Source organism: Streptococcus mitis, from assembly GCF_002860865.1.
Taxonomy (GTDB): Bacteria; Bacillota; Bacilli; order Lactobacillales; family Streptococcaceae; genus Streptococcus; species Streptococcus mitis_AT.
On the sequence record NZ_PKIE01000007.1, the window covers coordinates 1 to 88,297 of the forward strand.

Genomic DNA, 88,297 nt, shown 5'->3' on the forward strand with positions numbered 1-88,297 from the left:
CTCTGAATACTATTATTCAAGTGGGCTTTTATTTGTTTTATCATGGGAAATCCCTCCTTAACTATAAGTTTATCACATAAAAAAGAAACCCAAATACAGAATTGTATTTGAATTTCTTAACTTAATGACATTGACCCGTCAAACTCCTTTTTTCTTTTTCTCATATCATGATTTATCTTTTTAGGATTAGTTCCTATCATATTACCAAGAATAGTTAACTTTATTCATTATATCATAATTTAAAAACTATAAATACTTCTATTATCTAATTTCTTAAAATAAAAAATTCAAATAACTCTTAAAACTGAATTCCAATAATGAGACAAAATTATTCACACAATAAATAAAATTCAAGAACAAAAAATTGATGAAGGAAACGGTAAAGGATTCTGACTTTCTAGCTGTAAAGCTTCGACTCTTTCCTCTAACTCTTTTAGGTAAGCTACCTCAGTACGTAAGCGTTCATTCTCCTCCTTAAATCGTTCTAATTCTGTCATTTCTTCACAAGTTTTCTTCTGTTTACGTCCCATTTTAGCTAACCTTCCTCTTGTTTTCTCAGCAATAGTATACCTGTTTTTCCTGTATTGTGCCAGCCAATTTGGAAGCATTCCTTGGTTTGGGAGGGCATAATCAAGACTAACACTTCCTTGCGAACGACCTTCAAGAAGAACTTTATCAATCATTTTTTGTTTTAATTCTGGAGAATAATCGCGATTCTGCCCTTTCTTGACAATTTCAATCCCATAACGATCAAAACAAACTAAACATGTATGTTAGTTTAGAAATACCTACTCCAAATATAGTTGAAAGTTGCTTTAAGCTGATTCCTTGTTTTTTAGTTCATGGATTTGAACTTTCTCTTCATAATTCAATTTCATAATAAAACGCACAATATCAAGTTTTTTTGTACTGACCCCAAAAAGTTAGACAGAAAAAATCTAACTTTTGGGGTGCAGTTCATTTCAACACCTGATACTATGCGCTTTTCTGACTTTAAATACTTTTTAACCAGTCTCTCATTTAAAATAATCTCGTCTGATATAAATTAAAATAGCTTCTATCATCAGACAAATTGCTGATAGCCAAAAACTGATGCTAATACCAAAATTTTCAGTAATATAGCTCATTAGCAAAACAAATACTGAAAATGCTAGTGTCGAAATCACTTCAAGAACGGAATAGACATTAACCAAGTTATTTTCCTCTACTGTTTCCTGAAGAAATACACTTTCAGGAACTTCTTTTAGTTGCGATAACATACCGACTAAAGCTGAAAATACTAAAAACATCTGTGCATTTGGAAAATATAGAATAGTCAGTGTCACTATTGCCATGGCTACAAGAGAAAAAAGAATACTTTCCCATTTAGCAGCGAGGAACTTTTCAGATAGCCTAAAAGCAATTAAGCCACTAATTATAATACCAATAGAGTATGCTGTATTAGAATATCCCCAGTAACTTTCCGTTTCATTTAATAACTCAGTTACAAAGACAAGTATGATAGACGAAACCCAAATCGTATTTGAAAAAATTTCCAATAAATTTGCTGATACAAAAAGTCTTAATCTAGGATCTCTAGCAACTAACTTCCAACCTTTGAGCAAAATTTCAAGATTAGTTTCTGACTCTAACACCTCCACTTCAGCCTTAGGAAGAAATAACATCAGAAAGCTAGAAATTATATACAAGATTAAAATAATAAACGTGGTAGGCAACAGCCCAATTGTTGCAAATAAGAGTCCACCTAACCCCCACCCTACCAATTGAACAGCTTCACCACTCATTGATAAGGCTGAATTAGCCTTACCCAAATCGGTCGCATAGCGTGGCACAATAGCATAGGAAACAGGTGCTGCAAAACCATCTAATATTGAAATTGCAACAACAAATAGATAGGTTACCAAAGGCGCTACTGATTGCATTACGGTAAACATTCCTACCAGTATCGTTAATAATATAGTCTTTCCAAATTGGGATAAAGATAAAACCCTATTTAGTGCTAACCTTTTAGTAACTAAAGGAACTAAGAGACTCGCAACAAAAGAGGATATCCCTATTAAAATGGGAACTAGTGATGTGGCAATTACTGATTTTGAAATAATGTATATGTTAGCAATGATGGTTACTCTAAAGAAAATATCTGCTAAATTTGCAAACAATTGAGATACTAACAATTTGATAAATGAATTAGACATATAGCGCTCCTATAACATAAAAATATTTAACTGATAAATGGTATAGTAGACTTTGTTTGATAACTATTTGACACAAGATTAGGTGGTCAGAAATTGAATTTTTAACATTCCAACTTAGCCATAGTTTTTAGGTTTCACATCTTTAAATCAGCTAAAACAATCCATACTATAGCATATATATTATAGCCGACAAGATGCCGAACAAGTCTATTTATTTTATTCTATATTTTCCCAAATCAATTACTTGATTATAAACCGTTTCTGAATCAATATGATGAGCAACTTCAATCAAAATGATAGGCAACTGCAAAAGTAACTGGCGCACTTGATATGCATTGTCCTTGTCTAAGGATGATGTAACCTCATCCGCCAACACAATGTCTTTTTGTCGAAGCAGACAGCGAACTAATTCAAGTCGTAAACGTTGTCCACCTGAAATGTTTTCTCCATTATTTATCAGTTGATAATCCAAGATATTGGTGATTTCATTCGTTAAGCCAACTTGTTCTAGGCAACAGAGTAATTCTTTATCTGAAATCTCCTGTCCTAATGTTAAATTTTCTCGGATTGTCCCATGTATGAAAAATGGATTCTGAGAGATATAAGCGACATTCCCTTGATAATGAGTAAATTCTCGACCTGATTTATCACGTACGATAATTCTACCACTATTCGGACTTATCTTTCCTGCTACCAACTGTAGGAGAGTTGACTTTCCGGTACCACTAGCTCCCTTTATTAAAACTTTACTTGGCTTAGTTAATCTAAGTGACAAATCATAAAAGAGCACTTGCTCTCCAACCTGTTTTGAAACGCCCTCCAAAACTAGCTCAGCTAAAGATTCGACTGTCGGATATGATGTTTCTAAACAAGATTCTTCCAATAATGAAAATATTTTTTCTTTCACTGTTTGCGATCGCTGTATATCAGATATGCTATACATAATTCTTTGAATAGGTCCGCTAAGATTCATTGTAGCTATATACATAGAGACCAAACTAGCTGTTGTTAACTCTATACCGCTCTTTTGTAATAAAAGACCAAGTGCAAGAGGTAGTACCTGACTAAGGAATTCTAAAGGACCATTGAAAAAATAAACGACATTGCTAGTCCATTCATTTTTCCAACGAGCATTCTCGTAACACTCGTTGTTTTTTCTCATCTTAGCAAAGTTTTCTTTACTAGCGCCATAAAAATATATCGTATCTGCTCCCTTAAAAAAATCTCCTACAGATAGATGAAAAGCTTTTTGCATTTCCGAAAAATTTGCACCACTTTTCATTAAACGATTATTCATTACCCATTGAGGTAATGGTCGAAGAAAAGAGAACACAATAAAAACAATACCAAGCCAAAAATTTTGCACCAAAATAAAAACAATCGTTGTACAAAGTATAAAAACTCTTCCAACTATCATATCCAGGGGTAAAAAGAAGCGATTATAGAGCAGTTCCATATCTTGTGTAACAATTGAAACTTTTTCATCATATACAACATTTTCTTTCAAAAATAGTTTCTTAATAAGCTGATCTTTTAACCGAATTTGCATATGACGCTGCAGATTATTACTGACAAAATTTGCTAGCAACATCGTGCTATAAAAAAACAGGTGTAAACACAGGCCATATAAAACAAAGTATGAAATTGTACCAATTGTAAGTTGCTCTTCGCGAATATTCAATAGCTTATCCAATAACAATGGCTTTATTAGAGCCATCCCACTATTCAAAAGCACTCCTATTAAAAAATAGATAAAAATATTAGTTTTAATGTATTTTAGAAATTTCATAAATAAGCCTATCTAAAAGAAAGCGAATAGATATAAAAGCCTCAGTCTAAAAGTTATAAACAAATTAACTCCAACTGAGACTATACAATAATTTAATTAACCTATATATGATGCTGTTTATTAAGAGTGATTATTTTTACTATTGAAAAATAATTCTCCTGTTTCACTTTTCTTTCTTAAAATATATGGAGATAGAACTTGCATATTAAATACCTCAAAATTCATAATTATGGTGACAACTTCGAAAAATCCTATCGCTCAAATACAATGAACTGATAAAACAACCGTAATTGAAATTTCTAAAGACAATTCTACCAAAATATTATTTCGAGATACTTCCTTTCCCATATCTGCGTATTACTTTTTACTTGCTAAAATTTTTTCTAAGTGCCTTTCATAATTCTTTGCCAAATGGTTACTTCCCGCTAATTTCATTGCTCCAATACACTTCCTCATTTCAATAATTGCTTTACAATCCATCTCTTTTTTATAGCGATATAGATATTGGGCATACTGAAATACCAATCGCTCATAAATTTCAGTTTCAGTGAAAAAGCATTGGTTTAGTCGTTTTTCAAAATACAAAGCATCAAGAAATTTTCCTCTTTCAATACATGTGATATACCCGTTCAATAGCATAGATGAAATCAGTCGTCTATTATTAGGAATTTCTTTATAAAAATCAGAACGTCTAGACATCTCTCTAGCCAAAAGCATGAAGACATCGTGTTTTAGGACATCTAAAGTATTTGAAAAAATCAATAATTCATAGTATCCCCAATATTCAACACTAAAGAGATAGTCAGTTAAATAAGATAAATCATCACCAGAATAATAAGCTTCTCCAGATAAATCTTGTAAACGAATTTTTAATAAAATAATGTTAAGCTTATGAAATTTCTCTTGTTTAGAATCTGACTCCATCTGAGAATAAAGTAGTTTTTTCAACCCATCAACATCATGATTTGATACAAAATGCCTAACCTTTGATAAGAGTTCGTTCAGTTCATCACGATGAAAATCATGAACAGCATACATAAATTCATCAATAGGCATGTTAATTTCATCCAAAATAGCCATAAATTTTGAAATGGTTAAATCAGTCTCTCCCTTTTCAAAACGTGAGAGCTGTGATGTTGATATACCAGCTTTTTCGACATCTTTTAAGCGAAACCCTCTCGATTCTCGAAACTTTTTAAAAATTTCTCCAAATTTTTTCATAGCATCTCTCCAATAAGCATATATGGGAATAGTTTTTAATTTTTAATATTTTAGCATAAAATAGAAGAAAATAAAAGTGAGGTATTTCACATGAAAAAACAAAAACTATTGCCTTTATTATTCCTAATTTTAGGAGGAATTATGATTATCGTTGTTGGCTAGTACTAAGAAGTTAGTTAGTAGAATACTTACATCTTCAATCGAAAAAGAGACTGGAGAAAAAAACTTAACGATAAGAAAAGCGCATAATATCAGGTATTGAAAAACTTGATACTATGCGTTTTATTGTGAGAAGATTTACTTTATTTTTTGCTGAAATTGGGTTTTTGCCTAAGCTCTATCAACATAATTGTTTTCTAATACTCTTCGAAAATCAAATTCAAACCGCGTCAACGTCGCCTTGCCGTATATATGTGACTGACTTCGTCAGTCTTATCTGCAACCTCAAAACATTGTTTTGAGCAACCTGCGGCTAATTTCCTAGTTTGCTCTTTGATTTTCATTGAGTATAAACTAGAAAAGCGAGAATACAAGCACGGCCAAGGCTGCACCGATAACAGGTCCCACAACAGGAATCCAGGCATAAGACCAGTCTCCGTCTCCCTTGTTTGAAATTGGAAGAAGGCTGTGTATGATACGAGGTCCAAGGTCACGGGCTGGGTTCAAGGCATAGCCTGTTGTTCCACCTAGTGATAGACCGATACCGACAATCAAGGTACCCACTGCAAAGGTTCCAATACCTGCCTGAAAATCGTAAAGACCCAAAGCAAAGATTGTTAATACCAATACAAAAGTTCCTAGGATTTCACTAATCAAGTTTGATACAGTATCTTTGATAGCTGGTCCTGTGCTGAAAGTAGCCAAAATATTTCCTGCATTTTCTTCTGCCTCATAATGCGGCTTGAATTGCAACCAAACCAAAATCTGACCGAGCATAGCCCCTGCGAACTGGGCTAAGATATAAGGCAAAACGGAAGCCCAAGGTAAGTCACCTTTTAAAGCCACACCAATTGTCACAGCTGGATTTAAATGAGCTGGACTGAGCTTGCCAGATACAAAGACTGCAACCGCAACTGCAATCCCCCAACCCATGGTAATCACAATCCAACCTGCATTGTTGCTCTTGGTTTTTGGAAGAACTACACCTGCTACAACACCATTTCCTAGAAGAATCAGGATTAAAGTCCCTAGAAATTCTCCAAATAATTCATTCATCATCTTTCTGTCTCCATTAAAAAGAAGGGGCGGGCGGCAAGGAGTCCTGCCCGCCACCTCTTTTATTTTTTCTTAATTTTTTAATTCTGCTAAATCGTTGTTAGCAAGAGCTAATTCGACATCAGCACGGTAAGCTGCTTTTTCATCTTCTGTCCATTCATAGAATCGTCCCATTTCATCCAAAACTGGCTCTACGATGCTATCCAAACTATCACGCATAAAGAGCATATGATTGGTACGACGAAGAAGGAAGTCAACTGGGCTCAGAGCCAACTCATTGCGCATTGCATAGTGAAGTGACAATGTATCTGCCAAGCTGAGTCCTGGTGCTTGTTCCAAACTATGAGCAAGGGCAAAGACTTTCGGTGCATTTGAACCGTAAAGATTTGCTAGGTAATGAGCTTCCTTGCTATCCAAACCACGTGACACTCCAAGTTGCGCAAAGGCTTCGATTTCTGAGTCTACATTTGCTGGGTTCAATTCCCCACCTGAAACAGGGTATGTCTTAGAGTTGATGAGTTTAAAGCTGCGGTCAAATTCTGCTTTGAGGATGTCAACCACGCGCTCCATAGCTCCTTCAGCCATCTTACGGTAGTCTGTGATTTTACCACCAGCAAGGGTCAAGAGACCATTATCATCTCGGTCCAAGCTCGAACCACGAGAAACTGCAGATGGGTCCAAATGTTTCTCAGAGGTACTGCTTTCAAGCTTGCTGACAGCAGACTCAACATCTTCACGCGTTTTTTCCTTAGAGAGATAAGATTCAACAGTTGCAATCAAGTTGTTAAAGCTTTCATCACTGATGGTTCCGTTATTTCCTCCATTGTAGTCAGAAGCGCTATTGCCTGCGATCAATGGACGAAGACCTGCCCAGCTGCTTTCAATATCATCAATGGTGATGTTGGCTTCTGGGAAGCGGTTGTTGACAATACCAAGTAGATAATCTACATCTTCCTGAGTCACTTTTGGATGTTCCAAATCACCTGTGTAGTCTGTATCAGTTGTACCGAAGTAAGTCTTGTTTTCACGTGGGAGAACAAAGACCATACGGCCATCACCCAAACCTGTGTCAAAGTAAACTGGCTGTGACACCTTGATCTTGCTTGAATCCACTACCAAGTGAACTCCCTTAGTTGGACGCATTTGTGAGAATTGTGTTCCCTTATTAGACAAATTGCGCACCTTGTCACTCCAAGGACCTGTCGTATTGATAACCAGACGAGCCTTGATTTCAAAGACTTGGTCTGTCAAGAGATCACGAGCTACCACACCTGTAATCTTGCCACTTTCATCAAATAGGAAACCTTCTGCCTTCACGTGGTTGGCAATGAGGGCACCGTCTTGGTTAGCACGTTTGATATTTTCAATCACGAGACGCGCATCGTTGTTACGGAAATCAAGGTAAACCCCGCCTCCTACCAAGCCTTCTTTCTTCAAGTTTGGCTGGCGTTCCAAGACTTCTTCCTTGCTCAAGACCTTATTAGCAGCTGGCGTATTATTAACTCCTGCCAAAAGATCGTACAAGTCCATAGCTACTTTAAGACGGAAAAGGCTAAAAGTGGCTCCATCTTCGTCGTAAACTGGCAAGAGCATTGGGTCTGGTTTTGGAATATGTGGAGCAATTTGTTGAACTACTGCACGTTCTGAAACCGTATCTGACACCACTTCTACGTCGAATTGTTTGAGGTAACGAAGACCTCCGTGAACCAATTTTGTTGAACGGCTAGATGTTCCTTCTGCGAAGTCCTGCATTTCAATCAAACCAGTATCTAGACCACTAGCTGCCGCCTGCAAGGCTACACCAGCACCTGTGATTCCTCCACCGATAATCAAGAGGTCCAAGGTACGTTCTTGCATTTTTTTAATTGATAATTCACGTGTTTTCTTTGAAAATTCCATATTTACACACTTTCTAACTAAGTCGCTCTATTCTTCCAATATTAGTCGTCGATTTCCGCAAAAACTTGGGTTGCTTTTACAGCTTTCTTCCAGCCCTTGTAGAGTTGTTCCTTGCGAGATTCGTTCATAGATGGTTCAAAGAGCTCTCCTGTCTCGTTCAAGAGTTTCAACTCATCCAAGTCTTTCCAATAGCCCACTGACAAACCTGCTAGGAAGGCTGCACCTAGAGCTGTTGTTTCCAAGTTTTTGGCGCGTGCGATGTCAATTCCCAAAATATCAGCTTGGAACTGCATGAGGAAATTGTTCATGGCTGCACCACCATCTACTTTCAAGACTTGGATAGCTGTCTGCGCATCCACTTGCATGGTGTCGATGATGTCACGCACTTGATAAGCGATAGATTGCAAAGTCGCCTTGATAAAGTCTTCTTTACTTGTTCCACGAGTTAAGCCAAAGACAGAACCACGAGCGTTTTGATTCCAGTATGGAGCTCCTAGACCTGTAAAGGCTGGAACGACATAAACTTCATCGTTGTTGTGAGAATCACGGGCATATTTTTCAGATTCTGGTGAATTTTCAACCATGCGAAGACCGTCACGAAGCCACTGAATGGCACTTCCTGCGATGAAGATTGAACCTTCCAAGGCATAGTAAACCTTGCCATTGATTCCGTAACCGATCGTTGTCAAGAGGTTATTTTCAGACAACTGCATTTCTTCACCAGTATTCATGATGATGAAAGAACCTGTTCCATAAGTATTCTTGACCATACCTGGTTCAAAGGCCAACTGTCCAAAGAGGGCTGCCTGTTGGTCCCCAGCCATACCTGAGATTGGCACTTCTCCACCGTAGAAATGGAATGGCGCTGTCTTACCGTAGATTTCAGAGTTAGAACGAACTTCTGGCAACATAGCCTTAGGAATGTTGAGAATTTCCAAAATTTCATCATCCCATTTAAGTTCTTTAATATTGTAGAGCATAGTTCGGGCTGCATTTGAATAATCCGTTACATGAGATGCACCGTCTGTCAATTTCCAAACCAACCAAGTATCAATGGTACCAAAGAGCAATTCTCCTTTTTCTGCTCGCTCTTGAGCGCCTTCTACATGGTCCAAAATCCAACGAACCTTGGTAGCAGAGAAGTAAGCATCGATGATCAAACCAGTTTTTTCATGGAATTTTTCCACATAACCTTGGCTTTTTAGTTGTTCAGCCAAAGGTGCTGTCTGGCGTGACTGCCAAACAATTGCGTTGTAGATAGGAAGGCCTGTTTTCTTATCCCAGACGACAGTTGTTTCACGCTGGTTGGTAATCCCTATTGCTTCGATTTGATTTGGCTTGACACCACTTTCGATGAAAGCACCCGCAATAACTGACTGAACAGAGTTCCAAATTTCATTGGCATTGTGCTCTACCCAACCAGCTTGAGGGAAAATCTGAGTAAACTCTTTTTGACTCGAGCTAACTTTTTCTCCTTTTTTGTTGAAAATAATGGCACGAGAACTTGTAGTTCCCTGGTCAATGGCCATGATGTATTTTTCTTGTGACATGTGCTGTCCTCCTGATAATGTTCTTGAGGATGTCTCCTCTTTACACTAACTAGTATACAAAATAAAGCGCTTTCTCGTTCATCAACTTTTTTTAATTTTTTAAAAAATGTGAGGAGATTGTGTGAATTTCACAAAAAGGCCTGGGTTAACCAAGCCTTTTAGGTAAATAATAACTGACGAATCCCTGCCAAATCTTCCATATCCAAGTCGTTTTTTAAATAATAGACTGGGGTCTGTTCCTTCTTATGAATCGGGTTATTGGTAACCAGCAAATCATAATGCCGAGTTCGGTCATAGGCTTCAATGGTGATAAAACGATTGTATTCCAAATACCGTTTTAAAATAGCTGCCATCCTTGAAAAGACAAGAAAACCAGATGTCAAATCCAGACCAATCCGCATATGTTGGCCACCGTTTTCAGCCATATATTCGATTAACTGGAGCCATTCCCAGAGAATTTTCTTATCCAAATCCGTTCCTTGCTGAAAGGCAGGCAAGGCATGAAAAATCTCCTCTGCCGTTCCCTTAAAATCATGTTCCATGAGTAAATATGGATGACGATTCTCTAACTGGTACTTGTAGCGATCCTGTAAGATATAGCCCTTGTATAGATAGACTTGAGCACAAAGCTGACTGAGTTCGTAGGTAACGTGATCCTCTGTATAATCCCCCAGCAACTCCTCCTTCTTCATTTCTTGAATCAATTGCGTCAGCAAATCTGCCAACTGCCCTCCAAAACCAAGAATATACTCCATAGTATGAAGAGGAAGAATACGATGAGATAGAAGGAAAGAGAAGAATATAATCATCTCCCCATCCTCAGTCCCTAGAGGAAGGTGTTGACCAGCAAAAAAGGACGGAGCCTTTCTCAACAAACGAAGGTAGAAAATATTGTCAAAATACCCTCGCATTTTCTCTTCTATCACTTGAAACTGACAGGCATTGACACGGAGACGTTGTTGACTGATATGAGCCCAGAGAACCAAGTCCAATTTCTGCCCCGAAGACAAACTCGCACCGCAGATTTCTTCTAGTGTAGCAATCTCCTGTTTTCTCTCTGGTTTCTGCATGTGACCTTCCCACTCCTGACTGGACCAGACCTTACGGAAAAGACAGAAATAGAAATAGCGAATCTGATGTTCTGGGCCTCGCCAACGGCCATTTTGGATGGATAAGTCAAATTCTGACAAAATCTGATTTAAACCAGCCAAGTGGCGGCCAAGCGTCGCCTCACTAATCATCAATTCTTGAGCCAGCTGATGGGCTAAAAACTGTTGGTGGTAGAGAAGATAAACAAGAATCTGGTATTTAACAGCATTCTCCAAAAACAAGCTCCGAATATCTCTCCCCTTGGTAGCTGGACCGATAGACAGACGCAGATTTTCATCTTCTAAGTGAATAGTCAGCTCTAAGCCACTATCCAAAGCCTTGTCATTGAGCAGGGTGACATATTTGGTTAGAGTTGCTTTTGAAAATCCTGTTTCCTCCATTACAGCCTTGACAATCGTCTGAGACTCTTGTAATAGAAAGGAAAGGATTGAAAATTGGCCAGATTCGGCCTTTTCCATCAAATCTCCTAAATACATTTGTTACCCCTTTCATTTTCTACCTTAAGCATAGCATAAATCTTACAAATGCTGAAATAATCTGTTTCTCTTTTTATTTTCATGCTGATTTCCTAGTCCATTATCCTGAAAATCAACAAACACACGGCTCCACCTTTGGGCATTTTTATGCTAAAATAGTAGCTATGGATAAAATTATTAAAACTATATCAGAAAGCGGAGCCTTTCGTGCTTTTGTCCTTGATAGCACAGAAACCGTCCGTACTGCTCAAGAAAAACACCAAACCCAAGCTAGCTCAACTGTAGCGCTTGGTCGAACTCTTATCGCCAGCCAGATTCTCGCAGCCAATGAAAAAGGGAATACCAAACTAACAGTTAAGGTACTGGGCTCTAGCTCTCTAGGTGCTATCATCACCGTTGCTGATACCAAAGGGAACGTCAAAGGCTACGTTCAAAATCCTGGTGTTGACATCAAAAAGACTGCAACTGGTGAAGTTCTAGTTGGACCTTTTGTTGGAAATGGTCAATTCCTCGTTATCACAGACTACGGTACTGGAAATCCTTACAACTCTATGACTCCCCTTATCTCTGGGGAAATTGGTGAAGACCTTGCCTTTTACCTGACTGAAAGCCAACAAACGCCTTCAGCAGTCGGTCTCAATGTCCTTTTAGACGAGGAAGACAAGGTCAAGGTTGCAGGTGGTTTCCTAGTCCAAGTCTTACCAGGAGCCAAGGAAGAAGAGATTGCCCGTTTTGAGAAACGCATCCAAGAAATGCCAGCTATCTCAACTCTTCTCGAAAGTGAAGACCATATCGAAGCCCTTCTCAAGGCTATCTACGGGGACGAGGCCTACAAGCGTCTTTCTGAAGAAGAAATTCGTTTCCAATGTGACTGTAGTCATGAACGCTTTATGAACGCTCTTGCCAGCCTTCCAAGCTCAGACTTACAGGAAATGAAAGAGGAAGACCACGGGGCAGAAATCACTTGTCAATTCTGCCAAACTACTTACAACTTTGATGAAAACGACCTGGAGGAACTCATTCGTGACAAATCTTAATACACCCTTTATGATTGGCAATGTTGAGATTCCCAATCGTACCGTTTTAGCGCCTATGGCTGGCGTGACAAACTCAGCCTTTCGTACTATTGCAAAAGAGCTCGGAGCTGGACTCGTTGTCATGGAAATGGTCTCTGACAAGGGAATCCAATACAACAACGAAAAAACCCTGCACATGCTTCATATCGACGAAGGCGAAAACCCTGTCTCTATCCAACTATTTGGTAGTGACGAAGACAGCCTAGCACGCGCAGCAGAATTCATCCAAGAAAACACCAAAACCGATATCGTGGATATCAACATGGGCTGCCCAGTTAACAAAATCGTGAAGAACGAAGCTGGCGCTATGTGGCTCAAGGATCCAGATAAGATTTACTCTATCATCAACAAGGTCCAGTCTGTCCTTGATATTCCACTTACTGTCAAGATGCGTACCGGCTGGGCCGACCCATCTCTGGCAGTTGAAAATGCCCTCGCTGCTGAAGCTGCAGGCGTTTCTGCCCTCGCCATGCATGGCCGTACCCGCGAACAAATGTATACAGGTCATGCAGACCTTGAGACCTTACACGACGTAGCTCAAGCTTTGACCAAGATTCCATTTATCGCCAACGGTGATATCCGTACTGTCCAAGAAGCCAAACAACGCATCGAAGAAGTCGGTGCTGATGCAGTCATGATCGGCCGCGCTGCCATGGGAAATCCTTACCTCTTCAACCAAATCAACCATTACTTTGAAACAGGAGAAATCCTACCTGATTTGACCTTTGAGGACAAGATGAAAATCGCCTACGAACATTTGAAACGCTTGATTAACCTCAAAGGAGAAAACGTAGCAGTTCGTGAGTTCCGTGGCCTCGCTCCTCACTACCTCCGTGGAACATCTGGCGCTGCCAAACTCCGTGGAGCCATTTCACAAGCTAGCACTCTGGCAGAGATTGAGGCTCTCTTGCAGTTGGATAAGGCTTAAAATGGTTCATACTGCTCTACTGATTATCGATATGCAAAAAGCATTTGATAACCCTATCTGGGGAGAACGGAACAACTCTCAAGCTGAACAACAAGCATTGAGGGTACTGGCATACTTTCGTAAACACGCTCTTCCAGTCTTACATGTTCAACACATATCTGACAATCCCCAGTCGCAATTTCATAACAAACAAAATCAGGAGTTTAAAAGTGGATTTGAACCAGTTGCTTCAGAACCTGTCTTTCAAAAAACGGTTAATAGTGCCTTTATTGGAACAAATCTTGAAACATATTTACGAAAAAATCAGATTTGTCATTTAGTCGTTGTTGGTTTGACGTTGCCTCATTGTGTGTCTACTACGACACGAATGGCAGCAAATCTTGGTTTTGAAGTCACTTTACTAGCAGATGCTACTGCCAGTTTTACCCTATCTAACAAAAACGGTCAGGCCATCTCTCCTGAGACTATCCATGAGATTAATCTCCTTTCTCTACAAGATGAATTTGCTCAAATTCTTACTACAGAAGAATTTTTAACCCAAGTACAAGTATAAAAGAATCCGTCGACTCTTATTTGAGCTGACGGATTTTCTTTGATTGTAAAAATTCAAATACTGAGAGCTATTATTGACTCAAAGCAACACTGGAAACCTTACCATCCGCTCCTGTTGTAATTTGGATGATTTTTCCTCCACCAATTTTGGCATTATACTTACCACCATCAAGAGTATAAGAGTAGCCTCTGATAGAGTAATTTTCTTTCTTTCCATCAGCAGATTCTACTGTAAATTGACCACCTGATGAAACTGTGATGGTTTCGCTATTTTCTCCCTTCCAGTTGCCAGCTGCTGCTGAGAAATCACCGTCTACCATGGTTAAAACACCCTTGTAGCGTTTATTTTGCTCTGCTTGTTTGTCTTGAAGTTTGCGGTCAGTTGTAGGATCATAGCTTGATTGGTTAGACTGGGTTTGAGGAGCCTGTTGATTAGACACCTCTTGACCTTGTCTTTGCTCTGGTGCAGGTGTTGCTGGTGATGATGTTGTAGTTGCTGCAGACTGGTCAGTAGACGCCTTGGCCTTTTCAGATGAAACTGAACTTGAGGACTTCTGAGTCTTGCTTTCTTTGCTAGCAGAAGCTGCTTTAGAACTTGATGATTGGCTTGTCTTAGCAGAACTGCTTGCTTGAGTTGTTTCCTTTTTATTTCCACAAGCTCCCAATAGCAAGGTAGAAGCCAATACAGTTGCTGCCATCAATTTGATATAGGTTTTCTTTTTCATTTTTCTACTCCTTTGTAATGTTTTAGAAATATAAAGAAATCTTTTTGTAATATAATTGTAACACTGCATTTTAAACATGTCAACAATTTATCTAAACTATTTTAAAAATCTTAAATACTTTAGATACATTTACTCCTCCTACTCTTCTATTCGTAATAAAATAGAAAAACAGGAGATTTTTCTATTAAAAATTTGAATTTGTTTTGTGTAATCGCTTAAAACTTTAAGTACAAAGGAATATAATAACATTGAAATAGAATATAGGAGGTGCATTCTTATGCTAAATAAGTATTATAAGTATCTTCCTTGAGTGATTTTGGGAGCTTTCTGTTCTTATCAGTCTGCAGTTCGCTACGCTCAGACTACATTTGATTTATTTTACCTAATAACCATTTTTATGATTGTAGATATAGCTTTATTGTACTTACATGAAACCTATTTAAAATATAAATACAAAGATTTATTCATTCGCATCATGAGCAATTCTAAGAAAAATAGCCATCCCTAAAACAGTCGCAACAGCAAAGCAAACTAATAAAGGCAAACAAAGAGGTCGGGAACTTTGTCCCGACCTCGTTTTTATGCAATATCAAATTTTAACTGGCCTGCTTTAACACCAATCTTAAGTGTGCTGCCTGCCTCTAATTCTCCCTTGAGAAGAAGCTCTGCCAACTTGTCTTCCACTTCTGTTTGCAATGTTCTGCGAAGTGGACGGGCTCCCATCTCTGGGTCATATCCTTGATTTGCCAACAATTTCAGTGCTGAAGCTTGTAATTTCAAGTCAATGCCTTTTTCAGCCAAACTTGCCACTAAAGGTTTGACCATAATCTTCACTACTTCCTGCATATGATCGCTAGACAGGCTATGGAAGACCACCTTTTCATCAATACGGTTAATAAATTCAGGTCTATAAGCCTTTTTCAACTCTTCAAACATGCGTTTTTCCATATTTTCCTGGTCAAAACGAATATCCTTAGCCCCAAAACCAACAGTCTTATCATCACGAAGGGCAGTCGCACCTAGGTTTGATGTCATGATGATAATGGTATTTGAAAAATCGACCTTGCGTCCCTTGCTATCTGTCAAGACACCGTCATCCAGAACCTGCAAGAGAACATTAAAGATATCTGGATGGGCCTTCTCTACCTCGTCAAAGAGGAGAACAGAGTATGGTTTGTTGCGAACCTTCTCGGTCAACTCCCCACCTTCTTCATAACCCACATAGCCCGGAGGAGCTCCGTTGAGACGACTGGCTGCAAATTTCTCCATATACTCACTCATATCAAAGCGGATAAGGGCTGATTCGTCATCAAAAAGAACTTCTGCTAGAGCCTTGGCTAATTCAGTTTTTCCGACACCTGTGGGTCCTAGGAACATAAAGGAACCAATCGGACGCTTGTGACTGCGAATCCCTGACTGATTGCGGCGAATGGCACGGCTAATGCTTGAAACTGCTTGATCTTGACCGATGACACGTTTGTGCAATTCAGCTTCCAGATTCAGGTATTTCTTAGCGTCAGTCTGAGTCAGTTTTTGGACTGGAATACCTGACAAGCGACTCAAGGTGGTCAAAATATCAGACTCTGTCACCAAGTCTTTATAGACAGGCACTTTCTCTTCTTTTGCGATTAGCTGGGCTGCCTGTTTCCACTTGCCATCCATCAAGGCCTTGTCAGCTGGACTCAAACCTGAATCGTCTGCTTTTACATGCTTTGCCTTATTTTGCACTGTTGCCGCTGCTTCATCCAAGAGGTCGATAGCAGAGTCTGGCAAGTGACGGCTAGTCAAGTAACGATGCGCCATCTTGACAGCTGTTTCGACCGCTTCATCTGTGATTTGCACACGGTGATGTTTCTCATAAGTCGCCTTCAAGCCTTGCAAAATGGCCATACTGTCGGCCACACTTGGCTCTTCAATCGTCACTTTGGCGAAACGACGAGAAAGGGCCGCATCTTTTTCGATGTGTTTTTGATATTCTTCCTGAGTGGTCGCACCAACCGTTCTCAAGGTTCCACGCGCCAAGGCTGGCTTCAAGATATTGGCCGCATCCAGAGTCGAATCAATCCCGCTCCCAGAACCCATGATAGTGTGAAGTTCATCGATAAAGAGGATGACTTGGCCATCTTCTTCAATATCCTTGATGATATTGTTCATGCGTTCTTCAAAGTCACCACGGAAGCGTGTCCCTGCAACGACATTCATCAAATCAAGCTCTAACACGCGCATCTTAGCCATTTCCACAGGCACATCACCACTAGCAATACGCTGGGCAAGACCAAGCGCCAGAGCTGTTTTCCCGACACCAGCATCCCCAACCAAGACAGGATTATTCTTTGTCTTCCTACTCAAGATTTGAATCATACGCGAGATTTCCTTGTCCCGACCGATGACTGGTTCTAACTTGCCAGAACGCGCTTGCTCTGTCAAATCATGCGTATAGTCCTCGAGACCACCACTCGGAGTCTGGGGCATGCCCATCATATTAGCCATAGAATTTTGCTTGTCAGCTACTGTACGATGACGTTGGCGTAAAGCCTTGAGGTCTTCACGAGTCCAACCTGCACGTTCTTCTAGATTTCGACGTAGGGCAGCAATCTTGACCTGATCTTTCTTGTCTTCATAAGAAAAACCAGCCCTCTCCAAGATACGAGTCGCCAAGGCATTTCCATCATGCAAAATCGCATAAAGGACGTGCTCTGTCCCTAGCACCTTAGCATGGACCACTGACGCCACATACTCTGCTTCATCAAAAAGGACCCGCAAACGATGGGAGAACGGCAATTCCGTATAGGTTTCATCCTTGCTATAGTCCGTTTCAGTCAGTTCCAAAGCGACTTCTTCTAAACGATCCATCTCATATGGATAATCATTTAAAGTCGCCCCTGCCACACTATAACTGTGATTGGACATGGCAATCAACAAGTGCCAAGACTCTAGGTAACGAGCTCCAAAATGGCCAGCCACCATGTAGGCACTTTCGATACATTCATTCAATGCTTTTGAATAGTTCATCTTACTTCCCTTTTCTATCTACCTCTTGTATGACCTGTCGTAGCATGTTTGCACGAAGAACTGGAGCTTCTTCTCCTAGAACGCGATCCAAAGCTACTGATACTAGCAAATTCATCTCCTGCTTGGTCATCAATTCCTGCTCAACCAAAAGCTGTAGAATATCCTCATAAATTTCTTGACTGACCCGCTCACCAATTGAGTAAAGTAGCTCCCTGAGCATTTCATGATGACTAGAAAACTCAATCCGTCCTATACGAATGTAGCCTCCGCCACCACGCTTACTTTCAACCAAGTAGCCTCTACTTTCCGTAAAGCGTGTCTTGATCACATAGTTAATTTGACTAGGAACAACCTGAAAGGTATCCGCCAACTGACTCCGTTGCAACTCCACAATTCCAGATTGATCTAAAATCGCCTTGATGTAGGCCTCAATATGATCCGATGTATTTTTAAATCTCATTACAAACCCACCTCTCTCTTTAAACCTTGACTATCTTTGACTATACTATCATTTAACACTCTATAAGTCAAATTTTTAGGGCTCAGCCCTTGAAAATACTGACTTTCTTTAAAAACATTTAGTCATTAAATCGCTTTAGTTTTTCTTGAAAGTTCCTAAAAAAGTCCACAAAAAAGAGCCCTGAAAAGGGCGCAATATTGACGAGTTCAGCAGGCAAGAAACTAGCACGGTAAAACGTGCTTTTTTTATTACCTGGTAATATTATAGCATATTCTCACCAAATTTATATACTCTCAAAAATTTTAAAAAAAAACGTAAACCTGACTCTCGCAAAAGAGAGATAAACACTAAGATGGAGAACGAAATCCCCCTCACACCTCTATTTTATCAAACCCAATCAGAAAAACACTACTTCATAAAATCCAATAAATTCGATTATAATAGCTTTCGGTCTGCTAATTATTTCACTAGCGCTCATATATCCCCAGCGCTACATTCCAGGTATCCAATCTTTTATTTCTTTCAAAATTTTATAAGCCTGTTTCATTTTAGAGTTGTCCTCCAAATATTCAATACCTTTAGTTGTAATTCTAACAAGAGACAAATTCTCAATATAAACATCTCCAGACATGTCCCCAGTTACACAAGCGCCTGTCAAAAATCCGTCATCAAACAGATTACGATAGACATCCATTAAGTATAGGTGGGGAATTTCCAGGACGGAAGAGTTTATTTCATTTTCATCGGCTGGCTCTCCATGCTTCATTTTCTGAAAATAATAATTAAGGATTTTATACACAACTACCCAATAATCATTTTTTGCCATTACTACAATCTCCTTTTTTAAAAATATAATCCTTTGCGCTCCACTTTATTATAGCTCTTTTGCTATCTTCCTACAATAAATCAAGTTTTATCTATTTCTCCTCTACAGTATATATACTGCCATTCAAAACTAATCATTTTTCTGATGAATCGACCAGTTTTTACCCCCTTTTTGTCTGAAGTGCTCCGACTTGGAAAAAGTTCCCTTCACCGGTACCCTACTGGGCAGAAAGATTTTTTAAAAGGTGGGGGAGTCAATATCCTTTCAATTCCACAAATCTTTTAGCGATTACCTTCCTACGGCTATTTATATAACGAGTAGTTTTATTTAGTTTCTCTGCCACGTCTTCCCAAGTCGCACCAGCTTCTAAATATCTCATTTTAAAAATTACTAGATCACTTTCAATTAAGTTTTCCATCAAGGTATCTACAACTAGTTTGAAACCTTCTAAATATCTTAGCGTTTGGTCTTCTTCAATTCTAATGATTGTCGCTTCAGTAGGACTAGATACTGTCTTGCCTTTCCCACCAGTATAATCTTCAGTGCTATGTTTCTTATTATGTATCAGTTCCTGTCTTCTCAAATAAATTCTATTAGCAAGCGTTCTATATCGTCCTAACTCAATATCTATCCCGTCCAGGTCTCTGTTACTCAACTCGTACATAGGCAAGTACCTCCACTTAAATTTAAAAATTTTTTTATCTTTCAATTTGTCAAATTGTAAATTCTGTCAAACTGACAAAAAGCGCTAAAAGCCTTCCAACACTCCACTTACCAGGTATCATTGTTTTAAGTTTGACAACTCTTCAGTATGACAAGTTCAAGGGAAATTTCTTCAATTTATCCCCTCAGTTTCTCATATCTTACATTCTGTGAAACTCACTCCATTCTGTAAACCCCTGATATACCTTGCTTTCAAGCTATTACTTCTTTTCAGTTTATGCTTACTTTGTTATGTGAAACTTAGTAAAGCATAAAAGTAGGACTAGCGATATTTCTTTTGTTTGAGCCATATATCACTAGCCTTACTTAATTTGTTCCCTATTTTTCTAAATACACTTTGATGTCCCGATATTCCTTAGAAAAATTCATCCATCCGCTAGAATCAGGGGTTAAGAATGGTAGGACAGTAAGTGGACTTACTTCTGTTCGATACGGCGATAGAGAATGTCTCTGACTTATTTCTCTGACTACACCTGTATGGATTTCTTCTACATCCTTCTTCAGTTCTTGAATTTCATCATATGCGTCCAGAATTCGTCTAAGTTTCTTTCGGTATTGTTTATAGATCTTCTTAGTTTCCATCCGTTGCTTAGTCTCTTTAAAAATGTATTCAAAGATGACTGCATTAGCTTCTGAAAAATCACTATCAAATTTTTCCTGAAGGCCATTAATAGCTTTTTCCATATTTTCCAGCTGCTCTAAAGATTCTAAGTTATTTGACAAAAAAGAATCTATGTTCTCAAATGAAACTGCTTGATTGCCTAACAGGCTTTTCCTTTTTTTGCTTAACTGTTCTCGTGCTGAATTAATCTTACTTTTTTTATTATCTAAATCATCCAGTGTATCAAATACTTGATTAATATCCATTTCTTCCTCCTAGTTCCATTGAATAGAGTAACCACAATCTTCTTCAACTTTTTTTACATCAAATCGGGTATGTAAAATCAACCGTTTCCCAAAATAGTCATTCGCATTCACCCAACTAAGTGTATCTTTCTTTCGATCAAACAAAGTAACAAAGTTTTCTAGATCTCCGATAAAGCCTTTTTTGTCACCTTTATTCCCTAATGTTGTATCATCTACAATTAAAAAGTTATCTACAAAGAATGTTTCACTTGTCCCTGTCTCTTTATCAACTTTAAGAAGATAATTTCCTGAAGTGTCTTTCATTTTTTCTAAGACACTAAATAGTGATTGACTAACAACCATAGATACATTGCGCTCTGGATTGATTAAAGAAACAATAGATTTCAAGTCGTCCATACTTGTAGCAGTCTGCACTTTCGCAGTTTGGAGAATTTTCCCAATCTCTCTATTTCGTGTTCTACGTTTTAATTTAATAATCTTCTTACCAAGAAAATCCGTTAAATTATATTGACCATCGTCTAATTGTTCCTGTGAAAAATCAAGTTTTCCACTGAATAATTTAACTAAGTAATCAACGCTGATAGTTTTCTTTTTATCTGCTTCTGTTCTCTCAACCGAATTTTCGCTAACTTCTTGTAATGAATCAGATTCAAAGTCAGTTACTTCATACTTCCCACCACGGGTACGAGTCTCAATAACATTTACCAGATCAACCAGTTCTTTACGTTGATGTTCATTTTCGTAACTATCAAGGATTGGTTTTTCAATGAGTACATGATTATTTTCTACGTTCATCCCTCTAGTGTTATAACCTGTACTTCGGATATAAGCTTCTAGATTTTCTTTTTGTTTAACTAAGTTAGTTGTCATTTTTTTGCTCCTTTATCTTACAAGATTATTTACCTAGATTTTTTATTCTTTGTTCAAATTTTTCTTTTACTTTTTCCTCGACTGGTTTTATATGAGGAATTGCCTTGCTACGTCCCCCATTTCTTAATACATGTCCATGTTCTAATAAATGAGTTAATCTATATGTTGGATCTGCATTATAGATTACAAAAGAACCTTTAGAATTTTTCTTAAAGCGCCAATTTTTCGCATATTTCCCATATCTTTTAGGACTTGTTTGTTTCAATTCATTCACTGCTTCATTTGTAACCTCTTCAGCAATTAAATCTATCTGTTCTTCAACTTCTTCAGAATAAGCTTCCAAAGTTTTAGCAATTTCATTTGCTAGATCACTCGTTAGACTCATTTTACCCTCCTTTATCTTTTTATTGCTCCTCGTTGTTTATAATTTTTTCTAAAATTCTTTGCTCTTAGTTTTTCTTTTATGACTCTCCGAGCCTTTAGAATCATTTTTTCTAGATTTTGGTTTGTCTTGTTTGTTAGCATATTTCTCTAGTATTTCTTGTTTCCGTTGTTCTAAGCTATCACCTTCTTTTTTACACTGAGAAAAGATTTTCTGTCTTTTATCTGGATCCATAGAAAACTTATTGGCTACCACATACCCTAAAGAAGTATCTCCTGCCATAATACTCACCCCCTTTCTATGCAAACAAAAAGGGACATACCACTAGCATTATATGCTTACGGTATGTCCCTGAGTTGTTCTCAATAGACTTATTTTTTAGTTTCTTTTTTGACTAGATGAGTAAATTTCCCATCTGAATAGAATAAAGTAATTTCTCCAAAACTTGGAACTTTTTCTATCTCTATTATACCACATTTTTCGTAGACAACAAAGCCTTTTTCTGTTGCAAATCGCATTTTATCATCATTCATTGATATTCTCCCCTCACTGTGTTTATAGTATATCTCTTATCTTTGATCGTGAAAGCCTTGAAAGTGTTCCCTTCTAAACCTTTCAAAATTCTACTTGAATTTCTAGCATTGTATACCGTCCGCAGTTCACTACTATCTAGGTTCGTGTTGAAAATCGTAGTTTCTCGATTATTGATAATATCAAACAAGAAATCCTGTTCCCAATCGCTCTTAGGGGTTACCGTCCCATTTTTTGCCCCCAGGTCATCAATGATTAGAAAATCAACATCAACAAGCTTTTTAACCGCCTCATACTCTGTTAGGTTTGCATTTCTGCCATAAGCCCAGCCTTCTTTTATCTGCTTGATAATCTCGGTTAGGCTGACAAACAAGACACTCTTAGGCTCGTTCTTCTCTCTGAAGCTCTCATTGATTTCTTTGGCCAGGGCAAGAGATAAATGACTTTTTCCTATTCCTGTGCTACCGCTGATTAAAGTATTTCCTGTCATACCTGCAAGGTACTTCTGGGCTTGCCCCTTTACAAACTCTAACATCTGACGCTCCTCTGTCGTCTTAACAAAGAAATTATCAAATGTCGCTCCTTTCAACTCGTTAGGAATCGTACTATCACGCATTAAGACATCATAAGTTTTAAAGTAAGCTTGCCTGTCCTCGAACTGCTGCAATAGGTCTTTCTCTTTCTGTTTAATCTCTCCCTTCACGCACTCCGGACAAAATGCTTGTACTTTTCTTTCTGAACCCCCTAACACTGGTACAGAAATTTCCCAATAATTTACCTGGTGAATATCGCAAACTTTATCCGATATTTTTCTATTATTAAATTCTTTAAATTGTTCCTTCATCTGTGCAACTCCTAAAATGGTAGATCTGGGAAGTTATCTTCGGACTTCCCTTTTATAGTTTTAGGCTTTTGATTCAAATAACCATCAAACTTAGAACCGAAAAGTGTTTCTGGTCTTAGATATTTAGAAAATTCAGGACTGTCCTTCCATTCTGCCGTTTTAATATCTATCACCTGTTTAAAATCTTCAAGTGTATAGCCTTCTTTGAATCGTGCTATTATCGGCTTCAAGTTTTTGTCCAAATATTTATAATTTTTCCCAACTGTATGATTCAGATAAGCTAAAGGTATTCTGATTAAATATTTTTCAGGACGTCCTTTAGTTACCTCATCAATCATACTCGGAGTTAACCAATTTGGGAAAGTAAAGTCAGGTTTACCTGACAATATATATTCTTTATATAACTCTTTATCTGACTCTTTCTCTATCTCTATCTCTGTTGGACATGAGTTGGAAACAGTCCTTCTATTTTGGACATTCTCCAATTTTGGTAAATCTTGACTATTTTTTCTTTGGTCTCGCTTGTATTTTGCCCAGTTTGTTTCACTCTCAACCATAGCTTTTGCTTGCGATAATGTAGCGTGTCCATCATCGTCTATCTGAATCAGTCCGCATTTTGTAAAATATGCAACCGTCATATTGATATCATCTTCAGAAACATCTAGTTTTAAAGCTAATTCCTGTACCAAACTATCAAAATAGCCTTCATAGTACAAAATACAATCATCTTCTAAACTTTCCAACATAAGACGGATATAAATCACTGTCATAGTGTAGCCACCAGGCATATTTTTCAGTCGTTTAATAAAAAGATTATCAAAAAACTTCTTATCAACTTTTAACCAAAAATATATTTTAGTCTTTGCCATCATCTACCCCCAAAAACTTTAAAACGTCTGAGACTTTATAATACGCTTTTCTAGTATCTTCAATAGGCGGTATATACTGTGGCAGTCCCGCACCTTCCCATTTTGTTAAGGTTTTATCTCCTATGCCCAGTTCTTCCTTTAGTTCCACCTTGCTAATCAAATCTAATCTTTTTTGAGGTGCTTTCTCATGGCTTTTTAAATATCGTTCCACTGCTTCCAAAATCTTAGACTTTAAATCTTCAATCATTTTTTCAAACATCTTAGTACCCCCATGGCTTAACCGCTGCAAGCTGAATATATCGCCCATAATCAGGGCTTAAATCCTCGCTAGTCGTTTCAATCGTCTGTGTACTTTCTCGCTCGATTTGAGCGCTTTTTTTTGCGGTCTCGGTGGTTTAGATAGATTAGTAAACCAATAGCTACCACAATAAAGATAAGCGCCTGTATGTTGGTTAAATCTAACTCATTCATGTTTTATCCCCTTTCTATAGTCATTAGCCTGTTGAGTATGTTCTGAAATGAGTTGGTTCATAGCTTGGATTACTGTATTTAGTAAAGCTGATGATTGTTTACTGTCTTCCATACTAGCCATTTCTAAGACTAGTAGAGTATCAGTTAACTGACAACAAAGCCCCTCATAATCTACTAGAACATCATTTGTATTTACTGTCATATTGTTTTCCTGTGCCTTTTTTTGCCTGTTTCCTATACACGATTAGTACCACTCCAAACGCTGGGCAGTTGCCCCAAGTTGGCGAACGCTTGTAGCGGTGTTTCGTGAGTAATTACCCATCTTTCAGCTAAACAAGGCCTTAGAATCACCCTGTCAGCGCTTGATTTCAAAACCTTTTCTAATTGCTTGCCTGCTCTTCGGTTTTTCTTTAGGTATTTGATAGAATAGATATTTTTTGCTATAATCAAAGCATAGAAAAAATTTCTATATCCTTAATCTTGTCGCTTGCTCGCCTCGTCTAAAATTTGAGCAAGTGATTTTTTTATTTTCTTTTTGCATGATTACTACCTGACTTTGGTTTATAAAGCAAGTCTTTACTTTCGATAAGATCTAGAATCCAACTGATTCCCTGTTCTACTGTTTCAAGAAATGCGCCCAGGTCTTCACTGTCCAAGTTCTCGTAGTTCATACAAAGATATTCGGCTAGTTGTCTGTCTTTCTCAACTAGCTTTTTAAAATCCTTGGGATACTTAGGAATTTCTAACCCCTTGGCATTTGTAACTGTCTTAAAATCATTTTCCATTTTCTATACTCCTATACTTTAAAAATTAGTTCTTTAATTTCTGAATACCCCCTATTCAAGCTAATCATAGCTATTGCCATATCTTCCAAACGTTGGTAGTTTGTCAATTCTACACTTGTCAAGCCATCAATACCGTTCTTACTTTCTCGCTCATTCATGAGTTGCGCTTTATTCTTCCCTGTCGCTCCCTTTAGTAGTAAGTTTGTAAGTGTACTATAGGCATGCTTAGGTGCTTTCTCCCATGTTTGAATAGCTTCAGTTAAGCTTTTACGCTTTGGTTTTTCTAGTTCCCGTTGAAGATAGCGTTTAGAAAGTTCATCACGCATTTCAAAGAAGGCTTTAACTAGGTTAGTTTTGAAGTTGGCCACTTGCTCAGTATTTTTTAAGAATGTAACTAACAAGGTCGCTTGTTGCTCATTCAAAATATAATCCTTAGTATTCTGGCCGCTTTCCATAGCTTGGATTTTAAATCCAACCTTTCCGAACCGTTCAAACCTTACTTGATGTTTGCGGATTGTCTTGGTTATTGTATGATGTTGCAATCCAGTGCATTCTGCTACGATACTGCTCAGTGTATACGGCTCTTTTCTGCCGTCCATGTAAACCAGTTCCATTGGTTCGCTCCTTTCTTCTTGTTGCTCGTGCTTGCCACCTAAAACAGTACCAAGGTAAATCATTGAGGTAGGGAAAAATTAGGAGAGAATGAACCCCTACAAACCCTTGATACTGCCATAGGTAGCAAGCAAAATAATCTAGTAAATAATTAACTAATTCCGTTTATCAATCTCCAGTGGTAAAGCACCACATGAGAAATCTGTAAATGTAGAGTAGTATTGCGATTGGTTCGCTCCTTTCTAATAATCTTCTAAAAGCCACTCTATCACACTTTCGTAAATGCGCTTAGGTGCATCGTAGTTGCCAGCTTCAATTTTTGCTAGAGTAGGAGGTGTAATTTTTAGTTTCTTGGCTAACTGAACTTTTCCAAGCTGAAGCTCCCCTCGTTTTCGACGAACTTTTTTTGCATGTTCTATTGTTAATAACATTATCAACTCACTCCTTTCTAAAAAATCTTGATTTGGACGAAAGTTTTTTCATCACACTTTGAATTATAAACGAATTTATTTTCGTTGTCAAGCGATAAATGAAATTTTTTTCGTCTATGATTTTATTTTTTCTCTCTACTATGTTATACTTTAGATAAACGTATAAGAGGATAACTAATGGAAAAACAAACACCTAAAAATAATCTAAAAAAACTTAGAATAGAAAAAGGATTCTCCCAAAAAGAATTTTACGAAGATATTATAAAAAAAGAACTAGGTTTGAATATTACTTTACGAACTTATCAAAATTGGGAAAATCCAAATAATGAAATCAAATCAAAACCTGCTCTACTACTTGCAGAATATTTCGGGGTAAATGTTGGATATCTTTTAGGGGAAGACGAAAGAAGAACAACCTACCTAACCTCTACTCTAGAGAAATATAGTGATAACATGGAATCCCCAGTAGATTTCGCAGGATATGGTTTGTTGGCGCTAACTCGTGGTGAAAAAGTAAGGGATACCGTAATAGAAAACCTTAGAGAAATCACAGACTATTATGGACATAGAAGATTTGCTAAAGAAGAATTTAAAAATTGGAGTCAAGAAAAAAAAGATCTTATGTTAAAAGGAATGCAAGACTATGCTGATTCAAATATCGGAAGATTTCTTGCAGGTCTAATGACCTTTCCTGATAAGACTAAAATTACTATTATTGATTTTTTAACACTAGACAATAAAGAAAGGGAAGCTGTTAGTACAATAATTTCCTCGTTAGCTGATAATCCTGTTCTTCATAAAGATTATGACGACTAATATAAAATCACTAATCACTATATAAGCTCCATATCCGCCAATAGCTACTTTATCTCATAGGCCTATTGTTAAAAATATGGGATATCGCACTAAATCTTTTATCAGAAAAACATCAGCATATAGGAGGCTACTTATGAAAAAATTACTAAGCACGTCAGCTATTTTACTTTCTGCTACCCTTCTAGTAGCTTGCTCTAACAATCAATCAACTACCAAAGATAGCTCGGAGCAACCAAAAACGGAGCAAAAAAATACTACTTCAACAAACACAAAAGCCAAAGTAGATAACAGTAAATACGATGATCTAATTTCTGAAATCAAATCAAAATTAGATCCTGAATCAACTGGCGCAATAAGCGTTAAAATTCAAAATAACGTAATCGATTCAGATTCATCCGAACCGCATGATACAATCATGATTTTGCTAACTGGAACGGCTAAAGATAGCGCAAAAGAGACTATGGACGCAATCAATTCAAATTCTGCTACAACTAATCAGCAAAATGCAATTACCGTATTTCGGATGTCTATATCTGAGTTTGCTAAAAAATTACCAGACGACAATACTACTCTTTCCCTTGGGTATGAAAAATCTGCTGATCAATACGACTTAATCGCAAAATCTGCAAAACAAAAAGATTTTATCCCTATTGGAGAACTCATCGTAAATTAAAAAACTCCCCCATATTCGCCAATAGCGCCCCTATTTCTAAGGTCTATTGTGCAAAAACAGAGGAAATTGAAGAATAGAAAGCCATTTTTACAGACTAAAGCGCAAAAAAACGGCAAAATTGACAAATAGAGATGACTAATATCTTCTAAACCATCGGCGAAATCGTGGGCATATATAGAGAGAATTAAAATGAACAAAGAAAATCCATATTTTGAACAAACCAAACAAAACTACATAGAAGTTGAAAAACTCTATAAACTTGGTAAAGCAAAGCATACATCTTCTAAATACAGATTTCTTGCACCAGCAGTTAAAAGACAATCTGAACAATTCTTATTTGAAGCCAAGACTCAAAAAAGAAAATATTGGAAATTCAGTCGTGGTTCTCTGGTATTCGTAGAGTTCGGTGTAAATATAGGTGGAGAATTATCAAATAATCATTGGGCTATTGTCTTAGACAAAGTAGATAGTCCCTATAAAAAAACACTTACAGTAATTCCTCTAACATCTAAAAATCAAATAGATACTGTACTCATAGACGAAGTCATTGCAGAATATCCTTCTATTTTGCTTGATGAATATATTGAAAAATTACACAAAGAATTATTTGCCTACCTAAAATATTTAGATTCCAATAATGCAGTTACTGAAGCTGCCTTATCGGATGTCTACCAAGCTTATACAGAACAATTTTCAAACGAAATAATTCAACCTAAGATAATAGACGATGATAACCTTAAACGGACACAATCAGAAATAAATGACGTTATTGAATTAACTCAATACTACAAAAAATACATTAAGCGTTCTTATGCCAAGTGTAATAACCTTCAAACAATCAGCAAAGATAGAATTTTAAAGAAAAATAGATTAGATCCAATCGGAAAAATGAAAGTATCTGATAACACATTGGACAAAATTAACGAAAAGTTAAAAGAATTATACCTTTTCTAATCTCTTGACATTTTTTAATAATTATATTACAATACAGCTATTAGGAGTTTAGCTCCATAAAGTTTACATTTGGATTTTAGATCCATAACGTGATAGTAGCCGTATTTGATACGGCTACTTTTCTTTTTATATTCTAGTAAACATAACTTAAAATAAAAAACTCCCCCATATTCGCCTTGTTTTCTATTCTGGTACAATTTACCGTCCGACTGCTTAAAATCGAAAATAGAGGGGTTCTCGTAACTCCTCGCATGGTACAAACTCAAAACCTTTTCTAATTGCTTGCCTGCTGATGGAAAAAGGAGTAAAACCATGAAGATTACACAACACACGAAAAAAGACGGATCAGCAGTCTACCGCTCCAGTATCTATCTTGGTATCGATTCTGTAACTGGTAAGAAGGTCAAGACTACTATATCAGCACGAACAAAGAAAGAACTCAAAAACAAGGCCACCCAGGCTAAGGTAGAATTTGAGAAAAACGGCTCTACACGGAAACAACGCTCACATATAACAAGCTATAGGGAACTTGTGGACTTATTCTGGCAAACCTACCAGCATACCATAAAGACTAATACGCAGATAAAGATAAAAGGTTGCTTAAATAATTACCTCTTGCCCTCATTTGGTACTTACAAACTAGATAAACTTACACCTGTCATTATCCAAACTCAGGTAAATAAGTGGGCGGATGAGTACAATCAGGACGGAACGGGATATAAAGAATACAATCACCTTCATGCCTTAAATAAACGTATTCTACAGTATGGGGTTTCCATCCAAGCATTAGACAATAACCCTGCTCGTGATGTTGTCATTCCTAGAAAGATAACCAGAGATAAACAAGAAATTAAATACTTTCAAGATCAGGAACTTAAAAACTTCCTCTCCTATCTCGATAACCTGGAGAATACCTTTGTCAATTTCTATGATACTGTGCTTTATAAAACGCTCCTAGCTACTGGACTGCGCATCCGTGAATGTCTGGCTCTGGAATGGTCTGATATTGACCTGCAGAACGGAACAATCGATATTAACAAAACACTCAACATTTTAAACCAGGTAAACAGTCCTAAGACAAAATCAAGCTATAGAGTTCTAGATATCGATCATAAAACAGTGCTCATGCTTCGCCTCTACCGAGCAAGACAAGCAGAAAATGGTAGAAACATTGGCTTAACCTATGAGAAAGTATTCTCTGATAGCTTTGACAACTATGTCAATACTCGAAAGGTTGATTATCGCCTACATAAGCACTTAAAAAACGCTAACTGTACTGACTTAGGCTTTCATGCTTTCCGACACACTCACGCTAGTATCTTGCTTAATGCTGGCCTGCCATACAAGGAAATACAGACACGGCTTGGCCATGCAAAAATATCTGTAACTATGGACACTTACAGCCATTTATCAAAAGAGAACCAAAAAAGAGCAATCTCATTCTTTGAAACTGCCCTCGAAAAAATAAAAAGTTCTTAAAAAAGTCCACAAAATAAAAAAAGCGACACATAAAACCCTTATGTATCAACGATTATAGAATGATTTCGGTATAATTGACTATTATACCGAAATTTTCTTATTTTTAAAAGAAAAAGGGCGCTGGTAAAGGATAATCTTCACCAACTCCCTATTTTTCTACTTATCTAAGCCTAATTCTGCCAAGATTTGACGTTTGTAGGCAATCTTTTGGACTTCCTTATCCTCATCTTCAGACCAATCTAGTTTAATTTCTGAAACAATCTGCCCAGGGCGATTTTTCAAGATATAGATGCGGTCGCTGAGATTGAGTGCCTCCTCGATACTGTGAGTAATAATCAAGGTTGTTAGCTGCAACTGCTTGTGAATTTCAAGGTACCAAGCGTGGAGTTCCATCTTGGTCATCTCATCCAAGGCACTAAAGGCCTCATCCAAGAGAAAGAGCTTGTGCCCGAAAAGGTAAGTTCGAAGCAAGGCTACACGCTGACGCATCCCACCACTGAGTTCATGAGGATACTTATCCCGTACAGCTGTCAACTGGAAGGTCGCAAGAATTTCATCCGCGCGGGCAATGGCTTCCGCCTTATCCACTTTTTGAATCAAGAGTGGCAGAATGATATTACCAAGCACCGTCTTGTGCTCCAAGAGGAGATCCTTTTGCAACATATAACTCACGCGCCCCTTGGGATTCTCCTCCCCATCAAGGACAATTCTCCCTGACTGAACTTCTAAAATCCCAGCGATTAGATTAAAGAGGGTGGTCTTTCCAACACCACTTGGGCCTAGGATGGAAACCACTTCTCCTGAAGTCACCTGTAGGTTGATATCCTCTAAAATCCTCTCCTGACCATAGGCATAACTGACGTGTTCTAGTCTAATTTCTGTCATTATTTCACAAATTCATTGGTGAAGCCTTTGTCTGTCAAGTCTTCTTTAAGGATACCATTTTCTTTATCCCATTTATAGAAGGCATTCCAGCGAGCTGCATCAAATTGACCCCATTTTTCCTTGTCACTTGCGTATTCTTTTGACAAGTATTTTTGAGATTCGATGACAAAGTCACGTTTTTCCTGAAGTTCAGGTGCATTCTTGATAAGGATATCTGCCGCTTCCTCTGGATGCTCCATAGCATATTGGTAACCTTTTTTGATAGCTTGGATAACTTTGCGAGCTTCTTCTTTGTTGTCTTTCAGATAGTCATTGTTTGCGATGATAACTGGTGAATAGTAGTCAAACTCCTTGACATAGTCTTTCAAGTACATGAAGTTAGCATCTACACCTTGTGATTTAGCAAGAATTCCATCCCATCCATAGTAGATCCATGCAGTATCAAATACTCCATTAGCAATCGGTGTGATAGAGTTTGAGTCGTTGTTTGGTACTTTTTCAACTTTTTCAAAATCTCCGCCTTGTGATTCTACCAAGGTTTTCAACATAGCAAGTTCAGTTGGGTCATTCCAAGTTCCGTATTTCTTACCAACCAAGTCCTTTGGACTAGCTACATTGTCAGATTTACGAGAGATAATTCCTGATGTATTGTGTTCAACAATAGCTGCAACGGCAGTAATACCTGCCCCTTTTTCCAATTTTTTAGCCATGTAGTCTTGGAAATACACTGCAAATGGTGCCTTACCATTGATAACCAAATCAGAAGAACTTTCTTCTGGTGGTAATTTCAAATCAACATCCACTCCAGCTTCTTTGAAATAACCTTTTTCCTTGGCAACATAAAGCCCTGTGTGATTGGTATTTGGTGTCCAGTCTAGGATAAAGTCGATTTTCTTAAGTTCTGCTTCCTTATTATCCTTAGAAGCAGTTCCTTGACCACAGGCCACAAGCACAACAGCTACAAGAGCTGTTAAAACAGTTAAAAACACTTTCCATGTTTTCTTCATTTCAATTTCCTCTTTTCTTTTTCAGAAACATTCTAATTCTACGAACGTTTCCATTTAATAACATATTTTTCACTAATATCGACCAACTTCATACCCAGAAGGCTGATAATCGATACCAGAATAATAATAGCAAACATGGTATCATACTGAAACAGTTTCTTGGACTGAATCATGTAGACACCTAGTCCTTCAAAGCCTCCCAACCACTCAGATACCACTGTTGTGATAAAGGCGTAGGAGACACTGACCCTCAGACCTGCATAAAAGTAAGGCAGGCTGACTGGAATTTTAAAATGCCACAGAATCTGCCAAGGCTTGGCCCGCATAAGACTAAACAAGGTCAGCATATCCTTGTCACAATGCCTAAAACCGTCCAAAATGCTGACGATGATAGGAAAGGTTGTCGTTAAGATAATCAAGACAATCTTGGGCAAAATCCCATAACCTAGCCACAAGACCAGAATAGGGGCTATGGCAATGGTCGGAATAGTCTGAACAACCACCATCATAGGGTAAATCAGGTCATTGAGCCAAGTCAAACTATCCATAAGTACAGCCATGAGACAGGCAATCAAGACTCCCAAAATCAGTCCCAATAAAGCCACTCTCAAGGTCGCCCAGCTATGGTGCCAGAGAAATTCTCTATCACGAACAAAGGCCTGGAGAATTTCAAGAGGTGTCGGCAGGATAAACTTGGGGAGAAGTTTAAGAAAACCTGCTAACTGCCAGATTGACAAGACTCCTAGAAAGCCCAATAGACTAATGTGTCGTCTCAGTATACTTTTCAAGTTTCTCATCAATACTTAAAATCTCTCCTACATTTATTTTGACATTGGCAAAGACATTATCTGCCTCCTGCCCTGCCACCTCTAGCGCTTCTTTGAGAATGCGCATAAGCTCATCAAACTCCCCTTCCAAGACCGTTTCAAATGGTGTCACCACCATAGTTACCTCTTGAGCTTGCAGATAAGCAATGACTTGATCGATAACAGCAATCCGATCAATCCCCTGTGATAGGGGTAAAATTTGCAAGGCGATGCTTGCTTTCATAAGAACCTCCTCTTCTCGTTTTCCTTTGACAAAAAGAAAAACCTTTACCATATATGGAAAAGGTGCAGAATAGACTAAGTATCGTTCCCTACGCTGGCATTACCCAGATCAGGTGCGGTCGAAGCTTAACGCTTCCTCTCAGACTGTACACAGACTCCCATATATTATATGGACATATGATAGCGCAAAATAAAAAAAATGTCAAGGAAACTGCTTACAGAAAAGAGCAGGAAAATTTCCTACTCCCATTTTCTATACTCGTTCTCCATCACTGTTTACTCTGTAGCCATCCACCGTCGTATTAACAGCTAAGGCACCTGAAGAGTAAGAATAATACCACTTACCAGAAACTTGATACCATCCTGTTTTCATTGCCCCTGAACTATCTAGATAATACCACGAGCCATTCTCCTTTAACCATCCTGTCTGCATTTCACCAGATGATTTCAAATAATACCAGCTAGAACCGTCTTTCAACCAGCCCGTTGATTTAGAACCATTTGATTTGAAATGATACCAACTACCATTTATTTTTTTCCAACCAACAGTCAGAACATCATTGGAACTACCTTCTGTTTGATTCTGCGATGACACAACCTCCTCTAACTGAATATAGCGACGACTTCCACTATAAGATATATAACTCAACCACTTATACCCATCTTTTTCAAGTACCTGATCATAATGAACACTCTCACCTGGAGAATAATATGCAATTGAAGTTGCACTAACTAAAGGTTGATTTTTTATAGCTGCCTTATTCTTAAAATAATGAGTTCCTCCTGTCGAAGAAGGTTGACTATTGAATACTTTGCCACTACTTACTACATTACCCCTATCCAAATCTTTAAAATGAATAAATCCTGTCATCGTATTTGCTTTTATAATTCGTTTATTATAGGATCCTGTATAACCATAGTTGTATTCCTCAATTTCTATATTATCCCCCATTACATTTGAAACCCAGGCAACATGACCATATCCTCCTGCAGTAGACCAAGCAATAGATCCAATCGTTGGTACACTATCTACACGATATCCTTCACGACGAGCACGATAGCCCCATTCATTCGCATTTCCATAAGCTGCCGGAATCTCAAAACCATTGATATTACTCAAACGAAAGGCTGCAAAAGAAGTACACTGACGAGAATACATGCGCCACTTATCAATTTCCTGACTCCCATTTTTATAATAGGCAGGATAATCATCTCCACGCGCAATCGATCCATTTCCTCCAGAATAGGCATATACACTATCACTCGCTACTAGCATCAATCCTACTGCTAAAAAAGGAACAACCTTTTTAACTGATTTTCTCAAAGAAAATCCTGTCTCTGTTACTTTGAATGGTAAAACTTTCATTCTTCCTCCTTGAAAAATAATATAAATCGAAGATTACCTTCACTTAAACTATTCGGAGAAAAAAGAAAAAGTGAGAAAATTTCTCACTTTAGTCCAGATAATGAATCAAATTCTTTTCTGTAAGGATATCTGAGTAAGTAAAGGATTCAACGTAAACATTAGCTTGTTTATCTCCTTCAACATTTCCAAATTCAACGATAAATAGGGATGGATAAACCTCAATTAGCTTACCCAATCTATTTTTTTGGCGCTTACGTCCATTTTCCAAAGTCATTTCAATTACATGACCCTCATGTGCCTTGATTTCTTCTTTGATTTTTTTCATCTTAGCTACATCTGTAAATGCATCTGTCATCTTATTTCCTCCCTTTTTGAAATACTTGAAAATTTATTGTATTCTTTTTGGAAAATTAATTCCACCGTTCCACGAGCTCCACTACGGTTTTTCTCGATAATAACTTCTACCTTATTATTTGGTATGCCTTCCTCTTCTTCACCGCCACGCTCATAGTAATCGTCGCGATAAAGAAAGGCTACGATATCAGCGTCCTGCTCAATAGACCCAGATTCACGAATATCAGACAAGACCGGTCTCTTATCCTGACGTTGTTCTACACCACGAGAAAGCTGACTTAGAGCAATTACTGGAACTTTCAGTTCCTTGGCTAGGATTTTCAACTGACGTGAAATTTCTGAAACTTCTTGTTGACGATTTTCTCGGCCTGTACCTGTAATCAATTGCAAGTAGTCTATCAAAATCAAACCAAGATTGCCCGTTTCTTGAGCCAATTTACGAGAACGAGATCGAATCTCTGTAATTCGAATCCCTGGTGTATCATCGATATAGATACTCGCGTTGGCTAGATTCCCTTGAGCAATGGTATACTTTTGCCATTCCTCATCGGTCAATTGCCCCGTACGGATAGAATGGGATTCTACCAAACCTTCTGCCGCCAACATACGATCCACTAGACTTTCCGCACCCATTTCCAGTGAAAAAATAGCAACCGTTTTGTCCAACTTAGTCCCAATGTTCTGAGCGATATTCAAGGCAAAGGCTGTCTTACCAACCGCCGGACGAGCTGCTAGGATAATCAACTCCTCCTCATGCAAACCAGTCGTCATATGATCCAAATCACGGTAGCCCGTCGCAATACCTGTAATATCGGTCGTTTGTTGCGAGCGAGCTTCCAGATTTCCAAAGTTGACATTCAACACATCTCGAATGTTCTTAAATCCACTTCGATTAGCATTTTCGCTGACATCAATCAGGCCTTTTTCTGCCTGAGCAATGATTTCATCAGCTGGTTGCGAAGCCTCGTAAGCTTGATTGACAGACTCTGTCAACTTGGAGATTAATCGCCGTAACATAGCCTTTTCTGCGACAATCTTAGCATAATACTCCGCATTAGCAGAAGTTGGCACAGAATTGACAATCTCAACCAAGTAAGACAGGCCACCAATATTCTGTAAATCACCTTGATTATCAAGAATGGTACGAACCGTTGTTGCATCTATAGCATCGCCACGATCGGATAAATCGACCATAGCTTGGAAAATCAAACGATGGGCATACTTAAAAAAGTCCCGAGACTCAATATATTCTCGCACAAAAACAAGCTTACTCTCGTCAATAAAGATAGCCCCTAAAACGGATTGCTCAGCTAAGATATCTTGAGGTTGTACTCGTAACTCTTCTACTTCTGCCATCAGACTTCCCTTCCTTTTACAATCTTGTCAAGAAGGTGTAAATTTATCCTTCTTTCACACGAAGATTGATTACACTTGTGATATCTTGATAGATTTTCACTGGCACATCGATCAAACCAACTGCTCGAATCGGAGCTTGTACTTGGATATGACGTTTATCAATCTTAATTCCAAATTGCTTTTGCAATTCTTCTGCAATCTTCTTATTGGTAATTGAACCAAAAGTACGGCCATCTGGACCAACTTTTTCAACAAATTCTACAATAGTTTCTTCTGCTTCAAGTTGGGCTTTAATTGCTTTTGCTTCTGCAATCATCTCAGCGTGAGCTTTTTCTTCAGATTTTTGTTTACCACGAAGCTCACCTACCGCTTGAGCAGTCGCTTCTTTGGCTAGGTTCTTTTTGATAAGAAAGTTTTGTGCATACCCTGTTGGTACTTCCTTAATTTCGCCTTTTTTACCTTTTCCTTTGACATCTGCTAAAAAGATTACTTTCATTCTTCTTTCTCCTTTTCCTTTATTTCATTTAATACAATTTCTGTCAGTTTTTCACCTGCTTCTGACAAGGTTGAATCCTTAATTTGAGCTGCTGCCAAATTAAAGTGGCCTCCACCTCCCAGCTCTTCCATAATCCGTTGTACATTCAGCTTACTACGACTGCGAGCTGAGATAGAGATAAATCCTTGTGTATTCTTCGCAAGAACAAAACTCGCTTCAATACCTGACATAGCCAACATGGCATCTGCTGCCTTACTAATAACAACCGTATCATAGCATTTCGAGTCCTTAGCCTCTGCTATCAATACATCTGAACCTAATTTACGCCCCTGTAAAATCAGTTCATTGACCTCACGATATTCTTCAAAATCTGTCGCAGCGATTTCTTGGATAGCAATACTATCACTTCCTCTCGTTCTGAGATAGCTAGCAACATCAAATGTCCGACTAGTCACTCGTGAGGTGAAATTTTTAGTATCCAACATCATACCAGCCATTAAAACACTTGCTTGCATACGACTCAAACGATTTTTCTTAGAATTCTGGAACTGAATCAATTCCGTTACCAACTCACTGGCACTACTTGCACCACTTTCGATATAAGTAATAACCGCATTATCTGGAAAATCCTGATCCCGTCTGTGGTGGTCGATAACGATGGTTTGGGTAAATAAATCATAAAAATCTTTTGATAAAGTTAAAGCTGTCTTTGAATGGTCTACAAGAATCAACAAAGAACGATTGGTTACCATCCCCATTGCATCCTTAACAGACAACAACTTCGTAACTCCTTCTTGTTCTAAGAATGAAATAGCACGTTCAATATCCGGAGACATTTGATTTTCATCATAAAGAGCATAACTATTTTCTGTTACATTACTAGCAAATAACTGCATACCTACAGCAGAACCCAAAGCATCCATATCAAGGTTTTTGTGACCAACTACAAAAACCTGATCTACACTTCTAATTTTATCTGAAATAGCTGTCATCATAGCGCGCGTACGTGTCCTTGTACGCTTGATTGACGCCGCAGATCCACCACCAAAATAAACGGGATTTTTCGTTTCGTCATTCTCCTTGACAACCACCTGGTCGCCACCACGCACTTCAGCCAAGTTCAAGTTGAGCAATGCAACTTTCCCTATCTCATCATGATTTCCATCACCATAAGAAAATCCCATACTTAAGGTCAAGGGCAACTGTCTCTGTTTAGACTCTTCTCTGAAAGAATCAATAACAGAAAATTTATCGTTCATCAATCCCTCAAGCACCGTGTAGTCCGTAAATAGATAAAAGCGGTCCATACTCACTCGACGGGAGAACATGGCATGTTTACCAGCAAATTCTGAAACAAAATTGGCTACAAAACTGTTAATATGACTGATATCAGACTCTGATGTTTCATCTTCTAAGTCATCGTAGTTGTCAACAGAAACAACCCCAATCACGGGTCGACTTGTCACTAACTCAACAGTCGCTTCGTATTCTCCAGACACATCAAAGAAATAAAGAACTCCAGACATCTTGTCCATATGAACCGAATAGCGGGTCTCACCCAAGGTAGCATAAGAACCTGGATTTCCTACCGATGCCTTGATAATTGTTTGAATTAATGCCACATCAATCTCGCCCACTTCATTAGTCAAAATCAATTCAGCGTAAGGATTGAACCATTCAACTTCACCTGACGATAAGTCTAGTTTAATAACTCCGACAGGCATCTGTTCTAACAAGGTTGTCAAACTTTCTTCAGCTTGGTGGTTTACATACTGGATTTGTTCTACTTCACTCCTTGAGTAGTAGTCTCTCTGATGGATGAATAGTAAAATATATGAACCCAAAATAAGTAGCAAAAGAAATAACGTTACCAGTGTATTCGTTACAAAAACAAGTTGCACAGATAGCACTCCGAACGCCACTATTCCTAATATTAAGGGGAAAATAGGACTTACATAAAATTTTTTCATTCCAAACCTCTTGGCACCCATTATACCATAATAACCACCAAAAAGCGACTTTTTAAAAGTGTAATCAGTAATTCTATCAATTATAAGAAAAAGGAGGTTTACAATTCAGTAAACCTTCCTTTACACATATTGAAATTAAGATTCTTTAACTTCTAACAGTCCAATCTCGCCATCTTCACGACGATAAATCACATTAGTTGTTTGATCTTCAACATCCACATAGATAAAGAAATCATGTCCCAACAAATCCATCTGTAGAATAGCTTCTTCCAAATCCATTGGTTTTAAATCAATTTGTTTTGAACGAACAACTCTAGACTGGACAACATTTGGATCTTCCACCAAAGCATCTGTAAATAATTGACTAGTTGCTACCTTATTTTTATTTTTACGCTCGATTTTTGTTTTATTTTTACGAATCTGACGTTCAATTTTATCGGTTACAAGGTCAATTGAACCATACATATCTTGAGACACATCTTCTGCACGAAGAGTAATTGATCCAAGTGGAATCGTTACCTCCACTTTAGCAGTTTTTTCACGATACACCTTCAAGTTAACTCGAGCATCCAACTCTTGTTCAGCTTGAAAATACTTTTCGATCTTTTCGAGTTTAGAAACTACATAATCACGAATTGCTTCTGTTACTTCTAGGTTTTCACCACGGATACTATATTTAATCATATGAGTACCTTCTTTCTAAACATTTTTGTTTTTCTGATTTCATTATAACGCTTTCATTTTATTTTTGCAAATTTTTTCCTCATCTTACAAGGGAAAATGTTTTCACATCCTCAGCACCCGCTTCTTCCAGCAGTCTCTTCACACGATTTATAGTTGTTCCAGTAGTATAAATATCATCTATAAGTAGGATTTTTTTAGGAATAGTGACTCCACTTTTAATAAAGAAAGGAAATTCTGTCTCCAAACGCTCTGAACGACTTTTAGAAGAACTAGCTCGCTCTTCTATCTTTTCTAATAAATCCAGATACGCAAAGCCTGCTGCATCAACTAAACCTTCAACCTGGTTAAATCCCCTCTCGAGCAATCTTTCAGGACTTAGGGGAATTACAACAAATTGATACTCTTTGTACTTTTTTAACTCCTCACTTAAAACTGAAGCAAAAACTTTTCTTAAAAGGAAGTCTCCATCAAACTTATACCGACTGAAAAAATCCTTCATAGCTTGATTGTAAGTAAAAATCGCTCTATGACTGACTTCAACTCCTTCTTTACACCAAAATTGACAATCTTGACACTTTGTTGACAATCCTGTTTTCATACAGTTTGGACAGTACTCTTCTCCATTTCTCTCAAAAGTAGAATCACAATCTAAACAAAGACAAGAGGCATCATTCGTCAGAAGTAAGAGACTACTAAAAGTTAAAACAGACTTCATAGTCTGCCCACACAATAAGCACTTCATAGCCCCGTCTCCTTATTCATCTGCTGAATTTCCATAATTGCCTTCTTGATTGAAGCATTTAACCCATCATGGAAAAAAAGCAAATCTCCTGTTGGTCTATCCATGCTTCGTCCAACTCGTCCACCAATCTGAATCAAACTAGACTTGGTAAACATACGATGATTGGCCTCTACTACGAAAACATCCACACAAGGGAAGGTAACTCCACGCTCCAAGATTGTCGTACTGATAAGTATTGTCAGTTCTCTATCTCGAAAAGCTTGTACTTGCTCTAATCGATTTTCTGTGATAGAAGATACAAAGCCAATTTTCTCATTTGGAAATTGCTCCTGTAAGATTTCTTTTAACTGTCCCCCTTTCTTAATTTCTGAAGCAAAAATGAGTAACGGATAACCTGTCTTTCTCTGCTTCTCAATATAAGACTTTAACTTTGGTGACAAACGATTCTTATCTAAGTAGCGATTAAAATCAGATAACCAAACTGGTTTAGGGATAATCAACGGATTCCCGTGAAATCGTCTTGGCAAACTCAATCGTTTTAATTCTCCTATACGAACCTTCCTATCTAACTCCTCGGTCGAAGTCGCTGTTAAAAAGATTCTCAGCCCATTCTCCTTTACACTATTCTTGACAGCATGGTAAAGCGTGGGATTATCAACATAAGGAAAAGCATCTACTTCATCCACTATCAGCAAATCAAAAGCTTGATAAAACTTCAATAACTGATGGGTCGTCGCAACAACTAGTGGTGTTCGAAAATAAGGTTCCGATTCTCCATGTAGGAGGGCTATCTCGCAAGCAAAATCATCTTGCAGGCGCTTATACAGCTCCAAACAAACATCTATGCGAGGACTGGCCAAACACACTGCACCTCCCGCATTAATCACTTTAGCCACTACTTGATAAATCATTTCTGTCTTTCCAGCTCCTGTCACCGCATGTACCAAGGTTGGCTCTTGCTTGTCGACAGCTCGAATTAGTCCCTCTGACACCTTCTCTTGAAAAGGAGTTAATTGACCACGCCATTTAAGAATTTCTTGCTTCGGAAAATTCTCCTGCGGAAAATAGTATAAAGCTTGATCACTCCGAACTCGCTTCATCAGCAAGCATTCCCGACAATAGTAGGCACCAATAGGTAGATACCATTCCTCCAGAATAACACTATCACAACGTTGACAGAAAAGTTTCCCCTTCTCCTTTCTCATTGCTGGAAGTTTCTCCGCCAACTGACGCTCCTCTTCTGTTAATTCATTCTCAGTAAACAAACGACCGAGATAGTTTGGATTTACTTTCATACTTCTTTATTCGTAAAAACCTAGCACTTTAGATGATTTTTTAGTACAATTAAATCATGGAATTTAAAACAATTAAAGAGGACGGACAAGTCCAAGAAGAAATCAAAAAATCCCGCTTTATCTGCCATGCCAAGCGTGTTTATAGCGAAGAAGAGGCTCGTGACTTCATTACCACCATCAAAAAAGAACACTACAAAGCGACGCATAACTGCTCTGCTTTTATTATTGGAGAACGTAGTGAAATCAAACGTACAAGTGATGATGGTGAGCCCAGTGGGACTGCTGGCGTTCCCATGCTTGGGGTACTAGAAAATCACAATCTTACTAACGTCTGTGTGGTCGTAACACGCTACTTTGGTGGCATTAAACTAGGCGCTGGAGGATTGATTCGTGCTTACGCTGGCAGTGTTGCCTTAGCTGTCAAAGAAATTGGCATCATTGAAATAAAGGAACAGGCTGGCATTGATATTCAAATGTCTTACGCTCAGTATCAAGAGTACAGTAACTTCCTTAAGGAATATAATCTCATGGAACTGGATACAAACTTTACAGATCAAGTCGATACGATGATTTATGTTAATAAAGAAGAAAAAGAAACTATTAAAGCTGCACTTGTAGAGTTTTTTAATGGAAAAGTCACTTTAACTGACCAAGGTTTACGAGAAGTTGAAGTCCCTGTAAACCTAGTGTAAACAAAGGATAGAAATATGCCATTTGGAAAGTTCATTCAAGGACTCGCTGGTAACTTTAGCGAGCAAAACAAAGAAACTCTTATCAAAGAATATGGACAATATTTACTAGAAAACGAAGAAATTCAAAGTGGATATAAACTGATTCGCGACTCAATTATATTTACAAATATCCGTATTATCTTTACAGATAAACAAGGTGCTACTGGTCGTAAGATGTCTATTAAATCAATCTTTTTGATGAACATTGTTAACGTTGAAATGGAAACTGCGGGAGCAGGTATAGATGATAGTGAAATTACTATTACTTATTTAGAAAATATCTTTCTAAAAGCACATAATGAACATTTTAGTGTTCACAAATTTGAATTCCCTAAGAAAACAGATATCGTTCCACTTTATACATATTTACTAGAATTAGCCTATCACAATCGCTTAAAAATTAATGGCTTAGACCTATGATATAAAAAAATCCTATCGCTTCGATAGGATTTCTATATTTTACAAATGGTATAGATAGCGTTATACTAGAGATATCTTATACAAAGAGGTATTCATATGTCTATTTATAACAACATTACTGAACTAATCGGTCAAACTCCGATTGTTAAACTCAACAATATTGTGCCAGAAGGGGCTGCAGATGTCTATGTAAAACTTGAAGCATTTAACCCTGGTTCTTCTGTAAAAGACCGTATTGCTCTTAGCATGATTGAAAAAGCTGAACAAGACGGTATTCTGAAACCTGGTTCTACTATTGTTGAAGCAACAAGTGGAAACACTGGTATTGGACTTTCATGGGTAGGGGCTGCTAAAGGGTATAAAGTTGTTATCGTTATGCCTGAAACTATGAGTGTGGAACGACGTAAGATTATCCAAGCTTATGGTGCTGAACTCGTCCTAACTCCTGGTAGCGAGGGAATGAAAGGTGCTATTGCTAAGGCTCAAGAAATCGCTGCTGAACGTGATGGTTTCCTTCCTCTTCAATTTGACAATCCAGCTAATCCAGAAGTACACGAAAGAACAACAGGAGCTGAGATACTAGTTGCTTTCGGTAAAGATGGATTAGATGCCTTTGTTGCTGGAGTTGGTACCGGTGGAACAATTTCTGGTGTTTCTCATGCACTCAAATCAGCAAATTCAAACATTCAAGTTTATGCAGTGGAAGCTGATGAATCCGCCATTCTATCTGGTGAAAAACCTGGTCCTCACAAAATTCAAGGTATCTCAGCTGGATTTATTCCTGATACACTTGATACTAAAGCCTATGATGGTATCGTTCGTGTAACATCAGATGATGCTCTTGCACTCGGACGTGAAATTGGTGGAAAAGAAGGCTTCCTTGTAGGGATTTCCTCAGCTGCAGCTATCTACGGAGCCATCGAGGTTGCCAAAAAATTAGGTACAGGTAAAAAAGTCCTTGCTCTAGCACCAGATAACGGTGAACGTTATCTCTCTACAGCACTCTATGAATTTGAAGTTTAGTCTCCTAAATACAATTGGCCCTTATTATAGGGCTTTTTGTTTTTACCTTGAAAATAGGAAGCTCTCCCTATAGGGATCGACTGCATAGAAAAAAGGAAGCAAATTTACTTCCTTTCTATAATTAGTTATTCAAGGCTGCTGCCATTGTAGCTGCAACTTCAGCTTCAAAGTCGTTTGCAGCTTTCTCGATACCTTCACCAACTTCAAAGCGAGCGAACTCAACTACTGAAGCGTTAACTGATTCAAGGTATGCTTCAACTGTCTTGCTATCATCCATGATGTAAACTTGTGCAAGAAGTGTGTAAGCTTGGTCAACTTTAGTATTGTCAAGCATGAAGCGATCCATTTTACCTGGGATAATTTTGTCCCAGATTTTTTCTGGTTTGCCTTCTGCAGCCAACTCAGCTTTGATGTCAGCTTCAGCTTGGGCGATCACTTCATCAGTCAATTGAGATTTTGAACCATACTTCAAGTGTGGAAGAGCTGGTTTATTAACCATTGCACGGCTTTCGTTGTCTTGGTCGATAACGTGGTTCAATTGTGCCAACTCATCTTTAACGAATTGCTCATCCAATTCTTTGTAAGAAAGAACTGTTGGTTTCATCGCTGCGATGTGCATTGACAATTGTTTAGCAAGTGCTTCGTCTCCACCTTCAACAACTGAAATAACACCGATACGTCCACCGTTATGTTGGTAAGCTCCAAAGTGTTGTGCATCTGTTTTTTCAATCAATGCAAAGCGACGGAATGAGATTTTTTCTCCGATAGTTGCTGTTGCAGATACGTATGCAGCTTCAAGAGTTTCACCTGAAGGCATTGTCAAAGCAAGAGCTTCCTCATTGTTAGCAGGTTTTCCTTCAGCAATAACTTTAGCTGTAGTATTTACCAATTCAACGAATTGAGCGTTTTTCGCAACGAAGTCAGTTTCAGCGTTTACTTCAATAACTGCTGCAACATTACCGTTAACATAAACACCAGTCAAACCTTCTGCAGCAACACGGTCAGCTTTCTTAGCTGCCTTAGCCATACCTTTTTCACGAAGCAATTCAATCGCTTTTTCGATGTCACCGTCTGTTTCTACAAGCGCTTTTTTAGCGTCCATAACACCAGCACCAGATTTTTCACGCAACTCTTTTACAAGTTTAGCTGTAATTTCTGCCATTTTGATTCTCCTATATTTTTTAAAAATAGGAGAGCCGGGCTAAGCCCCGCCCTCCTAGGTAATTACTATTTATATGAATTAAGCGTTGTCGCCTTCTACAACTTCAACGATTTCTTCGATTGAATCTGCTTGAGCTTCTGAAGCTGCAAATTCTGCTTCAACTGCTGCTGCATCTTCACCTTGACGTCCTTCGATGATAGCGTCAGCCAATTTAGCTGTGATCAATTTAACAGCGCGGATAGCGTCATCGTTAGCTGGGATGATTACATCGATATCATCTGGATCAGTGTTTGTGTCAACCATCGCTACAACTGGGATTCCCAATTTCTTAGCTTCTTTAACAGCGATTTGCTCTTTATGTGGGTCAACTACGTACATAACATCTGGGATACGAGGCATATCTTCGATACCACCCAAGAATTTTTCAAGACGTGCACGTTGTTTATTAAGAAGTGCAACTTCTTTCTTAGGAAGAACTTCGAAAGTTCCATCTTCTTCCATACGTTTGATTTCTTTCAAACGAGCGATACGTTTTTGGATTGTTCCCCAGTTTGTAAGAGTTCCACCTAACCAACGGTGGTTGATGAAGTATTGACCTGAACGTACTGCTTCTTCAGCAACTGCATCAGCTGCTTGTTTCTTAGTACCAACGAACAATACAACTGCATCGTTAGCTGCTGCATCACGCATGAAATCGTAAGCTTGGTCAGCGTATTTTACAGTTTGTTGCAAATCGATAACGTGGATTCCGTTACGCTCAGTGAAGATGTACTTAGCCATCTTAGGGTTCCAGCGACGAGTTTGGTGACCAAAGTGTACACCAGCCTCAAGAAGTTGTTTCATTGAAATTACTGCCATGAGTATTTCTCCTTTTTGTTTTTTTCCTCTTCTTGACTTCAACTCGCAAAACGACCCAAAGGCAACTGTTTCACAATTCATCAAGAATGAGTATTATCGTTCACACGACAAGTTTCATTTTACCATACTTTTTCAATATTTTCAAGCTATTTTGATATAATTTTTAATAGGGATTGTCACGGTAAAACATGAAAAAGAGGGCTCTATTCGAGTCCCTCTGTAAATTAATCTGCATAAATATATGTTACAAAACCTGACGATGTAGTTGTCGGATTGAACCACCCACGATGATTTCCAAGCGTGCGATTACCAGCATAATTTGATTCTGACACTTGGATACGTGTTGTTGATTCTACAGCAGTGACTACCGCTACGTGTCCATAGCCACCATCATTCCAACATGCAATCGCACCAACTTGAGGTGTTGAACCTGTACGGAATCCTGCAGCAGCTGCACTTGTAGCCCACTGCGCTCCATTACCCCAATAGTCTCCAGCCCAAGGTGCTAATGTTTTAACTCCCCATGTACATTCTCCAATTGGATAGCTTGAAGCATTTGTACTGTATGTTGGGCGTTGTTTGACTGCCACAGGAGTATATGTTGCTGATTCCGAAGAAGCTACAGCTTGAACCTGTGCTGCAAAAGTCGTATTTCCAGAAGCAACAACTGTTTGTTGTTGACTTACTTGTTTTGCCTTGTAAGCTGCTTCTGCCTCTGCTGCTGCTTTTGCTGCTACTTCTGCTTCTGCTTTTTTCTCTAGCAAACTTGCTTTTTCATCTTCTGCTGTAGCTTTTTCAGCAGCAAGATTTAATTCTGCAGCCTTCAACTCAGCTTGTTTCGTTGTTAAAGCTTGCGCATCATCAGACAATTTCTGTTGATTTGCAATTACTGTATTAATTGCGTCATTGTTTGCCACTTGCTTCTCAGAAATTGCTTTTTTATCTGCTTTTTGTTGTTCCAACATTTTGTTGTTAGCAGATACGATTTCATTCATTGCTGCTACACGTGAAATAGCTTCTGTAATTGATTTTGAGTTTACAATCGTATTGATGTAGCTAGTTGCAGCTCCATTTGTTTGAGCACTACGAGCTTGTTTTTCCAAAGAATCATTGCGAGATACAATGTTTTTAGAAAGTTCTGTAATCTCACTCTCAAGTTTTTTGGATTCTGCTTGTAATCTATCATTTTCAGCTTGCAAGTTAGATTGCTCAGCTTGAATAGCTGATACTTGCTCCTGAATTTGGTCAACTTGTTTTTGAGCTTCTTGTTGTTGCGCTGTTAAGTTACTAATTTTATTATCTTGAGCAGCAATTTTGTCATCAGTCGTTTCTGCATGCGCAGTTGTTAAAACAGCTACTTGAGAAACCATTACTGTACTTAATAAAAGTGACGCTAAGATTTTTTTCTTCATAATTACGTAGATACTCCTTCTTTTAAAGACAATACTAGTATACCAAAAAAAGGCCTAATGAATATTACGCCTTTGTTACATTTTTGTTTCTTTCTCATAGATAATATTTTTCAAAAATAAACTGAAAAATAAGCATCCACACAAGATTTAAAATCATGGATGGTACTAGGCTATAAACGATAAAAATCGGCAGACTATCTACAGTTAAACCTACCACTAATGCAAAGAGATAAGCTCCCATATCAAATAGAAAACTCATAACAATCATAGCCAAGATTCTTGTCCAACGATTCAACAAAATAACACTATTCAATTTATGAAGAAACGCTCCCAATAAGATAAATAAGAGAGTTGCAATCCCTATTAGATGGAAAAAGTAAACATCGTAAACCAAGCCTATCACAAAACAATAGACTAGGTAGAGATACTCTGATACTTCTATCGTCTCAAATAAGAGAAATAGAAAAAGAAAATGACTAGCCAAATGTACATGGGGGAAAAATGAGCCCAGAAACTGGCTAATATGGGCGTCAATTAGAACAAAGAAAGGAAGCAATAAAAACACTCCAACCCGCTTCAACTGTCTCATTATGAATTCCCCACTAATTCTATCACATCCACATTATGAGTATCTGCACTCAACTTAACAGTTACTTCTCGTGTCAAATAATCCGTACTATGCGTTGTGGCAACCACTTCACCAACAGGAATATCCGCAACATTAAAGTTTCCTAATCCACCCGTTGTCACCTTATCGCCTGTACTAATATCGCTATTACTATTTAATTGACTGATTTTAAGAACTTCATTTTCCTTGTCGTAGCCAACAATAATTCCATAAATTGTAGTAGTGCCGTGTTGAATTTTAACAGAAATCTTATCAGCATTTTCCGTATTTGTCAGAAGGTTAACCATAGTAGAGTTCTCCTCTACTTTTGAAACACTCCCAATCAAGCCACCATTTGCAATGGCTAACATGTTCTCAGAAGCCCCTTTTGATTTGCCTGCATCCAGGGTCAACTCCTGTTTCCAAGATACCGGAGAACGCATAATAACATCTGCTGCTAAAGTCTTTGTGGCTTGCAATTTAGACTTCATATCAAGCAATTGGCGCAGTTGTTCATTTTCTGTCTTTAAACTTTCTGCCTCATTTGATTTAACTTCTAACTGGTAAATCTGTTTCTTCAAACTTTCATTTTCATTATATGTTCGTGTCAAATGAGCCAAATCTGATTTGACAGAATCAAACCACCGAAAAGGTTTTTGCACAACCCTATCAACCAATGAGATTCCATCTCCTAATTTCGTCACAATTGCGCTTGAATAAGTCGTCGCTAAGAGAGCTGACACAAGCAGAACAGTAACAAAAACAATAATGACATATTTTGATTTTTTAAAACGGTTCATATCCCTACCTTTATATCAAAAACTGTTACAGTAACTTTTTCATTAATTCCTGAAAGCTACTAAGATTTTAAGAAAAATAAGCAACAACCAAGTACGAGAATAACAAGGATTGCTAGCGTATCTTTTCGAGTCCATTTCAATTGTCGGTATTGACTTCTGCCTTTCCCACCCTGATAACCACGCGCTTCCATAGCGATAGCCAAGGAATCGGCACGTTTTAAACTTGTCGCAAAAAGAGGAATCAAAATAGGAATCATAGCCTTTACTTTTTGAACAATACTTCCTTCTCCAAAATCCACTCCACGCGCTTTCTGCGCATTCATAATCCGCGTCGTATCATCCATCAATGTTGGGACAAAACGTAGACTCATGGACAGCATTAATCCAATTTCATGAACTGGAACTTTCACACGTTTTAAAGGTGCTAACAAAGCTTCGACAGCAGATGCCAAACTTAAGGGCATGGTCGTTAAGGTTAACAAAGTTGAAAAGAAAATAATCAATACAAAGCGACAAAAAATAATTCCAGCTTGTTGCAAAGCATAATCTGTGATTCTCACAAACGAAAACTCAAATAAAACATTCCCATTAGAAATGAAAAACAGTTGAAAAATAGTTGTGAAAGCAATCAAGAAAAACATAGACTTCAAACCCTGAATAAAAAATGAAAGAGATACTCCTGACAAGGCAATAAATATCCCTGTCGCTATAAAAAGAATCAGATTCGTCAAAGGATTATTAGCCCAAAACACAATCAAAATCAGTAGCATCATAGCCAGTAATTTACTACGTGGATCCAATCGGTGAACAATCGAATTCCCTGGGATATAACGCCCCAAAATCATACTATCCATTTAGCGACTCCTTGAACTCATCTATCTTAATCGGTAATCGTTTAAATGACACGCCTCTATCAGCCAATCGTTTACAAAAAGCTGTAATCTTAGGTACTCCCAACTGCACTTCTTCCATAAAAACAACATCTTGAAAGACATCACTCGGTTTGCCACCCTTCACTAAGCGTCCCTTTTCCATTACATAGACTTGATTCGCATATTCAGCAACATCATCCATCAAATGCGTGACTAAGACAATGGTCATCCCTGACTGGTGGAGTTTTTTGAACAAATTCATCAACTCTTTTCTACCTAGAGGATCTAGGCCAGCTGTTGGCTCATCTAAGACCAATATAGCTGGTTCCATGGCAAGTATGCCTGCAATGGCGACACGTCTCATTTGTCCACCTGACAGCTCAAACGGACTGCGATCAAAAAGTGATTCAGCAATTCCAACCAGAGCCAGTTTCTCACGAGCAATCTGCTCCGCATCTTCTTCAGAAACTCCAAAATTTTGCGGTCCAAAAGCAACGTCTTTCAAAACCGTTTCTTCAAAGATCTGATTTTCAGCAAACTGAAATACCAAGCCAACCTGTTTTCTAATTTGACGAATATCTTTATTTTTAGAAGTCGAGGTGATTAAGGTATCAAAAACTCGTACACTCCCTTGACTTGGCACCAATAAACCATTTAAGAGTTGTAAAATAGTTGATTTACCACTACCTGTGTGTCCAACTAAAGCCGTATAAGAACCATCTTCAATCGTTAAAGAAACATCTGACAAAGCTGTTGAAGCTAAGGGAGTCCCCTCTTGATACGTAAAACTCACATTTTCTAGAGCAATTCCCATAGCTTATCCTCTAGCTCACTTTCTGTCAAATAATTTTCAGGCAAATCATAGCCATGCTGGTTCAAAGAATGTTTTAATTGATTGGCAAAAGGATCGTCTAATCCAATTTGATCTAAATCATTTCGTGAGAAAAGCTCCCTTGGACTACTAGTTGATTCAATTGATCCTTTTTTCATGACCAACACACGATCACTCATGGCAACTTCTTCCAAATCATGTGTAATGGAAATGACCGTCATATCATAGTCTTTCCGAATTCCTTTTACTGTCTCAATAAGTTCTCTACGACCTTCAGGATCCAACATACTTGTCGCTTCATCTAGGATTAAAATAGCTGGTCTTAGAGCTACAACACCTGCAATGGCCACACGTTGTTTTTGGCCACCCGATAAACGCGCTGGCTCTCGCTTTTTAAAGTCCAACATGCCAACCAAATCCAGAGCTTCTTCCACTCTCTTTTTCATTTCTTGACGAGAAAGGCCCTGATTTTCCAAACCAAAGGCAACATCATCTTCAACAGTCGCTCCAACAAATTGATTATCTGGATTTTGAAAAACCATACCGATTTGACGACGTATGTTCCAAACATTTTCCTCAGTCAGCCGTTGGCCATCAATTACAATCTCTCCAGATTCTGCTTCCAGTAATCCATCAATTAATCGTACAGTCGTTGATTTACCACTACCATTGTGTCCTACAATCGAAAGCCATTCTCCACGTTTCACGTGAAACGTAATATCCTTCACATCGTAGTATTTCTGATTTTCTTTATAGCGAAAAGAAAGATTTTTTACATCAATTATTGATTTCATTTCGAACCAAATGTCCCTTTAAATACATAGGCACTACCCTTGAAATAGTCATAGCCAGAGTAGATAGTGAAAAATAAGGCTACATAAAGTAGAACTTGACCAATCAAAGTCCAATGTAATAGCAAGAAAATAATGGCAAACATCTGACTGAAAGTTTTAATTTTTCCAGGCATTGCTGCTGCTAAAACTGTTCCACCAGTTTCAACCAATAAAAGCCTTAAACCTGTCACAGCCAACTCTCGACAGATAATCACTGCAACAATCCAAGCCGGAGCCATCCCTAACTCAATCAGCATAATAAAAGCCGACATAACTAGTAGCTTATCCGCCATAGGATCTGCAAATTTACCAAAATTACTGACCACATTCCATTTACGAGCTAAATATCCATCTAAATAATCTGTAATACTGGCAATCGCAAAGATAATAGCTGCTACTATATGACTCTCTATCGAATTTCCTACTGTTAAAATAAAGATAAAAATAGGTATAAAAAGAATTCGACCTATTGTTAAGAGATTTGGAATTTGTTCTTTTTTCATTCGTTTTTCCTTAATTTTTAGTAAAGGTTACAGTGATTTGTCCAGTCTGCGCTGTTAACTTCGATAAATCAACAGTCTGATTATCTACTGTCAAAGTAACACCTTTTACAACACCTAACGTAATGGTTACAGGACTTTTAGTTGCAACTGTTGTTTCCGCACTTTTCTTCTCTGGCGATAAGGTTACACCGCCATCAAGTTCGCTTTCTGAAACGCTGACCCAACTTGTAACATCTGAAACTGCCAATTGCAATTTAACTGTTTCCTTACTTGTCTTATAAGCGATTTCTACATGATTTCCTTCACCCGATACCGTTATAGATGGTTCTGCACTAGAAGAACTGCTAGATGAACTACTACTTGAAGAGTGGGGAACAGAGCTAGTTGAACTTATTGAACTTGTTGATTGAACCACACTGTAGTTAGAAACAGAAGGCCCCTCTGGTTGAGTTTGAATATAGTTCCAAACATAATAGGTCACAAAAATTAAAATCGATAAAGCAAAAAGGATAAAATAAAATAAAGGTAAAAAGGATGTTTTTTTCTTCTTTTTCTTACTTGAACGTCTACGACCTGTCAACTCATCTTCATCAACATCTACTTCCTCATAAGTAATCATACTCCCAGAATCATAAGCATCCAAAACAATTTGATCATCTAACTCAACAGCCCATGCATATTTTTTCAAGAAAGAACGCGTGTAAAAAGGACTTGGAAGTTGATCGAAATCGTCTGCTTCCATTGCTTCCAACATATCTAACTGGATGTCTGTCTTTTTCTGCAATTCATCTAAACTCAATCCCTGATTGATTCTAGCTAATCGTAAAACCTCACCAATTGTTTTTTTCCTCATACTTTTCATCCCTTCTTTCTAGTGTCTATTATGATAGGTTACTACGATGGGAATATTGTAAAATCAACTATATCCCCTTCGTCTATTAAGTGATGCCCTGCTTCAAGGACATCCTCTAAAGTAATTTCCTGTAAAATCTTTGGCAAATCAAAAATTGTCTCACCATGTTCAGAAGCATCATATTGCGTTGCAATAAATTCAAGAGAGTTCATGCTACTAAAAAATTCTCCAAACATCTCTCTTTTGATAATATCTAAATGATCCTCTGTAATATCCAAATCCTTTGTAAAATTACGAATGGCCTTCCTAAACTGATGAGATAAAGCAACTGGCTCTTTCGTATCCATTGTCAACATAACAAAATGAAAACGACTTGTTACTTCAATTTCAAGAGATAAGGAAGCATCTATTTTACCTGATTCATATAACTTTTGAAAACGATCCGAAGTCCAACCAAACATCATTGCAAACAATAATTTTAATAAAATATGATGTCGATAGCAATCCGCTTCAGCAACTTCTCGATTACCTCTAACTCCAATCGCTAGTTTGGGAGAAGATACTTCCATTCTCATACTATCTGTTGGCTTTACATCTTGTAAAAGCAATTTTTCTCTTGCTACTTCCTGAAGATCTGAATCTTTCAGTTCTTTGCTTTCAAAATAGTCCTGTACTTGCTCCACATCAAAATTACCAACTAAAAACAGAGACATATTTACAGGTTTGTAAAATTTTGTAAAATTTTCTTGCAAATTAGTTAGATTGATTTGGGAAATGGACTCCTCAGTTCCAACTATATCAGTTGCTAAAGGTGTACCCGGATACAAATTCGCTAAAGTTGAAAAGAATAAACACGAATCTGGGTCATCTTGATACATTTCTCGTTCTTGCTGAATAATATCCTGCTCTCTTAAAATGGAATCTTCAGTAAAGTGTGCTGATGTTACCAATTCATCAAGTAAGTCTAAATTTTCTAAAAAATGATCCGTTGTTGAAAAAAGATAGCTTGTTTTTGTAAAGCTTGTAAAGGCATTGCTATCTGCACCTAGACTCGTAAAAGCTGACATCAAATCGCTAGCATCTTCTCTCTCAAATAATTTATGTTCAAGAAAATGAGCAATTCCTGCAGGATATTCTTTTACATCTCTGTCAACTTCCGTAACAAGCGTATCTACCGAACCAAACTGGACAGTTACACTCCCGTAAACCTCTTTAAATTCCTTTTTAGGTAGAAGAGCTACTGTCAATCCGTTTGCCAAACGAGTTCGATAAACCATTTCTTTTACAGCTGGATAGTATTTTTCTTCAAAAACAACCTTTGTCATTCTATTCCTTCCATAAAGTAAATTGCTTGTAGCTTCACATTATTAGCTGCTCTACAAATAGCATCTTTGTCAATTTGTTCAAGCTTTTCAATCCAACTTTTAAAGTCTGCTGAAGATTTTCCAAGTAAGGCATTTTGATAAGCACGTTCAATTAATGAACCTTGATTATCTTGAGAAAGCAACAAAGACCGATGAATCATTTCCTTGGTCTGCTCTAACTCAAGATCTGTAAAATAACCTTTTTTTAAATCAAGCAGTTGATTATTCATCATTTTTCGAGCCTGATTCCGATTTTCTCGATCAATACCAGCATACATCCTCAAAAATCCACTAAATAAATCAAGCTGACTTGAAATGGTATAAGCTAATCCAGCGTTTTCACGGACATTTGTAAAGAGCTTAGAATGAGCAAATCCACCCAGTAAACCATTCATTACAATCATGGGTAAATGTTGCTCATCACCATATTCAGCAGAGCAATGATAGCCCAACTCTAAAATAGACTGTCCCAAATTTTTCCGAACCATGCCTTCCTGAAGGATATTGGAATAAGGTTGACAATACTGCACCTTCACATTACCTTCTCGACCTTTAAAACCAAATGATTCTAATACATTTTGAATTTCAACCTCATTAAAATCACCTAAGAAAAAGAAATCTATTCGATCATTGGCCAAAAATTCTTGGAAACAAGAATAAGAACTTTGTGGAGTTTCAGCTAAAATACGATTTCGTAAATCACTATATTTCAATTGGAGACGTTCATCATGAAAAAATAATTTATCTAATTCTTTATGTGCAAAATAAAAAGAATCATCCATATCAGCTGCTAAACTTGCTAGCAATTGCTTTTTCTCAATTTCAAATAAGGCCGAATCAAATCCATTATCAACTACCACGGGTGAGAAAAGAGTTTCTTTTACTAGTTCCAAAACCTGTGAAGTTAACACATTTTTCTTACTTAAAAACTCATCACGAACATAAGTAAATGTCAATTCTACAATGTGACTTTGCCCTCTTCTGAAACAATTGGTTGACATATCTGTACCATATAGACTAGCCAAGTGTCTCCTCAAATTTTGAGAAGTAGGGTACAGCTGGTTAGCAGTCTCTAGCATACTCGCACTCAACATGCGACCTGCAATCGTATCAAGAGATAATGGAGCGGTAAAACGCACGGTGATTTTGTTCGTTTTAAACTTCTTTGATTGGATAAAATGTGTTGAAATTCCATGCACTAACTCCATGATTTACCTCCTTATATACAGACTTCTATTATATCACGAAAACCTGAAATTTTCTTGTTCTCTGTAACAGTTTTGAAATAAAAATCGCTTACATTTCTTCCCGTTTCTATCACTATTTTGAGGAAAATATGGTATAATACCAAAGATTGAGGTGAATTATGGAATACAAATTATTTGAAGAATTTATTACCCTCCAAGCACTACTCAAAGAACTTGGAATTACACATAGCGGAGGAGCTATCAAATCCTTTCTCTCTGAACATTCTGTTTACTTTAATGGGGAATTAGAGAGTCGTCGTGGTAAAAAACTTCGTATTGGCGATAAAGTTGACATCCCTGACATGGACATTGACATCTTGTTGACACAACCTACTTCTGAGGAGCAAGAGGAATATCAAGCTGATAAAGTTGAAAAAGAACGAATAGCTAAACTCGTCAAAGAGATGAATAAGGGAGTAAAAAAAGACAACTCTAAACCTACTTCATCACCAAAAAGCAAACAAGCTCCACGATTCCCTGGTAGATAATCATGTGGCTACAAAACCTATCTCTCAAGACTTTTCGTAATTACAAAGAGACGAAAATAGACTTTAATCCTAAATTAAATATCTTTTTAGGACGCAATGCACAAGGTAAAACAAATATGTTAGAGGCTATCTATTTTTTAGCCTTAACACGCAGTCATCGAACTCGAACAGATAAAAATCTCATTCATTTTGATGAGGAACAGCTTCATCTTTCAGGTCTTGTTCAGAAAAAAACTGGATCCATTCCTCTCGAAATTGAACTAACACAAAAAGGCCGTGTAACAAAAGTTAATCACTTAAAACAGGCACGACTTTCAGATTATGTCGGACACATGAATGTTGTCTTATTTGCTCCTGAAGATTTACAACTAATTAAAGGAGCACCTTCGGTTCGACGAAAATTCATTGATATGGAACTTGGACAAATCAAGCCAATCTATTTATCTGACTTAACCAATTATAACCACATCCTAAAGCAAAGAAACACTTACCTAAAATCAGCTCAAAAAATAGATGAAACATTCCTTTCTGTGTTGGATGATCAACTAGTTGATTATGGATGTCGTGTAATGAATCACCGCTTAGATTTCATAAAAAAGCTAGAATCATTTGGGCGTAAGAAACATTTTGAACTATCTAATCAGATTGAAGAGTTGTCAATATCCTATCAACCTTCTGTCAAGATAACTGACAAAGAAGACTTATCCGAATCTTTCAAAATTGCTTTAGAAAAAAGTAGATCCAGAGATTTATTTAAAAAGAATACTGGCGTCGGTCCTCATCGAGATGATATTTCTTTTTATATAAATGAGATGGACGCTAGTTTTGGAAGTCAAGGCCAACATCGTAGTCTTGTCCTTTCTATAAAATTAGCAGAAATCGAACTAATGGAAAGTATTACTACAGAATCCCCAATATTACTACTTGACGATGTTATGAGCGAGCTTGACAATACTAGACAACTAAAATTATTAGAAACGATTTCTCAGTCAATCCAAACCTTTATCACAACAACAAGCTTAGACCATCTTCAAAATCTACCAGAAAATCTAAGCATTTTCGCTATTCAAGATGGTAAAGCTGTTGTAAATGAAACTTGACAGCATTGTAAAAGAACTCCTGTTTTCGCAGGAGTTCTTTTCATTTCTTTTACATAGAATAATTTGGTGCCTCATTAGTAATTTGTACATCATGAGGATGGCTCTCTTTCAAACCAGCACCAGACATTTCAATAAATTGAGCATTATCGTGTAGTTCTTTAAGGTTAGCTGCACCACAGTAACCCATACCAGAGCGAATACCACCAATCATTTGGAAGACGATATCAGCTGCCGCTCCTTTATAAGCAACACGACCTTCAATTCCTTCTGGAACAAGTTTGTTTGCTTCATTGACAGAACCTTGGAAGTAACGATCGCTTGAACCTTTCTTCATTGCTGCAATTGATCCCATACCACGGTAAGTCTTGAATTTACGTCCTTGGAAGATTTCAGTTTCACCTGGTGCTTCGTCTGTTCCAGCAAACATTGATCCAAGCATTACAGCATTTCCACCGGCCGCAAGTGCTTTTACAATATCTCCAGAATACTTAATTCCACCGTCAGCAATGATCGTTTTACCATATTCACGCGCAACAGCTGCAGCATCGTAGATAGCTGTCACTTGTGGGACTCCTACACCAGCAATCACACGAGTAGTACAGATGGAACCTGGACCAATACCAACCTTGACAACGTCTACACCTGCTTCATAAAGGGCACGTGCACCTTCAGCAGTTGCAATATTTCCAGCAATCAAAGTACGGTCTGGGAAATGAGCACGAATCTCGGCAATTTTACGCAAGACACCTGCAGAATGACCATGTGCAGTATCAATAACAATCGCATCCGCTCCTGCCTCAAAAAGAGCCTCTGCACGTTCAAATGTATCTGAAGTAACACCTACTGCACCTGCAACTAGAAGACGACCAAACTCATCTTTAGCCGCATTTGGAAACTCAATAACTTTTTCAATATCTTTAATAGTAATCAAGCCAGAAAGACGGCCTTCTTCATCTACTAAAGGAAGTTTTTCAATACGGTGTTCTTGAAGAATACTCTCAGCTGTTGCAAGGTCTGTACCCACAGGAGCAGTAACAAGATTTTCACTAGTCATATGGTTTGAGATTGGTTGGTTATAATCTGAAATAAAACGAAGATCTCGGTTTGTCAAAATACCAACCAATTTACGATTTTCAAGTGTTTCAACAACTGGAACACCACTGATGCGGTAACGTCCCATAAGCTCATCAGCTTCAGCAATTGTATGTTCAGGAGTCAAGAAGAACGGATCAATAATAACACCATTTTCAGAACGTTTTACCTTGCGAACCTCGTCTGCTTGTTGAGCAATTGACATGTTTTTATGGATAACTCCGAGACCACCTGCACGAGCAATAGCAATGGCCATTTGACTCTCTGTAACTGTGTCCATGGCAGCGGTAATAATTGGGATATTTAAAGTCAAATTATCTGCCAATTTAGTTGTTAAATCAGCATCATTAGGCAATACATGACTTTCAGCTGGGATAAGCAATACATCATCAAAGGTAAAACCTTTTTTCAAAAATTTAGTGTCCCAATTAGACATTCGAAGTTTCCTCTTTTCTTTCTTTTTGAGCTTGACTCTTTTTATATTGTATCTATCATACCATTCTATAAAAATTTGTCAAATGTTACAGGGGTAAATAAAAAACTATCTTTTCTTTAAGATAGAAATGATAGTTTTTGTAAAATAAACTTAGTTAAAGTAATGAAGTCCCATTGCCCCTTTAACCTCAGATAGAGTTTGACCCGCAACTTCACGCGCTCTTTCACTACCTTTTTGAAGCATATTATAAACTTCTCCCATATCCTTAGCAAATTCAATACGGCGCTCACGAATAGGACCCAGTTCACGTTCTAATATTTCAAGTAGATAACGTTTGGTTTTCACATCACCAAGACCACCTCGTTGATAATGTTCTTTCATATCAGCAATTTCTTGAGCATCTTCTGGACGACCAAAAACATCTAGATAATGGAAAACCATATTTCCTTCAATTTTACCTGGATCCTCAACTCGGATATGATCTGGATCTGTATACATACTCATTACTTTTTTACGCAAAGTATCCGCATCATCAGCTAAATAAATACCATTATTGAGTGATTTAGACATTTTAGCATTTCCATCTAAACCAGGCAAACGACCTGCTCTTTCATTTTCTGGATAAATACCTTCCGGTTCTACCAAGACATCACAGTTATATGCATTGTTAAAAGAACGAACAATCTCGCGAGTTTGCTCAATCATTGGTTTCTGATCTGTCCCAACAGGAACATAATTGGCCTTAAAAGCTGTGATGTCAGCCGCTTGAGCGATTGGATAGACCAAGAATCCTGTCGGAATACTTTCTCCAAATCCTTTCTGAGCAATCTCTGTTTTGACAGTTGGATTTCGTTCCAAACGAGCTAGTGACACCAAATTCATATAATACATAGACAACTCAGCTAATTCTGGAATTTGACTTTGAATAAAGATAGTTGATTTACTCGGATCCAATCCAACTGCAAGGTAATCCAAAGCCACATTTCCAATAGACTCTACAATAGTTTGAGGATCTTTGGCATGATCTGTCAAGGCTTGTTGGTCAGCCAAGAACACAAACATGTCATACTTATCCTCTTCCTGTAATAATACTCGATTTTTGAGACTTCCAACATAATGTCCAATATGCAATTTTCCTGTTGGACGGTCTCCTGTTAAAATAATGGGTTTAGTCATTTTGTTCTCCTTCGATATGGTCCCTTCAATTATAGCATTTTTTTAATGAAATAACCGCAATTTATCAAAATAAATCAACCTTGCTATTCACGGTTTTGTGTAAAGTGTACTGTAAATTTAATTTACACAAAATTGACAGATAAAAATTTGAATATTTCCGTATTTTCTAGTAGAATAAATATATTACATATATAGGAGAAAAACATTGCTTACAGTATCTGATGTTTCACTACGTTTTAGTGATCGCAAACTTTTTGATGATGTCAATATCAAATTTACAGAAGGAAATACTTACGGATTAATCGGTGCTAATGGTGCCGGAAAATCAACCTTTTTAAAAATTTTAGCTGGAGATATCGAACCTACTACTGGTCACATCTCTCTTGGTCCAGATGAACGTCTCTCTGTTCTTCGTCAAAATCACTTTGACTATGAAGATGAACGTGCCATTGATGTCGTTATCATGGGAAATGAAAAACTTTATAGCATCATGAAGGAAAAAGATGCTATCTACATGAAGGAAGATTTCTCAGATGAGGATGGAGTGCGTGCTGCCGAACTTGAAGGAGAGTTTGCCGAGCTTGGAGGCTGGGAAGCAGAAAGTGAAGCCTCTCAACTACTTCAAAACCTAAACATTCCAGAAGAATTGCACTATCAAAATATGAGTGAGTTGGCTAACGGTGAGAAAGTGAAGGTTCTCCTTGCCAAAGCACTTTTTGGTAAACCAGATGTTCTTCTATTGGACGAGCCTACCAACGGTTTGGACATCCAATCAATTACATGGTTAGAAGATTTCTTGATTGACTTTGATAACACAGTTATCGTAGTATCCCACGATCGTCACTTCTTAAACAAAGTATGTACCCACATGGCCGACCTTGACTTTGGAAAAATCAAACTCTATGTCGGAAACTATGACTTCTGGAAGGAATCTTCTGAGCTTGCTGCTAAATTGCTAGCAGACCGTAATGCCAAAGCAGAGGAAAAAATTAAGCAATTGCAAGAATTCGTTGCTCGTTTCTCTGCCAATGCTTCTAAATCAAGACAAGCAACCTCACGTAAGAAAATGCTTGACAAGATTGAGCTAGAAGAGATTGTGCCATCTAGTCGTAAATATCCATTTATCAACTTTAAAGCAGAACGTGAGATTGGTAATGATCTCTTGACAGTAGAAAATCTAACTGTAAAGATTGATGGTGAGACTATTTTAGATAACATCAGCTTTATCTTGCGTCCAGGTGATAAGACAGCTCTTATTGGACAAAATGACATCCAAACGACTGCATTAATTCGTGCAATCATGGGAGATATTGATTATGAAGGAACTGTCAAGTGGGGAGTTACAACTAGTCAATCTTACCTACCTAAAGATAACTCAGCTGATTTCGCAGGGGGAGAATCAATTCTTGACTGGTTGCGTCAATTTGCAAGTAAAGAAGAAGATGACAATACTTTCCTACGCGGTTTCCTCGGCCGTATGCTCTTCTCTGGAGATGAGGTTAACAAACCTGTCAACGTCTTGTCAGGGGGAGAAAAAGTTCGTGTCATGCTTTCAAAACTAATGCTCTTGAAGTCAAATGTGCTTGTACTTGATGACCCAACCAATCACTTGGACTTGGAATCTATCTCAAGCTTGAATGATGGATTGAAAAACTTTAAAGAATCAATCATCTTTGCCAGCCATGACCACGAGTTTATTCAAACTCTAGCTAACCATATCATTGTCTTGTCTAAAAATGGCGTTATCGATCGTATCGATGAAACCTATGATGAATTCCTAGAAAATGAAGAAGTACAAGCAAAAGTTAAAGAACTTTGGAAAGACTAAATAAAACTTCAAAACTCAGTTGGGTTAACCAGCTGGGTTTTCTAACATTTTATGAGGTAACATGAAATTATTTTTTAAAACATATTGGACCTATTTTATTTCTTTCATCATTCCTGTAGTCATTATGACAGGAGTATATCTATCTCAAGGTATCTACTGGAATAGCGATACATCTCCTCTATTAGGAGATGGCTTTCATCAATACGTTATTTTTGATGTAGCTCTAAGAAATCTCCTACATGGAAATGGTAGTTTGTTTTACACCTTTACAAGTGGTCTCGGATTGAATTTCTATGCCCTATCTAGTTATTACTTGGGTAGTTTTCTCGCGCCTCTAGTTTACTTTTTTGATCTAACGAATATGCCCGATGCTGTCTATCTGACAACTCTCTTAAAATTTGGATTGATTGGTCTGTCAACCTTCTTTAGTTTAAATAAATTATTTAAAAATATCCCTCAGACTTTAAAACTAGCTTTATCTACTTCCTATGCTCTGATGAGTTTCACTGTTAGTCAACTAGAGATAAAAACCTGGCTGGATGTTTTTATCTTAATTCCTTTAATTATAACTGGTTTACACCTACTTATAACTGAAAAGAAATTCTCATTATACTTTACAAGTCTGTCAATCTTATTTATCCAAAACTATTATTTTGGATATATGACAGCATTGTTTCTTATTTTCTGGTATCTCTGTCAAATTTCTTGGGACTTTAAAACTCGAAAATCATCTCTTCTTGATTTCATAATCACCTCCATTTTAGCTGGTATGGCTAGTTCGATTATGACTCTTCCCACTCTGTTTGATTTACAGACACATGGGGAAAAATTGACTGAAGTTACAAAGTTTCAAACTGAAAGTAGCTGGTATCTTGATCTCTTTGCTAAGCAATTCATTGGCTCCTTTGACACAACAAAGTATGGGGCTATCCCAATGATTTTTGTTGGACTGCTTCCCTTTATTTTAACTATTTTATTTTTTACGCTGAAATCTATTAAGTTTCACGTGAAACTTATCTATGCAGTCTTCTTTACATTTCTAATTGCAAGCTTTTATATTGAATCACTTGATTTATTGTGGCAAGGTATGCATACTCCAAATATGTTTTTACATCGCTATGCTTGGATTTTCTCTACCTTGTTAATTTACACAGCAGCAGAAGTCTTAAATCGTCTGAGAGAACTTAAAGTCTGGAATTTTTTAGTTTCGTTTTTTCTTGTGCTAACAGGATTTTTAGCTACCATCTATCTAAAATCGCATTATTCTTTTTTAACAGATTTGAATATTCTGCTTACTCTTGAATTTTTAGTTGTCTATTTTCTTTTACTCCTTGCAGTTATCAAAAAGTTTATCTCTGTAAATCTATTTGCCATTCTAATCTCTTTATTTATAATGGTTGAAATAAGTTTAAATGCTTCATCTCAAATAGACGGAATTGCTAAGGAATGGGGATTTGCTTCTCGAAGTGCATATAGTAGAGATATACCAGCTATGGAATCTTTCTCAACATATATTGGAAATTCATTTACTCGTACTGAGAAACTAAAAACTCAGACAGGAAATGACAGTATGAAATTTAACTACAATGGAATATCTCAATTTTCATCTGTTCGAAATCGTTCAGCAAGCTCTACTTTAGATAAACTTGGTTTTAAATCCTCTGGAACCAATCTCAATCTCCGTTATGCAAATAATAGTATTTTGGCTGATAGTTTATTTGGCATCCAGTACAATATCTCAGACAGTCCTATTGACAAGTATGGTTTTAAAGATATCTATCAAAAAGATAATCTTACCCTATATGAAAATCAATACTCTCTTCCGATTTCCTTTGCTAGTCAATCTGTTTACAATGATGTCAAGTTCAATGAACACACTTTGGACAATCAAGCCTCGTTTTTAAATCAACTTGCTGACGTCAATTTTGATTATTTTTCTCCAATACCTTATGAAAAAACAGAGAATACTGATGATTTGATTAGTGTTACAAGTTCTTCAAATGAGGATGCAGCAATCCAATATCAAATTGAAGTGCCAGAAAACAGTCAAGTCTATCTTTCTTTCACAAACCTTCACTTTTCTAATGATAAACAAAAGAAGGTTGACATCCTTGTAAATGGAGAAAAGAAAATTTTTACAACTGATAATGTCTTCTCCTTCTTTAATCTAGGCTATACAAAAGAGAAAAAAACTTTCAATATTAATGTTAGTTTCCCTGGAAATTCACAAGTATCATTTGAATCTCCTACCTTCTATCGTTTAGATACCAAAACTTTCACCGAGGCAATTCAAAAAATTAAAGAACAACCTGTCACAATATCAACTTCTAAAAACAAGGTCTTTGCTACATATGATGTTAAACAAGATACGTCCATTTTCTTCACCATTCCTTATGACAAAGGCTGGTCTGCCTACCAAGATGGTAAGAAAATAGAAATTAAACAAGCTCAAACTGGTTTTATGAAAGTTGACGTTCCTGAGGGAAAAGGAACGATTACACTTTCCTTTATTCCCAATGGTTTTGTTATTGGAGCAATCTGTTCCTTTACTTCTCTTTTTCTATTTGGAATCTATAATCACAAACGAAAGTCATCTAAGACATAAAAAAATCGACCAGTTGGTCGATTTTTTTAACCTTCTTCCATTTTCTTAGGTCGATAGGCTAGCATACCTAAACCAGTAAATAGGGCTAATATCACAGCAAGGAAAATGATTTGATGATGAATATTTCCTGTCATAGAGATTGTTTGTCGCAATCCCGAAACTGAATAACTCATTGGTAACCAAGGACTAATAGCTCTAAAGAAATCATTTGTCAAGGCAAGTGGATAAGTACCGGCACTTGATGCTAACTGTAATAAAAGCAAAATAAGAGAGAAGAAAGCTCCTATACGGCTATTCCATGTTGTTAATGCAGTTACCATAGACATAAATGTTAAGCTTGCGATAATAATTAAGAATAAGGTTCTCATTTCATGATTAGCAGTTAAACCAATAAGATGAACTCCTCCATATACCAAAATTCCTGCCAAAACAGCTATAATACCATTTATTTCAGCTCGAGATTTCAACCAAGCCCAACGGCTCTCCGGATGACGACCTGAAGGTAATTTAGCAAAAATCATATTTGTTGATAATGCAGCGACAAAGAGAGCGACTGATATCATATAAGGAGCCATAGCAATCCCATTTACAGGAACTTGATCATTGTCTGTTTTTGAAAGATTGAGTGGATTTGACAAAATCTCTGCATTTTTAGATTCTGTTGATGCTGATTTGAGTTGATCACTAGCATTACCTAGTCCTTGTCCTAAAGAAGCAACTCCTGTCTGTAAATCTTCCAAACCAGAAGTTAACTTTGCTCCACCTTCTGCAAGCTTCCCAGATCCATCTGCCAATTTATTAGCTCCATTCTCTAATTGAGAAGCACCTGAAAGTAACTGACTGGATTTGTCTGCTAATTGACCTGATCCTGATTGTAATTTATCAACTCCTGCTATTAATTCTTGACTCTTTTGATTCAATTGGTTAGAGCCAGTTGATAATTTTTCAATACCAGATACTAATTCTGGAGTTTTTTTAGCTAATTTTTCAATACCAGATACTAATTCTGGAGTTTTTTTAGCTAATTGACCAACTCCTGCTGTCAAGCTAGAAGATTTTTGTGTCAAGGTGTTTGAGCCTGAAACTAGTTGATCCAAACTACCTGTCAAGGTGGAATTTTTTTCACTTAGTTGACTTGCACCCTGAGAAACTTTATCAACACCTGTAGTATATGCGTTTACACCTGATGCAATTGACTGACTGGCAGGAACTAATTTGCTAGTAACAGCTCCTTGTATCTCTGTTAATCCACTTGACAATCCTGTCAAAGAAGTAGAAGCAAGCGGTAATACTTGATTAGCTTGATTTTTTAACGTCGAAAGATTTGAAGATTGATTTTGTAAGTTTTCTAAACTTCCCTGTAAACCTTGTACTAAAGCTATAATTGACTGAGCCGATTGAATACTATCAGTCGAATTTTGAGATACAGAAGCACTTATCTCAGCTTGTTGCTCACTTGTCAAGGATTGATAAGCTGCTGTTGATTGAATATTGGCTAATGTAGTTGCTTTTTCAGACTGAGCACTTACTAGCATTTGATTAGAAAGAGATACTATACTTGATAAAACAGAATCTAACTGTTTTGTATCTCCAACATCAATATTTTGAATAACTTGATTTAACTGATTCAGACCAGAAGATAATTGATTAATTTGATCTTTTTGCCCAGACGAAGCATCTAACTTACTAGAAAGTTGTTGAATCCCTTCGCTTAATTGCTCCACACCCATTCGAAGGGTAGCTGATTGATTAGATAACTGACTCGCACCTGTTGCAAGATTTCCCACTCCATTTGTATAGGCACTAACACCAGATGAAAATTGAGTAAGACCTGTATTAAGCTGAGAAACACCGCCAGTATAGGATTCTACACCATTATATAATTGATTGATTCCTCTTACTAATTCAGGACTTTTAGAAGATAATTGATTGATTCCTCTTACTAATTCAGGACTTTTAGAAGATAATTGACCTAATCCCCTATCTAATTGACTCACTGTACCAGTATATGTAACCAAACCACTATTAAAAGTCCCTAAGCCAAGATGAAGTTGTTCAACACCAGAAACATAAGCAGATAATCCTTTAGTAAACTGCTCCGTTCCATTTGAAAATGTTAAACTTGAATCTGCTAAAGAGTGTAGGTTAGTAGTCAATGTTTGACTTCCTGTCACTAACTGATTCGCTCCATCAGTTAATTTTTCACTACCAGAAGCCGCTTGACTCATACCATCCTTTAATTCGACCATCTTATCAAATAAAGCTTTAGTATAGGTCTCAGTTACATTTGTAGACACATTCTGCTTTAATTGTGTCATCGCAGAATCGCTCATCTTGCTAGCAATAAAACTATGACCACTTGAAGTCTGATAATCGATTTGCATTTGCTCTGGATGATTCGTTAAAATAGAAGCTGCTTTTTCAGATAAATCACTTGGTAAAGTCACTACCATATAGTAATCGCCATCTTCCAATCCCTTCTTTCCTTCCTCTTCATCTACAAAATGAAAATCCAAGCTTTTATTTTCTTTTAAATTGGAGACCATGTCTTTTCCTATAGCCATGGTATTAGCGTTATAGGAAGCTTCTTTATCATTATTGACAACTGCCACAGGTAAGTCAGACAATTGCCCATATGGATCCCACATTGATGACAAAAATATGATATTGTACAGAGCTGGAATAAGAGAAATCCCTATCATGACAATAATAAAGGTTGGTTTTTTAAAAATTGCTTTCCATTCTTTAAACATATCTTCTCCTTTTTTAAACATATTGTCTAAAATTTTGATATAATAGATTATACATTAAAAAATCTAAATTACAAGATAAAAAATCCATTTTTAGACAGATAGTCTAATTTGTTTATAAGGAGGAAATATGCAAGAAAGTAACAAACGCTTAAAAACAAAGCGAACTATTGAAAATGCTATGGTACAACTACTGATGGAACAACCATTTGATCAAATTTCTACTGTCAAGTTAGCAGACAAAGCCGGAATTAGTCGTTCCAGCTTCTATACTCACTATAAGGATAAGTATGATATGATTGAGCACTATCAAAGCAAGCTATTCCATACATTTGAATATATTTTTCAAAAACATGCTCATCACAAAAGAGATGCCATTTTAGAAGTATTTGAATATCTAGAATCAGAACCACTTCTGGCTGCTCTTCTTTCTGAAAACGGGACCAAAGAAATCCAAAATTTCTTACGAAATAAACTTCATATCATGCTCAGTACGGATTTACAAAAACGCTTTATGCAACTAAATCTAAATACCACTGAATTAGAATATAGTAGCATCTATCTAACTCATGCACTTTTTGGTGTCTGCCAAACTTGGATTGCACATGGAAAAAAAGAAAGTCCTCAAGAAATAACAGACTTCCTTATGAAGATGCTTGGTGATGCAAATTGATATAAAAAGAGGAACACAGTTGTGTTCCCTTTTATCTATACTCCGCCAGTAGGACTCGAACCTACGACATCATGATTAACAGTCATGCGCTACTACCAACTGAGCTATGGCGGATAAAATAGTCCGTACGGGATTCGAACCCGTGTTACCGCCGTGAAAAGGCGGTGTCTTAACCCCTTGACCAACGGACCTTCTATCTGTAGCAGATATAACCATTATATCAATTTCTTACTAATTGTCAATCACTTTTGAGATTTTTTCTCTAAAATATCTTTTAACTTTCTAATTTTTAACCTTGAAATAGGACAGCGATGATCTTCATAGAAAACAACTTCTAGATTCTTTCGGTCAATTTCTCTGATATTGCCTATATTTACCAAAAATGACTTATGAGGAGAATAAAATCTTTGGGTATGTTTGTCCTTTTCCTGAATATCTGTCATGGTACCGTAAAACTCTTTGGCAAAATTCTTACCAATAATGCGCAATTTATGAGAGACTCCTGTCGTTTCAATATACAAAATATCATGGTAAGGAATTTTTAAATCATTTCCCTTGTAATTGTAGTCAAAATAATCTACAACATCTTCATTTTCAAGTAACATACTCTTCGTGTAGAAGATATTTTGCTCAATTCTCTTCTTAAATAACTCATCATTAATATCCTTATCAACAAAATCTAGGGCTGATACCTGGTATTTATAAGTTAGAGTCGCAAACTCTGATCGACTGGTGATAAAGACGATAATAGCGTAAGGATTGTAATGACGAATGAGCTGAGCAACCTCAAATCCCTTTTTCTCAATTCCATGAATATCGATATCTAGGAAATAAAGCTGGTTTACTTCATCGTTTTCAATGTATTCTTCAAATTCACGAACTTTTCCTGTCGTCTTGTATGATATTGGAATATTCGATTCTTTCGAAATTTCATCCAATATTCTTTCTAGTCTCACTTGATGTTCAATAACATCTTCTAAAATTAAAACTTTCATTCAAATTCCCTCTTAAATCTAATAATTTGTCTAAATGTACTGCCTTCCATCTCTGTTTCTAAAATAATATTGTTGTACTTATCTAGTAGTTCTTTCACATTATTTAATCCAATTCCGCGATTTCTTCCCTTGGTGGAGAATCCTAAGGCAAACAGATCTCCTGAAGGAGTCATCGTCATTTTACATGAATTCTGAATCACAATAACTGTTTCAGTTTCCATCTTAATAACTGCTACTTCCATCTGCTTTTTATAGCTATCAGCCGAGCCTTCGACAGCATTGTTCAATAAAACACTCATAATACGAACTAAATCCAATAGTTCAATTGGGAGCTTGGTAATCGTATCTTTTACTTCCAGTGTAAACTCTACACCATTATTTCGAGCATAGACAATGGACTGAGCAACCAAACTTCGTAAAGCTGAGTCTTCTATGTTGTTCAAATCAAAGTAAGTGTACTTATCTGAACGCAGTTTATGATTGGCTTTGACCAAAACTTCATTGTAAATTCTGTCAATTTCCTGTAAATCACCACTGTCAATTGCCATCTGCATGCTGACAAGCATACCAGCATAGTCATGTCGAAAACCACGAATTTCATTATACAGACCGACAATTTCATCTGTATAATTCTGTAAATGTTTCTGTTCAAATTTCTTCTGCTTCAACGCAATCTCTTTCTCCATTTGTTCTTTATGAGAATTCATTGCAAAGAAGGTCAAAAATAGAGAGATAAAGACAATAGATGACAAAATACTTCCAAAACTATTCAAATGTTTAATCGTACTTACCATATCAGAAACGAAAGATACAATATGTAGCAATAGTAAAGCAAAAAATACTTTTTTCAAGAAAGGATAAAGGTAGTCCTTGTCAAAATAGGTTAGTTCCAAATGGAAATAATGAATTATTTTTAAGACAACAAAATAGGTTAACACCGTTACAACGAAAAAGAATGGGTAATAATGTTGTAAAACAAAATTGTCTCCTGTTATAGAGGAGAAAGTTACGGACAGAAAGTTATGAGTGCTCTCATATAAAAGAGATAGTAGTAAACTTAGAAATAGTCCTCTATCCCTCTCATACTGTTTAATCCATCGAAAATAGGAATATAAGCCCAAAGGAAGTAAAAATGTTGCAGTCCCTAACCCATCCAAATTTAGAAGATAAAAGGAAAGTTCAAGTACTACTTCTACTAGTAATGTATAAGCACCAAAAACGTATAGCTCTTTTCTATTTATTTGACCTTTACAAATTAAATGGTAACTGTAACTAATAATTAAAAAATGACCAATAACTGTCCCAAATCCAAGTAAATTCATTACTCTTTCTCCTTATTTCATTACTTTTTTCGTTGGAAAAGAAAATCAAGGATGAGGTCTGAAACTCTACTTTCCCCACCTTGAATCTCCTGCAAGTCTTTTTCCTTCAAGGCTACAAACTGTTCCAATTTAACTGTGTTTTTCATAATAAAATCTCCTAAAATGTTTTTTTCTTGTAAGCTAACTTACAAAAACTATTATACAAAATGGAATTTTGTTTTAGATAAAATTCTCTCAACTGTCATTTTTTTATCCCAAAGTGTACTTTTTTAAGAAAAAAGCCGGGAAAATTCCCAGCTTTGCTACTATATTGATCCCAGCAGGATTCGAACCTGCGACCGTTCGCTTAGAAGGCGAATGCTCTATCCAGCTGAGCTATGAGACCTAACATAATTATTCTACCAAAAATTCAATTAAAAGTCAATTTTCTATTTATGATAGGGCGATCCCTGCTGTATTGTAAAAGCCCGATAGATTTGTTCAACAAGAACCAGTCTCATTAACTGATGGGGCAAAGTTAGACGGCCAAAACTAACAGAAAGATTGGCTCTCTTTTTTACAGCTGATGACAGTCCCAAACTTCCCCCAATAATAAAGGTAAGAGTAGAAAATCCTTTTATAGAAGCTTCTTCTAATTGTTTACTAAATTCTTCTGAGGAGAAAGTTTTCCCTTCGATAGCCAATACAATAACAAAATCACGGTCAGCAACTTTTGATAAAATTCTCTGACCTTCTATTTCTAAAATCTTTTGATTTTCTGACTCACTGGCCTTATCTGGTGTTTTTTCATCTGCTAGCTCAATCATTTCAAGTTTAGCAAATCGAGAAATTCGTTTTGAATACTCTGCAATACCATCTTTTAAATACTTTTCTTTCAGTTTTCCAACTGTTACAACTTTAATTTTCATGACTCTATTCTAACATATTCTCTATTTTTTCACATCTTATTCACAAAATAAAAGGTTAATTTTAACCGAGAAAATCACAGTTTTAAAAGAGTTATCCACAGTTTGTGTAAAACTTTTGTGTTTAAGTTATAATTAAGCTAGTCAGTTTATACTTTCAGTAATTCAAAAATATGGAGGCAAATATGAAACATTTAAAAACATTTTACAAAAAAGGGTTTCAATTATTAGTCGTTATCGTCATTAGCTTTTTTAGTGGAGCCTTGGGTAGTTTTTCAATAGCTCAACTAACTCAAAAAAGTAGTGTAAGCAACTCTAACAACAATAGTACTATTACACAAACTGCCTATAAGAACGAAAATTCAACAACACAGGCTGTTAATAAAGTAAAAGATGCCGTTGTATCCGTTATTACTTATTCAGCAAATAGACAAAATAGCGTATTTGGCAATGATGAGACTGATACAGATTCTCAGCAAATCTCTAGTGAAGGATCTGGGGTTATTTATAAGAAGAATGATAAAGAAGCTTACATTGTCACCAATAATCACGTTATAAATGGCGCCAGCAAAGTAGATATTCGATTGTCAGATGGGACTAAAGTACCTGGAGAAATCGTCGGAGCGGATACTTTCTCTGATATTGCTGTCGTCAAAATCTCTTCAGAAAAAGTGACAACAGTAGCTGAGTTTGGTGATTCTAGCAAGTTAACCGTAGGAGAAACTGCTATTGCTATTGGTAGCCCATTGGGTTCTGAATATGCAAATACTGTCACTCAAGGTATCGTATCTAGTCTTAATCGAAATGTATCTTTAAAATCTGAAGATGGACAAGCCATTTCTACAAAAGCCATCCAAACTGATACTGCTATTAACCCAGGTAACTCTGGTGGCCCACTAATCAATATTCAAGGACAGGTTATCGGAATTACCTCAAGTAAAATTGCCACAAATGGAGGAACCTCTGTAGAAGGTCTTGGTTTTGCAATCCCTGCAAATGATGCTATCAATATTATTGAACAGTTAGAAAAGAACGGAAAAGTGACTCGTCCAGCTTTGGGCATCCAAATGGTCAATCTCTCAAATATTAATACAAGTGACATTAGAAAACTGAATATTCCAAGTAACGTAACATCTGGTGTCGTTGTTCGTTCTGTACAAAGTAATATGCCTGCCAATGGTCACCTTGAAAAATACGATGTTATTACAAAAGTAGATGACAAAGACATTGCTTCATCAACAGACTTACAAAGTGCTCTTTACAATCATTCTATCGGAGACACCATTAAGATAACTTACTATCGTAACGGTAAAGAAGAAACTACATCTATTAAACTTGACAAGAGTTCAGGTGATTTAGAATCTTAATTGACATCTATGTAAAGAAAGCTTTACATAAGAGAAAAGATGTGTTAGTGTAGAATCATGGAAAAATTTGAAATGATTTCTATCACGGATATACAAAAAAATCCCTATCAACCTCGAAAAGAATTTGATAGAGAAAAACTAGATGAACTAGCACAGTCTATCAAAGAAAATGGGGTCATTCAACCGATTATTGTTCGTCAATCTCCTGTTATTGGTTATGAAATCCTTGCAGGAGAAAGACGCTATCGGGCTTCACTTTTAGCTGGTCTAAGGTCTATCCCAGCTGTTATTAAACAGCTTTCAGACCAAGAGATGATGGTCCAGTCCATCATTGAAAATTTGCAAAGAGAAAATTTAAATCCAATAGAAGAAGCACGCGCCTATGAATCTCTCGTAGAGAAAGGATTCACCCATGCTGAAATTGCAGATAAAATGGGAAAGTCTCGTCCATATATCAGCAACTCCATTCGTTTGCTTTCCTTGCCAGATACTATCCTCTCAGAAGTAGAAAATGGCAAACTATCACAAGCTCATGCGCGTTCGCTAGTTGGGTTGAATAAGGAACAACAAGACTATTTCTTTCAACGAATCATAGAGGAAGATATTTCTGTAAGAAAGTTAGAAGCTCTTCTGACAGAGAAAAAACAAAAGAAACTGCAAAAAAATGATCATTTCATACAAAATGAAGAAGAACAGTTAAAAAAACTACTCGGATTAGATGTAGAAATCAAACTGTCTAAAAAAGATAGTGGAAAAATCATTATTTCTTTTTCAAATCAAGAAGAATACAGTAGAATTATCAACAGCCTGAAATAAGGCTGTTCTTTTATTTTTTTATCTCACAAGGTTATCCACTATTTTTTTCGATAAAAAGCTTAATAAATCAATAGTTTCTGATTTTATCCCCAACCTGTGGATAAAACTTGATAACATTGTGGATTATTTTTCACAGCTTGTGGAAAATTCTTCCTATCTATGGTAAAATAAGTCTAGCATTAAACTTTTAAACAAGTAGTAAAGGAGGAGAACGGATTGAAAGAAAAACAATTTTGGAATCGTATCTTAGAATTTGCGCAAGAAAGACTGACTCGATCCATGTATGATTTCTATGCTATTCAAGCTGAACTCATCAAGGTAGAGGAAAATGTTGCCACTATATTTTTACCACGATCTGAAATGGAAATGGTCTGGGAAAAACAACTAAAAGATATCATTGTAGTAGCTGGTTTTGAGATTTATGATGCTGAGATAACTCCCCACTATATTTTCATCAAACCTCAAGATACTACTGTCTCACAAGTTGAAGAAGCTCCAAATTCAACTCTTTATGACTATAGTCCAAAGTTAGCATCTATTCCTTATTCGGATACTGGATTAAAAGAAAAATATACCTTTGATAATTTTATTCAAGGGGATGGGAATGTTTGGGCAGTATCAGCCGCTTTGGCTGTTTCTGAAGATTTAGCCTTGACCTATAATCCTCTTTTTATCTATGGAGGACCTGGCCTTGGTAAGACTCACTTACTCAATGCAATTGGGAATGAGATTTTGAAAAATATTCCTGATGCGCGTGTTAAGTACATTCCTGCTGAAAGCTTTATAAACGACTTTCTTGAACATCTGAGACTGGGTGAAATGGATAAGTTCAAAAAAACCTACCGTAGCCTCGATCTCTTGTTAATTGATGATATTCAATCGCTGAGTGGAAAAAAAGTTGCAACTCAGGAAGAATTTTTCAATACTTTCAATGTTCTCCATAACAATCAAAAACAAATTGTTCTGACTAGTGATCGTAGCCCTAAACACTTAGAGGGCCTTGAAGAAAGACTTGTCACGCGCTTTAGCTGGGGCTTGACGCAAAACATCACACCACCTGACTTTGAGACACGTATTGCCATTTTACAAAGCAAAACAGAGAATTTAGACTACCATTTCCAAAGTGATACCCTAGAATACCTAGCTGGTCAATTTGATTCAAACGTCCGAGAACTTGAAGGAGCAATAAACGACATCACTTTAATTGCCAGAGTGAAGAAGATTAAGGATATCACTATCGATATCGCTGCAGAAGCTATTAGAGCTCGAAAACAAGATGTTAGCCAAATCCTCGTCATTCCAATTGATAAAATCCAAACTGAAGTAGGGAACTTCTATGGTGTTAGTGTCAAAGAAATGAAGGGAAGCAGACGCCTTCAAAATATTGTTTTGGCCCGTCAAGTAGCCATGTATTTATCTAGAGAATTAACAGATAATAGTCTTCCAAAAATTGGGAAGGAATTTGGTGGAAAAGATCACACAACAGTCATACATGCCCATGCCAAAATTAAATCTTTGATTGATGAAGACGATAATTTACGTTTAGAAATTGAATCCATCAAAAAGAAAATTAAATAACTTGTGGATAACTTTTACTTTATTATCTTTTTTATCCACATTTTTTAAACAAGCCAAAAAACTTGATATGACTTGTTTAAAGTCTGTTTTCCACAGATTTCACAGACCCTATTATTACTATTATCCTTCTAATACTAAAAATAAATAAAGGAGAATCCATGATTCATTTTTCAATTAATAAAAATTTATTTCTACAAGCCTTAAATACTACTAAGAGAGCTATTAGCTCTAAAAATGCCATTCCTATTTTATCAACCGTAAAAATTGACGTAACCAATGAAGGTGTTACTTTAATTGGTTCAAATGGTCAAATTTCAATTGAAAATTTTATTTCTCAAAAAAATGAAGATGCTGGTTTGTTAATTACTTCTTTAGGTTCGATCCTTCTTGAAGCTTCTTTCTTCATCAATGTTGTATCTAGTCTACCTGATGTGACTCTTGATTTTAAAGAAATTGAACAAAATCAAATTGTTTTAACCAGCGGTAAATCAGAAATTACCCTAAAAGGAAAAGATAGTGAACAATATCCACGAATCCAAGAAATTTCAGCAAGCACTCCTTTGGTTCTTGAAACAAAATTACTCAAGAAAATTATCAATGAAACAGCTTTTGCTGCAAGTACACAAGAAAGTCGTCCAATTTTAACAGGTGTTCATTTTGTATTGAGCCAACACAAAGAGTTAAAAACAGTTGCAACAGACTCTCATCGTCTAAGCCAGAAAAAATTGACTCTTGAAAAAAATAGTGATGATTTTGATGTCGTGATTCCTAGCCGTTCTCTACGCGAATTTTCAGCAGTATTTACAGACGATATTGAAACTGTAGAGATTTTCTTTGCCAACAATCAAATCCTCTTTAGAAGCGAAAATATTAGCTTCTATACTCGTTTGTTAGAAGGTAACTATCCTGATACAGATCGCTTGATTCCGACAGACTTTAACACTACTATTACTTTTGATGTGGTAAACTTACGTCAGTCAATGGAGCGTGCTCGCCTTTTATCAAGTGCGACTCAAAATGGTACTGTGAAGCTTGAAATTAAAGGTGGTATTGTTAGCGCCCATGTTCATTCTCCAGAAGTTGGTAAAGTAAACGAAGAAATCGATACTGATCAGGTGACTGGTGAAGATTTGACTATTAGTTTCAACCCAACTTACTTGATTGATTCTCTTAAGGCTTTAAATAGCGAAAAGGTGACCATTAGCTTTATCTCAGCTGTTCGTCCATTTACTCTTGTGCCAGCAGACACTGATGAAGACTTCATGCAGCTCATTACACCAGTTCGTACAAATTAAGTGAAAGAGGTTGAGCCTGGCTCGCCTCTTTTATGATATAATCGAAAAAGAAAAGGAGAGTAGTATGTATCAAGTTGGAAATTTTGTTGAAATGAAAAAACCACATGCTTGCACCATCAAGTCAACAGGTAAAAAGGCCAATCGTTGGGAAATTACACGTGTAGGAGCAGATATCAAAATTAAATGTAGCAATTGTGACCATGTTGTCATGATGGGGCGCTATGATTTTGATCGAAAAATGAATAAAATTATTGACTGAAACCCCTCAGTTAGAGGGTTAGCAAGTTTTCCCTTTTTGTGTTATAATATTAGGGATTGAAATAAAAACGGAGAATGAGAAAATATGGCTTTAACAGCAGGTATCGTTGGTTTGCCAAACGTTGGTAAATCAACACTATTTAATGCAATTACAAAAGCAGGAGCAGAGGCTGCAAACTATCCATTTGCGACGATTGATCCAAACGTTGGAATGGTTGAGGTTCCAGATGAACGCCTACAAAAATTGACTGAAATGATCACTCCTAAAAAGACAGTTCCAACAACATTTGAATTTACAGATATCGCAGGAATTGTAAAAGGAGCTTCAAAAGGAGAAGGGCTAGGGAATAAATTCTTGGCTAATATCCGTGAAGTAGACGCGATTGTTCACGTAGTTCGTGCTTTTGATGATGAAAATGTGATGCGCGAGCAAGGACGTGAAGACGCCTTTGTAGATCCACTTGCAGATATTGATACTATTAACCTGGAGTTGATTCTTGCTGACTTAGAATCAGTTAATAAGCGTTATGCGCGTGTAGAAAAGATGGCACGTACGCAAAAAGATAAAGAATCAGTAGCTGAGTTTAATGTTCTTCAAAAGATTAAACCAGTCCTAGAAGATGGAAAATCAGCTCGAACTATTGAATTTACAGATGAAGAACAAAAAGTTGTCAAAGGTCTCTTCCTTTTGACGACTAAACCAGTGCTCTATGTTGCCAATGTGGATGAGGATGTTGTTTCAGAACCTGACTCTATCGACTATGTTAAACAAATTCGTGAATTCGCAGCGACAGAAAATGCTGAAGTAGTCGTTATTTCTGCGCGTGCTGAGGAAGAAATTTCTGAGTTAGACGAAGAAGATAAGCAAGAGTTTCTTGAAGCACTTGGTTTGACAGAGTCAGGCGTTGACAAGTTGACTCGTGCAGCTTACCACTTACTTGGATTGGGAACTTACTTCACAGCTGGTGAAAAAGAAGTTCGCGCTTGGACCTTTAAACGTGGTATGAAGGCTCCTCAAGCAGCTGGTATTATCCACTCAGACTTTGAAAAAGGATTTATTCGTGCAGTAACTATGTCATATGAGGATCTAGTGAAATACGGATCTGAAAAGGCTGTAAAAGAAGCTGGACGCTTGCGTGAAGAAGGAAAAGAATATATTGTTCAAGATGGCGATATTATGGAATTCCGCTTTAATGTCTAAAAAAAATTAATGAATAGTGTCAATTAGGTTGGAAAAAAATTCCAACCCTTTTGGCTTTTGAAAGGAAAAATAAATGACCAAATTACTTGTAGGATTAGGAAATCCAGGGGATAAATATTTTGAAACAAAACACAATGTTGGTTTTATGTTGATTGACCAACTAGCGAAGAAACAGAATGTCACTTTTACACATGATAAAATATTTCAAGCTGACCTAGCATCCTTTTTCCTAAATGGAGAAAAAATTTATCTTGTCAAACCAACGACATTTATGAATGAAAGTGGAAAAGCGGTTCATGCTTTATTAACTTATTATGGTTTGAATATTGAAGATTTACTCATCATTTACGATGACCTTGACATGGAAGTTGGAAAGATTCGCTTAAGAGCAAAGGGATCCGCAGGTGGTCATAATGGTATCAAGTCTATTATTCAACATATTGGAACCCAGACATTTAATCGTGTTAAGATTGGAATCGGAAGACCTAAAAATGGAATGTCAGTTGTTAACCATGTTTTGAGTAAGTTTGACAAGGATGATTATATTGGTATTTTACAGTCTATTGACAAAGTTGACGATTCTGTAAACTACTATTTACAAGAGAAAAACTTTGAAAAAACGATGCAGAGGTATAACGGATAAATGGTGGCCTTATTAGATTTATTCTCAGAAAATGATCAGATAAAAAAATGGCATCAAAAACTGACAGATAAGAAAAGACAATTAATGTTAGGATTGTCAACTTCTACAAAAGCTTTAGCAATTGCTAGTAGTTTGAGACAGGAAGATAAGATTGTGTTATTGACGTCAACTTATGGAGGAGCAGAAGGACTTGTTAGTGATCTTATATCTGTCTTGGGTGAGGAACTTATCTATCCATTTTTGGTAGATGACTCCCCTATGGTCGAGTTTTTGATGTCTTCACAAGAAAAAATCATTTCACGGGTTGAAGCCTTGCGTTTTTTGACTGATTCATCTAAGAAAGGGATTTTAGTTTGTAATATCGCAGCAAGTCGATTGATTTTACCGTCTCCCAATATATTTAAAGATAGTATTGTAAAAATAACAGTTGGTGAAGAATATGACCAACACGCACTTATCCATCAGTTAAAAGAGATAGGCTATCGAAAAGTTACACAAGTACAAACTCAGGGAGAGTTTAGTATACGAGGAGATATTTTAGATATTTTTGAAATATCCCAGTTAGAACCTTGCCGAATTGAGTTTTTTGGTGATGAAATTGATGGTATTAGGTTATTTGAAGTCGAAACACAATTATCGAAAGAAAATCAGACAGAACTCACTATCTTTCCAGCTAGTGATATGCTTTTGAGAGAAAAGGATTATCAACGAGGACAGTCAGCTTTAGAAAAACAAATTTCAAAAACGTTATCACCGATTTTGAAATCCTATCTAGAAGAAATTCTTTCAAGTTTTCACCAAAAACAAATACATTCAGATTCACGGAAGTTTTTATCTTTGTGCTATGAAAAGACATGGACTGTCTTTGACTATATTGAAAAAGATACCCCAGTATTCTTTGATGATTATCAGAAATTGATGAATCAGTATGAAGTCTTTGAAAGGGAGTTAGCACAATACTTTACAGAAGAATTACAGAACAGTAAAGCATTTTCTGAGATGCAGTATTTTGCAGATACAGAGCAAATCTATAAAAAGCAGAGTCCGGTTACCTTTTTCTCTAATCTGCAAAAGGGGTTAGGCAATCTCAAGTTTGACCAAATTTATCAATTTAATCAATATCCTATGCAGGAGTTTTTCAATCAATTTTCTTTTCTAAAAGAAGAAATTGAGCGATACAAAAAAATGGATTATACTATTATCCTGCAGTCTAGCAATTCAATGGGAAGTAAAACATTGGAGGATGTTTTAGAGGAATACCAGATTAAATTGGATTCTAGAGATAAGTCAAGTGTTTGTAAAGAATCTGTAAACTTAATTGAGGGTAATCTCAGACATGGTTTTCATTTTGTAGATGAAAAGGTTTTATTGATAACTGAACATGAGATTTTTCAAAAGAAATTGAAACGTCGTTTTCGAAGACAACATGTTTCAAACGCAGAGAGATTAAAAGATTACAATGAACTTGAAAAAGGAGATTACGTTGTTCACCATATCCATGGAATTGGTCAATATCTAGGGATTGAAACAATTGAAATCAAAGGGATTCACCGTGATTATGTCAGTGTTCAATACCAAAACGGGGATCAAATCTCTATCCCAGTGGAACAGATTCATCTACTTTCCAAATACGTTTCAAGTGACGGTAAAGCTCCTAAACTCAATAAATTAAATGACGGTCATTTCAAAAAAGCCAAGCAAAAAGTTAAGAACCAGGTAGAGGATATAGCTGACGATTTAATCAAACTTTATTCTGAGCGCAGCCAGTTGAAGGGTTTTGCTTTCTCAGCTGATGATGAGGATCAACATGCTTTTGATGATGCCTTCCCTTATGTTGAAACGGATGATCAACTTCGTAGTGTTGAGGAAATCAAGAGAGATATGCAGGCTTCTCAACCAATGGATCGACTTTTAGTTGGGGATGTTGGTTTTGGAAAGACTGAAGTTGCTATGCGTGCAGCCTTTAAGGCAGTCAATGATCACAAACAGGTTGTCGTTCTAGTTCCGACGACGGTTTTAGCGCAACAGCACTATACGAATTTTAAGGAACGATTCCAAAATTTTGCAGTTAATATTGATGTGTTGAGTCGCTTTAGAAGTAAAAAAGAGCAGACTGAAACACTTGAAAAATTGAAAAAGGGTCAAGTTGATATTCTGATTGGAACACATCGTGTTTTGTCAAAAGATGTTGTGTTTGCTGATTTGGGCTTAATGATTATTGATGAGGAGCAGCGATTTGGTGTCAAGCATAAGGAAACCTTGAAAGAACTGAAAAAACAAGTAGATGTTCTGACCTTGACAGCAACGCCAATTCCTCGTACCCTTCACATGTCTATGCTGGGAATCAGAGATTTGTCTGTTATTGAAACTCCGCCGACTAATCGTTATCCTGTTCAGACCTATGTTTTGGAAAAGAATGATAGTGTGATTCGTGATGCTGTCTTACGTGAAATGGACCGTGGAGGTCAAGTTTACTATCTTTACAATAAAGTTGACACAATTGATCAGAAGGTTTCAGAATTACAGGAGTTGATTCCAGAGGCTTCAATTGGGTATGTTCATGGGCAAATGAGTGAGATTCAGTTAGAAAATACTCTACTAGATTTCATTGAAGGTCAGTATGATATCTTGGTGACAACTACCATTATTGAGACAGGGGTAGACATTCCAAATGCCAATACTTTATTTATTGAAAATGCGGACCATATGGGCTTGTCAACCTTGTATCAGTTAAGAGGAAGAGTTGGTCGTAGTAATCGTATTGCTTATGCTTATCTCATGTATCGTCCGGAAAAATCAATCAGTGAAGTATCTGAAAAGAGATTAGAAGCAATCAAAGGATTTACAGAATTGGGCTCCGGATTTAAGATTGCAATGCGAGATCTTTCGATTCGCGGAGCAGGAAATCTTTTAGGGAAATCCCAGTCTGGTTTCATTGATTCTGTTGGTTTTGAATTGTATTCGCAATTATTGGAGGAAGCTATTGCTAAACGACATGGTAATGGGAACACAAGAACCAAAGGGAATGCTGAGTTGATTTTACAAATTGATGCCTATCTTCCTGATACCTATATTTCTGATCAACGACATAAGATTGAAATTTACAAGAAAATTCGTCAAATTGACAACCGTGCCAACTATGAAGAGTTACAAGAAGAGTTGATGGACCGCTTTGGAGAGTACCCAGACGTGGTAGCCTATCTTTTAGAGATTGGTTTGGTTAAGTCTTATCTTGACAAGGTCTTTGTTCAACGTGTGGAAAGAAAAGATAATAAGATTACAGTACAATTTGAAAAAGTCACTCAGCGATTGTTTTTGGCTCAAGATTATTTTAAATCTTTATCTGCAACGAATTTAAAAGCAGCCATAACTGAGAATAAGGGATTAATGGAAGTTGTATTTGACATCCGAAACAAGAAGGACTATGAAATTTTAGAAGGTCTGCTCATTTTTGGAGAAAGTTTATTAGAGATAAAAGAGTCTAAGAAAGAAAATTCCATTTGATATTTTTCTTCTATAAAATAGATAAAAATGGTACAATAATAAGTTGAGGTAATAAGGATGAGATTAGACAAATATTTAAAAGTATCGCGAATTATCAAGCGTCGTACAGTCGCAAAAGAAGTAGCAGATAAAGGCAGAATCAAGGTGAATGGAATCTTGGCCAAAAGTTCAACGGATTTGAAAGTTAATGACCAAGTTGAAATTCGTTTTGGAAACAAGTTGCTACTTGTAAAAGTACTAGAGATGAAAGATAGTACAAAAAAAGAAGATGCAGCAGGCATGTATGAAATTATCAGTGAAACACGGGTAGAAGAAAATGTCTAAAAATATTGTACAATTGAATAATTCTTTTATTCAAAATGAATATCAACGTCGTCGCTACCTGATGAAAGAACGACAAAAACGGAATCGTTTTATGGGGTGGGTATTGATTTTGATTATGCTATTATTTATCTTGCCAACTTTTAATTTAGCGCAGAGTTATCAGCAATTACTCCAACGACGTCAGCAATTAGCAGACTTGCAAACTCAGTATCAAACTTTGAGTGATGAAAAGGATAAGGAGACAGCATTTGCTACCAAGTTGAAAGATGAGGATTATGCTGCCAAATATACACGAGCGAAGTACTATTATTCTAAGTCGAGGGAAATAGTTTATACGATTCCTGACTTGCTTCAAAGGTGATAAAATGGAAAATTTACTAGACGTAATTGAGCAATTTTTGAGTTTATCAGATGAAAAGCTGAAAGAGTTGGCTGATAAAAATCAATTATTGCGTTTACAAGGAGAAAAGGAAAGGAAGAATGCGTAAATTCTTAATTATTTTGTTGCTACCAAGTTTTTTGACCATTTCAAAAGTCGTTAGCACAGAAAAAGAAGTAGTCTATACTTCGAAAGAAATTTATTACCTTTCACAATCTGACTTTGGTATTTATTTTAGAGAAAAGCTAAGTTCTCCCATGGTTTATGGAGAGGTTCCTGTTTATGCGAATGAAGATTTAGTAGTGGAATCTGGAAAATTGACTCCCAAAACAAGTTTTCAAATAACTGAGTGGCGCTTAAATAAACAAGGAATTCCGGTATTTAAGTTATCTAACCATCAATTTATAGCTGCAGACAAACGATTTTTATATGACCAGTCAGAGGTAACTCCTACAATAAAAAAAGTATGGTTAGAATCTGACTTTAAACTGTATAATAGCCCTTATGATTTAAAAGAAGTGAAATCATCCTTATCAGCTTATTCGCAAGTATCAATCGACAAGACCATGTTTGTAGAAGGAAGAGAATTTCTACATATTGATCAGGTTGGATGGGTAGCTAAAGAATCAACTTCTGAAGAAGATAATCGGATGAGTAAGGTCCAAGAAATGTTATCGGAAAAATATCAGAAGGATTCATTCTCTATTTATGTTAAGCAACTGACTACTGGAAAAGAAGCTGGTATCAATCAAGATGAAAAGATGTATGCAGCTAGCGTTTTGAAACTCCCTTATCTCTACTATGCGCAAGAAAAAATAAATGAGGGTCTTTATCAGTTAGATACGACTGTAAAATACGTATCTGCAGTCAATGATTTTCCAGGTTCTTATAAACCAGAGGGAAGTGGTAGCCTCCCTAAAAAAGAGGATAATAAAGAGTATTCTCTCAAGGACTTAATCACAAAAGTATCTAAAGAATCTGATAATGTAGCTCATAATATATTGGGTTATTACATTTCAAACCAATCTGATGCCACATTTAAGTCTAAGATGTCTGCTATTATGGGAGATGATTGGGATCCAAAAGAAAAATTGATTTCTTCTAAAATGGCTGGGAAGGTTATGGAAGCCATTTATAATCAAAATGGATTTGTATTGGAATCTTTAACTAAAACAGATTTTGATAATGAGCGAATTGCCAAAGGTGTTTCTGTTAAAGTAGCTCATAAAATTGGAGATGCGGATGAATTTAAGCATGATACAGGTGTTGTTTATGCAGATTCTCCATTTATTCTTTCTATTTTCACAAAGAATTCTGATTATGATACGATTTCTAAGATAGCCAAAGATGTTTATGAGGTTCTAAAATGAGAGAACAAGATTTTTTAAATCATTTTCTTAATAAGGGATATTTCAAAAAATATGCTAAGGTGGTGCTAGCTCTTTCTGGTGGATTAGATTCTATGTTTCTATTTAAGGTATTATCTACGTATCAAAAAGAGTTAGAAATTGAATTGATTCTAGCTCATGTGAATCATAAGCAGAGAGTAGAATCAGATTGGGAAGAACAGGAATTAAGGAAGTTGGCTGCTGAAGCTGGACTTCCTATTTATGTCAGCAATTTTTCAGGAGAATTTTCAGAAGCGCGTGCACGAGATTTTCGTTATGAATTTTTTAAAAAAGTCATGAAAAAGACAGGTGCGACAGCTTTAGTCACTGCTCACCATGCTGATGACCAGGTGGAAACGATTTTGATGCGCTTGATTCGAGGCACTCGTTTGCGCTATCTATCAGGAATTAAGGAGAAGCAAGTTGTCGGAGAGATAGAAATCATTCGTCCCTTCTTGCATTTTCAAAAAAAAGACTTTCCACCAATTTTTCACTTTGAAGATATATCAAATCAGGAAAATCATTATTTGCGCAACCGTATTCGAAACTCTTATTTACCAGAATTGGAAAAAGAAAATCCTCGATTTAGGGATGCAATATTGAGAATCGGTAATGAAATTTTAGATTATGACATAGCCATAGCTGAATTATCAAAGAATATTGATGTAGAAAATGTAGAGCAGCTATTGTCTTACTCTGAATCCACACAAAGAGTTTTACTTCAAACTTATCTGAATCGTTTTACAGATTTGAATCTTACAAAAGCTCAGTTTGATGAAGTTCGACAGATTTTAAAAACTAAAAGCCAGTATCGTCATCCGCTTAAAAATGGTTATGAATTAGTAAAAGAGTATCAACAGTTTCGGATTTGTAAAATCAGTCCTCAGGCTGATGAAAAGGAAGAGGAACTTGTGTTACACTATCAAAATCAGGTTACTTATCAAGGATACACATTTTCCTTCGGACTTCCTTTAGAAGGTGAATCAATTCAACAAATACCTGTTTCACGAGAAACATCAATACTCATTCGTCATCGAAAAACAGGAGATGTTTTGATTCAAAATGGGCATAGAAAAAAACTCAGACGTCTATTTATTGATTTGAAAATCCCTATGGAAAAACGAAAATCTGCTCTGATTATTGAGCAATTTGGTGAAATTGTATCAATTTTGGGAATTGCGACCAGTAATTTGAGTAAAAAAACGAAAAATGATATAATGAACACTGTACTTTATATAGAAAAAATAGATAGGTAAAAAAATGTTAGAAAACGATATTAAAAAAATCCTCGTTTCACACGATGAAATTACAGCAGCTGCTAAAAAATTAGGTGCTCAATTAACTAAGGACTATGCAGGAAAAAATCCAATCTTAGTTGGGATTTTAAAAGGATCTATTCCTTTTATGGCTGAATTGGTTAAGCATATCGACACACATATTGAAATGGACTTCATGATGGTTTCTAGCTACCATGGTGGAACAGCAAGTAGTGGTGTCATCAATATCAAGCAAGATGTGACTCAAGATATCAAAGGAAGACATGTTCTATTTGTAGAGGATATCATTGATACAGGTCAAACTTTGAAGAATTTGCGAGATATGTTTATTGAAAGAGAAGCAGCTTCTGTTAACATTGCAACCTTGTTGGATAAACCAGAGGGGCGTGTTGTAGAAATTGAGGCAGACTATACCTGCTTTACTATTCCAAATGAGTTTGTAGTAGGTTATGGCTTAGACTACAAAGAAAACTATCGTAACCTTCCTTATGTTGGAGTATTGAAAGAAGAAGTGTATTCAAATTAGAAAGAACAATTTTTAATGAAAAAACAAAATAATGGTTTAATTAAAAATCCTTTTCTATGGTTATTACTTATTTTTTTCCTAGTTACAGCCTACCAGTATTTTAGTACAGGTAGTGTTGCAGGGAAAAGTGAGCAAATTAATTATACAGAATTGGTAAAAGAAATTACCGATGACAATGTAAAAGAATTGACTTACCAACCAAATGGCAGTGTTATCGAAGTTTCAGGTGTCTATAAAAATCCTAAAACAAGTAAAGAAGAAACAGGCATTCAGTTCTTTTCTCCTTCTGCTACAACAGTAGAGAAATTTTCAAGCATCATTCTTCCTTCAGATACGACAGTATCTGAATTGCAAAAACTTGCTTCTGATCATAAAGCGGAAGTAACTGTTAAGCATGAAAGTTCAAGTGGTATGTGGATTAATATTCTTGTATCCATTGTGCCATTCGGTATTCTTTTCTTCTTCCTATTCTCTATGATGGGAAATATGGGAGGGAATAATAGCCGTAACCCGATGAGTTTTGGACGTAGTAAGGCTAAAGCTGCAAATAAAGAGGATATTAAAGTAAGATTTTCAGATGTTGCTGGAGCTGAGGAAGAAAAACAAGAACTAGTTGAAGTTGTTGAATTCTTAAAAGATCCAAAACGATTTACAAAACTTGGAGCTCGTATTCCAGCAGGTGTCCTTCTGGAGGGACCTCCGGGAACAGGTAAGACTTTGCTTGCTAAAGCAGTTGCCGGAGAAGCAGGTGTTCCATTCTTTAGTATCTCAGGTTCTGATTTTGTAGAAATGTTTGTCGGAGTTGGAGCTAGTCGTGTTCGTTCTCTTTTTGAAGATGCAAAAAAAGCAGCACCAGCTATCATCTTTATCGATGAAATTGATGCTGTTGGACGTCAACGTGGAGTTGGTCTTGGCGGAGGAAATGATGAACGTGAACAAACCTTGAACCAACTCTTGATTGAGATGGATGGTTTTGAGGGTAATGAAGGAATTATCGTTATTGCTGCGACAAACCGTTCAGATGTACTTGACCCTGCCCTTCTGCGTCCAGGACGTTTTGATAGAAAAGTATTGGTTGGCCGTCCTGATGTTAAGGGGCGCGAAGCAATCTTGAAAGTTCATGCTAAGAATAAGCCTTTAGCAGAAGATGTTGATTTGAAATTAGTGGCTCAACAAACTCCTGGCTTTGTTGGTGCTGATTTAGAGAATGTCTTGAATGAAGCAGCTTTAGTTGCTGCTCGTCGCAATAAATCAATCATCGATGCCTCAGATATTGATGAAGCAGAAGATAGAGTTATTGCTGGACCTTCTAAGAAAGATAAGACAGTTTCACAAAAAGAACGTGAATTGGTTGCCTATCATGAGGCAGGACATACCATTGTTGGTCTAGTCTTGTCGAATGCCCGTGTTGTTCATAAAGTTACTATCGTACCACGCGGACGTGCAGGCGGATACATGATTGCACTTCCTAAAGAAGATCAAATGCTTCTTTCTAAAGAAGATATGAAAGAGCAATTGGCAGGTTTGATGGGTGGTCGTGTTGCTGAAGAGATCATCTTTAATGTACAAACGACGGGAGCTTCAAATGACTTTGAACAAGCTACTCAGATGGCGCGTGCAATGGTTACAGAGTACGGTATGAGTGAAAAACTTGGCCCAGTACAATATGAAGGAAACCATGCTATGTTTGGTGCACAGAGCCCTCAAAAATCAATTTCAGAACAAACAGCTTATGAAATTGATGAAGAGGTTCGTTCATTATTAAATGAAGCAAGAAATAAAGCTGCTGAAATTATTCAATCGAATCGTGAAACTCACAAGTTGATTGCAGAAGCATTATTGAAATACGAAACATTGGATAGTACACAAATTAAATCTCTTTACGAAACAGGAAAGATGCCTGAAACAGTAGAAGAGGAATCACATGCATTATCTTATGATGAAGTGAAGTCAAAAATGAATGACGAAAAATAACCCCGAGAGAGGCAAGTCCTCTCTTTTTGTATGCAGTTGAAGCGGTTTAGAGAACAGAACGGGAAAATAGGACAAAACTGTTTTTGAATCTGTTAGACTGTATCTAGAAAGGGGAACAATATGATTGAAGAATTGTATGAAGAAGTCCGAGGCATTGTGTATAAGTGTAGAAATGAATATCATCTCCATTTATGGGAGCTATCGGATTGGGACCAAGAGGGGATGATCTGCTTACATGAATTGATTAGTAGAGAAGAAGGAATAGTAGAAGATATTCCTCGTTTAAGGAAATACTTCAAAACTAAGTTCCGGAATCGGATTTTAGATTATATCCGTAAACAAGAAAGTCAAAAACGAAGATATGATAAAGAACCATATGAAGAAGTAGGTGAGATTAGTCATCGTATAAGTGAGGGAGGTCTGTGGTTAGATGACTATTATCTCTTTCATGAAACCCTAAGAGATTACAGAAACAAACAAAGTGAAGAGAAACAAGAAGAGTTAGAACGTGTCTTAAGAAACGAACGATTCCGAGGTCGACAAAGAGTATTAAGAGACTTACGTATTGTGTTTAAAGAGTTTAATATTGGGCTGAAATAGTCAAATTTTAAAAAGTCGAAAAAAATTTAAAAAAATTTAAAAAAGTAGTTGACAAAGTTTAAAAAGTGGGTATAATAGTAAGAGTTGAAAATAACAACTCAGGTCCGTTGGTCAAGGGGTTAAGACACCGCCTTTTCACGGCGGTAACACGGGTTCGAATCCCGTACGGACTATGGTATGTTGCAGAAGAAATACTGATTGAAAAAAATAAAAAAAGTTTCAAAAAAGTGTTGACAAGCGAAAGCGACTGTGATATACTAATATAGTTGTCACTTGAGAGAAGCGAGTGACAAAGACCTTTGAAAACTGAACAAGACGAACCAATGTGCAGGGCACTACAACAACTGTTGTAGTACTGAACAATGAAAAAAACAATAAATCTGTCAGTGACAGAAATGAGTGAGAACTCAAACTTTTAATGAGAGTTTGATCCTGGCTCAGGACGAACGCTGGCGGCGTGCCTAATACATGCAAGTAGAACGCTGAAGGAGGAGCTTGCTCTTCTGGATGAGTTGCGAACGGGTGAGTAACGCGTAGGTAACCTGCCTGGTAGCGGGGGATAACTATTGGAAACGATAGCTAATACCGCATAACAGTAGATGTTGCATGACATTTACTTAAAAGGTGCAATTGCATCACTACCAGATGGACCTGCGTTGTATTAGCTAGTTGGTGGGGTAACGGCTCACCAAGGCGACGATACATAGCCGACCTGAGAGGGTGATCGGCCACACT

At 37.0% G+C, this 88,297-nt stretch carries 87 protein-coding genes, 4 tRNA genes, 1 rRNA gene, 2 pseudogenes and 1 riboswitch; of the genes and pseudogenes, 34 read left to right on the top strand and 60 right to left on the bottom strand.

The window, feature by feature from the left end; genetic code table 11:
• Nucleotides 1-422: 422 nt before the first annotated feature.
• The 8 genes and pseudogenes from CYK18_RS11140 to CYK18_RS08835 all read right to left on the bottom strand — a co-directional run.
• A pseudogene (locus CYK18_RS11140) lies at nucleotides 423-878 on the bottom strand (transposase); the annotation flags it as partial.
• Between the two features lie 138 nt (nucleotides 879-1,016).
• Nucleotides 1,017-2,195, bottom strand: a complete 1,179-nt coding sequence (locus CYK18_RS08800) for a ryptide export MFS transporter (RefSeq protein WP_101786193.1) — start codon at nucleotides 2,193-2,195, stop codon at nucleotides 1,017-1,019.
• Between the two features lie 211 nt (nucleotides 2,196-2,406).
• On the bottom strand, nucleotides 2,407-3,984 hold the full coding sequence (locus tag CYK18_RS08805; protein WP_101786195.1) for an ATP-binding cassette domain-containing protein: 1,578 nt from the start codon (nucleotides 3,982-3,984) through the stop codon (nucleotides 2,407-2,409).
• A 357-nt stretch (nucleotides 3,985-4,341) separates the two neighbouring features.
• The gene (locus CYK18_RS08810) at nucleotides 4,342-5,205 is read right to left on the bottom strand and encodes a helix-turn-helix domain-containing protein (RefSeq protein ID WP_000713268.1); all 864 of its coding nucleotides are present in this window, start codon (nucleotides 5,203-5,205) and stop codon (nucleotides 4,342-4,344) included.
• Between the two features lie 513 nt (nucleotides 5,206-5,718).
• The gene (locus CYK18_RS08820) at nucleotides 5,719-6,423 is read right to left on the bottom strand and encodes an MIP/aquaporin family protein (RefSeq protein WP_101786198.1); all 705 of its coding nucleotides are present in this window, start codon (nucleotides 6,421-6,423) and stop codon (nucleotides 5,719-5,721) included.
• Nucleotides 6,424-6,492: 69 nt separating this feature from the next.
• The gene (gene glpO / locus CYK18_RS08825; protein ID WP_101786200.1) at nucleotides 6,493-8,319 is read right to left on the bottom strand and encodes a type 1 glycerol-3-phosphate oxidase; all 1,827 of its coding nucleotides are present in this window, start codon (nucleotides 8,317-8,319) and stop codon (nucleotides 6,493-6,495) included.
• Between the two features lie 41 nt (nucleotides 8,320-8,360).
• On the bottom strand, nucleotides 8,361-9,869 hold the full coding sequence (gene glpK / locus CYK18_RS08830; protein WP_101786203.1) for a glycerol kinase GlpK: 1,509 nt from the start codon (nucleotides 9,867-9,869) through the stop codon (nucleotides 8,361-8,363).
• A gap of 158 nt (nucleotides 9,870-10,027) precedes the next feature.
• A complete protein-coding gene (locus CYK18_RS08835; protein ID WP_101786205.1) occupies nucleotides 10,028-11,455 on the bottom strand; it encodes an AcpB/EbpR/MafR family transcriptional regulator in 1,428 nt (475 codons plus the stop codon).
• A gap of 164 nt (nucleotides 11,456-11,619) precedes the next feature.
• Between CYK18_RS08835 and hslO the strand changes: the two genes are divergently transcribed.
• The 3 genes from hslO to CYK18_RS08850 are packed head-to-tail and all read left to right on the top strand — an operon-like array spanning nucleotide 11,620 to nucleotide 14,012.
• Nucleotides 11,620-12,492 carry an Hsp33 family molecular chaperone HslO gene (gene hslO / locus CYK18_RS08840; protein ID WP_000357854.1) on the top strand — a complete coding sequence of 291 codons (873 nt, stop codon included), beginning with the start codon at nucleotides 11,620-11,622 and terminating at the stop codon, nucleotides 12,490-12,492.
• Complete coding sequence (dusB, locus tag CYK18_RS08845) at nucleotides 12,479-13,459, top strand: tRNA dihydrouridine synthase DusB (protein WP_033678731.1); 981 nt, start codon at nucleotides 12,479-12,481, stop codon at nucleotides 13,457-13,459. Before hslO ends, dusB begins: the two co-directional genes overlap by 14 nt.
• A 1-nt stretch (nucleotide 13,460) precedes the next feature.
• Entirely contained in the window at nucleotides 13,461-14,012 is a 552-nt protein-coding gene (locus tag CYK18_RS08850) for a cysteine hydrolase family protein (RefSeq protein ID WP_101786207.1), read from the top strand.
• Nucleotides 14,013-14,082: 70 nt separating this feature from the next.
• Here the strand turns inward: CYK18_RS08850 and CYK18_RS08855 are convergent, their stop codons facing one another.
• Nucleotides 14,083-14,736: a hypothetical protein gene (locus tag CYK18_RS08855; RefSeq protein WP_101786209.1), complete on the bottom strand. Its 654-nt coding sequence runs from the start codon at nucleotides 14,734-14,736 to the stop codon at nucleotides 14,083-14,085.
• Between the two features lie 310 nt (nucleotides 14,737-15,046).
• Between CYK18_RS08855 and CYK18_RS11145 the strand changes: the two genes are divergently transcribed.
• Nucleotides 15,047-15,244 (top strand): hypothetical protein, encoded by a 198-nt coding sequence (locus tag CYK18_RS11145; RefSeq protein ID WP_239683522.1) that lies wholly within the window; start codon nucleotides 15,047-15,049, stop codon nucleotides 15,242-15,244.
• 71 nt (nucleotides 15,245-15,315) lie between these two features.
• Here CYK18_RS11145 and CYK18_RS08865 read toward each other — a convergent pair whose 3' ends face one another.
• The 17 genes and pseudogenes from CYK18_RS08865 to CYK18_RS08945 form a co-directional block, all read right to left on the bottom strand.
• A complete protein-coding gene (locus tag CYK18_RS08865) occupies nucleotides 15,316-17,748 on the bottom strand; it encodes an ATP-dependent Clp protease ATP-binding subunit (protein WP_101782406.1) in 2,433 nt (810 codons plus the stop codon).
• Nucleotide 17,749: 1 nt separating this feature from the next.
• Nucleotides 17,750-18,208 carry a CtsR family transcriptional regulator gene (locus tag CYK18_RS08870; RefSeq protein ID WP_001211277.1) on the bottom strand — a complete coding sequence of 153 codons (459 nt, stop codon included), beginning with the start codon at nucleotides 18,206-18,208 and terminating at the stop codon, nucleotides 17,750-17,752.
• Nucleotides 18,209-18,698: 490 nt separating this feature from the next.
• Entirely contained in the window at nucleotides 18,699-19,034 is a 336-nt protein-coding gene (locus tag CYK18_RS08875) for a YjcQ family protein (RefSeq protein ID WP_101782407.1), read from the bottom strand.
• A gap of 253 nt (nucleotides 19,035-19,287) precedes the next feature.
• Nucleotides 19,288-19,698, bottom strand: coding sequence for a DUF722 domain-containing protein (locus CYK18_RS08880; RefSeq protein ID WP_049537989.1), 411 nt, complete (start codon nucleotides 19,696-19,698; stop codon nucleotides 19,288-19,290).
• 377 nt (nucleotides 19,699-20,075) lie between these two features.
• Nucleotides 20,076-20,624, bottom strand: a complete 549-nt coding sequence (locus CYK18_RS08885) for a hypothetical protein (RefSeq protein ID WP_101782408.1) — start codon at nucleotides 20,622-20,624, stop codon at nucleotides 20,076-20,078.
• Nucleotides 20,625-20,633: 9 nt separating this feature from the next.
• Nucleotides 20,634-21,494: a phage major capsid protein gene (locus tag CYK18_RS08890; RefSeq protein ID WP_101786211.1), complete on the bottom strand. Its 861-nt coding sequence runs from the start codon at nucleotides 21,492-21,494 to the stop codon at nucleotides 20,634-20,636.
• A gap of 25 nt (nucleotides 21,495-21,519) precedes the next feature.
• Nucleotides 21,520-21,879: an HK97 gp10 family phage protein gene (locus CYK18_RS08895; protein WP_060805998.1), complete on the bottom strand. Its 360-nt coding sequence runs from the start codon at nucleotides 21,877-21,879 to the stop codon at nucleotides 21,520-21,522.
• A gap of 48 nt (nucleotides 21,880-21,927) precedes the next feature.
• A complete protein-coding gene (locus CYK18_RS08900) occupies nucleotides 21,928-22,158 on the bottom strand; it encodes a hypothetical protein (RefSeq protein WP_060805999.1) in 231 nt (76 codons plus the stop codon).
• An 89-nt stretch (nucleotides 22,159-22,247) separates the two neighbouring features.
• Nucleotides 22,248-22,409, bottom strand: coding sequence for a hypothetical protein (locus CYK18_RS10850; RefSeq protein ID WP_162837499.1), 162 nt, complete (start codon nucleotides 22,407-22,409; stop codon nucleotides 22,248-22,250).
• Entirely contained in the window at nucleotides 22,406-23,251 is an 846-nt protein-coding gene (locus tag CYK18_RS08905; protein ID WP_060806000.1) for an ATP-binding protein, read from the bottom strand. The genes CYK18_RS10850 and CYK18_RS08905 overlap by 4 nt, the downstream gene beginning before the upstream one ends.
• 11 nt (nucleotides 23,252-23,262) lie before the next feature.
• Nucleotides 23,263-24,120, bottom strand: coding sequence for a conserved phage C-terminal domain-containing protein (locus CYK18_RS08910; protein WP_049509655.1), 858 nt, complete (start codon nucleotides 24,118-24,120; stop codon nucleotides 23,263-23,265).
• The gene (locus CYK18_RS08915) at nucleotides 24,107-24,379 is read right to left on the bottom strand and encodes a hypothetical protein (RefSeq protein WP_049509653.1); all 273 of its coding nucleotides are present in this window, start codon (nucleotides 24,377-24,379) and stop codon (nucleotides 24,107-24,109) included. Before CYK18_RS08915 ends, CYK18_RS08910 begins: the two co-directional genes overlap by 14 nt.
• Nucleotide 24,380: 1 nt before the next feature.
• Nucleotides 24,381-24,591, bottom strand: a pseudogene (locus tag CYK18_RS11150) (hypothetical protein).
• A complete protein-coding gene (locus CYK18_RS08925) occupies nucleotides 24,584-24,793 on the bottom strand; it encodes a hypothetical protein (protein WP_049509650.1) in 210 nt (69 codons plus the stop codon). The pseudogene CYK18_RS11150 and the gene CYK18_RS08925 overlap by 8 nt, the downstream one beginning before the upstream one ends.
• Before the next feature lie 322 nt (nucleotides 24,794-25,115).
• Nucleotides 25,116-25,376 (bottom strand): hypothetical protein, encoded by a 261-nt coding sequence (locus tag CYK18_RS08935; protein WP_049539448.1) that lies wholly within the window; start codon nucleotides 25,374-25,376, stop codon nucleotides 25,116-25,118.
• 11 nt (nucleotides 25,377-25,387) lie between these two features.
• Nucleotides 25,388-25,990 carry a Rha family transcriptional regulator gene (locus CYK18_RS08940; protein WP_101782448.1) on the bottom strand — a complete coding sequence of 201 codons (603 nt, stop codon included), beginning with the start codon at nucleotides 25,988-25,990 and terminating at the stop codon, nucleotides 25,388-25,390.
• A gap of 240 nt (nucleotides 25,991-26,230) precedes the next feature.
• Nucleotides 26,231-26,419 (bottom strand): DNA-binding protein, encoded by a 189-nt coding sequence (locus tag CYK18_RS08945; RefSeq protein ID WP_061438568.1) that lies wholly within the window; start codon nucleotides 26,417-26,419, stop codon nucleotides 26,231-26,233.
• A 177-nt stretch (nucleotides 26,420-26,596) separates the two neighbouring features.
• Here CYK18_RS08945 and CYK18_RS08950 point away from each other — a divergent pair, with 177 nt between their 5' ends.
• The 4 genes from CYK18_RS08950 to CYK18_RS08970 all read left to right on the top strand — a co-directional run bounded on the left by CYK18_RS08950 (nucleotide 26,597) and on the right by CYK18_RS08970 (nucleotide 30,341).
• On the top strand, nucleotides 26,597-27,235 hold the full coding sequence (locus CYK18_RS08950) for a helix-turn-helix domain-containing protein (protein ID WP_101782413.1): 639 nt from the start codon (nucleotides 26,597-26,599) through the stop codon (nucleotides 27,233-27,235).
• A gap of 133 nt (nucleotides 27,236-27,368) precedes the next feature.
• Entirely contained in the window at nucleotides 27,369-27,908 is a 540-nt protein-coding gene (locus CYK18_RS08955; protein ID WP_101782414.1) for a hypothetical protein, read from the top strand.
• A gap of 189 nt (nucleotides 27,909-28,097) precedes the next feature.
• Nucleotides 28,098-28,862 carry a hypothetical protein gene (locus CYK18_RS08960; protein WP_049509641.1) on the top strand — a complete coding sequence of 255 codons (765 nt, stop codon included), beginning with the start codon at nucleotides 28,098-28,100 and terminating at the stop codon, nucleotides 28,860-28,862.
• 312 nt (nucleotides 28,863-29,174) lie between these two features.
• Nucleotides 29,175-30,341 (top strand): tyrosine-type recombinase/integrase, encoded by a 1,167-nt coding sequence (locus CYK18_RS08970; protein ID WP_101786213.1) that lies wholly within the window; start codon nucleotides 29,175-29,177, stop codon nucleotides 30,339-30,341.
• Nucleotides 30,342-30,497: 156 nt separating this feature from the next.
• On the opposite strand, the gene CYK18_RS08975 is transcribed toward CYK18_RS08970, so the two are convergent.
• The 12 genes from CYK18_RS08975 to CYK18_RS09030 form a co-directional block, all read right to left on the bottom strand.
• Nucleotides 30,498-31,226, bottom strand: a complete 729-nt coding sequence (locus CYK18_RS08975) for an ABC transporter ATP-binding protein (RefSeq protein ID WP_000136219.1) — start codon at nucleotides 31,224-31,226, stop codon at nucleotides 30,498-30,500.
• Nucleotides 31,226-32,233: an ABC transporter substrate-binding protein gene (locus CYK18_RS08980; protein ID WP_000754561.1), complete on the bottom strand. Its 1,008-nt coding sequence runs from the start codon at nucleotides 32,231-32,233 to the stop codon at nucleotides 31,226-31,228. Before CYK18_RS08980 ends, CYK18_RS08975 begins: the two co-directional genes overlap by 1 nt.
• 38 nt (nucleotides 32,234-32,271) lie before the next feature.
• On the bottom strand, nucleotides 32,272-33,030 hold the full coding sequence (locus tag CYK18_RS08985; RefSeq protein WP_161683551.1) for an ABC transporter permease: 759 nt from the start codon (nucleotides 33,028-33,030) through the stop codon (nucleotides 32,272-32,274).
• Nucleotides 32,993-33,283, bottom strand: a complete 291-nt coding sequence (locus CYK18_RS08990) for a thiamine-binding protein (RefSeq protein WP_000647655.1) — start codon at nucleotides 33,281-33,283, stop codon at nucleotides 32,993-32,995. The genes CYK18_RS08985 and CYK18_RS08990 overlap by 38 nt, the downstream gene beginning before the upstream one ends.
• Before the next feature lie 68 nt (nucleotides 33,284-33,351).
• Nucleotides 33,352-33,454: riboswitch (TPP riboswitch) on the bottom strand.
• An 81-nt stretch (nucleotides 33,455-33,535) separates the two neighbouring features.
• Nucleotides 33,536-34,648: a choline binding-anchored murein hydrolase CbpD gene (gene cbpD / locus CYK18_RS08995; RefSeq protein WP_101786215.1), complete on the bottom strand. Its 1,113-nt coding sequence runs from the start codon at nucleotides 34,646-34,648 to the stop codon at nucleotides 33,536-33,538.
• 88 nt (nucleotides 34,649-34,736) lie between these two features.
• Nucleotides 34,737-35,003, bottom strand: a complete 267-nt coding sequence (locus CYK18_RS09000) for a Veg family protein (protein ID WP_000128619.1) — start codon at nucleotides 35,001-35,003, stop codon at nucleotides 34,737-34,739.
• Complete coding sequence (gene dnaB / locus CYK18_RS09005; RefSeq protein ID WP_101786217.1) at nucleotides 35,000-36,358, bottom strand: replicative DNA helicase; 1,359 nt, start codon at nucleotides 36,356-36,358, stop codon at nucleotides 35,000-35,002. Before dnaB ends, CYK18_RS09000 begins: the two co-directional genes overlap by 4 nt.
• 43 nt (nucleotides 36,359-36,401) lie before the next feature.
• Complete coding sequence (gene rplI / locus CYK18_RS09010) at nucleotides 36,402-36,854, bottom strand: 50S ribosomal protein L9 (protein ID WP_000864213.1); 453 nt, start codon at nucleotides 36,852-36,854, stop codon at nucleotides 36,402-36,404.
• Entirely contained in the window at nucleotides 36,851-38,824 is a 1,974-nt protein-coding gene (locus tag CYK18_RS09015; protein ID WP_101786219.1) for a DHH family phosphoesterase, read from the bottom strand. Before CYK18_RS09015 ends, rplI begins: the two co-directional genes overlap by 4 nt.
• Nucleotides 38,825-38,959: 135 nt before the next feature.
• Complete coding sequence (gene hpf, locus CYK18_RS09020; protein WP_000599100.1) at nucleotides 38,960-39,508, bottom strand: ribosome hibernation-promoting factor, HPF/YfiA family; 549 nt, start codon at nucleotides 39,506-39,508, stop codon at nucleotides 38,960-38,962.
• A gap of 79 nt (nucleotides 39,509-39,587) precedes the next feature.
• A complete protein-coding gene (locus CYK18_RS09025) occupies nucleotides 39,588-40,250 on the bottom strand; it encodes a ComF family protein (RefSeq protein ID WP_101786221.1) in 663 nt (220 codons plus the stop codon).
• Nucleotides 40,247-41,545 (bottom strand): ATP-dependent helicase ComFA, encoded by a 1,299-nt coding sequence (locus CYK18_RS09030; RefSeq protein ID WP_101786223.1) that lies wholly within the window; start codon nucleotides 41,543-41,545, stop codon nucleotides 40,247-40,249. The genes CYK18_RS09025 and CYK18_RS09030 overlap by 4 nt, the downstream gene beginning before the upstream one ends.
• 56 nt (nucleotides 41,546-41,601) lie before the next feature.
• Here CYK18_RS09030 and CYK18_RS09035 point away from each other — a divergent pair, with 56 nt between their 5' ends.
• From CYK18_RS09035 to cysK, 3 genes are all read left to right on the top strand, one after another.
• On the top strand, nucleotides 41,602-42,237 hold the full coding sequence (locus tag CYK18_RS09035; protein ID WP_101786225.1) for a YigZ family protein: 636 nt from the start codon (nucleotides 41,602-41,604) through the stop codon (nucleotides 42,235-42,237).
• A gap of 15 nt (nucleotides 42,238-42,252) precedes the next feature.
• Nucleotides 42,253-42,696 (top strand): PH domain-containing protein, encoded by a 444-nt coding sequence (locus CYK18_RS09040; protein ID WP_101786227.1) that lies wholly within the window; start codon nucleotides 42,253-42,255, stop codon nucleotides 42,694-42,696.
• A gap of 96 nt (nucleotides 42,697-42,792) precedes the next feature.
• On the top strand, nucleotides 42,793-43,719 hold the full coding sequence (cysK, locus tag CYK18_RS09045; protein WP_101786229.1) for a cysteine synthase A: 927 nt from the start codon (nucleotides 42,793-42,795) through the stop codon (nucleotides 43,717-43,719).
• Between the two features lie 121 nt (nucleotides 43,720-43,840).
• Here the strand turns inward: cysK and tsf are convergent, their stop codons facing one another.
• From tsf to yfmF, 12 genes are all read right to left on the bottom strand, one after another.
• Nucleotides 43,841-44,881 carry a translation elongation factor Ts gene (tsf, locus tag CYK18_RS09050; protein WP_000808071.1) on the bottom strand — a complete coding sequence of 347 codons (1,041 nt, stop codon included), beginning with the start codon at nucleotides 44,879-44,881 and terminating at the stop codon, nucleotides 43,841-43,843.
• 78 nt (nucleotides 44,882-44,959) lie between these two features.
• Nucleotides 44,960-45,739: a 30S ribosomal protein S2 gene (gene rpsB, locus CYK18_RS09055; RefSeq protein ID WP_000268459.1), complete on the bottom strand. Its 780-nt coding sequence runs from the start codon at nucleotides 45,737-45,739 to the stop codon at nucleotides 44,960-44,962.
• A 224-nt stretch (nucleotides 45,740-45,963) separates the two neighbouring features.
• Entirely contained in the window at nucleotides 45,964-47,151 is a 1,188-nt protein-coding gene (gene pcsB / locus CYK18_RS09060) for a peptidoglycan hydrolase PcsB (protein WP_000727020.1), read from the bottom strand.
• Nucleotides 47,152-47,245: 94 nt separating this feature from the next.
• Complete coding sequence (gene mreD / locus CYK18_RS09065) at nucleotides 47,246-47,740, bottom strand: rod shape-determining protein MreD (protein WP_101786231.1); 495 nt, start codon at nucleotides 47,738-47,740, stop codon at nucleotides 47,246-47,248.
• On the bottom strand, nucleotides 47,740-48,558 hold the full coding sequence (gene mreC / locus CYK18_RS09070) for a rod shape-determining protein MreC (protein WP_101786233.1): 819 nt from the start codon (nucleotides 48,556-48,558) through the stop codon (nucleotides 47,740-47,742). The genes mreD and mreC overlap by 1 nt, the downstream gene beginning before the upstream one ends.
• 59 nt (nucleotides 48,559-48,617) lie before the next feature.
• Complete coding sequence (locus tag CYK18_RS09075) at nucleotides 48,618-49,412, bottom strand: energy-coupling factor transporter transmembrane component T family protein (RefSeq protein WP_101786235.1); 795 nt, start codon at nucleotides 49,410-49,412, stop codon at nucleotides 48,618-48,620.
• Entirely contained in the window at nucleotides 49,405-50,244 is an 840-nt protein-coding gene (locus tag CYK18_RS09080) for an energy-coupling factor transporter ATPase (protein ID WP_101786237.1), read from the bottom strand. The genes CYK18_RS09075 and CYK18_RS09080 overlap by 8 nt, the downstream gene beginning before the upstream one ends.
• Nucleotides 50,229-51,056 carry an energy-coupling factor ABC transporter ATP-binding protein gene (locus CYK18_RS09085; RefSeq protein ID WP_101786239.1) on the bottom strand — a complete coding sequence of 276 codons (828 nt, stop codon included), beginning with the start codon at nucleotides 51,054-51,056 and terminating at the stop codon, nucleotides 50,229-50,231. The genes CYK18_RS09080 and CYK18_RS09085 overlap by 16 nt, the downstream gene beginning before the upstream one ends.
• Nucleotides 51,053-51,598, bottom strand: coding sequence for a CDP-diacylglycerol--glycerol-3-phosphate 3-phosphatidyltransferase (gene pgsA / locus CYK18_RS09090; protein WP_020900979.1), 546 nt, complete (start codon nucleotides 51,596-51,598; stop codon nucleotides 51,053-51,055). The genes CYK18_RS09085 and pgsA overlap by 4 nt, the downstream gene beginning before the upstream one ends.
• Before the next feature lie 10 nt (nucleotides 51,599-51,608).
• Nucleotides 51,609-52,451: a cytoskeleton protein RodZ gene (gene rodZ / locus CYK18_RS09095; protein WP_180948040.1), complete on the bottom strand. Its 843-nt coding sequence runs from the start codon at nucleotides 52,449-52,451 to the stop codon at nucleotides 51,609-51,611.
• 41 nt (nucleotides 52,452-52,492) lie between these two features.
• The gene (yfmH, locus tag CYK18_RS09100) at nucleotides 52,493-53,776 is read right to left on the bottom strand and encodes an EF-P 5-aminopentanol modification-associated protein YfmH (protein WP_101786243.1); all 1,284 of its coding nucleotides are present in this window, start codon (nucleotides 53,774-53,776) and stop codon (nucleotides 52,493-52,495) included.
• Nucleotides 53,773-55,023 carry an EF-P 5-aminopentanol modification-associated protein YfmF gene (gene yfmF, locus CYK18_RS09105; RefSeq protein ID WP_101786245.1) on the bottom strand — a complete coding sequence of 417 codons (1,251 nt, stop codon included), beginning with the start codon at nucleotides 55,021-55,023 and terminating at the stop codon, nucleotides 53,773-53,775. Before yfmF ends, yfmH begins: the two co-directional genes overlap by 4 nt.
• A gap of 158 nt (nucleotides 55,024-55,181) precedes the next feature.
• Between yfmF and yaaA the strand changes: the two genes are divergently transcribed.
• Both yaaA and recF read left to right on the top strand, forming a co-directional pair.
• On the top strand, nucleotides 55,182-55,550 hold the full coding sequence (gene yaaA / locus CYK18_RS09110; RefSeq protein WP_101786247.1) for a S4 domain-containing protein YaaA: 369 nt from the start codon (nucleotides 55,182-55,184) through the stop codon (nucleotides 55,548-55,550).
• A gap of 2 nt (nucleotides 55,551-55,552) precedes the next feature.
• Nucleotides 55,553-56,650, top strand: coding sequence for a DNA replication/repair protein RecF (gene recF / locus CYK18_RS09115; RefSeq protein ID WP_101786249.1), 1,098 nt, complete (start codon nucleotides 55,553-55,555; stop codon nucleotides 56,648-56,650).
• Between the two features lie 49 nt (nucleotides 56,651-56,699).
• On the opposite strand, the gene guaB is transcribed toward recF, so the two are convergent.
• On the bottom strand, nucleotides 56,700-58,178 hold the full coding sequence (gene guaB, locus CYK18_RS09120) for an IMP dehydrogenase (RefSeq protein ID WP_000073418.1): 1,479 nt from the start codon (nucleotides 58,176-58,178) through the stop codon (nucleotides 56,700-56,702).
• Nucleotides 58,179-58,328: 150 nt separating this feature from the next.
• A complete protein-coding gene (gene trpS / locus CYK18_RS09125; protein WP_000165457.1) occupies nucleotides 58,329-59,354 on the bottom strand; it encodes a tryptophan--tRNA ligase in 1,026 nt (341 codons plus the stop codon).
• 205 nt (nucleotides 59,355-59,559) lie between these two features.
• On the opposite strand from trpS, the gene CYK18_RS09130 reads away from it, so the two are divergent.
• Nucleotides 59,560-61,182: an ATP-binding cassette domain-containing protein gene (locus CYK18_RS09130; RefSeq protein WP_101786251.1), complete on the top strand. Its 1,623-nt coding sequence runs from the start codon at nucleotides 59,560-59,562 to the stop codon at nucleotides 61,180-61,182.
• A gap of 61 nt (nucleotides 61,183-61,243) precedes the next feature.
• Complete coding sequence (locus tag CYK18_RS09135) at nucleotides 61,244-63,787, top strand: YfhO family protein (protein WP_101786253.1); 2,544 nt, start codon at nucleotides 61,244-61,246, stop codon at nucleotides 63,785-63,787.
• A 26-nt stretch (nucleotides 63,788-63,813) separates the two neighbouring features.
• On the opposite strand, the gene CYK18_RS09140 is transcribed toward CYK18_RS09135, so the two are convergent.
• Nucleotides 63,814-66,540, bottom strand: a complete 2,727-nt coding sequence (locus tag CYK18_RS09140) for a YhgE/Pip domain-containing protein (RefSeq protein ID WP_101786255.1) — start codon at nucleotides 66,538-66,540, stop codon at nucleotides 63,814-63,816.
• 127 nt (nucleotides 66,541-66,667) lie between these two features.
• Between CYK18_RS09140 and CYK18_RS09145 the strand changes: the two genes are divergently transcribed.
• Nucleotides 66,668-67,210 carry a TetR/AcrR family transcriptional regulator gene (locus CYK18_RS09145; protein ID WP_033684570.1) on the top strand — a complete coding sequence of 181 codons (543 nt, stop codon included), beginning with the start codon at nucleotides 66,668-66,670 and terminating at the stop codon, nucleotides 67,208-67,210.
• 40 nt (nucleotides 67,211-67,250) lie between these two features.
• On the opposite strand, the gene CYK18_RS09150 is transcribed toward CYK18_RS09145, so the two are convergent.
• The 7 genes from CYK18_RS09150 to rlmH form a co-directional block, all read right to left on the bottom strand.
• Nucleotides 67,251-67,324, bottom strand: a tRNA-Asn gene (locus CYK18_RS09150).
• 5 nt (nucleotides 67,325-67,329) lie between these two features.
• Nucleotides 67,330-67,401 (bottom strand) — tRNA-Glu (locus CYK18_RS09155).
• Nucleotides 67,402-67,452: 51 nt separating this feature from the next.
• The gene (comE, locus tag CYK18_RS09160; RefSeq protein ID WP_101786257.1) at nucleotides 67,453-68,205 is read right to left on the bottom strand and encodes a competence system response regulator transcription factor ComE; all 753 of its coding nucleotides are present in this window, start codon (nucleotides 68,203-68,205) and stop codon (nucleotides 67,453-67,455) included.
• The gene (gene comD / locus CYK18_RS09165) at nucleotides 68,202-69,527 is read right to left on the bottom strand and encodes a competence system sensor histidine kinase ComD (protein WP_101786259.1); all 1,326 of its coding nucleotides are present in this window, start codon (nucleotides 69,525-69,527) and stop codon (nucleotides 68,202-68,204) included. Before comD ends, comE begins: the two co-directional genes overlap by 4 nt.
• Before the next feature lie 20 nt (nucleotides 69,528-69,547).
• The gene (comC, locus tag CYK18_RS09170; protein WP_101786261.1) at nucleotides 69,548-69,673 is read right to left on the bottom strand and encodes a competence-stimulating peptide ComC; all 126 of its coding nucleotides are present in this window, start codon (nucleotides 69,671-69,673) and stop codon (nucleotides 69,548-69,550) included.
• Nucleotides 69,674-69,838: 165 nt separating this feature from the next.
• Nucleotides 69,839-69,912 (bottom strand) — tRNA-Arg (locus CYK18_RS09175).
• Nucleotides 69,913-69,955: 43 nt separating this feature from the next.
• Entirely contained in the window at nucleotides 69,956-70,435 is a 480-nt protein-coding gene (rlmH, locus tag CYK18_RS09180; protein ID WP_101786263.1) for a 23S rRNA (pseudouridine(1915)-N(3))-methyltransferase RlmH, read from the bottom strand.
• Between the two features lie 182 nt (nucleotides 70,436-70,617).
• Between rlmH and htrA the strand changes: the two genes are divergently transcribed.
• The 18 genes from htrA to CYK18_RS09270 all read left to right on the top strand — a co-directional run.
• Nucleotides 70,618-71,799: a serine protease HtrA gene (gene htrA, locus CYK18_RS09185; RefSeq protein WP_101786265.1), complete on the top strand. Its 1,182-nt coding sequence runs from the start codon at nucleotides 70,618-70,620 to the stop codon at nucleotides 71,797-71,799.
• A gap of 57 nt (nucleotides 71,800-71,856) precedes the next feature.
• A complete protein-coding gene (locus CYK18_RS09190) occupies nucleotides 71,857-72,615 on the top strand; it encodes a ParB/RepB/Spo0J family partition protein (protein WP_101786267.1) in 759 nt (252 codons plus the stop codon).
• Between the two features lie 216 nt (nucleotides 72,616-72,831).
• Nucleotides 72,832-74,193 (top strand): chromosomal replication initiator protein DnaA, encoded by a 1,362-nt coding sequence (dnaA, locus tag CYK18_RS09195; RefSeq protein WP_004255267.1) that lies wholly within the window; start codon nucleotides 72,832-72,834, stop codon nucleotides 74,191-74,193.
• Nucleotides 74,194-74,351: 158 nt separating this feature from the next.
• Nucleotides 74,352-75,488 carry a DNA polymerase III subunit beta gene (gene dnaN / locus CYK18_RS09200; RefSeq protein ID WP_000581174.1) on the top strand — a complete coding sequence of 379 codons (1,137 nt, stop codon included), beginning with the start codon at nucleotides 74,352-74,354 and terminating at the stop codon, nucleotides 75,486-75,488.
• 64 nt (nucleotides 75,489-75,552) lie between these two features.
• A complete protein-coding gene (locus CYK18_RS09205) occupies nucleotides 75,553-75,747 on the top strand; it encodes a DUF951 domain-containing protein (protein ID WP_000285186.1) in 195 nt (64 codons plus the stop codon).
• A gap of 84 nt (nucleotides 75,748-75,831) precedes the next feature.
• A complete protein-coding gene (ychF, locus tag CYK18_RS09210) occupies nucleotides 75,832-76,947 on the top strand; it encodes a redox-regulated ATPase YchF (protein WP_001218713.1) in 1,116 nt (371 codons plus the stop codon).
• Between the two features lie 73 nt (nucleotides 76,948-77,020).
• Nucleotides 77,021-77,590 carry an aminoacyl-tRNA hydrolase gene (gene pth / locus CYK18_RS09215; protein ID WP_101786269.1) on the top strand — a complete coding sequence of 190 codons (570 nt, stop codon included), beginning with the start codon at nucleotides 77,021-77,023 and terminating at the stop codon, nucleotides 77,588-77,590.
• Nucleotides 77,591-81,094: a transcription-repair coupling factor gene (gene mfd / locus CYK18_RS09220; RefSeq protein WP_101786271.1), complete on the top strand. Its 3,504-nt coding sequence runs from the start codon at nucleotides 77,591-77,593 to the stop codon at nucleotides 81,092-81,094. It abuts the gene before it with no gap.
• 57 nt (nucleotides 81,095-81,151) lie between these two features.
• Nucleotides 81,152-81,418, top strand: coding sequence for an RNA-binding S4 domain-containing protein (locus CYK18_RS09225; protein ID WP_001234978.1), 267 nt, complete (start codon nucleotides 81,152-81,154; stop codon nucleotides 81,416-81,418).
• Entirely contained in the window at nucleotides 81,411-81,779 is a 369-nt protein-coding gene (locus CYK18_RS09230) for a septum formation initiator family protein (RefSeq protein ID WP_000041912.1), read from the top strand. Before CYK18_RS09225 ends, CYK18_RS09230 begins: the two co-directional genes overlap by 8 nt.
• 4 nt (nucleotides 81,780-81,783) lie before the next feature.
• Nucleotides 81,784-81,906, top strand: coding sequence for an SP_0009 family protein (locus CYK18_RS11155; RefSeq protein WP_257960191.1), 123 nt, complete (start codon nucleotides 81,784-81,786; stop codon nucleotides 81,904-81,906).
• Entirely contained in the window at nucleotides 81,899-83,167 is a 1,269-nt protein-coding gene (locus tag CYK18_RS09235; protein ID WP_101786273.1) for a serine hydrolase, read from the top strand. The genes CYK18_RS11155 and CYK18_RS09235 overlap by 8 nt, the downstream gene beginning before the upstream one ends.
• Complete coding sequence (tilS, locus tag CYK18_RS09240; RefSeq protein WP_101786275.1) at nucleotides 83,164-84,441, top strand: tRNA lysidine(34) synthetase TilS; 1,278 nt, start codon at nucleotides 83,164-83,166, stop codon at nucleotides 84,439-84,441. Before CYK18_RS09235 ends, tilS begins: the two co-directional genes overlap by 4 nt.
• Before the next feature lie 4 nt (nucleotides 84,442-84,445).
• Nucleotides 84,446-84,988 (top strand): hypoxanthine phosphoribosyltransferase, encoded by a 543-nt coding sequence (gene hpt, locus CYK18_RS09245; protein ID WP_033682551.1) that lies wholly within the window; start codon nucleotides 84,446-84,448, stop codon nucleotides 84,986-84,988.
• A gap of 15 nt (nucleotides 84,989-85,003) precedes the next feature.
• Complete coding sequence (gene ftsH, locus CYK18_RS09250) at nucleotides 85,004-86,962, top strand: ATP-dependent zinc metalloprotease FtsH (RefSeq protein ID WP_000744566.1); 1,959 nt, start codon at nucleotides 85,004-85,006, stop codon at nucleotides 86,960-86,962.
• Between the two features lie 120 nt (nucleotides 86,963-87,082).
• Complete coding sequence (locus tag CYK18_RS09255; RefSeq protein WP_101786276.1) at nucleotides 87,083-87,562, top strand: sigma-70 family RNA polymerase sigma factor; 480 nt, start codon at nucleotides 87,083-87,085, stop codon at nucleotides 87,560-87,562.
• Between the two features lie 101 nt (nucleotides 87,563-87,663).
• Nucleotides 87,664-87,735, top strand: a tRNA-Glu gene (locus tag CYK18_RS09260).
• A 241-nt stretch (nucleotides 87,736-87,976) separates the two neighbouring features.
• Nucleotides 87,977-88,297, top strand: a 16S ribosomal RNA gene (locus tag CYK18_RS09270); the annotation flags it as partial.

Bases quoted from the DNA above. Each gene is read 5' to 3' on its own strand.
- CYK18_RS08800 (WP_101786193.1), bottom strand. From the start codon at position 2,195: ATGTCTAATTCATTTATCAAATTGTTAGTATCTCAATTGTTTGCAAAT.
- CYK18_RS08805 (WP_101786195.1), bottom strand. From the start codon at position 3,984: ATGAAATTTCTAAAATACATTAAAACTAATATTTTTATCTATTTTTTA.
- CYK18_RS08810 (WP_000713268.1), bottom strand. From the start codon at position 5,205: ATGAAAAAATTTGGAGAAATTTTTAAAAAGTTTCGAGAATCGAGAGGG.
- CYK18_RS08820 (WP_101786198.1), bottom strand. From the start codon at position 6,423: ATGATGAATGAATTATTTGGAGAATTTCTAGGGACTTTAATCCTGATT.
- glpO (WP_101786200.1), bottom strand. From the start codon at position 8,319: ATGGAATTTTCAAAGAAAACACGTGAATTATCAATTAAAAAAATGCAA.
- glpK (WP_101786203.1), bottom strand. From the start codon at position 9,869: ATGTCACAAGAAAAATACATCATGGCCATTGACCAGGGAACTACAAGT.
- CYK18_RS08835 (WP_101786205.1), bottom strand. From the start codon at position 11,455: ATGTATTTAGGAGATTTGATGGAAAAGGCCGAATCTGGCCAATTTTCA.
- hslO (WP_000357854.1), top strand. From the start codon at position 11,620: ATGGATAAAATTATTAAAACTATATCAGAAAGCGGAGCCTTTCGTGCT.
- CYK18_RS08850 (WP_101786207.1), top strand. From the start codon at position 13,461: ATGGTTCATACTGCTCTACTGATTATCGATATGCAAAAAGCATTTGAT.
- CYK18_RS08855 (WP_101786209.1), bottom strand. From the start codon at position 14,736: ATGAAAAAGAAAACCTATATCAAATTGATGGCAGCAACTGTATTGGCT.
- CYK18_RS08865 (WP_101782406.1), bottom strand. From the start codon at position 17,748: ATGAACTATTCAAAAGCATTGAATGAATGTATCGAAAGTGCCTACATG.
- CYK18_RS08870 (WP_001211277.1), bottom strand. From the start codon at position 18,208: ATGAGATTTAAAAATACATCGGATCATATTGAGGCCTACATCAAGGCG.
- CYK18_RS08875 (WP_101782407.1), bottom strand. From the start codon at position 19,034: ATGGCAAAAAATGATTATTGGGTAGTTGTGTATAAAATCCTTAATTAT.
- CYK18_RS08880 (WP_049537989.1), bottom strand. From the start codon at position 19,698: ATGTACGAGTTGAGTAACAGAGACCTGGACGGGATAGATATTGAGTTA.
- CYK18_RS08885 (WP_101782408.1), bottom strand. From the start codon at position 20,624: ATGGATATTAATCAAGTATTTGATACACTGGATGATTTAGATAATAAA.
- CYK18_RS08890 (WP_101786211.1), bottom strand. From the start codon at position 21,494: ATGACAACTAACTTAGTTAAACAAAAAGAAAATCTAGAAGCTTATATC.
- CYK18_RS08895 (WP_060805998.1), bottom strand. From the start codon at position 21,879: ATGAGTCTAACGAGTGATCTAGCAAATGAAATTGCTAAAACTTTGGAA.
- CYK18_RS08900 (WP_060805999.1), bottom strand. From the start codon at position 22,158: ATGGCAGGAGATACTTCTTTAGGGTATGTGGTAGCCAATAAGTTTTCT.
- CYK18_RS10850 (WP_162837499.1), bottom strand. From the start codon at position 22,409: ATGAATGATGATAAAATGCGATTTGCAACAGAAAAAGGCTTTGTTGTC.
- CYK18_RS08905 (WP_060806000.1), bottom strand. From the start codon at position 23,251: ATGAAGGAACAATTTAAAGAATTTAATAATAGAAAAATATCGGATAAA.
- CYK18_RS08910 (WP_049509655.1), bottom strand. From the start codon at position 24,120: ATGGCAAAGACTAAAATATATTTTTGGTTAAAAGTTGATAAGAAGTTT.
- CYK18_RS08915 (WP_049509653.1), bottom strand. From the start codon at position 24,379: ATGTTTGAAAAAATGATTGAAGATTTAAAGTCTAAGATTTTGGAAGCA.
- CYK18_RS08925 (WP_049509650.1), bottom strand. From the start codon at position 24,793: ATGACAGTAAATACAAATGATGTTCTAGTAGATTATGAGGGGCTTTGT.
- CYK18_RS08935 (WP_049539448.1), bottom strand. From the start codon at position 25,376: ATGGAAAATGATTTTAAGACAGTTACAAATGCCAAGGGGTTAGAAATT.
- CYK18_RS08940 (WP_101782448.1), bottom strand. From the start codon at position 25,990: ATGGAACTGGTTTACATGGACGGCAGAAAAGAGCCGTATACACTGAGC.
- CYK18_RS08945 (WP_061438568.1), bottom strand. From the start codon at position 26,419: ATGTTATTAACAATAGAACATGCAAAAAAAGTTCGTCGAAAACGAGGG.
- CYK18_RS08950 (WP_101782413.1), top strand. From the start codon at position 26,597: ATGGAAAAACAAACACCTAAAAATAATCTAAAAAAACTTAGAATAGAA.
- CYK18_RS08955 (WP_101782414.1), top strand. From the start codon at position 27,369: ATGAAAAAATTACTAAGCACGTCAGCTATTTTACTTTCTGCTACCCTT.
- CYK18_RS08960 (WP_049509641.1), top strand. From the start codon at position 28,098: ATGAACAAAGAAAATCCATATTTTGAACAAACCAAACAAAACTACATA.
- CYK18_RS08970 (WP_101786213.1), top strand. From the start codon at position 29,175: ATGAAGATTACACAACACACGAAAAAAGACGGATCAGCAGTCTACCGC.
- CYK18_RS08975 (WP_000136219.1), bottom strand. From the start codon at position 31,226: ATGACAGAAATTAGACTAGAACACGTCAGTTATGCCTATGGTCAGGAG.
- CYK18_RS08980 (WP_000754561.1), bottom strand. From the start codon at position 32,233: ATGAAGAAAACATGGAAAGTGTTTTTAACTGTTTTAACAGCTCTTGTA.
- CYK18_RS08985 (WP_161683551.1), bottom strand. From the start codon at position 33,030: ATGAGAAACTTGAAAAGTATACTGAGACGACACATTAGTCTATTGGGC.
- CYK18_RS08990 (WP_000647655.1), bottom strand. From the start codon at position 33,283: ATGAAAGCAAGCATCGCCTTGCAAATTTTACCCCTATCACAGGGGATT.
- cbpD (WP_101786215.1), bottom strand. From the start codon at position 34,648: ATGAAAGTTTTACCATTCAAAGTAACAGAGACAGGATTTTCTTTGAGA.
- CYK18_RS09000 (WP_000128619.1), bottom strand. From the start codon at position 35,003: ATGACAGATGCATTTACAGATGTAGCTAAGATGAAAAAAATCAAAGAA.
- dnaB (WP_101786217.1), bottom strand. From the start codon at position 36,358: ATGGCAGAAGTAGAAGAGTTACGAGTACAACCTCAAGATATCTTAGCT.
- rplI (WP_000864213.1), bottom strand. From the start codon at position 36,854: ATGAAAGTAATCTTTTTAGCAGATGTCAAAGGAAAAGGTAAAAAAGGC.
- CYK18_RS09015 (WP_101786219.1), bottom strand. From the start codon at position 38,824: ATGAAAAAATTTTATGTAAGTCCTATTTTCCCCTTAATATTAGGAATA.
- hpf (WP_000599100.1), bottom strand. From the start codon at position 39,508: ATGATTAAATATAGTATCCGTGGTGAAAACCTAGAAGTAACAGAAGCA.
- CYK18_RS09025 (WP_101786221.1), bottom strand. From the start codon at position 40,250: ATGAAGTGCTTATTGTGTGGGCAGACTATGAAGTCTGTTTTAACTTTT.
- CYK18_RS09030 (WP_101786223.1), bottom strand. From the start codon at position 41,545: ATGAAAGTAAATCCAAACTATCTCGGTCGTTTGTTTACTGAGAATGAA.
- CYK18_RS09035 (WP_101786225.1), top strand. From the start codon at position 41,602: ATGGAATTTAAAACAATTAAAGAGGACGGACAAGTCCAAGAAGAAATC.
- CYK18_RS09040 (WP_101786227.1), top strand. From the start codon at position 42,253: ATGCCATTTGGAAAGTTCATTCAAGGACTCGCTGGTAACTTTAGCGAG.
- cysK (WP_101786229.1), top strand. From the start codon at position 42,793: ATGTCTATTTATAACAACATTACTGAACTAATCGGTCAAACTCCGATT.
- tsf (WP_000808071.1), bottom strand. From the start codon at position 44,881: ATGGCAGAAATTACAGCTAAACTTGTAAAAGAGTTGCGTGAAAAATCT.
- rpsB (WP_000268459.1), bottom strand. From the start codon at position 45,739: ATGGCAGTAATTTCAATGAAACAACTTCTTGAGGCTGGTGTACACTTT.
- pcsB (WP_000727020.1), bottom strand. From the start codon at position 47,151: ATGAAGAAAAAAATCTTAGCGTCACTTTTATTAAGTACAGTAATGGTT.
- mreD (WP_101786231.1), bottom strand. From the start codon at position 47,740: ATGAGACAGTTGAAGCGGGTTGGAGTGTTTTTATTGCTTCCTTTCTTT.
- mreC (WP_101786233.1), bottom strand. From the start codon at position 48,558: ATGAACCGTTTTAAAAAATCAAAATATGTCATTATTGTTTTTGTTACT.
- CYK18_RS09075 (WP_101786235.1), bottom strand. From the start codon at position 49,412: ATGGATAGTATGATTTTGGGGCGTTATATCCCAGGGAATTCGATTGTT.
- CYK18_RS09080 (WP_101786237.1), bottom strand. From the start codon at position 50,244: ATGGGAATTGCTCTAGAAAATGTGAGTTTTACGTATCAAGAGGGGACT.
- CYK18_RS09085 (WP_101786239.1), bottom strand. From the start codon at position 51,056: ATGAAATCAATAATTGATGTAAAAAATCTTTCTTTTCGCTATAAAGAA.
- pgsA (WP_020900979.1), bottom strand. From the start codon at position 51,598: ATGAAAAAAGAACAAATTCCAAATCTCTTAACAATAGGTCGAATTCTT.
- rodZ (WP_180948040.1), bottom strand. From the start codon at position 52,451: ATGAGGAAAAAAACAATTGGTGAGGTTTTACGATTAGCTAGAATCAAT.
- yfmH (WP_101786243.1), bottom strand. From the start codon at position 53,776: ATGACAAAGGTTGTTTTTGAAGAAAAATACTATCCAGCTGTAAAAGAA.
- yfmF (WP_101786245.1), bottom strand. From the start codon at position 55,023: ATGGAGTTAGTGCATGGAATTTCAACACATTTTATCCAATCAAAGAAG.
- yaaA (WP_101786247.1), top strand. From the start codon at position 55,182: ATGGAATACAAATTATTTGAAGAATTTATTACCCTCCAAGCACTACTC.
- recF (WP_101786249.1), top strand. From the start codon at position 55,553: ATGTGGCTACAAAACCTATCTCTCAAGACTTTTCGTAATTACAAAGAG.
- guaB (WP_000073418.1), bottom strand. From the start codon at position 58,178: ATGTCTAATTGGGACACTAAATTTTTGAAAAAAGGTTTTACCTTTGAT.
- trpS (WP_000165457.1), bottom strand. From the start codon at position 59,354: ATGACTAAACCCATTATTTTAACAGGAGACCGTCCAACAGGAAAATTG.
- CYK18_RS09135 (WP_101786253.1), top strand. From the start codon at position 61,244: ATGAAATTATTTTTTAAAACATATTGGACCTATTTTATTTCTTTCATC.
- CYK18_RS09140 (WP_101786255.1), bottom strand. From the start codon at position 66,540: ATGTTTAAAGAATGGAAAGCAATTTTTAAAAAACCAACCTTTATTATT.
- CYK18_RS09145 (WP_033684570.1), top strand. From the start codon at position 66,668: ATGCAAGAAAGTAACAAACGCTTAAAAACAAAGCGAACTATTGAAAAT.
- comE (WP_101786257.1), bottom strand. From the start codon at position 68,205: ATGAAAGTTTTAATTTTAGAAGATGTTATTGAACATCAAGTGAGACTA.
- comD (WP_101786259.1), bottom strand. From the start codon at position 69,527: ATGAATTTACTTGGATTTGGGACAGTTATTGGTCATTTTTTAATTATT.
- comC (WP_101786261.1), bottom strand. From the start codon at position 69,673: ATGAAAAACACAGTTAAATTGGAACAGTTTGTAGCCTTGAAGGAAAAA.
- rlmH (WP_101786263.1), bottom strand. From the start codon at position 70,435: ATGAAAATTAAAGTTGTAACAGTTGGAAAACTGAAAGAAAAGTATTTA.
- htrA (WP_101786265.1), top strand. From the start codon at position 70,618: ATGAAACATTTAAAAACATTTTACAAAAAAGGGTTTCAATTATTAGTC.
- CYK18_RS09190 (WP_101786267.1), top strand. From the start codon at position 71,857: ATGGAAAAATTTGAAATGATTTCTATCACGGATATACAAAAAAATCCC.
- dnaN (WP_000581174.1), top strand. From the start codon at position 74,352: ATGATTCATTTTTCAATTAATAAAAATTTATTTCTACAAGCCTTAAAT.
- CYK18_RS09205 (WP_000285186.1), top strand. From the start codon at position 75,553: ATGTATCAAGTTGGAAATTTTGTTGAAATGAAAAAACCACATGCTTGC.
- ychF (WP_001218713.1), top strand. From the start codon at position 75,832: ATGGCTTTAACAGCAGGTATCGTTGGTTTGCCAAACGTTGGTAAATCA.
- pth (WP_101786269.1), top strand. From the start codon at position 77,021: ATGACCAAATTACTTGTAGGATTAGGAAATCCAGGGGATAAATATTTT.
- mfd (WP_101786271.1), top strand. From the start codon at position 77,591: ATGGTGGCCTTATTAGATTTATTCTCAGAAAATGATCAGATAAAAAAA.
- CYK18_RS09225 (WP_001234978.1), top strand. From the start codon at position 81,152: ATGAGATTAGACAAATATTTAAAAGTATCGCGAATTATCAAGCGTCGT.
- CYK18_RS09230 (WP_000041912.1), top strand. From the start codon at position 81,411: ATGTCTAAAAATATTGTACAATTGAATAATTCTTTTATTCAAAATGAA.
- CYK18_RS11155 (WP_257960191.1), top strand. From the start codon at position 81,784: ATGGAAAATTTACTAGACGTAATTGAGCAATTTTTGAGTTTATCAGAT.
- CYK18_RS09235 (WP_101786273.1), top strand. From the start codon at position 81,899: ATGCGTAAATTCTTAATTATTTTGTTGCTACCAAGTTTTTTGACCATT.
- tilS (WP_101786275.1), top strand. From the start codon at position 83,164: ATGAGAGAACAAGATTTTTTAAATCATTTTCTTAATAAGGGATATTTC.
- hpt (WP_033682551.1), top strand. From the start codon at position 84,446: ATGTTAGAAAACGATATTAAAAAAATCCTCGTTTCACACGATGAAATT.
- ftsH (WP_000744566.1), top strand. From the start codon at position 85,004: ATGAAAAAACAAAATAATGGTTTAATTAAAAATCCTTTTCTATGGTTA.
- CYK18_RS09255 (WP_101786276.1), top strand. From the start codon at position 87,083: ATGATTGAAGAATTGTATGAAGAAGTCCGAGGCATTGTGTATAAGTGT.